This is a genomic window from Streptomyces sp. GbtcB6, from assembly GCF_019091475.1.
GTDB classification, from domain to species: domain Bacteria; phylum Actinomycetota; class Actinomycetes; order Streptomycetales; family Streptomycetaceae; genus Streptomyces; species Streptomyces hyaluromycini.
The window spans coordinates 57,672-171,876 of the sequence record NZ_JAGXJL010000006.1; the positions used below are offsets into that span (position 1 = coordinate 57,672).

Annotated in this window: 96 protein-coding genes and 1 pseudogene (2 of these 97 only partly in view); 50 read left to right on the forward strand and 47 right to left on the reverse strand. The window is 71.7% G+C overall.

Annotated features, from left to right (window positions below):
- From KVT45_RS12645 to KVT45_RS12655, 3 genes are all read right to left on the reverse strand, one after another.
- Positions 1 to 813 carry the 5' portion of an oxaloacetate decarboxylase gene (locus KVT45_RS12645; protein ID WP_217546970.1) on the reverse strand. It extends 54 nt beyond the left edge of the window, so only the first 813 of its 867 coding nucleotides appear in the window; it begins with the start codon at positions 811 to 813; its stop codon lies off the left edge, out of view.
- A 160-nt stretch (positions 814 to 973) separates the two neighbouring features.
- The gene (locus KVT45_RS12650) at positions 974 to 1,624 is read right to left on the reverse strand and encodes a ThuA domain-containing protein (protein ID WP_217546972.1); all 651 of its coding nucleotides are present in this window, start codon (positions 1,622 to 1,624) and stop codon (positions 974 to 976) included.
- A gap of 31 nt (positions 1,625 to 1,655) precedes the next feature.
- Entirely contained in the window at positions 1,656 to 2,210 is a 555-nt protein-coding gene (locus KVT45_RS12655; RefSeq protein WP_217546974.1) for a membrane lipoprotein, read from the reverse strand.
- 140 nt (positions 2,211 to 2,350) lie between these two features.
- Between KVT45_RS12655 and KVT45_RS12660 the strand changes: the two genes are divergently transcribed.
- Positions 2,351 to 2,749, forward strand: a complete 399-nt coding sequence (locus KVT45_RS12660) for a VOC family protein (RefSeq protein WP_217546975.1) — start codon at positions 2,351 to 2,353, stop codon at positions 2,747 to 2,749.
- Here the strand turns inward: KVT45_RS12660 and KVT45_RS12665 are convergent.
- Entirely contained in the window at positions 2,735 to 3,409 is a 675-nt protein-coding gene (locus KVT45_RS12665; protein WP_217546977.1) for a helix-turn-helix domain-containing protein, read from the reverse strand. The two genes, KVT45_RS12660 and KVT45_RS12665, sit on opposite strands and share 15 nt — an antisense overlap.
- A 115-nt stretch (positions 3,410 to 3,524) precedes the next feature.
- Positions 3,525 to 4,667: a YihY/virulence factor BrkB family protein gene (locus tag KVT45_RS12670; RefSeq protein ID WP_217546979.1), complete on the reverse strand. Its 1,143-nt coding sequence runs from the start codon at positions 4,665 to 4,667 to the stop codon at positions 3,525 to 3,527.
- A gap of 127 nt (positions 4,668 to 4,794) precedes the next feature.
- Here KVT45_RS12670 and KVT45_RS12675 point away from each other — a divergent pair, with 127 nt between their 5' ends.
- The 15 genes from KVT45_RS12675 (at position 4,795) to KVT45_RS12745 (ending at position 19,843) form a co-directional block, all read left to right on the forward strand.
- Entirely contained in the window at positions 4,795 to 6,432 is a 1,638-nt protein-coding gene (locus KVT45_RS12675; protein ID WP_217546981.1) for an acyl-CoA dehydrogenase family protein, read from the forward strand.
- Between the two features lie 409 nt (positions 6,433 to 6,841).
- Entirely contained in the window at positions 6,842 to 8,119 is a 1,278-nt protein-coding gene (locus KVT45_RS12680; protein WP_217546983.1) for a GAF domain-containing protein, read from the forward strand.
- 184 nt (positions 8,120 to 8,303) lie between these two features.
- Positions 8,304 to 9,638 carry a hypothetical protein gene (locus KVT45_RS12685; RefSeq protein ID WP_217546984.1) on the forward strand — a complete coding sequence of 445 codons (1,335 nt, stop codon included), beginning with the start codon at positions 8,304 to 8,306 and terminating at the stop codon, positions 9,636 to 9,638.
- A 91-nt stretch (positions 9,639 to 9,729) separates the two neighbouring features.
- Complete coding sequence (locus tag KVT45_RS12690; RefSeq protein ID WP_217546986.1) at positions 9,730 to 10,320, forward strand: GNAT family N-acetyltransferase; 591 nt, start codon at positions 9,730 to 9,732, stop codon at positions 10,318 to 10,320.
- 92 nt (positions 10,321 to 10,412) lie between these two features.
- Positions 10,413 to 10,496, forward strand: a complete 84-nt coding sequence (locus KVT45_RS58390) for a putative leader peptide (RefSeq protein WP_309500612.1) — start codon at positions 10,413 to 10,415, stop codon at positions 10,494 to 10,496.
- A 126-nt stretch (positions 10,497 to 10,622) separates the two neighbouring features.
- On the forward strand, positions 10,623 to 12,320 hold the full coding sequence (locus tag KVT45_RS12695; RefSeq protein ID WP_217546989.1) for a nitrite/sulfite reductase: 1,698 nt from the start codon (positions 10,623 to 10,625) through the stop codon (positions 12,318 to 12,320).
- Positions 12,317 to 12,496 carry a hypothetical protein gene (locus KVT45_RS12700; protein ID WP_217546992.1) on the forward strand — a complete coding sequence of 60 codons (180 nt, stop codon included), beginning with the start codon at positions 12,317 to 12,319 and terminating at the stop codon, positions 12,494 to 12,496. The genes KVT45_RS12695 and KVT45_RS12700 overlap by 4 nt, the downstream gene beginning before the upstream one ends.
- Positions 12,493 to 13,203, forward strand: coding sequence for a phosphoadenylyl-sulfate reductase (locus tag KVT45_RS12705; protein ID WP_217546993.1), 711 nt, complete (start codon positions 12,493 to 12,495; stop codon positions 13,201 to 13,203). Before KVT45_RS12700 ends, KVT45_RS12705 begins: the two co-directional genes overlap by 4 nt.
- Entirely contained in the window at positions 13,200 to 13,787 is a 588-nt protein-coding gene (cysC, locus tag KVT45_RS12710) for an adenylyl-sulfate kinase (protein ID WP_217546996.1), read from the forward strand. The genes KVT45_RS12705 and cysC overlap by 4 nt, the downstream gene beginning before the upstream one ends.
- The gene (cysD, locus tag KVT45_RS12715; protein ID WP_217546997.1) at positions 13,784 to 14,722 is read left to right on the forward strand and encodes a sulfate adenylyltransferase subunit CysD; all 939 of its coding nucleotides are present in this window, start codon (positions 13,784 to 13,786) and stop codon (positions 14,720 to 14,722) included. Before cysC ends, cysD begins: the two co-directional genes overlap by 4 nt.
- 2 nt (positions 14,723 to 14,724) lie before the next feature.
- Positions 14,725 to 16,062 carry a sulfate adenylyltransferase subunit 1 gene (locus KVT45_RS12720; protein WP_217547000.1) on the forward strand — a complete coding sequence of 446 codons (1,338 nt, stop codon included), beginning with the start codon at positions 14,725 to 14,727 and terminating at the stop codon, positions 16,060 to 16,062.
- A 230-nt stretch (positions 16,063 to 16,292) separates the two neighbouring features.
- Positions 16,293 to 17,402 carry an aliphatic sulfonate ABC transporter substrate-binding protein gene (locus tag KVT45_RS12730; RefSeq protein WP_217547005.1) on the forward strand — a complete coding sequence of 370 codons (1,110 nt, stop codon included), beginning with the start codon at positions 16,293 to 16,295 and terminating at the stop codon, positions 17,400 to 17,402.
- 35 nt (positions 17,403 to 17,437) lie between these two features.
- Entirely contained in the window at positions 17,438 to 18,223 is a 786-nt protein-coding gene (locus KVT45_RS12735) for an ABC transporter ATP-binding protein (protein ID WP_217547007.1), read from the forward strand.
- The gene (locus KVT45_RS12740; protein ID WP_217547010.1) at positions 18,210 to 19,088 is read left to right on the forward strand and encodes an ABC transporter permease; all 879 of its coding nucleotides are present in this window, start codon (positions 18,210 to 18,212) and stop codon (positions 19,086 to 19,088) included. Before KVT45_RS12735 ends, KVT45_RS12740 begins: the two co-directional genes overlap by 14 nt.
- Positions 19,089 to 19,093: 5 nt before the next feature.
- Entirely contained in the window at positions 19,094 to 19,843 is a 750-nt protein-coding gene (locus KVT45_RS12745) for a sirohydrochlorin chelatase (protein ID WP_217547012.1), read from the forward strand.
- A gap of 188 nt (positions 19,844 to 20,031) precedes the next feature.
- Here the strand turns inward: KVT45_RS12745 and KVT45_RS12750 are convergent, their stop codons facing one another.
- Both KVT45_RS12750 and KVT45_RS12755 read right to left on the reverse strand, forming a co-directional pair.
- Positions 20,032 to 21,051 (reverse strand): ketopantoate reductase family protein, encoded by a 1,020-nt coding sequence (locus KVT45_RS12750; protein WP_217547015.1) that lies wholly within the window; start codon positions 21,049 to 21,051, stop codon positions 20,032 to 20,034.
- Positions 21,052 to 21,102: 51 nt separating this feature from the next.
- Positions 21,103 to 21,654, reverse strand: coding sequence for a DUF1697 domain-containing protein (locus KVT45_RS12755; RefSeq protein WP_217547016.1), 552 nt, complete (start codon positions 21,652 to 21,654; stop codon positions 21,103 to 21,105).
- 384 nt (positions 21,655 to 22,038) lie between these two features.
- Here KVT45_RS12755 and KVT45_RS12760 point away from each other — a divergent pair, with 384 nt between their 5' ends.
- On the forward strand, positions 22,039 to 24,297 hold the full coding sequence (locus tag KVT45_RS12760) for an MMPL family transporter (RefSeq protein ID WP_217547018.1): 2,259 nt from the start codon (positions 22,039 to 22,041) through the stop codon (positions 24,295 to 24,297).
- Positions 24,298 to 24,406: 109 nt separating this feature from the next.
- Here KVT45_RS12760 and KVT45_RS12765 read toward each other — a convergent pair whose 3' ends face one another.
- From KVT45_RS12765 to KVT45_RS12775, 3 genes are read right to left on the reverse strand one after another with little or no spacing between them, the layout of a single operon-like run.
- Positions 24,407 to 25,684, reverse strand: a complete 1,278-nt coding sequence (locus KVT45_RS12765) for an ABC transporter substrate-binding protein (RefSeq protein ID WP_217547020.1) — start codon at positions 25,682 to 25,684, stop codon at positions 24,407 to 24,409.
- A complete protein-coding gene (locus KVT45_RS12770) occupies positions 25,684 to 26,517 on the reverse strand; it encodes a carbohydrate ABC transporter permease (protein ID WP_217547022.1) in 834 nt (277 codons plus the stop codon). The genes KVT45_RS12765 and KVT45_RS12770 overlap by 1 nt, the downstream gene beginning before the upstream one ends.
- Positions 26,514 to 27,428, reverse strand: a complete 915-nt coding sequence (locus KVT45_RS12775; protein WP_254646728.1) for a carbohydrate ABC transporter permease — start codon at positions 27,426 to 27,428, stop codon at positions 26,514 to 26,516. Before KVT45_RS12775 ends, KVT45_RS12770 begins: the two co-directional genes overlap by 4 nt.
- Positions 27,429 to 27,625: 197 nt before the next feature.
- On the opposite strand from KVT45_RS12775, the gene KVT45_RS12780 reads away from it, so the two are divergent.
- Positions 27,626 to 28,489: a phosphotransferase enzyme family protein gene (locus KVT45_RS12780; RefSeq protein WP_217547025.1), complete on the forward strand. Its 864-nt coding sequence runs from the start codon at positions 27,626 to 27,628 to the stop codon at positions 28,487 to 28,489.
- Positions 28,490 to 28,611: 122 nt separating this feature from the next.
- Here the strand turns inward: KVT45_RS12780 and KVT45_RS12785 are convergent, their stop codons facing one another.
- The 4 genes from KVT45_RS12785 to KVT45_RS12800 form a co-directional block, all read right to left on the reverse strand.
- The gene (locus KVT45_RS12785; protein WP_217547027.1) at positions 28,612 to 29,331 is read right to left on the reverse strand and encodes a 3'-5' exonuclease; all 720 of its coding nucleotides are present in this window, start codon (positions 29,329 to 29,331) and stop codon (positions 28,612 to 28,614) included.
- A 102-nt stretch (positions 29,332 to 29,433) separates the two neighbouring features.
- Positions 29,434 to 30,675, reverse strand: a complete 1,242-nt coding sequence (locus KVT45_RS12790; protein WP_217547029.1) for an SAV2148 family HEPN domain-containing protein — start codon at positions 30,673 to 30,675, stop codon at positions 29,434 to 29,436.
- A 102-nt stretch (positions 30,676 to 30,777) separates the two neighbouring features.
- Positions 30,778 to 32,091 (reverse strand): copper amine oxidase, encoded by a 1,314-nt coding sequence (locus KVT45_RS12795; RefSeq protein WP_217547031.1) that lies wholly within the window; start codon positions 32,089 to 32,091, stop codon positions 30,778 to 30,780.
- 65 nt (positions 32,092 to 32,156) lie between these two features.
- The gene (locus KVT45_RS12800) at positions 32,157 to 32,972 is read right to left on the reverse strand and encodes a Tat pathway signal sequence domain protein (RefSeq protein WP_217547033.1); all 816 of its coding nucleotides are present in this window, start codon (positions 32,970 to 32,972) and stop codon (positions 32,157 to 32,159) included.
- Positions 32,973 to 33,168: 196 nt separating this feature from the next.
- Between KVT45_RS12800 and glgX the strand changes: the two genes are divergently transcribed.
- From glgX to KVT45_RS12815, 3 genes are all read left to right on the forward strand, one after another.
- Positions 33,169 to 35,277: a glycogen debranching protein GlgX gene (glgX, locus tag KVT45_RS12805; protein WP_217547034.1), complete on the forward strand. Its 2,109-nt coding sequence runs from the start codon at positions 33,169 to 33,171 to the stop codon at positions 35,275 to 35,277.
- A 159-nt stretch (positions 35,278 to 35,436) separates the two neighbouring features.
- The gene (gene treY, locus KVT45_RS12810; RefSeq protein ID WP_217547036.1) at positions 35,437 to 37,788 is read left to right on the forward strand and encodes a malto-oligosyltrehalose synthase; all 2,352 of its coding nucleotides are present in this window, start codon (positions 35,437 to 35,439) and stop codon (positions 37,786 to 37,788) included.
- Between the two features lie 263 nt (positions 37,789 to 38,051).
- Complete coding sequence (locus KVT45_RS12815) at positions 38,052 to 39,311, forward strand: M14 family zinc carboxypeptidase (protein ID WP_217547347.1); 1,260 nt, start codon at positions 38,052 to 38,054, stop codon at positions 39,309 to 39,311.
- A gap of 48 nt (positions 39,312 to 39,359) precedes the next feature.
- On the opposite strand, the gene KVT45_RS12820 is transcribed toward KVT45_RS12815, so the two are convergent.
- From KVT45_RS12820 to KVT45_RS12830, 3 genes are all read right to left on the reverse strand, one after another.
- Positions 39,360 to 39,776 (reverse strand): subtilase-type protease inhibitor, encoded by a 417-nt coding sequence (locus KVT45_RS12820; RefSeq protein ID WP_217547038.1) that lies wholly within the window; start codon positions 39,774 to 39,776, stop codon positions 39,360 to 39,362.
- Positions 39,773 to 41,140 (reverse strand): M14 family zinc carboxypeptidase, encoded by a 1,368-nt coding sequence (locus KVT45_RS12825; RefSeq protein ID WP_217547040.1) that lies wholly within the window; start codon positions 41,138 to 41,140, stop codon positions 39,773 to 39,775. Before KVT45_RS12825 ends, KVT45_RS12820 begins: the two co-directional genes overlap by 4 nt.
- A gap of 140 nt (positions 41,141 to 41,280) precedes the next feature.
- The gene (locus tag KVT45_RS12830; RefSeq protein WP_217547042.1) at positions 41,281 to 41,832 is read right to left on the reverse strand and encodes a DUF1707 and FHA domain-containing protein; all 552 of its coding nucleotides are present in this window, start codon (positions 41,830 to 41,832) and stop codon (positions 41,281 to 41,283) included.
- Positions 41,833 to 42,007: 175 nt separating this feature from the next.
- On the opposite strand from KVT45_RS12830, the gene treZ reads away from it, so the two are divergent.
- Positions 42,008 to 43,753, forward strand: coding sequence for a malto-oligosyltrehalose trehalohydrolase (treZ, locus tag KVT45_RS12835; protein WP_217547043.1), 1,746 nt, complete (start codon positions 42,008 to 42,010; stop codon positions 43,751 to 43,753).
- 48 nt (positions 43,754 to 43,801) lie between these two features.
- On the opposite strand, the gene KVT45_RS12840 is transcribed toward treZ, so the two are convergent.
- From KVT45_RS12840 to KVT45_RS12855, 4 genes are all read right to left on the reverse strand, one after another.
- A complete protein-coding gene (locus KVT45_RS12840; RefSeq protein WP_217547045.1) occupies positions 43,802 to 44,749 on the reverse strand; it encodes an aminoglycoside phosphotransferase family protein in 948 nt (315 codons plus the stop codon).
- 62 nt (positions 44,750 to 44,811) lie between these two features.
- Entirely contained in the window at positions 44,812 to 45,942 is a 1,131-nt protein-coding gene (locus KVT45_RS12845; protein ID WP_217547047.1) for an aminopeptidase P family protein, read from the reverse strand.
- Positions 45,943 to 46,158: 216 nt separating this feature from the next.
- A complete protein-coding gene (locus tag KVT45_RS12850) occupies positions 46,159 to 46,713 on the reverse strand; it encodes a PDZ domain-containing protein (RefSeq protein WP_217547048.1) in 555 nt (184 codons plus the stop codon).
- Positions 46,714 to 46,804: 91 nt separating this feature from the next.
- A complete protein-coding gene (locus KVT45_RS12855; protein ID WP_217547050.1) occupies positions 46,805 to 47,689 on the reverse strand; it encodes a LysR family transcriptional regulator in 885 nt (294 codons plus the stop codon).
- Positions 47,690 to 47,777: 88 nt separating this feature from the next.
- Here KVT45_RS12855 and KVT45_RS12860 point away from each other — a divergent pair, with 88 nt between their 5' ends.
- Both KVT45_RS12860 and KVT45_RS12865 read left to right on the forward strand, forming a co-directional pair.
- Positions 47,778 to 48,512, forward strand: coding sequence for a hypothetical protein (locus KVT45_RS12860; protein WP_217547051.1), 735 nt, complete (start codon positions 47,778 to 47,780; stop codon positions 48,510 to 48,512).
- A gap of 69 nt (positions 48,513 to 48,581) precedes the next feature.
- Positions 48,582 to 49,415, forward strand: a complete 834-nt coding sequence (locus KVT45_RS12865) for a hypothetical protein (RefSeq protein ID WP_254646699.1) — start codon at positions 48,582 to 48,584, stop codon at positions 49,413 to 49,415.
- A gap of 59 nt (positions 49,416 to 49,474) precedes the next feature.
- Here KVT45_RS12865 and cyc2 read toward each other — a convergent pair whose 3' ends face one another.
- A complete protein-coding gene (cyc2, locus tag KVT45_RS12870; protein WP_217547053.1) occupies positions 49,475 to 51,637 on the reverse strand; it encodes a germacradienol/geosmin synthase Cyc2 in 2,163 nt (720 codons plus the stop codon).
- A gap of 226 nt (positions 51,638 to 51,863) precedes the next feature.
- On the opposite strand from cyc2, the gene KVT45_RS58395 reads away from it, so the two are divergent.
- A complete protein-coding gene (locus KVT45_RS58395; RefSeq protein ID WP_368857550.1) occupies positions 51,864 to 51,959 on the forward strand; it encodes a cytochrome P450 in 96 nt (31 codons plus the stop codon).
- Positions 51,960 to 52,007: 48 nt separating this feature from the next.
- On the opposite strand, the gene KVT45_RS12880 is transcribed toward KVT45_RS58395, so the two are convergent.
- Together KVT45_RS12880 and KVT45_RS12885 are read right to left on the reverse strand one after the other, a co-directional pair.
- Positions 52,008 to 53,165 (reverse strand): damage-control phosphatase ARMT1 family protein, encoded by a 1,158-nt coding sequence (locus tag KVT45_RS12880; RefSeq protein WP_217547055.1) that lies wholly within the window; start codon positions 53,163 to 53,165, stop codon positions 52,008 to 52,010.
- A gap of 54 nt (positions 53,166 to 53,219) precedes the next feature.
- A complete protein-coding gene (locus KVT45_RS12885) occupies positions 53,220 to 53,867 on the reverse strand; it encodes a ScbR family autoregulator-binding transcription factor (protein WP_217547057.1) in 648 nt (215 codons plus the stop codon).
- 466 nt (positions 53,868 to 54,333) lie between these two features.
- On the opposite strand from KVT45_RS12885, the gene KVT45_RS12890 reads away from it, so the two are divergent.
- Positions 54,334 to 55,305: a lytic polysaccharide monooxygenase gene (locus KVT45_RS12890; RefSeq protein ID WP_217547058.1), complete on the forward strand. Its 972-nt coding sequence runs from the start codon at positions 54,334 to 54,336 to the stop codon at positions 55,303 to 55,305.
- Between the two features lie 17 nt (positions 55,306 to 55,322).
- On the opposite strand, the gene KVT45_RS12895 is transcribed toward KVT45_RS12890, so the two are convergent.
- Positions 55,323 to 55,967, reverse strand: a complete 645-nt coding sequence (locus KVT45_RS12895) for a Tat pathway signal sequence domain protein (RefSeq protein WP_217547060.1) — start codon at positions 55,965 to 55,967, stop codon at positions 55,323 to 55,325.
- Between the two features lie 606 nt (positions 55,968 to 56,573).
- On the opposite strand from KVT45_RS12895, the gene KVT45_RS12900 reads away from it, so the two are divergent.
- Entirely contained in the window at positions 56,574 to 57,272 is a 699-nt protein-coding gene (locus KVT45_RS12900) for a DUF6230 family protein (RefSeq protein ID WP_217547062.1), read from the forward strand.
- Positions 57,272 to 57,727 carry a DUF6114 domain-containing protein gene (locus KVT45_RS12905; protein WP_217547063.1) on the forward strand — a complete coding sequence of 152 codons (456 nt, stop codon included), beginning with the start codon at positions 57,272 to 57,274 and terminating at the stop codon, positions 57,725 to 57,727. The genes KVT45_RS12900 and KVT45_RS12905 overlap by 1 nt, the downstream gene beginning before the upstream one ends.
- A 167-nt stretch (positions 57,728 to 57,894) precedes the next feature.
- Here the strand turns inward: KVT45_RS12905 and KVT45_RS56230 are convergent.
- The 3 genes and pseudogenes from KVT45_RS56230 to KVT45_RS12920 all read right to left on the reverse strand — a co-directional run.
- Positions 57,895 to 57,993, reverse strand: a pseudogene (locus KVT45_RS56230) (transposase); the annotation flags it as partial.
- A gap of 538 nt (positions 57,994 to 58,531) precedes the next feature.
- Entirely contained in the window at positions 58,532 to 58,936 is a 405-nt protein-coding gene (locus KVT45_RS12915; protein WP_217547065.1) for a hypothetical protein, read from the reverse strand.
- Positions 58,933 to 69,708 carry a LamG-like jellyroll fold domain-containing protein gene (locus KVT45_RS12920; protein ID WP_217547066.1) on the reverse strand — a complete coding sequence of 3,592 codons (10,776 nt, stop codon included), beginning with the start codon at positions 69,706 to 69,708 and terminating at the stop codon, positions 58,933 to 58,935. The genes KVT45_RS12915 and KVT45_RS12920 overlap by 4 nt, the downstream gene beginning before the upstream one ends.
- 277 nt (positions 69,709 to 69,985) lie before the next feature.
- Here KVT45_RS12920 and mycP point away from each other — a divergent pair, with 277 nt between their 5' ends.
- Positions 69,986 to 71,143 (forward strand): type VII secretion-associated serine protease mycosin, encoded by a 1,158-nt coding sequence (mycP, locus tag KVT45_RS12925; protein WP_217547069.1) that lies wholly within the window; start codon positions 69,986 to 69,988, stop codon positions 71,141 to 71,143.
- A 23-nt stretch (positions 71,144 to 71,166) separates the two neighbouring features.
- The gene (locus KVT45_RS12930; RefSeq protein WP_217547071.1) at positions 71,167 to 71,730 is read left to right on the forward strand and encodes a hypothetical protein; all 564 of its coding nucleotides are present in this window, start codon (positions 71,167 to 71,169) and stop codon (positions 71,728 to 71,730) included.
- A 233-nt stretch (positions 71,731 to 71,963) separates the two neighbouring features.
- Here the strand turns inward: KVT45_RS12930 and tatA are convergent, their stop codons facing one another.
- From tatA to KVT45_RS12945, 3 genes are all read right to left on the reverse strand, one after another.
- Entirely contained in the window at positions 71,964 to 72,230 is a 267-nt protein-coding gene (gene tatA, locus KVT45_RS12935) for a Sec-independent protein translocase subunit TatA (protein WP_217547073.1), read from the reverse strand.
- A 140-nt stretch (positions 72,231 to 72,370) separates the two neighbouring features.
- Positions 72,371 to 74,884, reverse strand: a complete 2,514-nt coding sequence (mgtA, locus tag KVT45_RS12940) for a magnesium-translocating P-type ATPase (protein WP_217547074.1) — start codon at positions 74,882 to 74,884, stop codon at positions 72,371 to 72,373.
- A complete protein-coding gene (locus KVT45_RS12945; protein ID WP_217547076.1) occupies positions 74,874 to 75,236 on the reverse strand; it encodes a metalloregulator ArsR/SmtB family transcription factor in 363 nt (120 codons plus the stop codon). The genes mgtA and KVT45_RS12945 overlap by 11 nt, the downstream gene beginning before the upstream one ends.
- Positions 75,237 to 75,395: 159 nt before the next feature.
- On the opposite strand from KVT45_RS12945, the gene KVT45_RS12950 reads away from it, so the two are divergent.
- Complete coding sequence (locus tag KVT45_RS12950; protein ID WP_217547077.1) at positions 75,396 to 75,851, forward strand: tellurite resistance TerB family protein; 456 nt, start codon at positions 75,396 to 75,398, stop codon at positions 75,849 to 75,851.
- Between the two features lie 40 nt (positions 75,852 to 75,891).
- Here the strand turns inward: KVT45_RS12950 and KVT45_RS12955 are convergent, their stop codons facing one another.
- The 3 genes from KVT45_RS12955 to KVT45_RS12965 form a co-directional block, all read right to left on the reverse strand.
- Positions 75,892 to 77,262, reverse strand: coding sequence for an MFS transporter (locus KVT45_RS12955; RefSeq protein ID WP_217547079.1), 1,371 nt, complete (start codon positions 77,260 to 77,262; stop codon positions 75,892 to 75,894).
- A 169-nt stretch (positions 77,263 to 77,431) separates the two neighbouring features.
- Complete coding sequence (locus KVT45_RS12960; RefSeq protein ID WP_217547081.1) at positions 77,432 to 78,913, reverse strand: aromatic amino acid lyase; 1,482 nt, start codon at positions 78,911 to 78,913, stop codon at positions 77,432 to 77,434.
- Positions 78,914 to 78,923: 10 nt separating this feature from the next.
- Positions 78,924 to 79,886, reverse strand: coding sequence for an ABC transporter substrate-binding protein (locus KVT45_RS12965; protein WP_217547083.1), 963 nt, complete (start codon positions 79,884 to 79,886; stop codon positions 78,924 to 78,926).
- Positions 79,887 to 80,244: 358 nt separating this feature from the next.
- Here KVT45_RS12965 and KVT45_RS12970 point away from each other — a divergent pair, with 358 nt between their 5' ends.
- The 4 genes from KVT45_RS12970 to KVT45_RS12985 are packed head-to-tail and all read left to right on the forward strand — an operon-like array spanning position 80,245 to position 84,276.
- Positions 80,245 to 82,752, forward strand: coding sequence for an ATP-binding protein (locus KVT45_RS12970; RefSeq protein ID WP_217547084.1), 2,508 nt, complete (start codon positions 80,245 to 80,247; stop codon positions 82,750 to 82,752).
- Positions 82,749 to 83,225 carry a roadblock/LC7 domain-containing protein gene (locus KVT45_RS12975; protein ID WP_089104678.1) on the forward strand — a complete coding sequence of 159 codons (477 nt, stop codon included), beginning with the start codon at positions 82,749 to 82,751 and terminating at the stop codon, positions 83,223 to 83,225. Before KVT45_RS12970 ends, KVT45_RS12975 begins: the two co-directional genes overlap by 4 nt.
- 51 nt (positions 83,226 to 83,276) lie before the next feature.
- Positions 83,277 to 83,693, forward strand: coding sequence for a DUF742 domain-containing protein (locus KVT45_RS12980; protein ID WP_217547086.1), 417 nt, complete (start codon positions 83,277 to 83,279; stop codon positions 83,691 to 83,693).
- Positions 83,680 to 84,276 (forward strand): ATP/GTP-binding protein, encoded by a 597-nt coding sequence (locus tag KVT45_RS12985; RefSeq protein WP_217547088.1) that lies wholly within the window; start codon positions 83,680 to 83,682, stop codon positions 84,274 to 84,276. The genes KVT45_RS12980 and KVT45_RS12985 overlap by 14 nt, the downstream gene beginning before the upstream one ends.
- 94 nt (positions 84,277 to 84,370) lie before the next feature.
- Here KVT45_RS12985 and KVT45_RS12990 read toward each other — a convergent pair whose 3' ends face one another.
- The 3 genes from KVT45_RS12990 to KVT45_RS13000 are packed head-to-tail and all read right to left on the reverse strand — an operon-like array spanning position 84,371 to position 86,810.
- Positions 84,371 to 85,036, reverse strand: coding sequence for an ABC transporter permease (locus KVT45_RS12990; protein ID WP_217547089.1), 666 nt, complete (start codon positions 85,034 to 85,036; stop codon positions 84,371 to 84,373).
- Positions 85,033 to 85,683, reverse strand: coding sequence for an ABC transporter permease (locus tag KVT45_RS12995; RefSeq protein WP_217547091.1), 651 nt, complete (start codon positions 85,681 to 85,683; stop codon positions 85,033 to 85,035). Before KVT45_RS12995 ends, KVT45_RS12990 begins: the two co-directional genes overlap by 4 nt.
- Positions 85,680 to 86,810 carry an ABC transporter ATP-binding protein gene (locus KVT45_RS13000; protein ID WP_217547093.1) on the reverse strand — a complete coding sequence of 377 codons (1,131 nt, stop codon included), beginning with the start codon at positions 86,808 to 86,810 and terminating at the stop codon, positions 85,680 to 85,682. The genes KVT45_RS12995 and KVT45_RS13000 overlap by 4 nt, the downstream gene beginning before the upstream one ends.
- A 243-nt stretch (positions 86,811 to 87,053) precedes the next feature.
- On the opposite strand from KVT45_RS13000, the gene KVT45_RS13005 reads away from it, so the two are divergent.
- The 3 genes from KVT45_RS13005 to KVT45_RS13015 all read left to right on the forward strand — a co-directional run bounded on the left by KVT45_RS13005 (position 87,054) and on the right by KVT45_RS13015 (position 91,360).
- A complete protein-coding gene (locus KVT45_RS13005) occupies positions 87,054 to 87,899 on the forward strand; it encodes a dolichyl-phosphate beta-glucosyltransferase (RefSeq protein WP_217547095.1) in 846 nt (281 codons plus the stop codon).
- Entirely contained in the window at positions 87,896 to 90,016 is a 2,121-nt protein-coding gene (locus tag KVT45_RS13010; RefSeq protein ID WP_217547096.1) for a glycosyltransferase family 39 protein, read from the forward strand. The genes KVT45_RS13005 and KVT45_RS13010 overlap by 4 nt, the downstream gene beginning before the upstream one ends.
- 225 nt (positions 90,017 to 90,241) lie before the next feature.
- Positions 90,242 to 91,360: a M20/M25/M40 family metallo-hydrolase gene (locus tag KVT45_RS13015; protein ID WP_217547098.1), complete on the forward strand. Its 1,119-nt coding sequence runs from the start codon at positions 90,242 to 90,244 to the stop codon at positions 91,358 to 91,360.
- A gap of 14 nt (positions 91,361 to 91,374) precedes the next feature.
- Here the strand turns inward: KVT45_RS13015 and KVT45_RS13020 are convergent, their stop codons facing one another.
- The gene (locus tag KVT45_RS13020) at positions 91,375 to 92,106 is read right to left on the reverse strand and encodes a TetR/AcrR family transcriptional regulator (protein WP_217547099.1); all 732 of its coding nucleotides are present in this window, start codon (positions 92,104 to 92,106) and stop codon (positions 91,375 to 91,377) included.
- Between the two features lie 172 nt (positions 92,107 to 92,278).
- Here KVT45_RS13020 and KVT45_RS13025 point away from each other — a divergent pair, with 172 nt between their 5' ends.
- The 6 genes from KVT45_RS13025 to KVT45_RS13050 are packed head-to-tail and all read left to right on the forward strand — an operon-like array spanning position 92,279 to position 99,757.
- Positions 92,279 to 93,991 carry an ABC transporter substrate-binding protein gene (locus KVT45_RS13025; RefSeq protein ID WP_217547101.1) on the forward strand — a complete coding sequence of 571 codons (1,713 nt, stop codon included), beginning with the start codon at positions 92,279 to 92,281 and terminating at the stop codon, positions 93,989 to 93,991.
- A gap of 31 nt (positions 93,992 to 94,022) precedes the next feature.
- Positions 94,023 to 94,991 carry an ABC transporter permease gene (locus KVT45_RS13030; RefSeq protein WP_217547103.1) on the forward strand — a complete coding sequence of 323 codons (969 nt, stop codon included), beginning with the start codon at positions 94,023 to 94,025 and terminating at the stop codon, positions 94,989 to 94,991.
- Positions 94,988 to 95,884 carry an ABC transporter permease gene (locus tag KVT45_RS13035; RefSeq protein ID WP_217547105.1) on the forward strand — a complete coding sequence of 299 codons (897 nt, stop codon included), beginning with the start codon at positions 94,988 to 94,990 and terminating at the stop codon, positions 95,882 to 95,884. The genes KVT45_RS13030 and KVT45_RS13035 overlap by 4 nt, the downstream gene beginning before the upstream one ends.
- The gene (locus tag KVT45_RS13040; protein ID WP_217547106.1) at positions 95,884 to 96,897 is read left to right on the forward strand and encodes an ABC transporter ATP-binding protein; all 1,014 of its coding nucleotides are present in this window, start codon (positions 95,884 to 95,886) and stop codon (positions 96,895 to 96,897) included. Before KVT45_RS13035 ends, KVT45_RS13040 begins: the two co-directional genes overlap by 1 nt.
- Positions 96,894 to 97,907, forward strand: a complete 1,014-nt coding sequence (locus KVT45_RS13045) for an ABC transporter ATP-binding protein (protein WP_217547108.1) — start codon at positions 96,894 to 96,896, stop codon at positions 97,905 to 97,907. The genes KVT45_RS13040 and KVT45_RS13045 overlap by 4 nt, the downstream gene beginning before the upstream one ends.
- Positions 97,904 to 99,757 (forward strand): prolyl oligopeptidase family serine peptidase, encoded by a 1,854-nt coding sequence (locus KVT45_RS13050; protein WP_217547110.1) that lies wholly within the window; start codon positions 97,904 to 97,906, stop codon positions 99,755 to 99,757. Before KVT45_RS13045 ends, KVT45_RS13050 begins: the two co-directional genes overlap by 4 nt.
- Here KVT45_RS13050 and KVT45_RS13055 read toward each other — a convergent pair.
- Positions 99,742 to 100,644, reverse strand: coding sequence for an alpha/beta fold hydrolase (locus KVT45_RS13055; protein ID WP_217547112.1), 903 nt, complete (start codon positions 100,642 to 100,644; stop codon positions 99,742 to 99,744). The two genes, KVT45_RS13050 and KVT45_RS13055, sit on opposite strands and share 16 nt — an antisense overlap.
- A gap of 107 nt (positions 100,645 to 100,751) precedes the next feature.
- Here KVT45_RS13055 and KVT45_RS13060 point away from each other — a divergent pair, with 107 nt between their 5' ends.
- Together KVT45_RS13060 and KVT45_RS13065 are read left to right on the forward strand one after the other, a co-directional pair.
- The gene (locus tag KVT45_RS13060; protein WP_217547113.1) at positions 100,752 to 101,648 is read left to right on the forward strand and encodes a LysR family transcriptional regulator; all 897 of its coding nucleotides are present in this window, start codon (positions 100,752 to 100,754) and stop codon (positions 101,646 to 101,648) included.
- A gap of 73 nt (positions 101,649 to 101,721) precedes the next feature.
- Positions 101,722 to 102,777, forward strand: a complete 1,056-nt coding sequence (locus KVT45_RS13065) for a tartrate dehydrogenase (RefSeq protein ID WP_217547115.1) — start codon at positions 101,722 to 101,724, stop codon at positions 102,775 to 102,777.
- An 80-nt stretch (positions 102,778 to 102,857) separates the two neighbouring features.
- Here the strand turns inward: KVT45_RS13065 and KVT45_RS13070 are convergent, their stop codons facing one another.
- The 3 genes from KVT45_RS13070 to KVT45_RS13080 are packed head-to-tail and all read right to left on the reverse strand — an operon-like array spanning position 102,858 to position 105,374.
- Positions 102,858 to 103,598, reverse strand: coding sequence for an FAD:protein FMN transferase (locus tag KVT45_RS13070; protein WP_217547117.1), 741 nt, complete (start codon positions 103,596 to 103,598; stop codon positions 102,858 to 102,860).
- 2 nt (positions 103,599 to 103,600) lie between these two features.
- Positions 103,601 to 104,026: an FMN-binding protein gene (locus tag KVT45_RS13075; protein WP_217547119.1), complete on the reverse strand. Its 426-nt coding sequence runs from the start codon at positions 104,024 to 104,026 to the stop codon at positions 103,601 to 103,603.
- Between the two features lie 10 nt (positions 104,027 to 104,036).
- A complete protein-coding gene (locus KVT45_RS13080) occupies positions 104,037 to 105,374 on the reverse strand; it encodes a ferric reductase-like transmembrane domain-containing protein (protein WP_217547120.1) in 1,338 nt (445 codons plus the stop codon).
- Positions 105,375 to 105,525: 151 nt separating this feature from the next.
- On the opposite strand from KVT45_RS13080, the gene KVT45_RS13085 reads away from it, so the two are divergent.
- Positions 105,526 to 106,221: a response regulator transcription factor gene (locus KVT45_RS13085; protein WP_217547122.1), complete on the forward strand. Its 696-nt coding sequence runs from the start codon at positions 105,526 to 105,528 to the stop codon at positions 106,219 to 106,221.
- A gap of 59 nt (positions 106,222 to 106,280) precedes the next feature.
- Positions 106,281 to 107,711 (forward strand): cell wall metabolism sensor histidine kinase WalK, encoded by a 1,431-nt coding sequence (locus KVT45_RS13090; protein WP_217547349.1) that lies wholly within the window; start codon positions 106,281 to 106,283, stop codon positions 107,709 to 107,711.
- Here KVT45_RS13090 and KVT45_RS13095 read toward each other — a convergent pair.
- The 5 genes from KVT45_RS13095 to KVT45_RS13115 all read right to left on the reverse strand — a co-directional run bounded on the left by KVT45_RS13095 (position 107,708) and on the right by KVT45_RS13115 (position 112,542).
- Complete coding sequence (locus tag KVT45_RS13095; RefSeq protein WP_217547123.1) at positions 107,708 to 109,006, reverse strand: PP2C family protein-serine/threonine phosphatase; 1,299 nt, start codon at positions 109,004 to 109,006, stop codon at positions 107,708 to 107,710. The genes KVT45_RS13090 and KVT45_RS13095 overlap by 4 nt on opposite strands.
- A 178-nt stretch (positions 109,007 to 109,184) precedes the next feature.
- The gene (gene msrB, locus KVT45_RS13100; protein WP_217547125.1) at positions 109,185 to 109,592 is read right to left on the reverse strand and encodes a peptide-methionine (R)-S-oxide reductase MsrB; all 408 of its coding nucleotides are present in this window, start codon (positions 109,590 to 109,592) and stop codon (positions 109,185 to 109,187) included.
- A gap of 13 nt (positions 109,593 to 109,605) precedes the next feature.
- Positions 109,606 to 110,994, reverse strand: coding sequence for a UDP-N-acetylmuramate--L-alanine ligase (gene murC, locus KVT45_RS13105; protein ID WP_217547127.1), 1,389 nt, complete (start codon positions 110,992 to 110,994; stop codon positions 109,606 to 109,608).
- Between the two features lie 167 nt (positions 110,995 to 111,161).
- Complete coding sequence (locus KVT45_RS13110; RefSeq protein ID WP_089104693.1) at positions 111,162 to 111,635, reverse strand: indole-3-glycerol phosphate synthase; 474 nt, start codon at positions 111,633 to 111,635, stop codon at positions 111,162 to 111,164.
- Between the two features lie 154 nt (positions 111,636 to 111,789).
- Positions 111,790 to 112,542, reverse strand: a complete 753-nt coding sequence (locus KVT45_RS13115; RefSeq protein WP_308310722.1) for a pyrimidine reductase family protein — start codon at positions 112,540 to 112,542, stop codon at positions 111,790 to 111,792.
- Between the two features lie 277 nt (positions 112,543 to 112,819).
- Here KVT45_RS13115 and zapE point away from each other — a divergent pair, with 277 nt between their 5' ends.
- Both zapE and KVT45_RS13125 read left to right on the forward strand, forming a co-directional pair.
- Positions 112,820 to 113,926: a cell division protein ZapE gene (gene zapE, locus KVT45_RS13120; RefSeq protein WP_217547130.1), complete on the forward strand. Its 1,107-nt coding sequence runs from the start codon at positions 112,820 to 112,822 to the stop codon at positions 113,924 to 113,926.
- A gap of 204 nt (positions 113,927 to 114,130) precedes the next feature.
- On the forward strand, positions 114,131 to 114,205 hold the 5' end (the start) of the coding sequence (locus KVT45_RS13125) for a hypothetical protein (RefSeq protein WP_217547132.1). It continues 321 nt past the right edge of the window; 75 of the gene's 396 nt are visible here — the first part of the coding sequence; the start codon lies at positions 114,131 to 114,133; its stop codon lies beyond the right edge, outside the window.

Below are 114,205 nucleotides of genomic sequence, written 5' to 3' on the forward strand. Positions count from 1 at the left end.
CAGCAGGGTGGTGGACGCCTTGACGCCGATGCCGCTGGCCGCGTCGACCGACGGCAGCCGGCCGTCCGCGGACTTCAGCCGGCTCAGCGCCGAGTCCATCGCCTCGTGCGCGGCGAACAGACAGGGCGTGGAGTAGATCGCGACGTCGACGCCGAGGTCGTCCAGCTCGGTGAGCGAGAGTCGGGGCGACTTGCCGCCGGCGATCTGGTTGAAGAGCAGCGGTTTGTCGCCGACGACCTTGCGGATCCGGCGGATCCACTCCTCGCTGCGCACCCCGTCGACCAGGATCACGTCGGCGGCGGTGGCGGCGAGCCGCTCCGCGCGGTGCAGGATGTCGTGCTCGTCGGTGGCGTCCGTGCGGGCCACGACGACCATGTCCTGGCGCGTCTCCAGGACCTTCTCCAGCTTGTCCAGGTACTCCTCCAGGGGCAGCACCTGCTTGCCGTCGGCGTGCCCGCAGCGGCGCGGCCGCTTCTGGTCCTCCAGGATCACCCCGGAGGCGCCGATCCGCTCCAGTCCCTCCACGACGTGGCAGGCGACCTCGGGGTCGACGTACCCGTCGTCGATGTCGACGAGGAGATGGTGGTGCGGGAACGCGCCCCGCAGCCGCTGGACGAAGGCCACCATGTCGGGCCAGGCGATGAACCCGATGTCCGGCAGGCCGTAGTACGAGGCGGCGAAGCCGAAGCCCGATACGAACATCCCGTCGTAGTGTTTGGCCGCGATCGACGCCGAGTACATGTCATAAACGCCGATCAGCGGGGTGGTCCCCGGCCCGGCCATCTGCTCGCGCAGCTTCTTCCCGTAAGTCAAGGTCCGGCTCCTCCTGTGGGTGGGTGGCGCGGCGACACGACCGGCCTCCGCGTCTCGACAGCCCTTTGCCAAGACAAAAGCATCTCTAGATACGCACGTGACTATCTCCGTGCGCGACCTTTACTCACCCCGATGGCGGATCCGGTTCACCGGAGAAACGTCACTGGACCAGCCGTGCAGCCCAGGCCACACCCCCGTGGAGGTGGGCCAGGAAGCCGGAATCCCGGTAGGCCTCCCGGGCGTGCCCCAGGGCGGTGTAGAACACCCGTCCGGCCCCCTGCTCCCGGCACCAGGCCAGCGGATGGTCGTCCCCCATCCCGCCCCCGTCGTACGACGTCTCGTCGGCGCGCAACAGGACCCGGACCCGGCCGCGCGGGTTGTCGCGGAAGTCGTACCACTCGTCGGTGAAGTCCCAGGCGGCGGTCAGGTGCCGGGTCGCGGGGTGGTCGTGGTCCTCGACCAGCGCCCGACCGGGCTGGTACTCCGGGTGGCGGTCGAAGCGGGCGCCGAGGAGTTCGCCGTAGTACGGCCAGTCGTACTCGGTGCAGGCCGCCGCGTGCACGCCGGCGAAGCCGCCGCCCGCCTCGACGTAGGCGGCGAGCCGCGCGCGTCCTGCCGGGGTCAGGATCTCGCCGCTGGTGGAGAGGAAGACGACGGCCGCGTACCCGTCCAGGGGCTGTTCGAGGGCGGCCGGGTCCTCGGTGGCGTCGACGTCGACACCGGTGAACTCCCGTACGGCGGCGACGGCGTCGGGGATGGAGTCGTGGCGGTAGCCGGTGGTACGGGTGTGGACCAGCAGTCGAGGGGCCATGTCCGCATGATCGCCCACGACCGGGGCCGGCTCAAAGGCCCGGCGTCGGCACGCTGTTGTCGGGCGGGCCACCGTCCCCGTTGGTCGGCAGGTCGCCGCGCTGCACCGGCTGGTCGTCGGTGAAGGCCGGGTCGGGGGTGGGCAGCAGGGTGTCGAGTTCGCCGGCGGTGGGGCGGTGGACGGCGTGCAGCGCCTTGCCCAGCACCGCGTCGGAGACCCCGCCCTCGCCCTCCAGCCACACCACGCAGCCCTTCTCCGACACCTCGTACTTGTGCTGCCCGGCGTAGCGCAGGTGGTCGGTGTAGAGGTGGATGACGGCGCCGGTCCGGTCCGCGTACGAGGCGGAGAAGCCGTCGTCGCCCTGTACGCCGACGGACTGCTGGGCGAGGGTGAAGCCCGCCGCGTCGGTGACGTAGACCATCTCCGGGGCGATCCCCAACGCCTTGGTCTTGGAGGCCAGTTCGGCCGGGTCGGCGGGGGCACCGGAATCTCCGGAGGCTCCGGGGCCCGCCTTCTCGGTGCCGCAGCCGGTGAGCAGGGCGGCGGCGAGGAACAGGGGCGGCAGGACGCGCACGGCACGGATCATGCGCCCATCGTGCCGCACAGGTGTTCCACAGGGGACCGGTTTTTTCTCCCGCCCGGAGCCACCGGTACCGCACCGGGCACGGCTGAGCCGGTGTCCGATTCCTTCAAGACCGACAACAGGACCCCGCCTACGGTGACGGCATGACTCCACGATTCGCCGTGATCGGTCTCGTCACCTCCGACCTGACCGCGTCCCTCGCCTTCTACCGCCGCCTCGGGCTGGCCTTCCCGCCCGGCGCCGAGGAACAGCCGCACGTCGAGGCCGAGTTGCCCGGCGGGCTCACCCTCGCCCTGGACACGGAGGAGACGATCCGCTCCTTCCACCCGGCCTGGCACCCGCCGGCCGGCGGCGGCCGGGTGGCACTCGCCTTCCGCTGCGACTCGCCCGCCGAGGTCGACGCGCTCTACGACGACCTCGTGGGCGCCGGTCACCACGGCGAACTCAAGCCGTGGGACGCGTTCTGGGGCCAGCGGTACGCCACCGTGCACGACCCCGACGGCAACGGCGTCGACCTGTTCGCCCCGCTACCCGCCGAGTAGCCCGGTCAGCGGCAGCCCCGCCAGCTCCCGTACGTCCCGGGCGAGATGGGGCTGATCCGCGTACCCCGCCCGGACGGCCGTCTCCGCGAGCGGCACCCCGGCCCGGGCGAGCGCGAGCGCCCGCTGCATCCGGAGGACCCGGGCCAGCGTCTTGGGCCCGTAGCCGAAGGCGGCACGACTGTGCCGGTGCAGCCGGCGGGCACCGAGGCCGAGTTCGTCGGCGGTGGCCGCCACGGGCCGCCCGGCGTCCAGAGCCTCGACGAGCCGCCGAAGCAGCGGGTCGGGCGGGACGGACCGCTCCAGGGCGATCCGCTCCAGCGCGGCGGCGGGATCACCGGCGGCACCGATTCGGGCCCGCAGCCGCCGCACGACGGAGGCCGGCCAGAGGTCACTCAGCTCCACACGCCGGTCGAGCAGTTCGTACGCCGGCACACCGAGGACGGCGGGCGCGGTACCGGGATAGAAACGAAGGCCCACCCACACGCCTTGCGCGCCCTCGGTGACGTAAGCACGCGTATCGGGCCCGGCCACCAGCAGCCGCCCGTCATGCCAGAGCAGATCCATACACCCGTCGGGCAGCACCCGCCCGACGCCGCCCTCGTCGGGCCTGTTCACCCAGACAACCGCACCGGAGACCCGGGACACCCGCTCCTTGTACACAGACGCCAGCGTAGACGCGCCCCTTTCAGGGGCGCGAGGAACTGCGCGACAAGCCCCCACCCACCCGCACCCCGCCCACACCGCGAACCCTCCACGACGAACCCGGCGTCGGCCCTCAAGCCTCCGGCTTGTGCGGCGGATGGGTGCTCTTCACATGCGCCCTCAACCGCGCCGTGACGTCCTCCGGCGGCAGGAACCGGGACCAGCGCTCCGGGAACTCCGACGGCATGTCGGGGTCGTCGGGGTCCCCGGGATCGGCCTCCCGCGCCGCGGCCGCGCGGGCCACGTACTCGGCGACCTGGGCCTCCCGCAGCCGCTCGTTCGCGGCGCGCGCCGCGGCCGTCGCGGCGGCCGGCCAGACCCGGTCGATCGCGGCGTTCACGGCGGCTCCGACCAGCACGGCGAAGGCCGCCACGCCGATCCACAGGAGCACGGCGACGGACGCGGCGAGCGAGCCGTAGATCGTCGCGCCCTCGATGGTGTGGGTCAGGTAGATGCGCAGCAGGAAGCTGCCGAGGACCCACATGGCCAGGGCGACCAGAGCGCCGGGCACGTCCTCGATCCACGGGGAGCGGACCGGCACGGAGACGTGGTACAGCGTGGTCAGGAAGACGACGGACAGGACGATCACGACCGGCCAGTACAGGACCTGTACGAGCGTCTCCGACCAGGGCACGATCCCGACCACCGCGTCCGGTCCTGCCACCATCAGCGGCAGCGCCACCGAGCCGATCAGCAGCGCGGCGATGAAGAGCAGGAAGGAGACGATCCGGGTCTTCACGATGCCCCGGACGCCGTCGAGGCCGTACATCACCGTGATCGTGTCGATGAAGACGTTCACCGCGCGGGAGCCCGACCACAGGGCGAACAGGAAGCCGATGGAGATGACGTCGGGGCGGCCGCCGCGCACCACGTCGTGCAGGATCGGCTCGGCGATCTCCTTCACGCCCTTGTCGGACAGGACCGTGCGGGAGGCGTCCAGGAGGTTGGTCTCCAGGCTGGCGATGCTGTGGGCGCCGGTCCAGGCGTCGACGTAGCCGAGCAGTCCGATGAGGCTGAGCAGCAGCGGCGGGACGGACAGCAGGGTGAAGAAGGCGGCCTCGGCGGCGAGGCCGAGGATGCGGTACTCCATGCAGGAATTGACGGTGTCCTTGAGCAGCAGCCAGGCCGTCCTGCGCTTGGAGACGTTCCGGTAGAGGGCTCGGGCCCGGTGGAGCCGGCCGGAGGGCCGCTCGGGAGTATCGCTTGCTGGCTGCACGCCCTAACGGTATCCGCCGTCCGGGACCGTCCTCACCTCACGGGGCCCCGGCCGGGGCGGACGCGGTGGGCGGGGCCGCTGTGTCAGGCTGGAGACCACCGCCGCCGCTCCGGGTAGGTTCGCAGACATGGCAGGCAACACCACGCATACCGTGAGCAACCAGCCGCCTCCGCTGGCCGGATACGACCTCTTCGCCGCCGACCGGGCCCTCGTCGAGGCCGTCGAGCGGCACACCGACCCGGAGCTGCTCGGCGAGGTGCGCACCGAGCTGTCGGGGATCGGCGCCGCGGCCGGCTCGGCGCAGGTGCAGGAGTGGGGGACGCAGGCGAACGAGCACCCGCCGCGGCTGCGCACCCACGACCGCTACGGCCACCGGATCGACGAGGTCGAGTTCCATCCCGCCTGGCACCGGCTGCTCGGCAAGGGTGTCGGCGCGGGCCTGACCACCGGCTGGGTACGGCCGTCCGGGCACGTCCGGCGCGCCGCCGCGTTCCTGGTCTGGACCCAGGTCGAGGCCGGCAACTGCTGCCCGCTGTCGATGACCAACGCGGCGGTGCCCGCGCTGCGCACCGACCCGGAGCTGGCGGCCGTCTGGGAGCCGCTGCTGACCTCCACCGTCTACGACCGTGACCTGCGGCCCGCCGCGCACAAGGCAGGCGCCCTGTTCGGCATGGGCATGACGGAAAAGCAGGGCGGCAGCGACGTACGGGCGAACGCGACCACCGCCGCCCCGCTCGCCGAGGCCGGGACGTACACCCTCACCGGACACAAGTGGTTCTGCTCGGCACCGATGTCGGACGGCTTCCTGGTGCTGGCCCAGGCACCGGACGGTCTCACCTGTTTTCTCGTGCCGCGCGTCCTGGCGGACGGCACCCGCAACGTCTTCCTCCTCCAGCGGCTCAAGGACAAGCTCGGCAACCGGTCGAACGCGTCGGGCGAGGTCGAGTTCGACGGGACCTGGGCGCGACGGGTGGGCGAGGAGGGGCGCGGGGTGCGGACCATCATCGAGATGGTCGCCGCGACCCGGCTGGACTGTGTGCTGGGCTCGGCGGGGCTGATGCGGCAGGCGGTGGCGCAGGCCGTGCACCACGCCACGCACCGCGAGGCGTTCGGCGGGCGGCTGGCCGACAAGCCGCTGATGCGCAACGTACTGGCCGACCTCGCGATCGAGTCGGAGGCCGCGACCACCCTCGCGCTGCGGCTGGCCGCCGCCTACGACGACGGCGGCGAGTCCGAACGGGCCCTGCTCCGGCTGGCCTTGCCCGCCGCCAAGTACTGGGTGACCAAGCGCTGCGCGCCACTCGTCGTGGAGGCGGCGGAGTGCCTGGGCGGCAACGGCTACGTGGAGGAGTCGGGCCTGCCCCGGCTGGTCCGCGAGTCCCCGCTCAACTCGGTCTGGGAGGGCGCCGGCAACATCCAGGCCCTGGACGTACTCCGCGCCCTGCAACGCGAACCGGGCGCGCTGGACGCCTACCTCCAGGAGATCGGCCGGGCCCACGGCGCCGACCACCGCCTGGACCGCGCGGTCAAGGACCTCTTCTCCGAACTGGCCGACCTGGAGGGCATGGAGGCCCGAGCCAGACGCCTGGTGGAACGCCTGTCGACGGTCCTCCAGGGTTCGCTGCTGGTCCGCTTCGCCCCGCCGGAGGTGGCAGACGCCTTCTGCGCATCGCGCCTGGGCAACGACTGGGGTTCATGCTTCGGCACCCTGCCGAGCAGCCTGGACCTCACAGTGGTAGTGGACCGAGCCCGGGTGACTTCTTGACCGACGGGATCTGCCCTACCTAAGGGGCGCGGGGAACTGCGCGACCAGCCCCACCCAACCGTCAGCCGCCAACGCACCAGATAACGCACCCCCTGCCGCGACGGCCAACGCGCCGCCGGCGGGGGTGGTGCTGCGCCGACACGGCACCACCCCCGCCTCTTCGGCCCATATGCAGGCCTCCGACGCCGCGGCGTCCGCTCAAGTTTCGGCCACCTCCGGCTCGTTCACCAGGGTTGCAAGGGGTTGCAACATATCGGTGACTGTGTGCGGACTGTGTGCCTCCGGCACCGGAAAACGGCAGTATAAGACGCGCAGTCGGACCGGAAACCGCCGCCCGGACGGCTTGACAGCGACTCATCGATGCCTTTTTCGAGGCGTATCCGGGAGGACCTCAGTGGGGAACCCGCCGATGGACGTGGCGCGACTCGCCGCGAAGGACGCGGCGCAGGCGGCGCGGGTACTGAACGAGGTGCGCGAGGCCAGACTCGCCGGACAGCGTGGGCGGGTCGCGCCCCGGCCGGTGATCGAACAGTCCTGGGGGCGGATGCTGCGCAGCGGCGTCGACCCCGACCACGACTTCCGTTCGGGGCTGCTGTCCGCCGACGAAGTCCGGCGCAGACGCGAGGAGTCACCGCTCAAGGACGTGCTGCCGGTACTGCGCGAGGGGCTGCTTTCGGTCGCGGACGTCGCCCACCACATCATGGTGGTGGCGGATGCCGACGGCCGGGTGCTGTGGCGGGAGGGTTCGTCGCCGGTGCTGCGCAAGGCGGACGGGCTGGGCTTCGAACTCGGCGCCGACTGGCGCGAAGACGTCGTCGGCACCAACGGGGTCGGCACCCCGGCGGTGGTGCGCAGGCCCGTACAGGTGTTCGCCGCCGAGCACTTCGTCCGCTCGCACGTCTCCTGGACGTGTTCCGGCGCCCCGATCACGGACCCCCGGGACGGCAGCCTGCTCGGCGTGGTGGACGTCAGCGGCCCGCTGGAGACGATGCACCCGGCCACCCTGGCCTGGGTGAACTCGGTGGCGAAGCTCGCCGAGGCCCGGCTGCGGGAGCTGCACCTGGACGCGCTGGAGCGGCTGCGGGCGGTCGCCGCTCCGGTGCTGGCCCGGCTCGGCGGGCGGGCGCTGGTGGTGGACACCGACGGCTGGACCGCGGCGGTCACGGGCATGCCGTATCCACGGCGGCTCGCGCTGCCCAAGTCGCTGTCGCCGGGGCGCCGGTGGCTGCCCGCGCTCGGGCTGTGCGCGGTGGAGCCGCTGGCCGGGGGCTGGCTGCTGCGGGCGGTGGACGAGCCGGCGCCGGTGGGCGGGGGCCGGCTCGTGCTCGACCTGGCCCGGCCGCGCCGGCCCGCCATGACGGTCGGCGGCGGCGCGGGCTCGTGGTCCCGTGAACTCAGTCCCCGGCACGCCGAGTTGCTGTACCTGCTGGCGGTGCGGCGCGCCGGGCGCAGCGCGGCCGGGCTGGCCGAGGACGTCTTCGGGGACGCCTCGCGGACCGTGACCGTGCGCGCCGAGATGTCCAGGATCCGGCGGTATCTCGGGGCACTTCTCGAACACCGGCCGTACCGCTTCCGTGACGACGCCGAGATCGAGGTGCTGCTCCCCGACGACCCGCGCGACCTGCTGCCGTACTCGACCGCCCCGGCCGTGACGGCGGGCCGGACGCCGGGCCCGCGGCCCAGATGAAGGTCCCCGCCCCCGGACGTATTTAACGCATCCGGGGCATCCGAGGAGGTATCTTCCGCATATTTGCGGGGTCTTCGAGGTGCGGCGACGCCGACTGCCGTAGCATCCCGGTACGGGTCTCCCCACCTGCTCCTTGGTCAACGCTCGGACCACCAAGCGCAGTTGGCCCGCCTCGGGAGGACACATGAAGCATCGCGGCAGACACCGGCGGCGCAGACGGGGCGCGGCCCTGCGCGCCGCCCTGGCCGGGACCGCGCTGGCGCTCACCGCCACGGCCACGATCGTCAGCGCCTCGCAGGCCACGGTCGCCGAGGACCCCGGCGCACTGAAGCCACTGACCTCCACCACCGACATCGCCCCGCTGCAGCTCCAGGAACACCTCGTACCGCGCCGCTCACTGGACCGGCTCTCCTCCGCGATGGGCGGCACGGTCGGGGTCGCCGACGTGCTGGCCGAGTCCGACCACACCCTGCGTGAGGCGGCCGACTGCGACTCCGACGACCGGGACTCGCTGCCGGTCACCCCGGCCGCCACCGAGGCGTACTGCTGGGACCCCACCGACACCCTCACCGACGACTGGCGGCCGACCTCGGTGACCACCTCCTCGGAGGCGGACGACGACGGTCTGTGGGGCGCCAACCGTGTCGTCCTGGCCGGCTGGACGCACAGCACCTCCACCGGCCCCGCCGCCTCCCGGGGCCTGGCCAGGGTCGCGGTGATCAACGCGAACGACCCCGCCCACCCCTCCTACTCCTGGGTCCTGCTGACCGTGCCCAGCGCCGACGGCAGCACCTACCGGGGCCTGACCTCGCAGATCTCCGGCATGGCCTGGTACGAGGACAAGCTCCTGGTCACCACCGCCCAGGGCAGCGCCGACGCGCTCTACGTCTACGACCTCAACCGCATCCAGCGCACCTCGGTGCTGACCGCGGCGATCGGCCGGGTGTCCGGCGGCTGGTCGGCCGACGGCTTCCGGTACGTGATGCCCGCCGTGGGCTCGTACCGCTACACCGCCGGAGCCTGCTCCCGGGCCGGCGCGCCCTGTCCGAGCGCGCTCTCCGTGGACCGGGGGACGGCCCCGGACAGCCTGGTCCTCGGCGAGTGGACGCCCGCCGACAGCGATCAGCACGCCCGGCTGTGGCGGTACGCGTTCGACGAGAGCCCGAAGCGTGACGGACTGCTCGCCACGGACACCTTCGGCCGGGCGGACGCGGTCGAGGCGTACCGGACCGGGGCCTCGGAGATCCGGGGCGTCCTGTCGTACCGGCCACCGGGCGCGACGCACTCCGAGTGGTACGTGGGTCATCTGCCCGGCGCCATGGACGGGCACGGCAGTCTGTGGCGGCAGGACTCCAAGGGTGCCCACGCGGCCGGCTGCGGCTCGGACGCCTCGCACCGCTGCTGGGGCGAGGACACCGGCTCGCTCTCCTACGCGCCGGACACGGGCGAGGTGTGGTCGGTCACGAACCGCATGCTGTTCTCGGTCCCGCTGCGCTCGATCGACGCGTCGCTCGGATAACGGCCGGCCGGCCCGTCGGCCGGCAGCCGCCGGCGCGTCGCCGCGGTGACGGCTGTCGACATGTCCGGGGCCGGGATGATTGCCTGGCCCCATGAGCAGCATCGTCGTCACCACCTGGTCCCTGGAGCAGACCTCCCCGGCCGACCTCCTGCCCGCCGCCGTCCCGGACGGCGACACGGTCGGGATCGTCCGCTCCGAGATCCCCTCCCCCGAGTTCAGCCGCTTCCTGTACGCCTCGGTCGGCGGCGACATCCGCTGGACCGACCGGCTGGGCTGGAGCTACGCCCGCTGGCAGCAGTACCTGGAGAAGCCGGGCGTGGAGACCTGGGTCGCCTACGACCGGGGCACCCCGGCGGGCTACGTCGAGCTCGACCCGCAGGACGACGGGGTCGTGGAGATCGCCTACTTCGGTCTGATCCCGGCGTTCCGCGGCCGGCGGATCGGCGGCCACCTGCTCTCGTACGGTGTCGCGCGGGCCTGGGACCTGGCGGAGCGATGGGACGGGCGGCCGCCGACGAAGCGGGTGTGGGTGCACACCTGCAGTCTGGACGGCGAGCACGCGATGGCGAACTATCAGCGGCGGGGGTTCCGGCTCTTCGACACGAAGAGCGAGGAGGAACCGGACGTCTCGGCGCCCGGTCCGTGGCCCGGGGCGCACACCACCGCGCGGAACGGGGCGTGACCCACAACACCCTGTCTCAGTATTCAGAATAGATTCGTCCGAATCGCGGACAATGGTGGACTGGCCGGAGATCCGCGTGACACGCTTCCGTCATGTCTGGAACTGGAATTGCCTTGGTGAGTCGGCGGCACGTCGACCTCGGCCGCATGTCCAGCGCCATCTGTCCGGCGGGCTGAGAGCACAGCACCGCCGCGCTTTCCTGTCCAGACCTCCCTTGCGCAGTGCCGCGCAGACATGCCCCCCGTGCGCCCGCAGGCGCAGGTCAGAGCCGCTTCCCCGCTGTCTGAAGGACGTATATCGCCATGGCCGCCACCCCGCAGAACCCTGCCGCCTCCGCGCCCCGCCGCAAGGTGAGCCGTCACCGCGGCGAGGGTCAGTGGGCTATGGGGCATTTCACCCCGCTCAACGGCAACGAGCAGTTCAAGAAGGACGACGACGGTCTCAATGTGCGGACACGCATTGAGACGATCTACTCCAAGCGCGGCTTCGACTCGATCGACCCCAACGACCTGCGCGGACGTATGCGCTGGTGGGGCCTGTACACGCAGCGCAAGCCCGGCATCGACGGCGGCAAGACCGCCATCCTGGAGCCGGAGGAGCTGGACGACAAGTACTTCATGCTGCGGGTGCGCATCGACGGCGGCCGGCTGACCACGCAGCAGCTGCGGGTGATCGGCGAGATCTCGCAGGAGTTCGCCCGGGGCAGCGCGGACGTCACCGACCGGCAGAACATCCAGCTGCACTGGATCCGCATCGAGGACGTGCCGGAGATCTGGAACCGTCTCGAGGCGGTCGGCCTGTCCACCACCGAGGCGTGCGGCGACACCCCGCGTGTCGTCATCGGCTCGCCGGTTGCCGGCATCGCCGAGGACGAGATCATCGACGGCAGCTGGGCGATCGACGAGATCAACAAGCGGTACATCGGCAGCAAGGAGTTCTCCAACCTGCCGCGCAAGTTCAAGTCCGCGATCTCGGGCTCGCCGCTGCTGGACGTGGTGCACGAGATCAACGACATCGCCTTCGTCGGTGTGGAGCACCCCGAGCACGGCCCCGGCTTCGACCTGTGGGTGGGCGGCGGCCTGTCCACCAACCCGAAGATCGGTGTCCGGCTCGGCGCCTGGGTGCCGCTGGACGAGGTCCCGGACGTCTGGGCCGGCGTGATCGGCATCTTCCGGGACTACGGCTACCGGCGGCTGCGCACCCGCGCCCGGCTGAAGTTCCTGGTCGCCGACTGGGGCGCGGAGAAGTTCCGCCAGGTGCTGGAGGACGAGTACCTCAAGCGCGCGCTCGTCGACGGCCCCGCGCCGGCCGAGCCCGTGTCGCGCTGGCGGGACCACGTCGGTGTGCACCGGCAGCAGGACGGCAACTTCTACGTCGGGTTCGCCCCGCGCGTCGGCCGGGTGGACGGCGCCACCCTCGCGAAGATCGCGGACCTCGCCGAGGCGCACGGCTCGGGCCGGGTGCGGACCACCGTCGAGCAGAAGATGATCGTCCTCGATGTCACGGAGGACCAGGTCGAGTCGCTGGTCGAGGCCCTGGAGGCGCTGGACCTCACCGCCCGGCCGTCCTCGTTCCGGCGCGGCACCATGGCCTGCACCGGCATCGAGTACTGCAAGCTCGCGATCGTCGAGACCAAGCAGCGCGGCTCCACCCTGATCGACGAGCTGGAGCGCCGGCTGCCCGAGTTCGACGAGCCGCTCACCATCAACATCAACGGCTGCCCGAACGCCTGCGCCCGTATCCAGGTCGCGGACATCGGTCTCAAGGGCCAGCTGGTCCTGAACGACGCCGGCGAGCAGGTCGAGGGCTTCCAGGTGCACCTGGGCGGCGCGCTCGGCCTGGAGGCCGGTTTCGGCCGCAAGGTCCGCGGTCTCAAGGTGACCTCGGAGGAGCTGCCCGACTACGTCGAGCGGGTGCTCAAGCGCTTCCAGGCGGAGCGCGCGGACGGCGAGCGGTTCGCCGCCTGGGCCGCCCGCGCCAGTGAGGAGGCCCTCTCATGAGCGAGCGGGCCGCCCCCTTCTACTGCCCCTACTGCGGTGACGAGGACCTGCGTCCGAACGAGCAGGGCCACGGCGCCTGGGAATGCGCGGCCTGCAACCGCGCATTCCAGCTGAAGTTCCTCGGGCTGCTCGCCCGGGGGCTGAAGCACTCCGAAGCTGGAGGGGAACAGATATGACCACGGCTCAGGAAGACCGTACGACCGACGAACTGAAGGCGCTGGCCGAACAGGCCGGCCGCGACCTCGAAGACGCCTCCGCCCTGGAGATCCTCCAGTGGGCGGTGGACACCTTCGGCAAGGGCTTCTGCGTGACCTCCTCGATGGAGGACGCGGTCGTGGCCCACCTGGCGTCCCGCGTCCAGAAGGGCGTCGACGTCGTCTTCCTCGACACGGGCTACCACTTCCCGGAGACCATCGGCACCCGGGACGCGGTCGAGGCCGTGATGGACGTCAACGTCATCACCCTCACCCCGCGCCAGACCGTCGCCGAGCAGGACGCCGAGTACGGCCCCAGGCTGCACGACCGCGACCCCGACCTGTGCTGCAAGCTCCGCAAGGTGCAGCCCCTGGAGCAGGGCCTGACGAAGTACGCGGCCTGGGCGACCGGGCTGCGCCGCGACGAGTCGGAGACCCGGGCGAACACCCCGGTCGTCGGCTGGGACGAGAAGCGGCAGAAGGTCAAGATCTCCCCGATCGCCCGCTGGACCCAGGACGACGTGGACGCCTACGTCGCCGAACACGGGGTACTGACCAACCCGCTGCTGATGGACGGCTACACCTCCGTCGGCTGCGCCCCCTGCACCCGCCGGGTGCTGGAGGGCGAGGACGCGCGCGCCGGCCGCTGGGCAGGGCGGGCCAAGACCGAGTGCGGACTGCACGGATGACGACCATCGGGCCTTCGACGACCCATTCGACGAACCAGGAGAACAACGTGACGACCGGAGCCACCGTCTGGCTCACGGGTCTGCCGAGTGCCGGCAAGACCACCATCGCGTACGAGCTGGCCGGCCGGCTGCGCGCGGACGGCCACCTCGTGGAGGTGCTCGACGGCGACGAGATCCGCGAGTTCATCTCGGCGGGCCTCGGCTTCAGCCGCGAGGACCGGCACACCAACGTGCAGCGCATCGGTTTCGTCGCCGAACTACTGGCCCGTAACGGCGTCAAGGCGCTCGTCCCGGTGATCGCCCCCTACGCGGACAGCCGCGACGCGGTGCGCAAGCGCCACGACGAGAACGGCACCGCGTATGTCGAGGTGCACGTGGCGACCCCGGTCGAGGTGTGCTCCGTACGCGATGTGAAGGGTCTGTACGCCAAGCAGGCCGCGGGTGAGCTGACCGGGCTGACCGGCGTCGACGACCCGTACGAGGAGCCCGAGACACCCGATCTGCGGATCGAGTCGCAGCACCAGAGCGTGCAGGAGTCCGCGGCGTCCGTGCACGCCCTGCTGAGCGGGAAGGGACTGGCATGACGACGACCGTGGCGGCTCACGGGGAGGGCACGGGCACCCCGTACGCCCTGTCCCATCTGGACGCGCTGGAGTCCGAGGCGGTCCATATCTTCCGTGAGGTGGCGGGCGAGTTCGAGCGGCCGGTGATCCTGTTCTCCGGCGGCAAGGACTCCATCGTCATGCTGCACCTGGCGCTGAAGGCGTTCGCCCCGGCGGCGGTTCCGTTCTCGCTGCTGCATGTGGACACCGGGCACAACTTCCCCGAGGTGCTTGAGTACCGGGACCGTGTGGTGGCCGCACATGGGCTGCGCCTCCATGTGGCCTCCGTACAGGACTACATCGACCGCGGTGTGCTCAAGGAGCGTCCGGACGGCGTCCGCAACCCGCTCCAGACGCTTCCGCTGACCGAGAAGATCCAGAGCGAGAAGTTCGACGCGGTCTTCGGCGGCGGCCGCCGGGACGAGGAGAAGGCCCGCGCCAAGGAGCGCGTCTTCTCCCTGCGCGACGAGTTCTCGCAGTGGGACCCGCGCCGCCAGCGCCCCGAACTCTGGAACCTGTACAACGGCCGGCACGCCCCCGGCGAGCACGTCCGCGTGTTCCCGCTGAGCAACTGGACCGAACTCGACGTCTGGCAGTACATCGCCCGCGAGGGCATCGAGCTTCCGCAGATCTACTTCGCGCACGAGCGCGAGGTGTTCCAGCGGGGCGGCATGTGGCTGACCGCCGGCGAGTGGGGCGGCCCCAAGGACAGCGAGACGGTCGAGAAGCGGCAGGTGCGCTACCGGACCGTCGGCGACATGTCCTGCACCGGCGCCGTCGACTCCGACGCCGACACGCTGGACGCCGTGATCGCCGAGATCGCCGCCTCCCGGCTCACCGAGCGCGGCGCCACCCGGGCCGACGACAAGCTCTCCGAGGCCGCGATGGAAGACCGCAAGCGCGAGGGGTACTTCTAAGCATGAGCACCAGCACCACGGAACTCGGCCTCACCGAGACGACCCTGCTGCGGTTCGCCACCGCCGGCTCCGTCGACGACGGCAAGTCCACCCTCGTCGGACGGCTGCTGCACGACTCCAAGTCGGTCCTCACCGACCAGCTGGAAGCCGTCGAGCGCGCCTCTGCCAGCCGCGGCCAGGACGCCCCCGACCTCGCCCTCCTCACCGACGGACTGCGCGCCGAACGCGAACAGGGCATCACCATCGACGTGGCCTACCGCTACTTCGCCACCCCGAAGCGCCGCTTCATCCTCGCCGACACCCCGGGCCATGTGCAGTACACCCGCAACATGGTCACCGGCGCCTCCACCGCCGAGCTGACCGTGGTCCTGGTCGACGCCCGCAACGGCGTCGTCGAGCAGACCCGCCGGCACGCCGCGATCGCCGCCCTGCTGCGCGTCCCGCATGTCGTCCTCGCCGTCAACAAGATGGACCTGGTCGGCTACCAGGAGGCGATCTTCGCCGGGATCGCCGAGGAGTTCACGGCGTACGCGACCGAGCTGGGCGTCCCCGAGGTCACCGCGATCCCGATCTCGGCGCTCGTCGGCGACAACGTCGTGGAACCGTCCGCGAACATGGACTGGTACGGCGGCCCGACCGTCCTGGAGCACCTGGAGACCGTCCCGGTCAGCCACGACCTGGCACACTGCCATGCCCGGCTGCCCGTGCAGTACGTGATCCGCCCGCAGACCGCCGAGCACCCGGACTACCGGGGCTACGCCGGGCAGATCGCGGCCGGCACGTTCCACGTCGGCGAGCCGGTCACGGTCCTGCCGTCAGGCCGTACGACGACGATCTCCGGCATCGACCTCCTGGGCAGGCCGGTCGACGCGGCCTGGACCACCCAGTCGGTGACCATCCTGCTCACGGACGACATCGACGTCTCGCGCGGCGACCTGATCGTGCCGACGAAGGACGCCCCGGCGACCACCCAGGACGTCGAGGCGACCGTCTGCCACGTGGCCGACCAGCCGCTGACCGTCGGGCACCGGGTGCTCCTCAAGCACGGCACCCGCACGGTCAAGGCGGTCGTCAAGGACATCCCGTCCCGTCTCACGCTCGACGACCTGTCCCTGCACCCGCACCCGGGACAGCTCGTCGCCAACGACATCGGCCGGGTGAAGATCCGTACCGCCGAGCCGCTGCCGGTCGACTCCTACGCCGACTCGCGCCGCACCGGCTCGTTCATCCTGATCGACCCCGCCGACGGCACCACGCTCACCGCGGGCATGGTCGGCGAGTCGTTCGCCTCCCCCGAGCCGGTCAAGGACGAGTCCGAAGACGACGGCTGGGACTTCTGACATGACGATGACCGACGTCTACTCGACGTTCGCGAAGGAGGGCGGCCGCGTCGGCAGCGGCGACCTCGGGAGCGGGCAGGGCGGGGTGGCGCGATGTGCGTGCTGACGTACGCGCACTGCCTGCGCGCCCCGGCCCCCCACCCGACGTCCCGGATGCGACGAAGACCTGCCGACCTCCCGGCCACGACCTGAAAGACGTGACCGCCGGGCCAACGAGAGGAAAGCCTCCCGTGCCTGCCAACCGCTCCAAGCTCCTGCGCCGCGGCATAGCCGCGCTCGCCGCACTCCCCTTGCTCACGCTCGCCGCCTGCGGGTACGGGTCGGACTCCGACAAGAGCGACACCACCAAGGTCGCCGCCGGGGCCAAGAAGATCGAGGGCCTCGACACCGTCAAGATCGGCTACTTCGGCAACCTGACCCACGCGACCGCGCTGGTCGGCAACCAGAAGGGCTTCTTCCAGAAGGAGCTCGGCGCCACCCAGGCCAAGTACGCGATCTTCAACGCGGGCCCCTCCGAGATCGAGGCGCTCAACTCGGGCTCGATCGACATCGGCTGGATCGGCCCCTCCCCGGCGATCAACGGCTACACCAAGTCCAACGGCACCGACCTGAAGATCATCGGCGGTTCGGCGTCGGGTGGCGTGAAGCTGGTCGTCAACCCGAAGAAGATCAAGTCGCTGGCGGACGTCAAGGGCAAGAAGATCGCCACGCCTCAGCTGGGCAACACGCAGGACGTGGCGTTCCTCAACTGGGTCGCCGACCAGGGCTGGAAGGTCGACGCGCAGAGCGGCAAGGGTGACGTCACGGTCGTCCGCACCGACAACAAGATCACGCCGGACGCCTTCAAGGCCGGTTCCATCGACGGCGCCTGGGTGCCGGAGCCGACCGCGTCCAAGCTGGTCGCCGAGGGCGGCAAGGTGCTGCTCGACGAGTCCACGCTGTGGCCCGACAAGAAGTTCGTGATCACGAACATCATCGTGTCGCAGAAGTTCCTGAAGGCGCACCCGAAGGTCGTCGAGGCGGTCCTCAAGGGCTCGGTCGAGACCAACAAGTGGATCAACGCCAACCCGGACGCGGCGAAGGCCTCGGCCAACAAGCAGCTGGCTGTCGACTCCGGCAAGGCGCTGCCCGACGACGTCCTCAACTCGGCTTGGTCCTCCATCCAGTTCACCGACGACCCGCTGGCCTCCACCCTCAACACCGAGGCCCAGCACGCCGTCAAGGCCGGTCTGCTCACCGACCCGCTGCTGAAGAACATCTACAACCTGTCGATCCTCAACAAGGTGCTGAAGGCCGACGGCGCGAGCACGGTCAGCGCCGCGGGTCTCGGCAGCAGCTGACCCCGGTCCCGACGAGTTCCCAGGAGGTGACGACCATGGCCACGACCACGACACTCGCCAAGGCCGACGAGTCGGTCGAGTACGCGGCACGCCTTGAGCATGTCTCGAAGTCCTTCGCGACTCCGGGCGGGCAGCAGCTCGTCCTGGACGACATCACCCTCGATGTCGCGCCGGGCGAGTTCGTCACCCTCCTGGGGGCCTCGGGCTGCGGCAAGTCCACGCTGCTGAACCTGGTGGCGGGGCTCGACCGCCCCACCGCGGGCTCCATCGCGACGGACGGGCGGCCCGCCCTGATGTTCCAGGAGCACGCCCTCTTCCCGTGGCTGACCGCGGGCAAGAACATCGAACTCGCCCTGAAGCTCAGGGGGGTTCCCAAGAACGACCGCCGTGCCAAGGCCGAGGAACTGCTCGAACTGGTCCGGCTGAAGGGCGCGTACGACAAGCGCGTCCACGAGCTGTCCGGCGGTATGCGCCAGCGGGCCGCCCTGGCCCGCGCGCTCGCCCAGGAGAGCAGACTGCTGCTGATGGACGAGCCGTTCTCGGCCCTGGACGCCATCACCCGGGACGTGCTGCACGACGAGCTGACCCGGATCTGGGAGGAGACCGGCCTCTCCGTCCTGTTCGTCACGCACAACGTGCGCGAGGCGGTACGGCTCGCCCAGCGGGTGATCCTGCTGTCGTCCCGCCCCGGCCGGATAGCGCGCGAGTGGGAGGTCGGCATACCGCAGCCGCGCCGCATCGAGGACGCGCCGGTGGCCGAACTGTCCCTTGAGATAACCGACGTACTGCGTGGGGAGATCCGCCGTCATGGCCAGCACTGAGACGACACCGGCCAAGGACGCCGGAAGTGTCGAGGCCGGCCTCGACGCCCTGGAGACGACGGCCACCAGCCGCCCGACCCTCCGCCAGACCTTCACCAGCAAGATCCTGCCCCCGATCATCGCGCTCGCCGTGGTCCTCGTGGTCTGGACGCTCCTCGTCCCGGTCGTCGACGACCCGTCCAAGCTGCCCTCGCCGACCGCGGTGGGCGACACGTTCAAGGACGCCTGGCTCAAGGGCGACCTGCTCGGCTACATCTGGACCAGCGTCAGCCGCGGCCTGCTCGGCTTCCTCTTCGCACTCGTCATCGGCACCCCGCTGGGTCTGGTGGTGGCGCGGGTGAAGTTCGTGCGCGCGGCGATCGGCCCGATCCTGTCCGGCCTCCAGTCGCTGCCGTCGGTGGCGTGGGTGCCTCCGGCCGTGATCTGGCTGGGCCTGAACAACTCGATGATGTACGCCGTGATCCTGCTCGGCGCGGTCCCCTCCATCGCCAACGGCCTGGTGTCCGGCGTCGACCAGGTGCCGCCGCTGTTCCTGCGGGCCGGGCGCACCATGGGCGCGACCGGCGTCAAGGGCATCTGGCACGTCGTGCTGCCGGCGGCCATGCCCGGCTATGTGGCGGGTCTGAAGCAGGGCTGGGCGTTCTCCTGGCGCTCGCTGATGGCGGCGGAGATCATCGCGAGCTTCCCCGACCTCGGCGTGGGCCTCGGCCAGCTCCTGGAGAACGCCCGCACCGCCAGCGACATGGCGATGGTGTTCGAGGCCATCATCCTGATCCTGTTCGTCGGCATCGCGATCGACCTGCTGATCTTCAGTCCGCTGGAGCGGTGGGTGCTGCGCAGCCGCGGTCTGCTGGTGAAGAGCTGAGGTCCATGTACAGCAAGCCGGTCCGCCCCGTCCTCGTGGTGATCGCCCACGGCAGCCGTGATCCACGGCATGCGGCGACCGTCCATGCCCTGGTGCGGCGGGTACGGTCGCTGCGGCCGGGGCTGCGCGTGGAGACCGGCTTCCTGGACTTCAACATCCCGTCCGTGCACGGGGTGCTGGAGTCGCTGGCGGCGGAGGGCGTACGCGACGTCGTGGCCCTCCCCCTGCTGCTCACCCGTGCCTTCCATGCGAAGGCGGACATCCCGGCCGTGCTGCGGGATGCGCCGCCGCAGCTGCGGATCCGCCAGGCCCAGGTGCTGGGCCCGTCCCCGCTGCTCCTGTCGGCCCTCGAACGGCGGCTGTACGAGGCGGGGCTCACCCCCGCCGACAAGGCCTCGACCGGGGTCGTGCTGGCCTCGGCGGGGTCCAGCGACCCGGAGGCGATCGCGGTGATCGCGGACATCGCGCGGGAGTGGCGGCACACCGGCTGGTACGCCGTGCGGCCCGCGTTCGCCTCCGCGTCCCTCCCCCGCACCGAGGAAGCCGTACGGGAACTGCGGGAACTGGGCTGCGCCCGGGTGGCCGTGGCCCCGTACGTCCTCGCCCCCGGCTTCCTGCCCGACCGGATCGCGCGGGGCGCGGCGGAGGCGGACGTGCTGGCCGAGGTGCTCGGCCCGGCGCCGGAGGTGGCGCGGGTGCTGCTGGAGCGGTACGACGCGGCGCGCACCCCGGCCCTGGCGGCCGTGGGGGCCTGAGCGACGGTTCGGTGTTCGCGGTCCGGCGCTCCCCTGTCCGTCGGACCGCGAACAGCCGGCCCGGGGCAGGCTCTCGCAAGCGCTGCGCCGTGACCGGCACTTCCTTCTGCGTCGCGTCCGGCAACCGTGTCACACCAGGGGCTTTACCGGTTCGGGTGCCCAACGGCTTGCCCCCGTCCGGCAGTTGATCAGTCGGCAGCGGTGACGGCGGCCTCGTCGGCCAGGCGGGTCAGTTCCCCGACCGCCATCGCGCCCGGCTCCCGGCGCTCGCGCGCGAACGTGTTGGCCAGTTGCTGGAGCAGGTCGTTGAGCGGGGTCGGCACACCGTGCAGGCGGCCCAGCAGGGCGATCTCGCCGTTGAGGTAGTCGGCCTCGATGGTGCCGGTGCCGCGGCTGAGGGACTGCCAGGAGGAGCCGCCGCCGCGCGGGGCGCCGTCCAGCGGGACGAGGTCCACCTTGTGGCCGCGTACCGCCTTCTGCTCCTCGGCGCTCGCGTACGCGATCCCGGCGGCGTCGAGCACGGTCGCGCCCTCGGACCGCACCCGCTGGAACAGGGTCATGGCCGCGTCGTCGGCGATGGGCCCGGCGACGGCCTCCAGCGCGTTGCCCAGGTTGGACAGCAGCTTGGCGTACTGCCAGCGCGCGACGTCGGGCACGACCGGCGCCTCGAAGTGCGACTTCTCCAGGTCGGCGGCGACCAGCCGGGCGGTCCCGCCGGTGCCGTGCGGATGACGGCCCAGGTGCAGGATGCCGGTGAGCGGGGCGCCGCCGGCGGAGACGACGCCCGGTTCGACGAAGGTCGACGGCAGCCAGACGCAGACGCCGTACACGTGCCGGAAGACGCGCAGGGCGAGGCGCTGGCCCTCCACGCCGTTCTGGGCGCAGAACAGGGGCAGCCGCCCCGCCGCCGTACCGCCGCCCGCGACCGGTGCCGGCCCCCAGGTCCCCAGGGCTGCCACGGTGTCCTGTGTCTTGACGGCGAGGACGAGGACGTCGTCCGCCCGCAACTCGCCCAGTTCCCCGGGCCCGGTGACGGCCTGCAGCCGGTACGTGTACTCGCCGTCCGGCACCTTCAGCCGCAGCCCGCCGTCCCGCAGCGCCGCGTGGTGGGCGCCCCGTGCCACCAGGACGACCTCGTGCCCCGCGCCGGCCAGCCGCCCGCCGATCGCACCGCCGACGGCCCCTGCTCCGATGATGATGTAGCGCATGGGACGAGCCTCGCACAGCCGTTGACCCCGCCCCCGGGGCAGGGTCGGGGGTCATGCCTGCCCGGCTGTCAGCTCCACCAGCTTGACCACCGTGTTCCAGTTCCGGGTCGTGGCGATCAGCCCCTTGTGGATCCGGGGCCGGGACAGCGCCTCGGCGAGATTGGAGCGGCCGAGGCCGTCCGGCGCGTAGAGGTAGAGCGCGCGGTCGCCCAGCCGGAACTCCTCGGGGAGGTGGGCGGCGGGGTCGATGTCCGCGTAGCGCTCCGGGGCGACCGGCTCGGAGAGGTAGGTGACGTGGAGCTGCTTCGCCGCCAGCTCGGCGGCCGGGAACGGGCAGGCCTCGACGACCGCCTTCAGGTAGGCGTGGTCGCGGACGAGCACGTCGGCGGAGAAGCCGAACCGCTCCTCGACCGCCTTGGCGAGCTCCGCCGCGAGGGACTCGGTGTCGCCGTGGGCGGCGGTGAAGGCGGCCTGCCCGCTCTGCAGATAGGTCTGGACGGAGTCGTACCCCAGGCCGGTCATCAGTGCGCGCAGTTCGGCCATCGGGAGCTTCTTGTTGCCGCCCACGTTGATCCCGCGCAGCAGCGCCGCATACGTCGTCATTCGAACACCTTAGAACGGCCGTCGTGCCCCGTGGGGGTGGGCACGACGGCCGTGCCGGGCAAGCCGGGCTGCCCGAAACTCTGGCCGATCGGACCGGCCCGGAGCAACTCCTACACGCACCTGTGACTTGTTCAACAAGGTTTCGCAATCACAAACAGGATCCGCGTCGTCGGAAGGGACACCCCTGATCATCACCCCCGAGATGGGTGGATAGATGTAAGGGCCCGACATCCTCCTCGGCGACGAGGGACGGCCGCCGTACTTCACCGGGCAGTACGACGAGTCGTTCTTATCGGCCCCATACCTTCGAATCGAACGAAGGAAGTCGTGAAGAAATCGTGGCGGCCGGGGGGTCGCCACCGCACACGAGGGGGCATTTCCGTCATGGATCCCGTCAAGGGGAACGGAGAGACGCGGGTGCGGGGGCTGGCCGCCCGGGCCGGCGGCTGGAGCGCCCGGCACCGCTGGGCCGCCGTCGGCATATGGGTGCTGTTCGTCGTCCTGGCGATGGGGCTCGGCTCGGCGGCCGGCCGGGTCGACGTCGACGAGAGCGACCAGCTGAAGGGCGAGACCCACACCGCGGCGAAGATCATCGACGACGCGGGCATCAAGGAACCGGCGAGCGAGACGGTCCTGATCCAGGCCAAGGACCCGTCGGTCAAGGCCACGGACGCCGCCTTCAAGGCCGCCGTCACGGACGTCGTCAAGGCCGTCGACGGCACCGGCAAGGTCACGGGTGTCACCTCGCCCTACACCACCGGGACGATCTCGAAGGACGGCCGCAGCGCGCTGGTCCAGTTCGACATGCGCGGCGACTCCGAGACCGCCGGCGACCGGGTCCAGCCGGTGCTGGACGCGGTGGCCGGGGTGCAGAAGGCGCACGGCACGCTGCGGATCGAGGAGATCGGCGGCGCCAGCATGAACAAGCAGTACGCCGACGCCTTCGGCAAGGACTTCAAGCGGGCCGAGTACTCCGCCGTGCCGGTGGCCTTCGGCATCCTGCTGATCGCCTTCGGCGCGCTGGTGGCGGCCCTGCTCCCGGTCGGCCTCGCGATCACCGCGATCATGGCGACGATGGGCCTGATGGGCCTGGTCAGCCATCTGCAGCCGATGAGCGACACCGCCAACTCCGTGATGCTGCTGGTCGGCATGGCCGTCGGCGTCGACTACTGCCTCTTCTACCTGCGCCGGGAGCGCGAGGAGCGGGAGGCCGGCCGGGACCCGGGCGCCGCGCTCCGGATCGCCGCCGCCACCAGCGGCCGGGCGATCATCGTCTCCGGTGTCACGGTGTGCGTGGCGATGGCGGGCATGCTCTTCACCGGCCTCGCCGAGTTCGAGGCGATGGGCCTGGCCTCCCTGATGGTCGTCGCGGTCGCCATGGTCGGCTCCGTGACCGTCCTGCCCGCCCTGCTCTCCCTGCTGGGCCACCGGGTCGAGAAGGGCCGCCTCCCCTTCCTGCGCCGCCGCGAGCGGGCCCACGGGCCTTCCGAGAGCCGCTTCTGGACGGCGGTGCTGCGGGGCGTGCTCGCCAGGCCGCTGGTCTCCGTGCTCGTCGCGGTGGGCGCGCTGCTCGCGGTCGCCGCTCCCGCGCTCGGCATGAAGACCTCGCAGCTCACCCTGGACCAGGAGTTCGGGAACTCGCTGCCGATCGTGCAGACCTACGACCGCGTCAACCAGGCCTTCCCGGGCGGCTCCGAGCCGGCCGAGGTGGTCGTCAGGGCGAAGGACATCAACGCCCCCGAGGTCCGGCAGGCGCTCACCGACTTCAAGGAGCGGGCGATCGGCTCGGGCGCCTCGCGCGGCCCGATCGACATCAAGCTGCACGACGCGCAGAACGTCGCCCTGATCTCCGTGCCGCTGGTCGGCGGCTCCGACTTCGACAAGGCCGGCAAGAGCCTGGAGAAGCTGCGCGACGAGGTACGGCCGGCCACGCTCGGCAAGGTCGACGGCGTGCAGGCGCCGGTGACCGGCAACGTCGCGGGCAACCAGGACTTCAACGACCAGCTGCTCGGCTCGGTCGTCCCGGTCTTCGCCTTCGTCGTCGTCTTCGCCTTCCTCCTGATGCTGCTGTCGTTCCGCTCGCTGACGGTCGCGGTCACCTCGATCCTGCTCAACCTGCTCTCGGTGGGCGCCGCCTACGGCATCCTCGTCGCCGTCTTCCAGCACGGCTGGGGCGCCTCGCTGGTGGGCGCCCAGGGCGTCGGCGCGATCGTCACCTGGCTGCCGCTGTTCCTCTTCGTGATCCTGTTCGGCCTGTCCATGGACTACCACGTGTTCGTCGTCTCCCGGATCCGCGAGGCCCGGCTGCGCGGCCGGTCCACCAAGGACGCGATCCAGCACGGCGTGGTCACCACGGCCGGGGTCGTCACCAGCGCCGCCGTCATCATGGTCGCCGTGTTCGCGATCTTCGGCACGCTGTCCATGCAGTCCATGAAGCAGATGGGCGTGGGCCTGGCGGCCGCGGTCCTGATCGACGCGACGGTCATCCGGGGCGTGCTGCTCCCGGCGGTGATGGCACTGCTCGGCGAGCGCAACTGGTACCTGCCCAGCTGGCTGCGGTGGCTGCCGGACCTGACGCACGACGAGGCACCGGAGGCGGTGGCGCCGGCGGCGCGGGGCGAGGAGGAGCGGCTGCGCGTCTGAGCCGCGCGGTGCAACACCCCCTGACACAGGGTCCGTTGGTCTCCGGGGGAGCCAGCGGGCCCTGTTCCGTGGGTTCGAGTGCCCGGCGCCGGCCGCGAGCAGGGTGCGGTCAGCGCTGGTAGCGGGCCAGCACCAGGTTGCCGTCCTTCTCCAGGCGGTGGCGGAGTTCACCGAGACCGATCGCGCCGCTGTAGTACTCCTGGAGGGCCGGGGTGGCCACCTTGTCCTTCCACTCGGGGTAGCCGCGGACCGTCTGGGCGGGGGCCGGACTGAGGTACTCGGCGAGAGCGGTGCCGGTGGCCCACCCGTACCTGGCCGTATGCAGGGCGGGGTCCTTGAGAGCCTCGGAGCCGGTGGGCAGCATCCAGTCGCCGAGAGCGAGCCGGACCATGTTCTTCGGCCGGAGCAGGAAGTCGACGAACTCGGCCGCCTCCTTCTTGTGGGGACTGTCCGCGGCGATGGACAGCGTCTGCGGGCTGACGCCCTGGGCGAGGCCGTCGGCGCCGGCCGGAGCAGGCAGCACCTCCCACTCGAAGCCCTTGGGCGCCTGCTGGACGATCTGCTGGCGGTAGGAGAACCCGAGCGGGACCATCGCGTACTTGCCGCCGAAGAAGCCCGGCAGGGTGTCCGAGCCGCCGCTGCCCAGGGTGGAGCCGGGTGCGCTGTGGTCCACGTCGACCTGGTCGTGGACGGTGCGCGGCACGACCTGGTCGGCGGCCCCGAAGCGCACGGTCACCTTCCCCTCGGCGCCCCGGTGGAAGAGCCGGCCGCCGGCCGACAGCGACAGGTTGAGCGTGGCGGAGACGGGCTCCTTGAGCGGCCAGGCGACACCGTACCTGCCGTCACCGCTCAGCTGCTTGGTGATCTGCCGGAACTCGGCCCAGGTCCAGGGATGTTCGGGGGTGGGTATGCGCACTCCGGCCTCGGCGAGCCAGGTCCTGTTGGCGATCAGTACGCGCGGTTCCTGGAGGAAGGGCACGCCGTAGATGCCGTCGCCGAAGGTCGCCGTCTGCCAACTGCGCTCCGGTATGTCGGACTTGAGGCGGGCGGACAGCAGACCGGTCAGGTCGGCCAGGTAGCCGCCGTAGGCGAAGTCCGCGAGGTCGTCGGAGGCGTCATGGATGATGTCCGGGGCCTCGCCGCCCTCGAAGGAGGTGAGCAGCTGGTCGTGGACACTGTCCCAACTGCCCTGCACGTACTCGACCTTGACGTCCAGATGGGTGGCGTTCCACTCCTTCACCAGTTCCTTGTTGGCGGCGACCGACTCGTCCTGCCAGGCCAGGGACTGGAAACGGAGGGTGATCGGGCCGCCGGTGCGGGATGCGGAGGTGCAGCCCGCGAGCAGCAGGAGGAGTACGACGACGGCCGTGCCGATCCTGGTGCGCATCAGCTCTTCACCGCCCCGGCGAGCATCCCGCCCGTGATCCGCCGCTGGACGAGCGCGAAGACGAGCAGCGAGGGCAGGGTGGCGAGGAAGGCGGCCGCCGCCAGCGGGCCCAGGTCGGCCACGCCCTCCGCGCCGATGAAATGGGTGAGGACGACCGGCAGGGTCTGTTTCTCCGGTGTCTTCAGCAGCACCAGCGCGAAGAAGAACTCGTTCCACGCGGTGACGAAGGCGAACAGCCCGGTCGCCACGATCCCGGGCGCCAGCAGCGGTGCCGTCACCGACACCAGCGTCCGCAGCCGCCCGGCCCCGTCGACCGCCGCGGCCTCCTCCAGTTCGGCGGGCACCGCGCGGACGTAGCCGACGAGCATCCAGAGCGCGAACGGCAACGCCCACACCACGTAGACCATCACCAGCCCGGACAGGGAGTCGATCAGCCGCAGGTTCTTCAGTACCAGGAACAGCGGGATGATCACCAGGACGAACGGGAACGCCTGGCTGACCACCACCCACCCGGTCACCGCCCGGGACAGCGCGGTGCGGCGCCGTGCCATGACGTACGCCATCGGGGTCGCGAGGAGTACGGCGATCAGCGCGGCGCCGAGCGCGGCGAGCAGGGAGTTGAGGCCGGCGCGCAGCAGGGGCTGTTCATCGAAGGCCTGCCGGAAGTTGGCCAGGGTGGGGTGCCGGGGGATCCAGGTGGGGTGCAGACTGCCCAGTTCGGTCGGCGACTTGAAGGCCGTGGAGAGCAGCCACAGCAGCGGGAAGGCCAGGAAGACGAGATAGGCGAGCAGGGCCGCGTACTGGGCGACGCGGGCGCCGGTACGGGTCTTCACGCGTCCTCGCCTCCCCGCAGCCGGCCCGCCAGGAAGACGGCCAGCAGCACCGCGATCACCGCGACCATCACACAGCCCATCGCCGCCGCGTACCCGAACTGGCCGTAGCGGAAGGCCTCTTCGTAGGCGAAGAGCATCGGCAGCCGGGTCTTGCCGCCGGGGCCGCCGTTGGTGAGGACGTAGACCAGGGCGAAGGAGTTGAAGTTCCAGATCAGGTTGAGCGCGGTGACGGCCAGGGCGATCGGTCTGAGGGCGGGCCAGGTGACCGTGCGGAAACGGCGCCAGGCGCCCGCGCCGTCCACCGCCGCCGCCTCGTGCAGTTCGCGCGGGGTGTTCTGGAGGCCGGCGAGCAGGGCGACCGTGGTCTGCGGCATGCCCGCCCAGACGCCGGCGACGATCACGGCGGGCAGGGCGGTGCCGAGGCCGCTCAGCCAGTCCCGGCCGTCGCCGAGGCCGAGGTCGTGCAGGGTCTCGTTGAGGATTCCGGCGTCCGGGTTGTACACCAGCCGCCAGATGATGCCGACGACGACCTCGGGCATCGCCCACGGGACGATCGCGAGGGCGCGGGCCAGCCAGCGCAGCCGTAACTCCTGGTTGAGGAGAAGGGCGAGGCCGAGGGCGAGCAGGAACTGGGGCACGGTCACGCCGACGGCCCAGACCAGGCCGATCCGGAACGACTCCCAGAAGAGGGTGTCGTGCAGCAGGTCCCGGAAGTTGAGGCCCCCGATCCACTGTGTCGCCGCGGTCCGGCCGGACTGGGCGTCGGTGAACGCCAGCAGGAGCCCGTAGAGCAGCGGGCCGACGCTCAGCACGAGGATCGGGATCAGGGCGGGCAGGACCAGGAACCAGGCGCCGCGGTCGGTGACACGTGCGGCGGCCGGCCGCCTCGTACTCGCCACGTCGGTAACCAATGCCACGTCATCCCCCTTTGCGCGGCCCGGTCGGGCCTGGACATGGTCGTGAAGGCGGGTTGTCCCGTCAAGGCACCGCGCACACGGTCCGACCTCAGTGGATGCGAGACTGGCCGCCGGACGGTGAGAACAAGACACCGTGTGCACCCGCACAGCCGCGGGCGCGCGGGCGTCGGGGACGGACACGGAGGCGGGCGATGGACGAGGCAAGGGCGCGGGACGTACTGGCCGCGGCGGGGGTACTGCCCGGTGCGGCGGCCGACGCCTCGCTCCTGGCCCTGGGGGAGAACGCGGTGTTCGCCGCCGGGGACCTGGTGGTGAAGGTCGGCCGGGACGCCGAGCTCCTCGACCGGGCCCGGCGGGAGCTGGAGATCGCCGGATGGCTGGCGGAGGCGGATGTACCGGCCGTACGGGCCGCCGAGCCGAAGGCGCTGCTCGTCGAGGGGCACCCGGTGACCGTGTGGCACCGGCTGCCGGATCCGGTGCGGCCGGCCGAGCCACGGGACCTGGCCGAACTGCTGCGGATCGTGCACGCACTGCCCGCTCCCCCCTTCGCCCTGCCGCCCCGCGAGTTGCTGGGCGGAGTGGAGCGCTGGCTGCGGCTGGCCGGCGCTGCGATCGACCCCGCCGACGCGGCGTATCTGCGCGAGCGCCGGGACGGCTTCGCGGCAGCCGCGGCCGCGCTGACGCCGCATCTGACGCCGGGGCCGATCCACGGGGACGCGCTGCCCCGCAATGTGCACGTCGGCCCGGACGGGCCGGTCCTGGTCGACCTGGAGACCTTCTCCTCGGACCTGCGCGAGCACGACCTGGTGGTGATGGCCCTGTCCCGGGACCGGTACGGCCTGCCCGCCGAGGCCTACGACTCGTTCGTCACGGCCTACGGGTGGGACGTACGCGAGTGGGAGGGATGCGGCGTACTGCGCGGGGCCCGGGAGACGGCGAGCTGTGCGTGGGTCGCCCAGCACGCGCCGACCAACCCGAAGGCACTCGTGGAGTTCGAGCGCAGAGTGGCATCGCTACGGGACGGCGACGAGTCGGTGCGCTGGTATCCCTTCTGAGCTGCAGCGCCCCCGAAGGGGCGCGGGGCTGTGTCAATTTGCGGCTCCGCCGCGTGGGCGCGACCAGCCACGACGGCGCCGCGGACGAACAACGACGCATCGCGGCACTCCCAGCGGAACGCTCAGACCACTTCGGCCAGCTCCCGCAGCGGCCACGCCCCGTCCACCACCGCGTCGGCCTCTCCCTTGCGGCGCAGGAACTGCTGGAAGTCCGCCGCCCACTCCGCGTACCACTCCACCTGCCGCCGGTGCAGCTCCGCCGGACCCAGCGCCGCGATCTTCGGGTGCCGGTCGGCTATCGCGCGGGCCAGGCGCGCCGCGGCGAGGGCGTCGGCCGAGGCGTTGTGGGCGGCGGTGAGGGTGATGCCGTACTCGGCGCAGACCGCTTCCAGGTTCCGCTTGCCGCGGCGGTAGCGGTCGACCCGGCGGTCGATGGTGTACGGGTCGATGACCGGCGCGGGGTCCAGGCCGCCGAGGCGGTCGGAGAGGGACGGGAGTCCGTGGCGGCGCAGTTCCGCCGAGAGCAGGGTGAGGTCGAAGGTCGCGTTGTAGGCGACGACCGGGACGCCGGTCTTCCAATAGCCCGTGAGGACGTCCGCGAGGGCGTCGGCGACCTGGTCGGCCGGCCTGCCCTCCGCCGCCGCCCGCTCGTTGCTGATGCCGTGCACGGCGACCGCGTCGGCCGGGATCTCCACGCCCGGATCCGCCAGCCACTCGCGGCGGCCCAGTTCCTGCCCGGCCCTGACCTCGATCACGGCCCCCGTGACGATCCGTGCCTCGCGCGGATCCGTACCCGTCGTCTCCAGGTCGAAGCCGATCAGGAGCTCCTGGTGCCAGCCCATGGGCGGCCCCCCTTCTTGGTGGTGCTTTCCCCCAGTGGTCTCCACCCTCGCATGCGCCACTGACAATCAGATGACCGCGTTCCGCTTACCGCCGCACACGCCTCAGGACACCGGGCGCGAATCCACCCAAGCCGTCTCGAACTCCTCGCGGTATGTCGGGAAGAGCCCTGTTTCCATGGCGTCGTCCGACTTGACCACCTTGCCGCCGTTGCGGAGCACCAGCACCGGCGACTCCATCCCGCGCGCCCCGCGCAGATAGGACTGGACGACCGCGACGCCGTCCGCACCGTCGCCGTCCACCAGGTAGGCGGAGAAGCGGGGGGTGTCGTCGTACACCTGGATCTCGAAGGCGCCCGGGTCGCGCAGCCGGGAGCGGACCCGGCGCATGTGCAGGATGTTCATCTCGACCGAGCGGCCCAGTTCGCCCCTTTTCATCCCGAGTTCCCGTTCGCGGCGCTTGACCGCGCTGGAGGCGGGGTTGAGGAAGAGGAGCCGGACCCGGCAGCCGGACTCGGCGAGCCGGATCAGACGGCGGCCGGAGAAGTTCTGCACGAGCAGGTTGAGGCCGATGCCGATGGCGTCCAGGCGGCGGGCGCCGCCGAAGAGGTCCTCGGCCGGGAACTGGCGCATGAGGCGGACCCGGTCGGGGTGGACGGCCACGACGTCCGCGTAGCGGTCGCCGACGAGGTCCTCCACCGCGTCCACCGGCAGCCGGCGCGCCGAGGGCACGTCGCCGCCCGCGCCGAGCATCTCCAGGAGCCGGGCGGAGGCGCGCTCGGCCTGGTCCAGGACGGCCCCGGACAGCGCCCGGTTGCGGGAGACGATGTTGCGGGTCACCTCCAGCTCGTCCAGGGCGAGCTCGACGTCCCGGCGCTCGTCGAAGTACGGCTCGAAGCAGGGCCAGTGCTGCACCATCAGCTCGCGCAGCTGCGGCAGGGTGAGGAAGCTGAGCACGTTGTCGTCGGCGGGGTCGAGCAGGTACCCCTTGCGGCGGCTGACCTCGCGGACCGCGGCCGCCCGCTGGACCCACTCCTGGCCGGCCGGACCGGCCGCGGCGATCACCCACTCGTCGCCGTGGACGGGTTCGTAGATGGGCCGGAGCACGGCGGCCACGACCGCGCGCATCCGCTGTTCGACGAGGTTCAGCCAGATGTAGGCCCGGCCGGCCCGCTGGGCGCGCGTACGCACCTCCAGCCAGGCGTCGGCGTCCCACTCCAGCTCCGGCCCGATGGAGCCCGTGGCGTCCATCGGGCGGGCCAGGGACACCGCGCCGGGCGGGACGTCTGTGGAGTTCCCCTCGTGACCCTCGTCACCAGGGGGCAGCTCCAGGCCTCCCGAGCCCACCCGTGCACCGCCTTCCGCTCCCCCGAGCTCTCCCTGTGCCAACGATCAAGGAAGGGTACTCCGGGAGCGGTCGGCGGTGCAGCCGGATGCACAGGTCGTTTCTCAACTACCGTTTCCGGGCTGTCCGTTCTGATCAGCGAGGGCGGCCGGAGTGAGCGGATTCATAGCGGTGACGTCCCGCGGGGCGATGGAGAAGCCCTGCCAGTGGACCGGCATCGGCTGCTGGTCCTCGTCGCGCGCGATGTGGTGGAAGCCGACGTTCACCCAGACCACGGGGTTGGTGAGGGTCTGTCCGTTCACGAACTTGTCGACGGTCTTGGGGTGATCGCTCGCGCAGCCCGGGTTGTTGCTGGCGAACAGCTCGCACTTGTCGTACTGGGTGAAGTAGACGTCGTGCGAAGTGAACGGGTGGCCCGGGTACTTGTTGCTGGCGCCCTGGACGATCTCGTACGACCGGGCGTGCCCGTCCTTGTTCTTGCCGGCCGTGCTGACCACCCGCCACCAGCGCATGTTCTTGGCGTCGCCGGCGAGTTCCCTGGTGACGTCGGTGCGGGTGGTCTTGTTGCTGGGCGCCTCCTGGCCGTGCACGGGGGCACTGACCTTCGAGTCGTACTGCTCGACACGGCTCTTGGAGGAGCCGTCGAGGTCGAAGTCCAGCTTCCAGAACACGTTGTGGCTGTGGCTGGTGGCGTAGGCGTGGGCGCCCTTGCCGATCGGCCAGCCGCGGCCGTCCCCGGCGTCGTAGTCGCCCGGCGAGAGGCTGCCGGTGGCACCGACGTTCATGTTGATCGTGCCGTCGTCCTGGAACCGCCACTCGGTCATGTACTCGTACCAGCCGACCTTGTTGACGGTGTAGATCAGCAGGTCCTTGCCCTGCTGCTGGTACACCCGGTTGCCGGTGTCGGCCTGCATCCGGTACGCGTGGCCGCGCGAACGGGTGGTGGTGCACAGGCCGTTGACGTCGGGGTGGGCCGGGTCCCAGGCCTCGGGGACCTTGACGGTCTTGATGGTGCCGCCGGGACACTCGGCCGAGTCGAGCGGCACCAGGCCCTGGGCGAAGCCGAAGCCCGTCAGGTCGTCGTACTCGACGCTGCCGTCGTCGTAGGGGACGTCGATCTGGGCGAGGCGGGCGCTGGAGAGCACCTTGATGGGGGCCGGCTCGCCCTTGGGCTGGTAGGAGATGTGCTCCAGGACCAGTCCGGCCTTGCTGTCGTAGCGCCAGCACATCCGCCAGGTGGTGCCGGTGGAGAGCTTCTGCTCGATGCGGTACGCGGCGGAGCAGTCGGCGGCGGCCGCGGCGGCCTTCGGCTGGGCGACGGCGGGGCCGGCCGCGGTGGTCACGCCGGCGGCCAGCGCGGCCGCGGACAGGCCGACGGCGGCCGTCCTGCGGGCACGGCGGATTCTGTTCGGGTGCATGACGAAGTGACTCCTGGTAAGGGAGATGCAGGGTGGAGAGTGGAAAGGTGAACGGAGGGGCCGGCTCAGCGGCCGAGCTGCACGACCTTGCGTGCGCTCAGGTCGACGATGAGCGACCTGGCGTCGATCCACGGCCCGTTCTTGACCTTCGGGAAGAGCCGCACGCAGCGGTGTTCGCCGCACTTGTCGAGCGCGGCGGGCTGGGCGCCCGGAGTGGCGCGGTAGACCGCGCTGTTGAGCAGCAGCTGCTGTTCCGGGTCGGTCAGCTCGGTGCCGGTGGCGTCCTTGAAGTCCGCCTTCAGGCCGGCGCCGAGCGGATCGGCGATCAGCACCTTGAGGGCCTCGACGTTCTCGTCGTGGCTGAGCGGCGGCTGCACGCCCGTGCGGCTGGTGGTCTGCTCGACCTTGCCGGTGTCGAGGTTGACGGTCCGGGTGACGAGGGTGTCGTCCCGGTAGTCGTAGAACGTCACGTCCGCGCGGCGCGGCGCGCCGGCGTCGTCCAGTTCGTTCGCGTCCGGCTCGGCGAGATCGACGCTGAGCCGCTCCGGGCCGCGCCGGCCCTCGACGTTCTCCCCGGCGCTGAACATCTGCTTGGTCAGAGCGAGTTGTTCGACGCGCTTGGTCTCGTCGTCGGTCAGCGGGTCGCTGCCCGTGCCCTTCTTCCCCTCGGCCGGCGCCTGTTCCACCACGCCCGGCTTGACGGTGCCCTGGCCCTGCCCCGCCTGCTGCGCGGCCGCCGCCGCGTTCCCGTCGCTCCCTCCCGACTCGTTCGCCCCTGCCGTACCCGGCAGGGTGATCCCGACCATCACGGCGGTCCCCGCTACCGCCAGTCCCGCACCGGCCACCACCTTGCCCAGATGGCGGTGCACTATCTTGCGCACATCTTCCCCTTACTCCCCCTTGGTCACAGGGAGTACGTTTCTGCCCCACTGGTTCGGCACACATCGCCACATCGGCCACTGTGTGCACTGGTCGCCGAGTAAGAGGGACGTAAGTCACAAGGGGTTCCATTACTTTCGGGCAGACTCATGACCAAGGCGCCCTCGGGCGCAGGACACACCTGGAAGAGTCGACTTCATGCAGGTCTGGCCTGGAGAGGCATATCCGCTCGGCGCCACGTACGACGGCGCCGGGACCAACTTCGCGGTGTTCACGGAGGCCGCGGACCGAGTGGAGCTGTGTCTGCTGCACGACGACGGCTCGGAGACGGCGGTGGAACTGCGGGAGAGCGACGCCTTCGTCCGGCACGCGTACCTGCCGGGGGTGATGCCGGGGCAGCGCTACGGCTTCCGGGTGCACGGCCCGTACGACCCCGGGCGCGGGCAGCGCTGCAACTCGGCGAAGCTGCTGCTCGACCCGTACGCGAAGGCGATCGGCGGATCGGTGCGCTGGGGCGAGGAGGTGTACGGCTACCACTTCGGCGACCCCGACAAGCGCAACGACCTGGACTCGGCGCCGCACACCATGACGTCGGTGGTGATCAACCCGTACTTCGACTGGGGCGACGACCGGCGGCCGCGCACCGAGTACCACCACACGGTGATCTACGAGGCCCATGTGAAGGGCCTGACCATGCGCCACCCGGGCCTGCCGGAGGAGCTGCGCGGCACCTACGCGGGCCTGGCCCACCCGGCCGTCATCGAGCACCTGACGGCCCTGGGCGTCACGGCCCTGGAGCTGATGCCGGTCCACCAGTTCGTGAACGACCACCGGCTGGTCGACATGGACCTGAACAACTACTGGGGCTACAACACCATCGGCTTCTTCGCCCCGCACAACGCGTACGCCTCCTGGGGCGACCGCGGCCAGCAGGTCCTGGAGTTCAAGTCGGCGGTCCGGGCGCTGCACGAGGCCGGGATCGAGGTGATCCTCGACGTGGTCTACAACCACACCGCCGAGGGCAACCACCTGGGCCCGACGCTGTCCTTCCGGGGCCTGGACAACGCGTCCTACTACCGCCTGACGGACGACCCGCGCTACTACATGGACACCACCGGCACCGGCAACTCGCTGCTGATGCGGTCCCCGCACGTCCTCCAGATGATCATGGACTCGCTGCGGTACTGGGTCACCGAGATGCATGTCGACGGCTTCCGCTTCGACCTCGCGGCGACCCTGGCGAGGCAGTTTCATGAGGTGGACCGCCTTTCGTCGTTCTTCGACCTGGTGCAGCAGGACCCGGTCGTCTCCCAGGTGAAGCTGATCGCCGAGCCGTGGGACGTGGGCGAGGGCGGCTACCAGGTGGGCAACTTCCCGCCGCTGTGGACCGAGTGGAACGGCAAGTACCGGGACACCGTGCGCGACCTGTGGCGCGGTGAGCCGCGTGCACTGGCGGAGTTCGCGTCCCGGCTGACCGGCTCCTCCGACCTGTACCAGGACGACGGCCGCCGCCCGCTGGCCTCCATCAACTTCGTCACCTGCCACGACGGCTTCACGCTGCACGACCTCGTCTCGTACAACGACAAGCACAACCAGGCCAACGGCGAGGACAACCGGGACGGCGAGAGCTACAACCGCTCCTGGAACTGCGGGGTCGAGGGCCACACCGACGACCCCGCCGTCCTCGAACTGCGCGAGCGGCAGATGCGGAACTTCATCGCCACGCTGATGCTGTCCCAGGGCGTGCCCATGATCGGCCACGGCGACGAGTTCGCCCGCACCCAGCAGGGCAACAACAACGCGTACTGCCAGGACAACGAGGTGTCCTGGGTGGACTGGCCGGCTCCCGACGACGACAGCGATCTGCTGGCCTTCACACGCGCGATGGCGCGGCTGCGCAAGGAGCACCCGGTCTTCCGGCGCCGCCGCTTCTTCCACGGCCGCCCGGTGGAGGGCACCCACGACGAGCTCTCCGACATCGCCTGGTTCACCCCGGAGGGCCACGAGATGGCCCAGCGGGACTGGGACTCGGCCCAGGCGTCGGCCCTCACGGTCTTCCTCAACGGCAACGCGATCTCGGAACCGGGCACCCGGGGCCAGCGGATCGCCGACGACTCGTTCCTGCTGATGTTCAACGCGTCGCCGGACCCCCTGGAGTTCCTGGTCCCGGTGAACCACGGCCGCCAGTGGGAGGTGATGGTCGACACGGCACAGGCGGAGCCGGTGTCAGCCGGACCGAAGGTGGACGGCGGCGAACGCCTGACGCTGCTGGGCCGGAGTCTGACTGTGCTGAAGAGGCCGGCGTAGGGATGCGCGCTCCGACGGGCAGTTGCACAAGTGCGGGCCGGTGGGGGCTGGTCGCACCCACGCGGCGGAGCCGCAGCATCGATACAGACCCGCGCCCCTTTGGGGCGCGGTACCGCACGCGGTGACACAGAACCCAACCAGACGGGTACATACGTCCGCATGACAGCCGAGCGAACCACCCCCACCGTCCCGACGGCCACCTACCGACTCCAGCTCCAGCCCAGCTTCCCCTTCTCGGCAGCCTCCTCGGCCGTGCCGTATCTCGCCTCGCTCGGCATCTCCCACCTCCACCTCTCCCCCGTCCTGGAGGCCGTCCCCGGCTCCACCCACGGCTACGACGTGGTGGACCACGCGCGCGTGCGTGAGGAACTCGGCGGCGAGGACGCGCTACGCGCACTCGCGCGTACCGCGCGGGCGCACGGTCTCGGCCTCGTCGCCGACATCGTGCCGAACCACATGGCCATGTCCCCCCGCCACAACCACGCCCTGTGGGAGGTCCTGCGGGAGGGCCCGAAGTCGCCGTACGCGCGCTGGTTCGACGTCGACTGGGAGGCGCAGGGCGGACAGCTGCTGGTGCCGGTGCTGGGCGGGCCGGTCGGCGAGGTGCTCGGGCAGCTGGTGGTCGACGGGGACGTGCTGCGCTACCACGAGCACGCCTTCCCGCTCCGCGCGGGCACCGCGGACCTGCCGCTGCCGGAGTTGCTGGACGCCCAGTGGTACCGCCCGGTGTGGTGGCGGCTGGCCCGTACCGAGCTGAACTACCGGCGGTTCTTCAGCATCTCGGAGCTGATCGGGGTGCGGGTGGAGGACCCGGAGGTGTTCGAGGCCACCCATGGCAAGATCCTCCAGCTGCTGCACGAGGGCGTGCTGGACGGGCTGCGCGTCGACCATCCCGACGGGCTCGCCGACCCCGACGACTATCTCGCGCGGCTGCACGAGGCGACCGGCGGGCGCTGGACGGTCGTGGAGAAGATCCTGGCCGACGGCGAGCAGCTGCCGGCCGGCTGGCCGGTCGCGGGGACCACCGGGTACGACGCCCTGCGGCACGTGGACGGCCTGTTCACGGATCCCGCGGGCGCCGGTGAACTGCTGGGCCAGTACCGGAGGTTCGCGGCCCCGCAGACGGACCGGGGCGGCGACTGGGCGGCCACGGTGCGGCGGGCGGCGTACAAGGTGATCACGCACGAGCTGGCGGCCGAGACGGACCGGCTGACGCGGGTGGCCACGCGCGCGTGCGCGACCTCGCCGGATCCCGCCCTGCGCGACCGGGCGCCCTGGGCGCTGCGCACCGCGCTGCAGGAGCTGCTGGTGCGGATGCGGGTGTACCGGCCGTACGCCTCCGGTGACGTGTCCGCCGTGGTCACCGCGGAGGCGGCCGAGGAGGCCCGGCGGGCCTTCGTGGTGCCCGCGGAGGGCGGGGCGGTGGACGTGGCGCGCGGGCTGCTCCTGGCCGGGGACGGGCCGGGGCTCGCGGAGTTCCGGACGCGGTTCGCGCAGACCGCCTCGGCGCTGCGGGCCAAGTCCGTGGAGGACACGGCGTTCTACCGCTATGTGCCGCTGCTGTCGGCGACCGAGGTGGGCGGGGACCCGGGCAGCCCGGGCGTCTCCCCCGACGCCTTCCACGCGTACTGCGCGCGCGTGCAGCGCGACTGGCCGCTGACCGGGACGGTGGTGACGACGCACGACACCAAGCGCAGCGCCGATGTGCGGGCCGCGCTGGCGGTGCTGACGGAGTGTCCGGAGCGCTGGGCGGACGTGCTGACCGAGGTGACCCTGGACGGGGAGGGGGTGCCGGACGCGCAGCTGGCCTGGGCGGCCTGGCAGACGGTGTTCGGACTCGGTCCGGCGGCCCCGGAGCGGGTGCGGGGAGCCCTGGTGAAGCATGTGCGGGAGGCGGGCCTGTACACGAGCTGGACGGAGCAGGAGCCGCCGTACGAGGAGGCGGTGGTCTCGTTCGTCGCGGCGGGGCCGTGCGGGGTGCCAGGAGAGCGCGTGGCGGCCTTCCGGTCCTCGCTCGCGGCGCACGTCAGGGCGAACGTGCTGGGGACGGCCCTGGTCCATCTGACGATGCCGGGGGTGCCGGACGTCTACCAGGGCACGGAGGGCGAGTACCGGGCGCTGGTGGACCCGGACAACCGGCGGCCGGTCTCCTTCCCGCCGGCACACCCGGGCGAGAAGGACGCGGTGACGGTGGCGGCGCTGCGGCTGCGGGCGCGGCGCCCGGACGTCTTCGGGGACACGGCGACGTATGCGCCGCTGACGGCCGAGGGGCCGGCCGCGGCGCACTGTCTCGCGTTCGCGCGCTCCGGGGAGGTGGTCACGGCGGTGACCCGCCTGTCGCTGCGGCTGGCCTCGGCGGGCGGCTGGCGGGACACGGTCCTGCCGCTGCCGCCGGGGCGATGGGCCGACGTGCTGGCGCCGGGGCGGGAGTTCACGGGGCACGCGCGCGTGGGCGAGCTCTTCGCGGGGCTGCCGGTGGCGCTGCTGGAGCGAGTGGGAGACGGGAACTGACGGTGAAATTCACTCGTACGAGTGAATATGTGGCCGATTCGTCGATTTACTGAAACTCGCCGGGCGCGGACCGCGTCGGTTATCGGCGCGCGGAGTCGTTCCGCGCCCCGTAATGGCTTCGCACCCCCAACTGGCGCCAACCGCCCCGTCGGCCGTCGCCATACGCCTCCGGGCGCCCCCTGGAGCCTCCCCCGGGAGGTTCTTGACAGTTCACCTATGCCGTGCGGGACTGGGGAATGCGAAGCCGGGCGGACAAGTCGGGGGTGAGTCTCCTGCCGGAGCTGCGTTACCCCAGTGTTCCCGAACTCGTGGCAACCGCCCGGGCGTTGGCTGCTCACCGGCCCGGCCTGTGCACGTTGCGGCAGATCGGCCTCTCCCGCGCGGGCAGACCGCTGCACCTGCTGTCCGTCGGGCACGCCCGGCGGGCGGTGCTGGTGGTCGCGGGCGCCCACGCCAACGAGCCGACGGGGGGCGGCACCCTCCAGGTACTGGCCGAACGGGTGCTGCACGAGCGGGACCTGCGGGCGGAGAACTCCTGGCACTTCCTGCTGTGCGCGGACCCGGACGGGGCGAGCCTGCACGTCACCCCGGCCCCGCGCAGCCTGCTCGACTACCACCTCGGCTTCTACCGGCCGGCGGGCCCGGAGCAGCCGGAGTGGTCGCCGTCGGTGCTGCCGCCGGACCGGCTGCCGCCCGAGACCCGGGCCCTGCTCGGGGTGATCGACGAGCTGCGCCCCTACCTCCAGGTGACGCTGCACGGCACCGATCTGGGCGGCAGCTGGGTGCAGTTGACGAGGGACGTGCCGGGGCTCGCCGAGCCGTTCGCCAAGTCCGCGGCGGAGCTGCACATTCCGGTGGAGACGGGTGCCTCGGACGCCGCGGGCTGGCCGCACTCGGGGCCCGGGGTGCGGGTGATGCCCGGTCCGGAGACGGGGGTGGCGTACCCGAGCATGCCGGACGACGCGCGGCACAGCACCTGGTACCACGCGCACCGCTACGGCGGCCTGACGGCCGTGGTCGAGGTGCCGATGTGGGCGAGCGACCTGGTCGACGACCCGGCGCCGCACCCGGCGCCGGCGGCGGCGATGCGCCGGCTGGCGCGCCGGCTGCTGCAGGACTCGCGGGAGGTGGAGCGGGTGCTGGCCGAGGTGCTGCCCCGGCTGGACGGCCTGAGCGGCCTGGACGGGCCGCTGCTGCGGGCGGCCCGCTGGGCGCTGGGGCTGATACCCGGGCTGGCCGAGGACTGGATCCAGCGGCCGCCGGTCGACACCACGATGGCGTACGTCGGCAGCGTGGACGCCTTCGGGCGGCGGCTGCCGTTGCGGGCCGCGTCGATGCTGCTGCGGGTGCTGCGGGAGGCGGACGACCGCGCGGCGCCGCGGCTGGAGGAGCTGGTGGCCTCCTGGTGCGAGGCCTACGGCGAGCGTTTCCGGGCCCGCTGGGTGCCGCTGGAACGCCAGGTGGAGCACCAGTCCCGGACGGTGCTGGCGGCCGCACAGCACGCGCGTGAGCAGGCGGCGTGAGATCCGGGGCCGGCCCGGGGGCCGTACGCCGCCCGCGGGGTCGGCCGGTCAGCCGTCGAGGGCGAAGACCGGACCCGTCAGGGCCGCCAGCCGGCAGGAGTTCGAGAACGTCTCGCGGTACTCGATCGGCCGGCCGTTCCACTGCCCGCGCGCCTGGGCGGTCACCGGGGCGTAGACCATCGGGCACAGCGCGCCCTTGGCCGGGGTGACGCGGGCGATGTCACCGCCCACCGCGTCGAGTTCGGCGCAGGCCTCGGCCGCGCGGGAGTGCCCCTGGGGCGGGTCGCACAGCAACAGCGTGCCACGCGTGTCGCTGGAGTGGCTGTCGCCCTTGGTGACGGTCAGGTACAGGTAGTCGCCGTCACGCGCCGCGCCCGGCGCAGCCTGGGCCGGTCCGCCGGCGAGAAGGGCGGCGGCCACCAGCAGGGCACCGCCGGCCGCTGTCGCTTTGCTGAGATGCGTCATTCCCCGTGCATCGGCACGGCGGGCTCGGTCCCCCAGCCCGACTCACCCGATCGAGCACGCACGCGCGCGTGGCGGTGCGCCAGTTCGAAGGCGCTCAGGACCACGCGTGTCTGGTACTCGGCCTGGCGTGCGACCGGGATCCAGCGCGCACCGAGGGTGTCGTGGTAGTCCGCGCACCAGGTGTCGATCAGCCGGTCCAGGTCGGGCAGGGCGGCGGCGGGGTCACGGCCGGTGCTGCGCAGGAGCTGGTGCAGCAGCCCGGCGGCGCGCAGGACCAGCCGCCGCCCGGCGATGCGCAGGGCGGCCAGGTGGGCCGAGCTGAGCGGGGGCAGCGGGCGGGCGCTGCCGGCGTCCGTGTCCGGGTCCCAGGCGTCGGCGAGGCCGGGACAGACGAGCAGGTAGTCGTCGACCGGAGCGAGCAGCCGGGCCGCGTCCGGCGCCGCGGACAGCTGCGTCCTGACCCGGGCCAGGACGCCGTCCAGGAGCTCCGTGTCACGCCGCAGGGTCCGGCTGACGGCGCGCAGCACCGCGTCCCGGTCGGCGGGCGGTGTGCCGTCCTGGACGGCGGCCACGCCCCACATGGGCGCCTCGACGATGGCGGTGACGGTGCCGTGCCGGTACGGGTGGAACCAGGTGGACTCGACGGCGGCCTCGGTGAGGGCGGCGGCCAGGTCGCCCCGGCGGGGCGGCGGGACGCGGTAGACGGCCGGTCCCAGGGTGGGCCAGTACAGGGTGTCGTAGGCGCCCAGCTCGCGGGGGATGCCGAGCCGGGTCGCGGTGTGCGCGAGGCGCCGGTCGAGGCCCGGCAGGTCGCGGGTCAGCTCGACGAAGCCGCCGCCGACGTCGACGCCGTGCAGTGAACACTGGAGGAACGGCCGCAGCTCGTCCTGGAGGTCGAGCAGCGCCCGGGTCTCGGGCAGTGCGGCCGCGTCCGCCCCGTCGGGCAGCCACTCGGGCTGCTCCAGGAAGCCGGGCCGGAAGAAGTTCCGGAAGTAGTGGCCCAGGGTGTACGGCCCGGCCAGCCAGCCCTCGTTGCGACGGGCGCCGTCGGGGTCCAGGCACAGCAGCAGGTTCCAGGTGACGTCCGCGTCCTCGGTGAGCCTCGGGTCGGCGAGGACCCGGTCGGCGAGGCGCAGCACGGTGGCACCGCCGACGGGTTCGTTGGCGTGCGGGCCTGCGACGACGAGGGCGTGCCGGACGCCGTGACCGATGGAAAGCAGCCACATCGGCGTGCCCGCGCGGGAGACACCCGCCCTGCGCAGCCGGGCGTCCCGGGGGCGGTCGGCGACCAGCGCGGCCGCCCGCGAGGCGAGCTCGTCCACGGACGGATAGCGGAGGAGGGGCGGCAGGTCACACCTCCACAATGCGGTGCCGTCGGTTCACATGGTGTGCATGGTGTACGCACAGTCAGTCACGACTTGAGGGGTACGTCAACACCACGACGGACAAACACTTTTCGGCCACCGCGCAGGACAGTCCGGGCGGCGGGAGACCTGCCCGGGGTTCAGTCGCTCGCGAGCCGGAAGGCCATCCGGCCGAAGCCGACCTGGTCGCCCTCGCGGACGACGGCGGAGCCGGTCACCCGGCGGCCGTTCACGGTCGTGCCGTTGGTGGAGCCGAGGTCCCGCAGGACCCACAGGCCGCCCTGGTGGCGGAGTTCGGCGTGCACCCGGGAGACGGTCTCGTGGTTGAGCCGCAGCCCGTTGGCGGGGTCGCGGCCGATGCGCAGCGGGTGGCCGTTGCCCGGGTGCGGCAGCAGCAGCTTGGGCAGCCGCTCGGCCTGCCAGGCCCGGCGCAGCCGTACGGTGAAGCCGGAGACGGCCTCGACGGTGCCGAAGAGCACGCGCGCGAAGCGGCTCTCCTGGGGCAGGTCGGCGGTGAGCGCGGCGAGTTCTTCGACGCGGCGGGCGGCGAGCGCCAGCTCCATGCGGCGCACGAACGTGTCGTGCGACAGCCGTCCCATGGCGACGCCGTCACGCAGCACACTCAGCGCCTTGTCACGCTCCGCGTCGGACAGCCGCGCGGGGTAGGTGTGGAACTCGAAGGACGACGTCACGCTGCCGATTCTGGGTCAGTGAACCCCGGGTGTCCAGAAAACGGGGAAACGGCCGTCACGCGCGCGTACGTACGGCGACACCCGCCGGGAAAGCCGGGATTCAAAAGCGGACTGATCGCTTTCGCGGCACGATGGACGGACTACCTCACGAGGAGCCAGACGAAGGGGACCGTCCGTGCAGTTCGAGGTGTGGGCACCGCAGGCAGACCGTGTGACGCTCCATTGCGACGGCACCACGCGCGCGTTGGAGCGCGACCCGGAGCGGCCCGGCTGGTGGACCGGGGAGGCGGACGCCGAGGACGGCACGCGGTACGGGTTCGCCCTGGACGACGGCCCTGTGCTGCCCGACCCGCGCTCGCGCCGCCAGCCGGACGGCCCGGACGGGCTCAGCGCGGTCGTCGACCACGGACGCCACGAGTGGCGTGCCGCCTGGCCGGGGCGCGCACTGCCGGGCGCGGTGCTCTACGAGCTGCACGTGGGCACGTACACCCCCGAGGGCACCCTGGACGCGGCCGCCGCCCGCCTCGAACACCTGCGGGAACTGGGCGTCACGCACGTGGAGTTGATGCCGCTGTGCCCGTTCCCCGGCCGGCACGGCTGGGGGTACGAGGGGGTCTCCTTGTGGGCGGTGCACGAGCCGTACGGCGGCCCCGAGTCGCTGAAACGGTTTGTCGACCGGGCCCACGAACTCGGCCTCGGCGTGGTGCTGGACGTCGTGCACAACCACCTCGGCCCGTCCGGCAACTACCTGCCCGCGTTCGGGCCGTACTTCACGGAGACGCACCAGACGCCCTGGGGCTCCGCCGTGAACCTGGACGCGCCCGGGTCGGACGAGGTGCGCGCGTATCTGCTGGGCAGCGCGCTGGCCTGGCTGCGGGACTACCGGATCGACGGGCTGCGCCTGGACGCGGTGCACACGTTGCGGGACACGCGCGCGTGCCACTTCCTGGAGGAGCTGTCGACGGCCGTGGCCGCTCTGGCGGCCGAGTCGGGCCGGCCGCTGTTCCTGGTCGGCGAGTCCGACCTGAACGACCCGCGGGTCATCACCCCGCGCGCGGAGCACGGGTTCGGCCTGGACGCGCAGTGGAACGACGACTTCCACCACGCCCTGCACGCCGCGCTGACCGGCGAGTCCCAGGGCTACTACGCCGACTTCGCCCGCGCCCCGTTCGCCGCCCTCGCCAAGACGCTCACCGGCGGCTACTTCCACGACGGCACGTACTCCAGCTTCCGCGGCCGCCGGCACGGCCGCCCGCTGGACCGCGCACGGGTGGCCGGGCACCGGCTGCTCGGCTACACCCAGACCCACGACCAGGTCGGCAACCGGGCCCAGGGCGACCGGCTTTCGGCGACCCTCTCCCCCGGCCTGCTGGCCTGTGCCGCCACCCTGGCCCTGACCGCGCCCTTCACGCCGATGCTGTTCATGGGCGAGGAGTGGGCGGCCGGCTCCCCCTGGCAGTTCTTCACCGACCACACGGACCCGGATCTGGCGGACGCCGTACGGCGCGGCAGGCGGCGGGAGTTCGCGGCGCACGGGTGGGCCGAGGAGGACGTACCCGATCCGCAGGACCCGGCGACCCGGGAGCGGTCCTGTCTGGACTGGTCGGAGCCGGAACGCGAGCCGCACGCGCGCGTGCTGGCCTGGTACCGCCGGCTGGTCGCGCTGCGCCACGAGCGGCCGGACCTCACCGATCCCGATCTCGCCGACACCAAGGTGGCGTACGACGAGACGGCACGCTGGCTGGCGTTCCGGCGCGGGGACGTGCGGGTGGCGGTGAACCTGGGCAAGGAGCCCGCGGCGATCCCGCTCGGCACGGGCCGGGTGGAGGTGCTGGCCGCGTGGGACACCGTGGCGGCACCGGACGCGGACGGGGTGCTGCGGGTGCCGGGCGAGTCGTGCGTGGTACTGACCCAGGCCTGAGCACCGGCCGTCCCGGCACGGCTCGTGGCCGACGGGCTGCCGCCCCCGCTACAGCTCGTCGTCGTCCTCGGTGTCCTCGCGCAGTTCCGTCACCCGCTCCAGCAGGATCGCCTCCCAGGCGCGCCGCAGTCGGGTGCGCAGCAGCGGCAGGGGGCTGTCGTCACGGCCTTCGAGGCGGTCGGCGAGGCGGATGACGGTGTCGCAGCGGGCCAGCCACAGGCCGCGCAGGCAGGGGCGGGCGCCGTAGCCGGCGAGGGTGGCCGCGCGGACGGCCGCGCCGGAGCCGACCGCGAGGGCGAGCCCGGCGATGTCCTCGGCGGGGTCGCCCACCGCCGTGCCGGTCCAGTCGAGGACGCCGCGCACCCTGCCGTCGGCGCTGACCACCAGGTGCTCGCCCATGAGGTCGTGGTGGGCCAGCACGGCGGTACCGGGCTGGGCGGCGAGCTGGGCGGCGCCCGGCGGGGTCAGCTGGAGCAGCCGGGCGGGGTCGAACTCGTCGGCGGCGGCGAGGCGTTCGGCGGCGGGCACGGCCATGCGGCGCAGCGCCTCCAGGGAACGCGGCGGGGTGCGCGGCACGCCGAGCGTCTCGGCCTGCCGTACCGGCACCTCGCGCAGCCCGGTGAGCAGCCCGGCCAGGTCCGCCTCGCCGACCGCGGAGACATCGTGCTCCTCGGCCGTACCCCCGGGGATCACGGTGTCCAGCGTGTACGTCAGCCCCGGCGCCCACTCGCCGTGTGCGACGCTGGCCGGGACGGCGACGGGCAGGTGCGGCCGGACCAGGTCGCGCAGGCGCAGTTCGCGGCGCTGGCGGACGGCGGCGTCCCGGTCGGGGGCGAGGCGCAGCACATGGCGGGTGCCGACCCACCAGGTGTAGTGCGCACCGCCCGCCGCGACGGGCCGGACCTCGATGCCCGGGGTTCCGCCCGCGCCCTCCTTGAGCAGCGAACGGACCAGTCGGCGGACGGTGTCCGCGGTGGGAGTCGGTGCCTGGGTCATGGATCGCGCCGTTGCCGTTCGGGATGGGGTAGGGGCGAGCTGGTGGTTCCGGGCCGGGTCGGTCAGCCCACGACGACCATCTCGCGGGTGGTGTTGTTGAAACGACGGCCACCGTCCTCGGTCACCGTGACGATGTCCTCGATCCGCACCCCGAAGCGGCCGGGCAGATAGATGCCGGGCTCCACGGAGAAGCACATCCCGGGCACGAGCGGCTGCTTCTCGCCCTCGATCATGTACGGCGGCTCGTGCGTGGTGACGCCGATGCCGTGGCCGGTGCGGTGGATGAAGAACTCGCCGTACCCGGCGTCGGTGATGACCGCGCGGGCGGCCCGGTCGACCTCCTGGCAGGCGGCGCCGGGGCGTACGGCCCGGAAGCCGGCCTCCTGGGCGGCGCGCACGATGTCGTGCACCTCGCGCTCCTCGGCGGTCGGCGGGCCCACGTGCACGGTGCGGGTGGTGTCGGAGCCGTAGCCGTCCTTGAGGCCGCCGAAGTCGAGGACGACCATGTCGCCGTCCTGGATGACCCGGTCGCCGACCTCGTGGTGCGGGTTGGCGCCGTTGGGTCCTGAGCCGACGATGGTGAAGTCGACCTGGTCGTGGCCGAAGCGGTGCAGCAGGTCGGCGAGGTCGTGGCCGACGTCGGACTCGCGGCGGCCGGCGAAGGGAACCTTGCGGATCTCCTCGAACGTCGCGTCGGCGGCCGCTCCGGCGGCGGCGAGGAGTTCGAGCTCGGCCGCTTCCTTCACGGCGCGGAGCATGGGCAGCGCGTCGGTGAGGGAGGCGTAGGACGTGCCGGGGAGTGTCTTCTGCAGGCCCAGCAGGTGCATGGCCCACGCGTTGTCGCTGATACCGAACCGGCCGGACCTGTCGAGCAGGTCGGCGGTCACCGCGTAGGGGTCCGTGCCGTCGGTCCAGTCCCGCAGGGACAGCACGGCCGCGCCGTCGGCCTTCTCGGCGTCGGGGGCTTCGAGGGTGGGGACGATCAGGACGGGGTCCCTGCCGGGGGCCAGGACGAGGAGGGTGAGCCGTTCGGTGACCGCGGTGGGGGTGTAGCCGGTGAGCCACACCATGTCGGGGCCGGGGGCGATGAGGAGGCCGGCGAGGCCGGCGTCCGCCGCGGTGTGCGCTGCGCGCGTCATGCGGGACTTGTAGTCGGCGGCATCGAAGGGGGCGGCGGGCGTGGTGCCGGTCATCCAGGGCCTCCTTGCGCGGGTGAGGTGGCTGTACGGGCCTCGGCATGCATCCTGCCGGGTGCGGCGTGGCCGCGCGAGCCGGTTTGGGCAGAGGCGCCGCTGCGGGTTGCGGTCGTGCGCCGGTGCGGGGTGCGTGGGGGCTGGTCGCGCCCACGCGGCGGAGCCGCACATGTATACAGCCCCGCGCCCCTTTGGGGCGCGTCCGTGCGGGTGTTCTCAGATGACGACACCCGGCACCACAGTCAGCTGCTGATACCCCCCGCTCGCGTGCCGGACCGTGAGCTTGACCTCCTTTCCCGGGCGGGCGTCGGCCACGGCCCGGACCAGGTCGGCCGCGCTGTCGATCCGGCTGGCGCCCAACTGGAGCAGGACGTCGCCGCGCACCAGCCCTGCGGAGTAGCCCGGCCCCGGCACATGGACGCCCACCACCAGTGCGCCCACCTTTTCCGCGTCCACGGCCTCCACCCCCAGGGTCGCGGCTGCCGTCGGCGATGGGGTGGGGGTGGCCGGGGGTGCGGGGCTCGGTTTCGTCGACGGGGCCTGCTGCCGCAGTTCGGCCAGCTTGCTCATGCCGATCACGGTGGCGCCCACCGTGCCCAGCCCGATCCCGGACAGCACCAGGACCGTGCCGACCAGGGATCCGAACAGCAGGGTCCTGATCCGGCGGCCGCGGCGGCGCGCGGCGTGCGGGCGCCGGACCGGGTCGGTCGGGGGGTCGTCCCCGCGTTCCTGGCCGGGGATCGGTTTGGGACGCAATGCGGTCTGTTCCATGGTTCGCCTCCACCCCGAGCCCTACCCGGCGCACGCGGGCGCGACGAGACACGAACGAGTGAGACTGACCCTGGGTCAGCCACGGGAAGCCTCAGCCCCCACCTGCACCACGGGCGCCGTCGAGAAGGCTTGCCACCAGGTCCGCCGCCGCTCCCGTGGGTGTCCCGCCGTACACCAGTTCCACCCGGTGGACGAGGCGCGGTGCGGTGACGGGGACGGCGACCGTGCCGGGGACACCCGTGGCCGTGCGCAGGGGCAGCAGGGTGAGGCCGTGGCCGGCGGCGGTCAGGGCGGTGAGGGTGCGGACGTCGGAGCCGTCGTAGCGCAGGGCCGGGCGGAAGGCACCGCCGCCGGTCGCGGTGCGCAAATGGCTCAGCGGCGGGGCCGCGTCGGGGGCGTCGAGCCAGCGGGCGTCGGCGAGGTCCGCGAGGCGCAGGCCGGGGCGGCGGGCGAGTGGATGCCCGGCGGGCAGCAGGACGGCGACGGGCTCCTCGCCGACGCCGTGCGTGCTCAGGGGGGCCACGTCGGGCAGCCGCAGGGGGTCGCTGGGGGCGGCTAGGCCGTCGAGCAGGCCCAGGTCGGCGGTGCCGGTGGCGACGGCGGCCGGGATCCCGTCGCGGGGCAGGACGCGCAGGGTGACGCCGGCGACGGGGAGCACGGCGAGGACGGCGGGGCCGAGTGCGGTCGGGGTGGCGGCGAGGGTCAGGCCCGGCGCGGGTGCGGCGGCCATCCGTACGACGTCCGCACGGGCCGCCTCCAGGCGCAGCAGCAACGCTCCGGCGTGTTCCAGGAGCCGTTCACCGGCCGCCGTCGGGGTCACCGGACGCCGGGTGAGCAGAGGCGCGCCGAGGTCCTGTTCGAGGGCGGCGATGTGCTGGGAGACCGCGGACTGGGTGTAGCCGAGCTCGCGCGCGGCCTCCGAGAAGGAGGCGAGGCGGGCCACGGTGACGTATGTGCGCAGGAGGTGCGGGTCCATGCCGCACAGGATCGCATCAGTGACGCTTATCGAGAGTCCAGCAATCATCGTTGGACGTGAACCGGAGCGGGCGCCCAGGATGAGCCCCATGACGAACTCCGCAGCTCGGACCGCCACGATCGCCCTGGTCGGGGACCGCTCCCCCAACGTCGTGTCGCACACCCGGATCCCGCTTCTGCTCGACGCACTGGCCGAGCGCGACCGGCTGGTGCTCGACGCCTACTGGATCCCCTCCGAGGACGCCGAGGACGCGGACGCGGTGCACGGCTTCGACGCGGTGTGGGTGCTGCCGGGCAGCCCGTACCGCAGCGAGGCGGGCGTGCTGCGGGCGATCCGCACCGCCCGCGAGGAGGGCATCCCCTTCCTGGGCACCTGCGGGGGTTTCCAGCACGCGCTCCTGGAGTACGCCCGCGACGTCTGCGGCCTGACCCGGGTCGCGCACGCCGAGAACGACCCCGACGCCGAGGACCTCCTCATCGAGCCGCTGGCCTGTTCGCTGGTGGGTCACGAGGCCGCGGTGCGCGTCGAGCCGGGCACGCTGGCCGAGTCGGCGATCGGCTCCGGGCGCACGGTCGAGCGCTATTTCTGCTCGTACGGCCCCTCCCGCCACCTCGACACCCTGCGCGCGCACGGGCTGCGGCTGTCGGGGCACGACGAGGACGGCCATGTCCGCGTCGCCGAACTGCCCGGCCACCCCTTCTTCCTGGCCACGCTCTTCCAGCCGGAGCTGTCGGGTGACGGCTCGCGTCCGCATCCGGTGATCCGGGCGCTGGCCCGGGCGGCGGTCGCACATGCCACGGAGCGGGTGCGCGCATCGGTGTGAGGCCGGGGCCGCTCCGGTCCCCGCCGTGGCCGGAGGCCGTTGTCAGTGGCGGCTGTTACGTTCTGCGACATGACCGATCACTGCCTGCGGCTGCTCCGGCAGCACCGCCGCCTGGCCGAACTGGCGGCGTTCCCCTTCGACTTCGACCTGGACCGGGCCGCCCACGGCCATGCCGAGCCGGTCCGCCTCGCCTCCGGTGGCTCTCTGGAGGCGGTGGCGGGCAGCGACACCGGCGGCACGTATTTCGTGTGCGCGGACGGCTCGTTGCTGTACGCGGACTCGGAAGGCTCGGCCGGGATCATAGGGTCGTCCGTGGACGAGGCCCTGGAGGTCGTGATCGGCCTGCCGGGCTGGCGTGACCTCCTGAGTCTGTCCCCGGCGGACGGCGAGGAGAAGATCCTCGCGCGCGTGGCCGAGATCGAGGACGAGATCCGGGAGTACCACGGCCTCGACGCCGAGCGCGCCGAACTCCGCACCGCCCTGGGCCTGTCCGACCGCTCCCCCGTCGAGCTGCTCGGCATGCTGCACACGGCCCTGCTGCGTACCGAGCCCGACTTCCTCCTGCTGAACGCGGACGAGGGCTGCGCCTACGACCTGCTCGACCCGCACCCCCGGCCGCCCCTGTGGGAATCGGTACGGCACGAGGTGTCCGGCGACCCGGCCGACGAGCCGCTGTCCACCTGGACCCGGCTGGCGGCCGAGCAGGGGATGACCGAGCTCGCCCGGGTGGCACTGATCCGCCGGCTGGACGACATCTGCCTGGACCAGAGCCTGCTGCTGCGGCCCGGCAGCAGAAAGGAGCTCGACCTGTCGCCGCTGCTCTGGCTGGCCGGGGAGTTCGAACGGCTGGGCGACCTGCCGCAGGCCGAGCGCGCCCGGCATCTGCACACCGCCCTCCTGTAGGAGCCCGGGCCGGACGAGCGCCGCCGACCGACCCGCGGGCCGCCCCGTCCAGCGCCCCGTCAGCCGAGCGGAAGCGCCGGGGCGAGCGGTGGGCGGTCCGGGAGGAAGCCGTGGGCCCGGCGGGCGAGGTGGTCCGCCTTGTAACGGTCGACGCGCTGGTGCCAGTTCAGGATGCCGGCCATCCAGTTCTGCAGATCGCGGACGTAGGCGTCCATGGCCTCGCGCGCCTCGGCCGACAGCTCGAAGTCGTCGTACACGACCGGGAGTTCGCCCGCGACGACATGTTCGAACTGCTGCATCCGCTGGGTCATCAGGTCATGTACGACGTGCAGCGCGGTCGGGTAGTCGGCGCCGAAGAAGTTCTGGACGACGAGGACTGCGTTGTGCAGCTCGCCCTCGTACTGGATCTCCTTCTGGTAGGAGAAGACGTCGTTGACGAGCATGCCGTAGTCGATGGCGGCGTTCTCCAGGGAGCGCACCGGGCCGCTGCGGTACACCTCCGGGGGGATCGCGGGGCCGTGGCCGCGGCGGGCCAGGCTCAGGGTGAGGTCGGAGCCGAAGGTGGCCCGGCGCATCTCCAGGTAGTCGATCGGGTCGGGGATGCGGTTCTGGAGCTGGTTGGACATCTCCCAGAGCCAGCTCTCGGTCATCACGTCGACGGATTGCTTGAGAGCGAGCCGGTCCTCGGGGCTCATCCCGGCGGTCGTGCGGGCCCACAGGTCGGTCAGGCCGCGTTCCATGCCGGTGGCCGGCACGGGCACGGGCTCGTCGGCGAGGGGCATGCAGGCCGAGAGGCGGGCCGTGGCGAGCCGGGCGCCGGCCAGGTCGCGCCGGGTGCCGAAGCAGAGGGGGTAGTAGTCGTCGGCATAGGTGCCCCAGGCCAGCCACTGGGCGCTGAGGTCGAGTTCCTCGGGGGTGGCGTCGGGGTCGAGGCCGGCGGAGCAGAGCACGAGGTCGGAGGCGGCGAGCCGGTCCTCGTCCCAGACGCCCTCGGACAGCATGCCGGTGGCGTGCATCCAGGCGGTCAGCCGGGGCCGGGCGGCGTCGAGGTTCGGGTTGACCTCGACCTCGTACGGCATGTGGAAGTCGGGCAGGAGGGAGGGGCCGACCTGCTGGAAGGGCACATGGGAGTAGGCGCGCAGGCGCTCCGCCGCGGCCGCGGCGAGCAGGGCGCCGACGTCGGCCGCGGAGGTGCCCGGGCCGGTGAGGTGCTGCCAGGGGGAGGACGGGAGGGCGCCCTGGTTCATGTAGCGGCTGGAGCGCAGGTGCCATTCGTGACCGCCGGACTGCCAGTCCTGCAGGCCCTTGGTGTAGGCGGCGACCGCCGCGGTCTGGTCGGGGGTGAGGCCCTTCTCGACGGCGAGGGCGGGGACTTCGGTGAGGGCGGTGTGCTCGAACTGGTGGAGGCGGGAGGTGAGGATGTCGTTGACCGCGTCGGCGGCCTCCTGGGTGGTGCAGCCGAAGAAGGTCTCCAGAACCAGCACGCCGTTGCTGTTCTCGCCCTCGTCCTCCACCTCGCGCTGGTAGGAGAACAGGTCGTTGCGCAGATGGACGGCGTCGGCGAAGGTCTCCATCAGCACCCTGAGCGGCCGCGAGCCGGCGGCGACCGCGGGCACCTCGGCCGTCGCGTACTCGACGAGCCCCGCGGACCAGGGGGCGCCGCCCACCTTGCGGCGCATCTCGATGTACTCGACGGGGTTGGCGATCCGGCCCTCGTTGATGTTGGACAGCTCCCACATCGACTCGTTCAGCAGGTGCTCGGTGGCGACCGCGAAGCGATGGCGCCAGTCGACGGACATCGACGGCACCGTGCGCGCCCACAGATCGGCGAGGCCCGCCTCGACCGGGTTCTGCGGCTCCGGCACGGGCGTCGCCAGGTCGAGCGGCATGAACAGCGGGAGCCGGTCGAGATGGGCCTTGCCGGCGGCGCGGTCCTGGGTGCGCTTGTACATGTCGAGGAAGTGGTCGTCGAAGAAGAACACCCACACGTACCAGTCGGTGATCAGCGAGAGGGCGGGGCCGTCGCAGTCGGGGTGGGTGTAGCTGCACAGCAGGCCGTAGTCGTGTGCCTCCAGGTCTGCCTGGGTCCAGATCCCGGAGCCCTCCAGCATGCCCATCTCGCGGGCCCACTCGGTGGAATGGGCCCGGGCCTCCTCCAGATGCGGGTTGAGCCGCGCGGGATACGGCATGTAGAAGTGCGGGAGTTCGAACGGCTGCGTCATGGCCGGGGCCCTACCCGCGCGCCGCAAAGGCCATCCGCCCCGCGGCACATGATCACACCATCGCGTGAACCACGGCGGAATCCGGGAACTCGGGCCGCTCCTTGTGGCGTTCGACGGCCTTCCGCACCGCGGCCGGCCCGGCCGCCCGGCCCCGCCGCGCGGGACACCGAACCGGGCGGGCCTGCGCCGAGCTCGGCTCGACCTCACCCGTGCGCCGAACCCGTATGTGCCCTTCGGGGACGGGCCACACGTCTGCCTGGGCGCCCGCTTGGCCCGGCTCCGGCTGCGCACTCTCGACGCGCGGGCGCCGCCCCGGTCCTGAAGCCCGCCGGCCCGGCCGAAAGATGCGTCGCGAACTGCATCAACGGGTTCAAGTCGCTGCCGATGTACCCGGGTTGACCTGAATCAGGGCATGGGTGCCGGCCGTGCGCCAGCGCTCTGCCTCGGCCGCGTCCAGGGCCGCCTCGGTGTCCGCGGAGAGCCCGGTGATCACATCGGACTTGAGGGTGCGCAGCGCGGCCACCGGGCCCGGGAACCAGGCGGTGACGTCGGCGAAGGGGGTGGTCGGCGGCCAGAGCCGGTCGCCCACCAGACGGCGGTAGTTGAGGTCGCCCTTGAAGATCGTCAGGTCGGCGGAGGCGAACTCGGCGCGCAGGTCGCCGGGCATCTCGGCATACGGCAGCGGGGCGCAGGAGAAGGGGTGGGCGCGCACGGTGAGGCGGCCGTCGGCCATCGCCGACCAGAGGGTACGGCCGTACCCGGCGGAGGCGCCCGGGGCGGCGGTGAGCCTGCGCAGGGCGTCGAGCACGTCGGCGGTCGTGGTGTCGGAGACGTAGTACGGGTAGGGCTTGATGTGCAGGACCGCGTGTGCGATGCGGCCCGTGTCCAGGAGGTGGGCGATCAGCAGCAGGTCGGGGACGAGTTCGCGGCCCGCGTTGTCGGCGACGAGGCACAGGGTGCCGCCGTGGAGCAGCGGCCACAGGGCGTTGCTGTCGTCGGCGACCAGGGCGGCGACGGCCTCGCCCGACTCGGCGGCGGAGAGCCGGAAGCCGAGGTCGGCGCGGTTGCCCCAGAGGGAGCCGTGCAGCAGGGCCCGGTCCGGGTCGCCGTCGAGGTCGTCGAGCGCGGCCAGTTCCTCGTCGGTCTCCTTGGCGTCGAGTTCGGCGAGCTTGAACGGGCGGAACGGGTCGATGCCCTGCCAGGGGCCGGGGCCGAAGTAGCCGACGGCGTCCAGGAGTCGGCGGTAGAAGTAGCTCTCGGACCACAGCCATGGCACGTCGAACCAGGACCGGCCGACATAGGCGTCCAGGCCCCAGTCCCGCCAGCCGCTCGCGTCGTCGGGCAGGGATTCGATCACGCCCTCGGTGCAGTTGCGCAGCAGCGCGTCCAGGGCGCGGTGCTGTGCGGGGCCGTACGGGAAGGCGTCCCGCACCTGGCGGATGATCGCGGGGTGCCGTTCGGCCAGCACGCTGTGCGGGAACGGGCCGGAGGTACCGAGGATCACGGGCGCGGCGGCGGAGTCGGGCATGGGCGCCACGCTATCGCGCGGGCTGCCCGGCTCCGCCGAACCGCGGGACGCCTGTCACGCCGTTCTGATCTCGCGCTCCAGCTGAGTGGCGAGGGTCAGATAGCGGGCCCGCCGGTGCACCGGGACCAGACCGCGGATCATCAGGTGCCACATCTCGGCGACCCTGCGCGGCAGTCGCCCCACCGGCTCCAGGTTGCGGCCGGCGACCCGGGTGCCGACGAAGAAGCAGACCAGGGAGTGTGCGACCGCGCCGACGTCTATGTCCGGGTGTACGTCGGACTCCTTGACGGCGCCCACGAGTTTGCGTGTGGCGAACTCCAGCCACTCGGTGAACGGATGCCTGAGCGGTGGCCGTACGGTGACGTCCGCGGTGGCGAGGCGCAGGCCGGCGCGCGGGATCGGGCCGTCGACGGAGAGCCGGGCGATCGCGAACGTGGTGCGCATCAGGGCTTCCAGCGAGGAGTAGCCGCGGCTGTCCATCTCCCTCACCAACTGGCTGGAGGTGCGGGACTGGAGCTCCATGATGGCGTGCGCCAGGTCCTCCTTGGCGGCGAAGTGGAAGTAGAGCGCCCCCTTGGTGACCTTCGCGTGCTCGACGATCTCGCTCAGGCTGGTGGATTCATAGCCGTGCCGGTCGAAAAGGTCGGCGGCGGCCGTGATGATCGTGGCGCGGGTCTGCTCCGCGCGTAACTGCCTCGCCATCGACTCGACACTCCTTCACGGCTCCACGACTGCGTTTCGGGGCTTCACGGCTCCCAAACCGACGGGGCATGCGGTTTGTTTTTTACCCCGTGCACACGATAGCTCACCGTGCGGCAGCGGGAGGCAACTGCGCGGACCTGGCGGCGGACATGGGCAAGTCGCGCGTGCGACCATGCGAACGAGGGTCCGCAGTGCACAAACGGACGAGATCAGAACGCGCCCCTCCCTCGTGTTCGCGCCGATATCCGGAAGCGATGCGGGCGGCCGGGCGGCCATCGGTGATCGCCACGATACGAGCCGGACGGTTGGTTCTCAATGGCGCCTGGAAAGTCAGCAAAACGGACGAGCCGGTCGGTGCCGCACACTTCGACCGGCCCTGCGATCGAGCGCGCTGAACAGTGCGGCCCCGATTCCCGTACTCACTCCAGCAGACCCCGTACCCGCGCCCGCCGAGGAGACGTCCCGGATGACCCGGACGACCGCCCGCCTGAGAGTCATGGGAGCCGCCGCCGCGGCCCCGCTTCTGCTCCTGTCGTGGGCGGCGGTGTCCGCCCAGGCGCACGGCGCGCCCACCTATCCCGTCAGCCGGGCCTACGGCTGTTCCCCCAGCGGCGGCAGCGCCGCCACGGCGGCCTGCAAGGCGGCGATCGCGGCGAGCGGGCAGAACTTCGTCGCGTGGGACGACGTGCGGGTGGCGGGCGTCGACGGCCGTGACCGGCAGGTGATTCCGGACGGCAGGTTGTGCAGCGGCAATCTGCCGGCGTACAAGGGGCTCGACCTGGCGCGCGCGGACTGGCCCGCGACCGAACTGACACCGGGCGCCCGGATGACGATGACGTACGCCGCGACGATCGCGCACTCCGGCACGTTCAAGCTGTATCTGACGAAGCAGGGTTACGACCCGGCGAAGAAGCTGACGTGGTCCGAGCTGCCCGCGCAGCCCTTCGCGGAGATCAAGGACCCGCCGCTGACGAACGGGGCGTACCACTTCAGCGCGACACTGCCCGCCGACCGGACGGGCCGTCAGGTGGTGTACACCATCTGGCAGACCAGCAGCACGCCGGACACCTATTACTCGTGTTCCGACGTGGTGTTCACGGCGAAGAAGGCCGCGAACAAGGACGCGAGCAAGGACACGGACACAGCAGGAGGGAAGGCCGCGGAGAAGGGCGGCGGGGCGACGGCGGGCGCGAAGTCGCGGCCGAGTGCGACGCCGGCCCCCGGCGCCTCGGCGAGCGTCGCCGCCCGGGCACAGCAGACGGCGACGGCGACCCCGGTCTCCCCAACGACCGGAACCACCGCCGCCGACAGCACTCCCGTGGCCTCCGACACGGACCCCGGTTCGGGCCCGTCGGCGCCACTGGTGGCGGGCGGCGCCGCCGCGGTGCTGGTGCTCACCGGCGGCGCCGCCCTGGCGTTGCGTCTGCGTCGACGCTAACGGCCTTTGTAACAAGGTCAGTTGACGAAGACGGCGGCGCCGTTGTCGGTGACCGGGGCGTACTTGGCGGTGAAGTAGCCGGCGGAGGGGCAGAGGATGGAGCCGGAGGACTTCGCGAACGCCTGGTTGCTGAAGGCGAGGCTGTTGTCGGTGTTGGAGCTCGTGCCGGTCAGGCTGGCGGCCTGGTAGACACAGGTGATGCTGCCCAGCAGGGTGGTCAGCTTGACCGTGGTCTGGATGGTCGTGCCGCCCGCCGGGGTGACGGTGACGCCGCCGCCCGAGGCGACCGAGGTGGTGTACGGCAGGTTGTCGACCGTGATGCTGGAGACGCCGGTCACGCCGGTCACGTTGCTGGTGCAGCTGCTGAAGGTCTGCCCGGTGGCCGACTCGGTGGCGGTGCCGGAGGCGGCGGGGTTGTCGGTGACCGTTGCGGTGAAGGTCGAGGCCGCACAGGTGATGCCGCTGGTGCTGGTGGCGCTGGAGTAGAGGGTGGCGGTGGTGCCGCTGGCCAGCGACGCGCTGAGGGTGTCGCCGACCGCGACGGCGGTTCCGCCGGCGCTGCCCGTGGTGAGCACGGCGCCGTCGGCGGAGGCGGGAACGGTGGCCGCGACCGAGAGGGCGACGACGGTACCGGCGAGGGCGAGGAGGGATCGCGTACGCATGCGGGTTGCCTCTTTCTTTGGGGGACTTGCGTGAGGTGAGGTGGGGGGTATGGGGGGCGCGTAGGCAGCGCCGGCCGTTGCCGGCTCGTCACGCCTTCTCCGTACGTGACGGGCCGGCAACGGCAGCCAGGCCGGACCGGCCGAAAGCCTGGGGGGGTTAGGCCTCCGACCGGGCCGGTCGAGGGCGGTCGGGCACGATCCCTGGGGGGAAGCGACCGTACCGACGCCGCGAGCGGAGCGGTGATCGAAGAGGCCGGGAAGCGGTCGATACCGCTCGGCGGATCCGGCGCCACGGATCCGAAGGAAACCAGGGAGAGTTGTAGACCTGATCACCCGTCAACGTCAAGGCTGATCAAGGGAGTTGGGCAATCGATCATGGGAATGCATGGTCGGAACTTAATTGACGCGAATTCAACACCCTTTTTTCACAACTGTCTTGACCCTGAAAAGTAACCGCCGGTAACTTGCGGCTTGGCTACTGCTGCGTAACGAGAAAGCCCTTGCGCCCGCCGGGAGTTGTGAGGAGGCGTGCGCGGCAGCCGCTGTCCGCGCCAGGACAACGTGCCACTGAAGCCCAACCCGCGTGACTAATGCATGGGAGCAGACATGGCCGAGTCCCCGGACGTTCCGTCCGCCGACAACACGCCTGAGAACCCGGGAAGCGGTTCTCTTTCCGAAACACCAGACACCACCGGGGGTACCGGAGGGACACCGAGACGGGGACGGGTCCGGGCACGCCGTGCCGCGGTGATGGCGATACCGGCCACCCTGGCCGCCGCCGGCCTCGCGATCTTCACCGCGCAGGGGGTGCTGGGGGTGACGCTCTTCATCTCCGGCATGCCCTTCACGGTCACCGCCAAGTCACTCCAGGGCACCGGCTTCGAGCAGTTCGGCGCGCTCGACCACATGATCCCGGGCAGCCCGAACGCCGGTGACACCGGCGGTGATGTGCTGGTCGTCACCTCCGCGATCAAGAAGGCGACTCTGGACAGCCTGTGCCAGAGCGTCGACCTCGGCGGCACCAACCTGCTCATCAAGGCGGGCAGCGGCTCCTCGAAGGTGGAGGCGACCGATCTGACCACCGACTCGACCCTGCTGTCGGGCGACGCGTCCTTCAACAACATCGAGATCGGCAACGACGCGAGCCAGCTCGACAAGGCCGGGGTCCAGGGACCCGCGGGCGTCTTCAGCCAGCAGGCCGACACCGTGCACATCGACAACCTGCGGCAGACCAACTACAAGACGACCGCAGGGACGTTCACGCTTCCCGGCCTGAAACTCAGCTTCAGCGACACGGGTTGCTGATGTCCGGCACAGACACTCCACATCAGGGGTGGCGGCCCGCCTTCCGCGGTTGGCGGGCCCGTCGGCCGTTCTGGGGCGGGCTGCTGCTGACGCTGGGCGGCGGGTGGATCCTGCTCACCGAGAAGGCCGCGCTGACGGTCGTCATACACGTCGGCGTGCAGGGTGTGGCGGGCTATCTGCTGCCGGTGGTGATGATGCTGTGCGGCCTGCTGACCCTCTTCAGCCCCTCGCAGCGCCTCTTCTACTCCATCCTCGGCATGCTGTGCTCCCTGGGCAGCTGGGTCACCTCCAACCTGGGCGGTTTCTTCGTCGGCCTCGCCCTCGGGGCCGTCGGCAGCTGCATGATCTTCGGCTGGCTGCCGGACCAGGAGCCGCGGGTGAGCCGGCGCAAGCGGCGCAAGGCCGCGCGGGCTGCGGCGCAGGACTTCGGGGACGGTGCGGGAGAGCCTGCCTGAAGCAGCGGATGAGACGGGCCGACGAGTTTCGGTCCGCCTCTTCTGCATGTGCGGAGGCCGGCACCCGCTCTCCCCTGCTGGTCAGACCGTCCCGGAAGTCGGCGTTCTGCCCTTAGCCGGCACCGGCCACCGCCTCCGGCGGTACCAGTGGCCGCGTGCCCGCCGGCCGCCACCTGACAGCTCGCCTGTCTGCCCGGCGAACCGCGGTACTGAGGCGCGACGCCGACCGACCTCCGGCCGTCCTCGGGAAACGACACGTCGTCGACCGCTCGGGTCGACTCATTCCGCGGCACCTCGGAGAACACATCAGCCACGAATAACGCCGACTTCGCCGCACGGCCGACAGGAAGACCTGGCGGAGTCCTACCAGCCGACCGCCTCTCGGCGACCCGCCGCATCCCGGCTCCACCGGTTATGGGCAGGCCCTGCTTCCCGGGCCGCAGAACCGGGGCCGAGGAGGCCGTCTCCAGTTCCCAGGACAACCCTCCGACCATCTCACGCACTTTACGCCGGGTGATCCTTCGCTGCCCGCTCCGGATTCGCAAGTGTCTGCCATGGCCCGGCCGGCTGCCTTGAGCTCGTCGCCCGATTTACATCAGACCCGCTTCTCGTCCGACGACTTTTCGGGCTTCGCCCAGGCGGTCTACGAGCGGCACTCCGTGCTCGGCTGGAAAAGAAGTCACGCGACCCCGCCGCAGACTTCCGGGAGGGGGCCGCGCTCTCGGGGAATACCGGGGAGGGAATCAGTACCGCGATTCCCTCCTCGCCTCACGACCGGCGAGAGTCGCGGTCCGGGAAACCTGGCTAGGAGTTCAGGTCGATGGCGGAGTAGACGGTCAGAATCGACCCGACCACATCGATTTCCACCGGGCCGACCAAACGCACCCAGACAAGCTCCGGAAGGTTCGGGAAGCGGCTCACGAACTGCTCGGCCTCTTCCGGCCACGGGTTCCCGAAGGACGGGAGATGAATCGCCGACAGTCGGTCGACGAACGCACTCTCGACCGAGACAGAATTTGCGACGGACAGATAGCGAACACCCTCCAGGGAAATGGTCAGCTCTCCGAAGACACCGCTGCGAATCAACGAGACATCGAAGGTACTACGGTCGTTCACGGCGGAGCTGGAGATCTTTTCTATAAAGCTCCCCTCGTATTCTGAAAGGACCTCCTGCGCCTTCAGGCATTTCGCCTGCAACTTACTGATCACGGGCACAATCTTTCTCCGGTGTCGTGCGAGTCCGTCTTGGTGCCGTCAGGATTCCAACGCTGTGTTCTGTTCTTTTCTGCGGGCCCCATGTCGATCTTGGAATGCCGAACGACGCGTCCATTCTCCAGTTCGATGGTGACATTACTGCTGTCCGCCGCCCGGTACTCCGCGTACGCGCCGCTCTTCGAAATCGACCGCAGCGCGAATCCATTGTCCTCGAGTACGGCGTGGGCCTGGGTCTGGGTCAGGCCATCGAGACTGGGCAGCCTGGCGGCACTCGGTATCGACCCGTCGTCGTCGGCATCGCACTGGCCTACCCCTGCGCCCCCTCCGCCAGATCCCGCGCCGCTGCCACTGCCGAGGCCGCCGCTGCCTGTGGCGGTCTGCGGGGTCGTCACGTCCTGGTCGTCGGTCGCCGTCGAGCTGGTCGCGTCGTGGCCGGCCGCCGCGGCGGCGTCCTCGTCAGGGGTGGTGCCCAGGATCGGGGTGGAGTTGGTGCCGCCGAGGTTCTGGTTCTTGGGGCGGGTGGGGATGCCGTTGGCACCGCAGTCGTCCTGGACGGAGGCGGCCAGGACGAAGACGACGGCGGCCTCCGGGGCGAAGAAGAGGCTGGCGCCGAGTGCAAGGCCCAGGACGACGGCTCCGCCGACCGCCCAGGCGCTGGTGTGTGAGGAGTGGCCGTATGCCAGGGCTCCGCCGGTGGCCACGCCGTGCAGGTGGCCGTTGCTCGTGGTGGAGCCGGACCCGCCTCCAGAGCCCGAGCCGGCGTCGTCCGAGGACGGGGAGTGCGAGCGCGGGCTCGAATAGTCCTCGTCCATGGCGTCGTTGAAGTCCTTGTTGAACTGCCGCTCCCAGGCGTCCTGCTGCTGCTTCAGGGCCTTGTCGTCGGCGGCGTTCTTGGCCTCCTGGGCGCGGGCCTTCGCCGCCCCGATCGCCCACTGCTGCTGCGACCACGCGAGCATCCGGCCCATCTGGCCCGCCTGCCAGTTCTTGAGCCAGGCCTGCATCTGCTCATAGGCCTCCTCCTGGGCCTTGATGTCGTCGCTGCTGCACGCGTCGTGGCCGCTGGTGTCGGTGTTGTCCAGCGGGTCGTCATCGGCGTACGCGTAGGGGTTGGCGTTGACCGCCGGGGTGGGTGCGTTGGTGGCCGAGTCGGCGCTGGTGAAGGCGCCGTTGGCGGGGTCGTACCAGCGGGTGGCGGTGTTGACCTGGCCGGTGGAGGAGTCGGTCCAGCCGCCCTGGTAGCCGAGGGAGGTCTGGGTGCCGCTGGAGGCGGTGCGGCGTCCGTAGGCGTCGTAGGCGGTCGAGCCGGTGAGGGCGCTGCCGGTGGCGGTGAAGCTGCCGGTGACGTCGCCGTGGCTGTTGGACAGCGCCAGGGCGGAGCCGGTGCCGTCGACGGCGGAGGTGGACAGGAGACCGCCGCCCGCGTCGCGGCCGAAGACCTGGGCGCCGTCGGAGACCGCGGTGTTGGTGGCGTCGGCGTAGCTGAAGGTGGCGGTGCGGCTTCCGGAGGTGGCGGTGGCGAGCCGGCCGAGACCGTCGTAGGTATAGCCGAGGCCGGTGCTGGAGGCCGTCACCTGGTCGAAGGCGTCGGAGGTGTAGGTGATCGTGGTGCCGCCGGCGGTGACGCTCGCGGTGGTGCCCCGGGCGGTGTAGCCGTAGTTGGTGGTGGCGGAGCCGCTGGAGACGGAGGTCAGCTGGTTGCGGGCGTTGAAGGTGGCGGTGGAACTGCCGGCGGTGGTGCGGTTGCCGTTTCCGTCGTAGCCGTAGCCGGTGGTGCCGGATCCGGTGGTCGCGGACTTCAGGCGGCCGGCGAAGTCGTAGTCGTAGCTGCTGGTGCCCGAGCCGGCCGTGCCGGCGGTGGTCAGGGTGGCTATCTGGCCGTCCGCGTTGTACGTGTAGGCGGACGATGCCTCGGTCGTCCCGGAGGGGGAACTCAGGACGTCCGACTTGAGCTGGTGGAGCGGGGTGTAGTCGTAGGCGCGGGTCGCTCCGCCGGTGCCGTAGGCGATGGTCTTGACCTGGCCGACCTTGTTGTAGTCGATGGTGGCCGTCACCCCGGTCAGCGGGTCCGTCTCGCTGTTGACCTGCTCGTCGGCGTTGTAGCCGAAGGCGGCGGTGCCGGTCCTGTCGGTGCGCGTGGCGATCGCGCCGTTGGCGTTGTAGGTGTAGGCGGCGGTGCCGGACGGGCCTGCCATGCCGACGACGAGTCCGCGGTCGTCGTAGGTGAACGTGTCCGTGCCGCCGGGCGCGGAGACCGCGTTCGGCCGGCCGGCCGCGTCGTAGCCGAAGGTGCGGTCCGTGGTGGCCGCCTCGGCGCCGGTGCCGGTCTGCGAGGTCAGCTCGCTGTTGCTGTCGTAGCCGTTGGTGAGGACCACTCCGCCGGGGCGGGTGACGGTGTGCGTTCTGCCGTCGGCGTCGTAGCCGGTGGTGGTGGTCCGGTCGGCGGCGGAGGTGAGGCCGGTGACGCCTGGCAGGACGCTGGTCTCGGGCAGGCCCAGGGAGTTGTAGGTGTAGTACGTGGTGTTGTTGTCGGCGTCCGTGTAGCGGGTCTCGCTGCCCGCGGCGTCGTAGCCGAAGGAGGTCCTGATGGTGGTGGTGGCGTCGGCCGGCTGGCTCTGGCTCACCATCCGGTTCAGCGCGTCGTAGGCGACGGTGGTGGTGTGCAGCCGGGCGTCGGTGGCCGAGGTCTGGTTGCCGGCCGCGTCGTAGCCGTAGGAGGTCGTGCTCAGTGCGTTGCCGGACGCGTCCAGCTTGGTGGTGGAGGTGAGCCGCCCGGCGAGGTCGTAGGCCTGGCTGGTCTTCGTGCTGTCGGCGGCGGTGGTCGTGGTGAGCGCGCCGGTGGCGTCGTAGGCGTAGCCGGTGACGTTGCCCAGCGGGTCCTTCGTGGTGAGCGGTTCGCCGAGCGCGTCGTACGTCATGACGGCCGTGTTGTGCAGCGGGTCCTCGACGGAGGTCAGGTCACCGAGCCCGTCGTAGCCGTACCCGGTGGTGTACGCCGCCGCGGTGGGGGTGCGTTCCACCTGGGTGCTGGTGATCTGGCGTCCGAGCGGGTCGTAGGTGGCCTCGGTGCGGGCCCCGGTCGGATCGGTGGTGTTCAGCGGCTCGCCGTCGGTGTCGTAGCCGGTATGGGTCACGCGGCCGCCGGGGAGGGTCTGCTGCACCATGTCGCCGAGCTGGTCGTAGACGTACGACGTCTGGTTGTGCAGCGGGTCCGTCTCGGTGAGGACGTCGCCCAGCGGGTCGTAGGTGTACGAGGTGGTCGGGGTGACGGTGGCGGCGCCGTCCGGCGAGGTGTAGGCGGGCTGGGAGACGGCCGAGACCCGGCTGTCGGCATCGTAGGTGGCGGTGACGATCCGGCCGTCGGGGTCGTCGGACTCCACCTGGTCGCCGAAGGTGTTGTAGCCGGTGCTGGTGACGGCCACGGTCTGCTGGGCCGCAGCGCCGCCGGTCTCGGTGCTGACCGGGGGTGAGGCGGTCGTGGTGAGCTGCCCGGCCTCGTCGTAGGTGTAGGTGGTGGTGTAGGCCGCGGCGGTCGCCCCGGCGGCGTTGCCGCGCGGGTCGGTCTCGGTCTTGGGCAGACCGCGCTGGTCGTACGTCCAGGTGGTGGTCAGCGGCGCGGAACCTGCGGTGCCGCCGGAGCTGTAGAGGGCGGCGGCTTCGGTGGCGGTGAGCGCGCGGTTGTAGACCTGCGCCTTGCCGACCGAGCCGTTGAAGTACTGGGCGGCGGCCCCGGCGGCGTAGCCGCGGCCGATGACCAGCGGGCCGGTGCTGGCGATGGGTGTGGTGTCGGTGGCGGTGCCCTGGGCGACGCCGTTGACGTACAGCGTCATCTTTCCTGTGCCGGCGTCGTACGTGCCGAGCAGATGGGTCCAGGTGTTGAGGGTGGGCGCCGCCGTCGAGGTGGCGGCCGCCAGGGTGGGCGCGGCCACGTCGGTGGTGGCCCGGTCGAAGGCCCAGCGGCCGGCGGTCGGGTTGTAGTCGAGTGAGAAGCCGGCGGCCTTGGAGCCCTGCTGGGCGATGACGGTCTGCCAGGTGCCGCTCGGCGTGCTGGTGATCTTGGCCCAGGCCCCCACCGAGAAGCTCTTGGAGGTGTCGACGACCTGGCCGGCGGTGGTGATCTGACCGGCTCCGGCGAAGACGGCCGATCCGCCGTTGTCGGAGGACCAGGTGGTGCCGGTGTTGAGGGTGCCGACGTTGCCGGTGCCGGAGTGGTCGGCGGCGGTCGGGCTCTCGCCGTCGTCCAGCTTCCACCAGCCCGCCGCGCCGAGCGAGACGGGGGACTCGCCGGTGGTGGTGGCGGAGGTGTACAGCTGCTTGATCTCGGCGTCGCTGAGGTCGCGCTGGTACATCTGGACGTCGCGGATGCGCCCGGGGAAGAAGTTGACGGCGGCCCCGGCCGCCTTGCCCCTGCCGATCGCGACCCCGCTGGTGCTGGCGACGGGGGTGCTGTCCGTCACCTGGCCCGTCGAGCCGCAGGTGGAGCAGGTTCCGCTCACCTGGACGCCGTTGACCCAGAAGTTCATCCACCCGAGGCCGGCCTCGTACTCGCCCACCAGATGGGTCCAGGTGCCGGCCGTTGCCGCCGTGGTGGCCGTGGCGTTGTAGCTGGTGGCGGTGGCGGTGTCGTCGCTGGGGCGGACGAAGCCCCAGGTCTTGGTGGTGTGGTTGTACTCGATCTGGAAGGCGCTGTTCTGGGCGCCCTGCTGACTGACGACCGTGTAGTCCTTGGTCGTGCTGGTGGCGTTCAGATACGCCCACGCGGAGACGGTGAAGTCCTGGGTGGTGTCCACGACCGGGGTGCCGCTGGTGAGGACGGCTCCGGTGGTGCCGTTGAACTGGGCGTAGTTGCCGCCGGACGGACCCCAGGCCACACCGGTGTTCGGGGTGCCGGTGGCGCCGTTGCCGCTGGAGTCGGCGGCGGTGGTGTTGCCTTCATCGAGCGGCCAGTAGCCGGTGGCGCCGGTGTTGTCGGTGCGCACCGACTGCGAGGTGGTGTTGCCGGCGGTGTCGTAGGAGTAACCGACCTGGCGGGTCTGGCCGTCACCGGTGAGCAGTTGGGACAGGACGTGGTCGTCCGGGTCGAAGGTGTTGACGGTGACCCGGTCGACTCCGGAGGGGTCGACGGCGGTGCGGGTGGTGCGGTCGGCGGCGTCGACGGTGTACTGGGTCTGGCGGGTGCAGGAGGTGCCGGTCCAGACGTCGCATTCCCAGGTCAGGTTGCCGGCGGCGTCGTAGTCGTACGCCTTGTCGGTGACGGCGGAGGAGGTGCCGGAGGCGACGGTCTCGGACTGGAGCCGGTCGTCGTCGAAGTAGCTGTAGGAGGTGGTGCGGCCCATGGAGTCGGTGACCGAGGCCAGCCGGCCGGCCGGGTCGTAGGCCCGGGACTCCGTCACGAGGTCCTGTGCGTCGGAGGGCGCGGTGGGGTCGCCGGTGAAGCCGGTGAGCGTGGTGGTGAGCAGTTGGCCGGTCGCCGAGTAGTCGTAGCGGTAGGTGTTCCCGCCCGGGTCGGTCTCGGTGGCCTGCCGGCCGAAGTCGTCGTAGGTGTAGTGGGTGACCAGGTTCGCCGGGTCGGTGACGCTGGTGACCCGGTCGTGGTCGTCGTAGCCGTAGCCGGTGGTCCGGGTGGTGTCGTGCCCGGTGGTGTCGGCGGTCGATCTGCCGGTGAGGTCGCCGTCCGCGTCGTAGCTGTAGGTGGTCTTCGGGGTGTGGACGATGCTGGTGACGGCGTCGGTGGTGGACTGGTCGGTGAGGGTGGAGACGCGGTCCAGGGCGTCGTAGGTGTACTTGGTCTGTACGCCGCCGACCAACGCCCCGGTGGTCGAGTTGAAGGTGACAGGGTAGGTGTCGGAGCTGACCGCCTTGGTGGTCACTCGTCCGAAGACGTCGATGCTGTAGTACGTGGTCTGACCGGAGGGGTCGGTCTGGCTGCACAGCCGTCCGATGGCACCCGAGTCGCAGTACTGGTACCTCGTGACCTGCCCCTTGGGGTCGGTGACCGAGGCGAGCATGCCGTAGGGCTCGGTGTGGACGACGCCGTTCCTGTCGGTGAACTTCTCGCCGCCCGCGTAGTACCGGTAGCGGACGGTCCGACCGTTCGGGTAGTCCGCCGTCGGGGGCGTGGTCACCGAGGCCAGCGCGCCGAACGGGGTGTAGGTGTACGACGTGCGGTAGGCCGGGTTCGCGGTGCCGGTGGCGCCGGAGCGGGCGTCGGCGGCGTAGAGCACCTTGCCGTTGAGCGGGTCCATCGGGTCGGACGCGTTGGTGTGGTAGCTGAAGTAGGAGGTCTGGCAGGAGTTGGCCTGCCGGCAGGTGGTGGTCGTCAGCACGTTGCCGTACGCGTCGTGCTTGCGGGTGACGGTGTGCCCGTTCGGATCGGTGCTGGCGTCCTGGAAGCCAAGGGAGTCGTACGCGTACGTCGTCTCGCCGCCCCGCGCGTCGGTGACGGCGGTGGTGCGGTTGCCGTTCGACGGGTCGTAGGCGAAGGTCTCGGTGTGCTGTGCGGGGTCGGTGACGGTAAGCGTGGTGGACGGCATCAGCATGCTGGCAGAGCCCTTGGCCTTGTACAGGCCGAGGCCGGCTTCGACGGCGGTCAGGTCGAGGTCGGTCTGGTAGACGCCGACCTGGCCGATCTCGCCGTTGAACCAGCCCTGTGCGTTGGTGGGCGGCTTGGGCCAGGAGCCCGCGATGTAGCCGGCGCCCACGGTGACGTTGGTCTCGCCCCAGGTCGCGACCTGCCCGGCGATGGTCTTGCCGGTGCGGGTGGCCTGGGTCTGGCCGTCGAGCGACAGGGTCTGGGTGGTGCCGGTGGCGGTCATTTCGACCAGGTGCCAGTTGCCGTCGTTGACGGCCGCCTTGGAGGCCATCGGGGAGGTGGTGCCGTCCCAGAACTGGCCGCGCAGCAGGCCGTCCGTGCCGATGTAGAGGGCCGGCGTGTAGCTGGTGGGCACCGCGCCGATCTGGCCGTTCTGGTACGAGAACAGCACTCCGCCGGCCTGCTTGGTGTTGAACCACAGGGCGACGGAGGCGTTCCCGGTGCCGTCGTCCAGGGCGCCGGCCGGCAGGGTGAGGTATGAGGAGGTGCCGTTGAACCCGGCGGCGCTGTCCCCGCCAGGTCCGAAGATGCCGGGTTCGCCCAGCATGACGTCGTTGTAGATGCCGTCGGCGGAGCCGGCCGGCTTGTCGATGCCGTACTGGTTGACGGCGGTGAGACCGGCGGACTCGGTCATCGGGTAGTCGTAGGCGGGCCGGGTGCCGCGTACGACGCCGTAGTAGGAGTCGTTGCCGCCGGTGGTGACCGGGTCGGCCAGCCCGTACGTGCCGCCGTCGGCGTCGGTGACGGACGAGGCGCGGTCGGTCAGGGCGTTGTAGCCGACGGCCAGCGCGGTCTTGCCGGACGGCAGCGTGGTGCCGGTGAGCTCCGCGGCGGCCAGGGTGCCGGAGGCGTACTCCTGCTGGACGGCGGGCAGTCCGAGCGGGTGCTGGAGGAAGGAGACGTCCTGGATCTGGCCGCTGAACCAGCCCAGGGCGTTGCCGGTCGGGACGGCGGGCCACGATCCGGTGAGTTCGCCCGCGCCGACGGTGGTGTACGGCTGGCCGCTGACCGCGATGGTGTGGGTGCCGGTGCTGGTCCGGGTGGCGACCTGGGCGCCGTCCAGGAAGAGGGTCTGCGCGGTGCGGGCGCCGGAGAGCACCACGTAGTGCCACTTGCCGTCGTTGACGGCGGCGGGCGTGGCCATCGGGGAGGCGGCGCCGTCCCAGAACTGGCCGCGGAGCTTGCCGTCGGTGCCGATGTAGAGGGCCGGCGTGTAGTTGGCGGTGACGGCGGTGCCGGCCTTGGCGCTCTGGTACGAGAAGAGGGTGCCGCCGGCCTGCGTGGTCTTGAACCACAGGCCGATCGCGAGGTTGCTGCTGGAGGCCACCAGGTTGTCGGGCAGCGCCATGGCGGAGCTGGTGCCGTTGAAGGAGGCGGCGGTGGCGGGGGTGCCCGCGAGGGCGCCGGTCTGGCCGAGGGTGACGTTGGTCAGCGTGGCGGCGGTGGTGCCCTGGTTGACCACGACCGAGTCGGCGGCGGTGGTGGAGCCGGTGGCGTCGCCGAGGCGCCAGTAGTCGGTGGGGTTGGAGTCCTGGACCATCGACACGAAGTGCGATCCGGAGCTCGTGCCGGAGGTGTACGTGTAGTGGGTGCAGGCGGTGGACGTGGTGGTGCTGGTGGCCGGCGGGCACACCGAGGTGAGGTTGTCGGCCGCGTCGTAGCCGTAGGTCCAGGGGTGGGTGACGCCGGCCACCGTACGGTCGGTGGCGGTGAGGACGTGCGGAACGTTCTTGACCGTGCCGTCGGTGGCCGTCACCTGCTGGACGCCCCAGGTCAGTTCGATCAGCACGGTCTGGTCGGGCTGGCTGTCGGTCGCCCCGTCGTTGAAGCCGTTGTCCTGGTCGACGGAGTATCCGGCCTGGACGGGCTCGGTGACCTTGAGCGTGCTGCCGTCGGGCAGGGTGAGGGTGACCGGTTTCCAGGTGATGTCCAGGCCGTGGCCGTTGCGGTTGCCGTACTCGGTGAGTCCCCAGTAGGCCTGGCCGGTGACCGGGTCGGTGGCCGAGTGGGTGAAGATGTACCGCATGCCGGACTTCTCGGTCAGCATGAAGCCCGAACTGCCGTGGGCGGCCGGCGGGGCCGAGAGGACGGCGTAGTCGCCCGCCGGGGGGCTGTAGGTGCCGTCGCCGTTGGCGCCGAACCGCTCCTGGCGGCCGTCGGCCATCGTGATGACGATGTTGCCGGAGCCGTCGTCGTCCGTGGTCGCCCGCATGTCCAGCATGGACGACCAGCCCGCGCCGAACGCCTTGAAGACGCCCGGGTCCAGACTGTTGTAGGTGCGCTGGATGTTCAGCGCCGTGCCGTCGGCCATCGCGCCGAGGGACAGGTCGGTCGTCTGGGTGGAGTAGTCGCCCATCTGCGGGTCCACACCCTTGACCGTCGCGTCGTACGGGGCGGCACCCAGATGCGAAGTCACCAGCGGCTGGGGCGCGGAGGGCACGGTGAAGTAGTCGGGCGCGGACCACAGGGAGGTGGCGTCACCGTCGCTGACCAGCGCGGTCCAGTAGTAGGTGCCGCCCCAGGCGAGCTTGCCCGCCGGGACGGTCCAGGTGGAGGTGGTGATCGTGCCGGAGCTCGCCAGCGCGGTGGTGGAACCGTCGGCGTAGATGTTGAAGGAGTAACTGAGTGCGGTCCCCGGGTAGTTGTCGGGGTCGTGGCCGGTCACGCCCAGCACCGGGGTGAGGCTGAAGACCGAGGCGTTGTTGCCGGGCGTGAACGTGTCGACGATCGGCGGGTTGTTGACCACCGGCAGGGAGTAACAGGTCTGCGGCACGCCGTAGGTGGAGAACAGCGTCCCGTTGTAGGACATGTCCCAGCAGATCAGATAGGTCTTGCCGGCGGTCAGCGCGGGGATCGACGCGGTGACGGTGACCGGTTTGTTGGGTGCGACAGTGGACGGCATCGCGGCCGGGGTCGAGGCGGGGCTGGTGAGCAGGGTGCGGGTGGTGCCGGAGACCGTGTAGAGCTGGTACGAGAGCTTGTAGCCGTTGGTCGGGGTCCAGGTGGCCGTACCGCGGTTCTGCACGGTGACCTTGCCCCAGCCGGGCTGGTTGTTCCACGGCGAGGCGTAGCTGACCTCGGAGTAGGAGGCTCCGGCGCCGTTGGGCGTGTACTCGATCGCCAGGTAGGGGTCGTCGGCGTAGAACTCCTTGGCCGCGGCGGCGGTACTGGCCGCGGTGAGCGCGAGCCCGTAGTTCGGCGCCCAGCCGTGGGCCCAGTTCATGACCGTCTTGGTGTCGAGGGAGATGCCCTCCCACTGGCGGCCGTTGGAGCAGTCGGTGCCGGCCGCGAAGGAGGCGGTGCCGGCCTGTGCCCCGTAGGCCGGGCCCGGGTAGGTGTTGATCTTCGCCGGGTCCCAGGAGGCGCTCACCGGGAAGACGTTCACCGCCTGGGCGGAGCAGGTGCCGGTGGTGTCCAGGCCGGAGAACTCGGTGTCCAGCCAGAGCGTCGAGTTGACGATGTAGTCGTTCGCGAACTGGGTGCCGAAGCCGCTGAACTGGAGGAAGGAGTTGTAGTCGTGGCTCTGGTACTTCCCGACGTACAGCTGCCCGTTGCCGTGGAAGTTCTGGGTGACGCCGGACTCGACGTAGGTCGAGGAGCTGGCGTTGCCCTGGCCGGTCGGGTTGCCCGCGGCGGCCGCGGTCCGGTAGGAGGCCGCGGAGGCCGTTCCCGGGGTGGTGGCGGTGGGGGTGGCGGTGGGGATGCGCGCCCAGGTGCCGTCGGATTTACGGTAGTTGACCGGGTGGGTGTGGATCTGCGCGGTGTAGGTTCCGTCGGCGTTCTTGAAGACGGTCGTGGTGGCGGTGTCGAGCTTGGGCTGCTCCACGCTGGTGGACGCGACAAAGCCCCGATGCTTCTTCGTCGCCGGTGCGGCGACGGGCTTCGGGGCTTTGTGGATCCGGCTGCCGGAGTTCACCGGGTCGCTCTTCGTGCCGTGGACCTTGTAGGCCCCCACCGCACCCTTGACCTGGCCGGACGCGGAGCTGGGCAGCGAGGACGCGGCTCTGCTCCTGGTCGCCGAGGCCGGGACCGTGTGCTTCTTGCCCGCCGCGGTACCGGTCTGCTGTGCCGGGGTGGCGGGGGTGGCCGCCGTTCTCGGTAACGCCTGGGCGGCCTGGCCGCCCTGCACCCCGACCAGCGCGGCGATCGCCACGAACGCCGTCGCTCTCAGCGTCATCGGCACATGCCGGACGGATCTCCACAAGCGGCCCATCATCGTTGCCCCCCAGCGATGCCCACCATCCAACTCCGGACAGCCGGATCTTCTATCAGCGGGACGACGACCCGGGACAGCCATATATCCCGGGCCATTGGCATCAAAGACCGGCATTGCGCACCAAGGTTGACCGGTACATTGCAAGTCCTTGTGGTTTTCCTGGCCAACTCCCGCCCCACTCTTGCCAGTTGGAGAGTAAGGCTGCTCCCACAGGACATCGGAGGGGCTGCGGGGGCAGATGGGACTGGGACGGTCGGGCGCCTTACGAGCCTGCGCATATGTCGGCCTGCCGCTGCTGCTCCTCCTGGGCGCCGCGCCTCCGGCCGCCGCGCGGCAGTCCGCCGCACCCACCCCCCTCAGCTCCGAATGGCCCCTGGACGCCCAGCACTTCGACGCCTCCCGGATCTGGCGGCTCAGTCAGGGGGCCGGCGTCACGGTCGCGGTGGTCGACACCGGGGTGAACGCCCGTCACCCCGATCTGGCGGGCCGGGTCCTGCCGGGTACCGACGTCACCGGCCAGGCCGCCGACGGCAGGGTCGACGTCTCATCGGAGTCCCACGGCACCTCGGTCGCCGGGGTCATCGCGGGCTCCGGCGGCACCGGCAAGGGCATGGCCGGGCTGGCCCCCCGGGCCACCGTGCTCCCCGTCCGCGTCAGCGGCAACGAGGCGGCGGATCCGCTCGCCCTGGCCCGGGGCATCGTCTACGCCGCCGACCACGGGGCCGCGGTCATCAACATCTCGATGGTGACCACCGACCCCGACCCGCAGATCCGCGACGCCGTCGCCTATGCGCGCCGCCACGACATCATCGTGGTCGCGGCGGCGGGCAACAGCGGCCGGGCGGGAAACCCGGTGACCTATCCGGCCGCGTTCCCCGGCGTGGTCGCCGTCTCCGGCACCACCCGCGACGGCGGCTTCTGGGCCACCGGCGAGTCCGGTTCCTACATCGCGCTGGCGGCCCCGGCGGTGGACATCTTCTCGACGAGGAACAGCGGCGGTTACCTCACCAAGGACGGAACCAGTTACTCCGCTCCCTATGTCTCCGCGGCCGCCGCGCTGCTGCGCGCCGCCTACCCGTCGGAGAGCGCCGGGCAGATCATCGCCCGGCTCATCGGCACCGCCGACCGCCCGGGCGGGGGTTCCCACGCGGGTTCCGGCCGTGACGACCGCTTCGGCTACGGCATCGTCGACCCGCTGAAGGCCCTGGGCGCGCCGGCTCCGGACTCCAGCGCCAATCCGCTGCTCACCGCCTCCGGGAACGACGCCCCGAAGGCGGCCGACGCGACGGGTGGCACTTCCGGCGCAACCGTCGCGGTGATCAGCGCCGTGGCGGGGGTGACCGCCGCCGGAGCGGGCGGCTTCCTCGTCCGCCGCCGCTCCCGTCGTCGTACGTGATCCCCAGGAGGCACCCGATCAGCATGCGGCTCCCGGCTCTCACCGCGCGCCCCGTCCGCCGCTTCGCCGGTCTCGTACGCGGCCACCCGGTCATCGCCGTGACCACGGCCGCCGTCCTCCTGGCGGTCCTGTCGCTCACCGCGCTGCTCACCGGAGACCGGAGCGCCCAGCCCCGGGCCGCCAACGTCTCCCGCAACTTCCGGGCCTGTCTGCTCGTCTCGCCCGCGGGCGCCACCGACGCCCGGCTCAGCCAGGCGTCCTGGCAGGGCATGCAGGACGCGGCGCGCTCCGGCGGGGTCAACGCCCAGCGTTTCCCGACCCCGACCATCGACGCCAAGGCCGCGCTGCCGTACTTCAACGGCGCCGTGCAGCATCACTGCGAGCTGATCGTCACCGTCGGCACCGGCATGAAACCCGCGACCGAGGCCGCCGCACGCGCCAACCCGCACCAGGACTTCGTGATCATCGGCGCCACCTCGGCACGCCCGCACGTCTCGGCCATCGCCGCGCCCGACGACCCAGGAAAGGAAAAGGCCGGAAAGGAACTGGCCGAAAAGGTCAGCGCCTTCATCGCCGACCGACGCTGACCGTCCGGAGCCGGTCCAGCAGCACACCGGCGGCGGGGCCGACGGGGGGCCCGTCCGTACGCCAGGTCCGCGCAGACCGGTACCCCGCGCCAGGCCGATCAGGGGACGGTCGCGGAGTCGGCCGGCGGTCCGGGAGCGGCCGGCCGAGCCGCCGGGTCCCACCGGCCCGGGACACCCCCGGACCGGTCACACCATACGAGTCAGCGACCCGCGCGGTACGGGACCAGGGGGCGTCAGCTCGTCGTGGCCGTCGGCTCGCCGACCGTCCTGGGCTCCGGCTGCGCGGGGGCCGCGGCCGGCTCCGCCGCCATCTGTACCGACGTCGGCTCCACCGGCGCCGCCGTGTCGTCGGTCTTCATGGCCTTCGCCTCGCTCTTCAGGATGCGCATCGACTTGCCCAGGGCCCGGGCGGTGTCGGGCAGCTTCCGGGAGCCGAAAAGCACGATGAAGACGATCGCGACGATCAGCAGGTGCCAGGGTTCCAGTCCGTTGCGGAGCATGACCGCCCCCTCCCTTTCTCACGTTCCTTCGTGCCGACGGAGGGTGCTTCACGCACCTCGGCCGGGCAGCGACGATTGCTACATTGCGCAACTGTACAACCCGGGGTGGGAAACGCTCCCCGGACCCGGCCCCGCAATCGCTACCGCGGGTGGTGGCGTGCCCGCACGGCCCGCAGCGCCAGGGCGTACAGCCCGAGGACGGCGGTGAGCAGCAGGTGGTACGCGGGCGGCAGCCCGGTCATGCCCAGGGCCGCGCCCAGGGGGCCGGGCGGGAGCAGCAGGCCGACGGCGGCGAGTGCGGCGGCGGCCCGGCCCACGGGCCCGCGGCGGGAGCCGCCACGCAGCAGGAGCATCACCAGGGCCTGGGTGAGCAGGTTCTCGGTGAACCAGGCGGAGTGGAAGACCGCCTGGTCGTCGAGGGCGTCGGGGCCGCGCAGGGCGAGCGCGAGGACCCCGAAGGTGGCGAGGTCGGCGATCGCGTTGAGCACACCGAAGCCGGTGATGAACCGCAGGAAGGCACGCGGCCGCAGCACGGTCGGGCGGCGCAGTGCCGCAGGCCCGGGGCGGTCGTACGCGAAGGCGAGCTGGGCGGCGTCGAAGCAGAGGTTCTGGGCCAGCACCTGGACCGGGAGCATCGGCAGGAAGGGGAGGAGCAGGCCGGCGGAGAGCATCGCGATGACGTTGCCGAGGTTGGAGGAGAGCGTGACCCGTAGATAGGAGGCGATGTTGGCGCTGCTGCGCCGGCCGGCGGTGACGGCGTGCCCGATGGCGCCGAGGTCCTTCTCTGCGAGGACCACGTCGGCGGTCTCGCGGGCGAGGTCCACGGCGGTGCGGGGCGCGATCCCGACGTCGGCCGCGCGCAGGGCAGGGACGTCGTTGACCCCGTCCCCGAGGAACCCGACGGTGTGCCCGGCGGCGCGCAGTCCGGCCACGATCCGGGCCTTGTCCCCGGGGGTGCAGCGGGCGACGACGACAGGTCCGTCGACACGTCCGGCGCCCTCCGACGCCGCCACCCCCGTCTCGACCGCTCCCAGCCCCAGGTCCCGGCAGGCCCGCGCGGCGGTGGCCGGATGGTCGCCGGTCAGGATCCGGATCGTGATGCCGAGGTCGGCGAGGCCGCGCAGGGCCTCGGCGGCGCCGGGGGCGAGGGCGTCGCGGAAGGTGACCAGGCCGCGGAAGGCGAGACCGTTTTCGTCGGCGGCCGTGTAGGGCCGGGTGCGGGCCGGAACCCGGGCGGTGGCCACGGCCAGGACGCGCAGCCCGGCGTCGGCCTCGCGGGCGGCGAGGGCGAGGAGGCGCTCGCGTTCGGCGGGGCCGAGGTCGCAGCGGTGCAGTACGTCCTCGGCGGCGCCCTTGGTGACGAGGACATGGGTGCCGAGGGTGCCGGCGACGACGGCGGTGGCGGTGCGCCGCTCGGGGGCGAAGGGGACGGCGCCGATGCCGTCGTACTCCTCCCCCACCGGTCCGGCGGCCGTGAGCAGGGCCTCGTCGAGTGCGTCGGGGGCGGGCAGTTCGGCGAGTTGCAGGGTCCACCAGGCGCCGACGGCCGCCCAGCGCAGCACCTCGGGGTCGTCGTCGCCGTCGGGTCCGAGGGCGCGTTCGACGACGGGCCGGTCCTGGGTGAGGGTGCCGGTCTTGTCGAGGCAGAGCACGTCGACCGCGCCCAGGTCATGCAGCGCGGGCAGCCGTCGTACGACGACCCGGTGGGCGCGGGCCAGCAGTGCCGCGCCCCGGGCCAGGCAGGTGGTGACGATCACCGGGAGCATCTCGGGGGTGAGCCCGACGGCGACGGCCACCGCGAAGGGCAGCGTCTCCAGTCCGCGGCCGCGCAGGGCGGCGTTGGCCATGAGGACCAGCGGCGGGGTCAGCAGCATGAACCGGACGAGCACCCAGGAGATGCCGTGCACGGACCGGTCGAAGGCGCTCGCCTCGCGCGGGGCGGCTCCGCCCTGTGCGACGGCGAACCGGGTCCGCTCCCCCGTCTCCACGACCACCGCCGTGGCACTGCCCGAGGCGACCCCGCTCCCCTGGAAACAGAGGTACGGCTCCTGGAAGGGCCCCGAATCGGCCACGCCGGAGGCGGCGGAGGTGGCGGGGACGTCGACGGCGGCCTTGGCGACGGGCGCCGACTCGCCGGTGAGCACGGCCTGGTGCACGGTCAGCCCCCGGGCGCGCAGCAGTCGTACGTCGGCCGGGACCAGGTCGCCCGGGCCGAGCCGGACGACGTCACCCGGGACCAGTTCGGCGACCGGGATCTCCCGGGCCCGCGGCTCGGTGTCGACGCCGGAGCGGCGCAGCACGGTGGCGGTGCCGGCGACGAGTGCGCGCAGGGCGGCCAGCGAGCGGTCGGCGCGGTGTTCGCCGGCGGCCCGCAGTCCGCAGCTGACGGCGACCAGGGCGAGGATCACGACGGCCGTGCCCCAGGAGGCGACGAGAGCGGAGACCAGGCCGAGGGTGAGGAGGACGGCGGTGAAGGGGTCGCGCAGGGCACGGGCGCAGCGCAGCGGCCAGGAGTCGGTGTGCGGGCGGGGCGGGGTGTTCTCGCCGAGGCCTGCGAGCCGGGCCGCGGCCTCGGCCTCGGTGAGCCCCCGCGGTCCCGTGTCCAGTCGGCGCAGCACCTGCAGCGAGGTGGCGGCCTCGTCCTCAGAGACCACGGAGCCGCCGGGGGGCGGGGAGCTCGGCGCCGGTGCTGCGGGCGGTGAGGCGGCCGACCAGCAGGCGTACGACGTCGACGACGTCGGGGTCGTCGACCAGGTACACCTGGCGGCGGCCCTCCCGGCGGGAGCGGACGAGACCGGCGAGCTTCAGCTTGGTCAGGTGCTGGCTGACGGCGGGCAGCGCGCCGCCGACCCGCTCGGCGAGGCCCGTGACATCGCTCTCGCCCTGGGCCAGCGCCCAGACGATGTGCAGCCGGGCGGGCGAGGCGAGCAGCCCGAAGGCCGCGGCCGCCTCCGTGAGCACGTCCGCGGTGGGGTCCTCGTAGCCGCTGCCGGGCACCGTCGCCACCGTCGTCGTCCTCCTGTCCACCGCGTCGAAGCGACCCGTCGCGGGTCGGAGGGACAGTTTAGGACGAGGGAACTTATCGGCCGCCGCGCAAGTTTCTACGGTGTTGTAGAAGTAATTTTTCGGCAAGCAAAGCTCTTACCGACCGAGGAGTGAGTGCGCATGGCCCTGTGGGACCGCATCAAGGATTCCGCGACGCAGATGCAGACCCAGCTCGTGGCGAAGAAGAACGACCTGAAGAGCGGTGCGTTCCGCGACGCGAGCATGGCGATGTGCGCGCTCGTGGCCGCCGCCGACGGCACCATCGATCCGGCCGAGCGCCAGCGGGTCGCCCAGCTCATCTCGACCAACGAGGTGTTGCAGAACTTCCCGGCGGACGACCTGCGCCGCCGCTTCGAGGAGAACCTGAACAAGCTGACCACCGACTTCGCCTTCGGCAAGGTGAGCGTGCTCCAGGAGGTCGCCAAGGCGAAGAAGAAGCCGGCCGAGGCGCGTGCCGTCATCCAGATCGGCATCGTGATCGGCGGCGCGGACGGCGACTTCGACAAGACCGAGCAGGCCGTGGTCCGCGAGGCCTGCTACACCCTCGACCTGCCGCCGCACGAGTTCGACCTCTGACCGGCGCCGACGGGACGGGGGCGGCGGGACCGGGGGCGGCTCACATCCGCCGGCTCGTGGCCCAGCAGAGTGCGGTGAGGGCGGCGGCCACGGCGCAGGCCGCCGCCGCCGAGCCGTCCAGACAAGTACTGCCCAGGACCGCCACTCCCAGCGTCGCCCCCAGTTGCTGTACGGCGTTCAGCGCACCCGCCGCCGAGCCGACCTCCTGGGGGCGCAGCGGCCGCAGGGCCAGCGTGAAGAAGGCGGGGGTGAACAGGCCCGCGCCCAGTCCGACCAGGGCCAGCACGGGCAGGAGCGGCCAGGGGTAGTGGGTGGGGGCGGTGCCGGCCGTGGTGGCGTACACGGCCGCGGCGGCCGTCAGGCCCATGAGCACCAGGGCCAGGCCGTACGGCATCATGCCGCGCCGGGCACCGCGGCGGCCCGACAGCCAGGACGACACCGCCAGGCCGATCGACCACGGCGTGAGGCTCAGCCCTGCCGCCAGTACGCCCTGGCCCGCCTGCAGTTGGAGCTGGAGGACGACCACGGTCAGCAGGCCGTTGGTCACCGCGAAGAACGTCGTCGAGGTGGCGAGGGCGAACGGGAAGCCCCGGTGGGTGAAGAGGCTCAGTTCCAGAAGGGGCGCGGTCGTGCGGCGCTGGTGCAGTGCGAAGGCGGCCAGGGCGAGCAGGCCGAGCGCCAGCAACGCCCAGTCACGCGGCGGGAGTTCGGCGAGGTCCGTGCCGATCAGGGGGTAGACCAGCAGGCCCGTGCCGGTCGCCGCGAGTGCCGTGCCCGGCCAGTCGAGGACGGGGCGGTGCGGGGCGCGGTTCTCCAGGAGCTTCGGGGACAGGGCGAGGACGACCACGGCCACGGGGACGTTCACCAGGAAGGCGGCCCGCCAGGAGGAGCCGAACAGGTCGGCGTGGGTGAGGACGCCGCCGAGGACCGGGCCGCAGACGGCCGCGAGGCCCATCACCGGACCGATGCTGCCCAGCGCCCGGGACAGTTCGTCGCCCTCGAACATCGCCTTGATGAGTCCGATGGTCTGCGGAATGATCACGGCCGCCGCCGCGCCCTGCACCGCGCGGAAGGCGATCAGCAGGCCCGCCGTCGGTGCGAGTGCGCAGGCGACGGAGGCCGCGGTGAAGAGGGTGACGCCGAGGACGAAGAGCCGGCGGCGGCCCGCGATGTCGCCGAGCCGTCCGCCGGTGATCAGGAGGACCGCGAACGACAGGGTGTACGCCGTGCTGAACCACTGGACGTCGGAGACGGAGCCGCCGAGGCCGGCGTGCACGGCGGGGGCGGCGACCTGGACGATCGTCGCGTCCAGGAGGTTCATCGCCTCGGCGAGGAGCAGGGCGGCCAGGGCGGGCCAACGCCAGGGGTAGGGGGCCGGGGTGGTGGGGGCTTGTGTGGGTGCGGATTTCATGGGGGCAGCGTGCGGGGAGCTGCGCGGGTGCCGACGGTTTCGGTCGGGAGACGGTTGGTTTCTTCCATCGAACCCGGTGTTTGTGACGGAATTCCACGCGTTGAGTTTTGGCTGCGGGTGGGTGGGGGCTGGTCGCGCAGTTCCCCGCGCCCCCAAGAAGGTTGGCTGCTCAGACGTCGGCCAGCAGTGGGAGTAGCTCCATCGCTGTCGTCACGTCTCCCGTCAGCGCGCGGTCTTTCATGTCTCCCGGCAGGGCTGCCGCCGCCACTCTGAAGGCAGGGACAGTCGGTTCCAGCGGGCCCAGCCGCAACGCCCGTACCGCCGCCACCAGTTCGCAGGCCAGCACCACCCGGTACGCCTCCGCTGCCCGTTCGGCCTGTTTCGCCGACTGGCCCGCGAAGGTGGCCGCCTCCTCCAGGCCGTGGGAGAGGACGGTGTGGCCTGCCGATGCCGGGGCCGCGCTGGAACGGAGCTCCGCGAGGGCCGAGTTGGCGGTGTACTCCAGGATCATCGTGCCGGAGCTGCTCGCCGGGCCCGCGGTCAGGAAGGCGGGCAGGCCCGTGAGGTCGGCGCGGGTCAGGGCCTGGAGGCGGGCGGCGGAGAGCTGGGCGGTCTGGAGGAGGGCCAGGTCGAGGCCGTCCAGGGCCAGGGCGAGTGGGGCCGCGAAGAAGCCGCCGTGGTGGTAGACGTTGCCGTCGGGGGCCAGCACGGGGTTCTCCGTGGGGCAGTTGATCTCCGTCTCGATGATGTGGCGGAGCCTGTCGGCGGACTCCAGGGCCGCGCCGTGGACCTGGGGGAAGGCACGGAAGCCGTAGGGGTCCTGGATGCGGCGGCCGGTGGTGAGCGGGTGGTCGGGCATCGCGAGGAGCCGTCGGACCTCCGCCGCCGCCCTGGCCGGGCCGGGGTAGGGGCGCAGGGCGTGCACCTCGGGGGCGTAGGCCTCCGGGGAGCCGGAGACGGCGGCCAGGGAGAGGGCGGCCACCGCGTGGGTGGCCCGCAGCACTACGTCCAGGTCGTGGCAGGCCAGGGCGGCCCGGCCCAGGGCGAGGGCGTTGCTGCTCAGGAGGGCGAGCGAGTCGCCGGGGCGGAGGGCGACCGGGGCGGGCAGTTCGGCGTCGGGGGACGTCGTGAGCCAGGGGCGTTCGCCGATCAGGGTCAGGCCGGTCTGCGCCAGGGCCGCGAGGTCGCCGGTACCCACACCGCCGTACTCGTTGATCGCGGGGTGCACGCCGAGGCGCAGGGCCGCGGTCAGCGCCGTGACGAAGGAAGGGTGGATGCCGGAGCCGGCGGCCAGCAGCTGGTTGGCCCGGACGGCCATCAGCGCACGGGCCTGACGGGCCGGCAGCAGCGGGCCGGCGCCGCCGGCGTGGCTGCGCAGCAGGCGCAGGGTGTGGCCGGACGCGTCGGTCGGGTCGACGGTGACGGAGCGGTGGGCGCCCACGCCGGTGCCGCGGCCGTACCACTGCCCCTGTGCGGCGAGGCGGTCGGCGCTCTCGTGGGCCCGGCGGACCCGGTCGAGCGCCCCCGGCGGTACGACAGGGCCGGCAACGGCGTCGGCGAGCCGGACGAGTCCGGTCAGGCCGAGGCCGTTGCCGTCGAGCACGACATCCGGGTGCGGGGGCACCTGTCTCGGTACGTCGGTGGTGGCCAAGGCAGGTCGGTCAGCTGGTGAGGCCGACCTTCTTCAGCCAGGCCTGGGCGACGTCCAGCGGGTCCTTGTTGTCCGACTGCACCTGGGTGTCCAGGTCCAGCAGGGCCGCGGTGTCGAGCTTGGCGGAAACGGCGTTGAGGGCGTCGGTGGCCGTCTTGTTCAGGCCGCTCTTGTAGACCAGGGGCTGGACGTTCTCGAAGCCGAAGAGGTTCTCCGGGTCCTGGAGGACGACGAACTTCTCCTTGGTGATGGTCGGGTCCGTGCTGAAGATGTCGGCGGCCTGCACCGCGTTCTTCTTCAGGGCGGCCTCGGTGAGCGCGCCGCCCGCGTCCAGCGCCTTGAAGGACTTGAACTCCAGGCCGTACACGGACTTCAGGCCGACCAGGCCCTGCTGGCGGGTCTGGAACTCCGGCGAGGCGCCGATGGCCAGGTCCTTGGCGATGCTCTTGAGGTCGGCTATGGAGGACTTCTCGGTGAGGTTGTACTTGGCGGCCGTGGCCGCGTTGACCGTCACCGTGTCCTTGTCCTGCGCGTCCGCCGGGTCGAGCAGCGTCAGCTTGGAGTCCAGCTTGGCCTCGATGGCCGACGTGGTCTCCTCGATGGTCTTCGGGGTCGCCTTGGGGTCGAGGTAGGCGAGCAGGGCGCCGTTGTACTCGGGCAGAACGGAGATCGAACCGTTCTTGAGCAGACCGTAGGTGGTCTCGCGGCTGCCGATGTTCGGCTTGTAAGTGACCTTGACGCCCTTGGCCTTGAGCGCCTCGCCGTAGATGTCGGCGATCAGGGTGCTCTCGGCGAAGTTGTTGGAGCCGACGACGACGGTGTCCCCGCTCGCCTTGCTGCCCGACAGCGGGTCGGACTTGCTGTCGTCGGAAGAGGAACAGCCCGCCAGCAGGGCCGTCGTCGCGGCGAGCGCGACGGCCGCCACGCCTCGGTATGTCCGGATTGACCTGCTGGGAAGGGTGTTGGAAGTCACGGTTGCCGTTCCGGGAGCTGTGGGAAGGGTGGGGGTGTTGCGAACCACGCGGGCCTGGTTGTGAGCCACGGGGCTGTTGCTAACCACTCCCGACGATCCAATCCAGCCGGTTCTCGGTCAGTCAAGTGTCTCCGGGTCACCGATTGGCTTCAATCCGTGGCCAGTTGTGGACGGAGAGCGGTCTCTTTGTAACGGATTCTTGATAAAGAGCAAGCGGAACCGAGCTTCAAGAAAGCTGTAGTCTCACCGCAGTTGATATCGGTCACAGCGGTGCACGGGGCCCGCTACTCGGTGTCGTTCCGCAGCAGCTCGGGGTGAAGACGCCCCCCAGACCAGACACCCTCATGAAGGAGGCCCGGTGTCCACGAACCAGGTGGACGCGCCCGTCCGGCCCGCCCAGGCTCGGGGCGGGATCAGGGGTTTCGCCGACCGTTGGCCCTTCCGGCGCAAGCTCAACCTGCTGGTCGGTGTACCGCTCGCCGTCATCGCCGTACTGCTGGCGTACGTCATCACCGACCTGGTGCAGGAGTCCACCAGCGCGGAGGACGCGGCGCAGACGGTCCGGGACAGCACGCAGGTGGCACGCCTGGTGGACAAGGTCGAGGCGGAGCACCAGCAGGCGATCCTGCTCTCCGCGCGCTACGAGTCCGGCTACTCCACCCCCTCGGCGGCCGGCTACCGTGCCGCCCAGAAGGCGGTGAACTCCCAGGTCACGAAGGTCCGTGACGCCTTCGGCGACCGACTGCCGGACACCGAGGCGGCCGCCCTGCGGCAGGTCGAGGGGCTGTCCAGCCTGCGGGAGTCCGTCGAGCAGGCCTATCTGCCCGCCGACAACATCGACCCGGCCTACACCAACGCGTCCAACGACCTGATCGACGGCCTCGGTCTGGACCGCGACACCAACCTCGCCTCCACTTTCACCGGCAACCTGCTGGACTCGCTGCTGCGCGCGGACGCCGCCCACGGCGCCTTCGAGACCAACGTGCTCGCGGCGACCACCGGCGACACCAACGCCCTGATCGAGTTCACCAACGCGGTCGGCGCCTACGACCTCTTCGAGCACCAGGCCGACCGGTTCACCCGGTTCGCCACCGAGGGCCAGGCCCGGCAGCTGGCCGATGTCGAGCACACCAAGGCCCAGACCACCATCGCCCAGTCCTTCGCAGAGTTGCAGATCGACCCGGCCCAGCTGGAGTCCGGCAACCAGGACCAGATCCGGCGGGCCGTCAAGGACGCGCTCTCCGACTACCCGGCCTACCACGACCAGGCCACCGCCCGGCTGACCATCACCGCCTCACTCATCGGCCAGATCGCCGACCGCGCCGACGCCGCCGACCGCGCCGCCGAGCAGCGGGCGGTTCTGCTGCTGGGCGGCGCGCTGCTCGGCTTCGTCCTCTGGATCACCCTCGCGGCGCTGGTCCGCCGCTCGGTGATCCGCCCGGTGCAGGCCCTGACCGGGGTCGCGCACGAGGTCGCCGAGGTGGCGGGCCGCGAACTCGCCCGCGTCGCCGACGACGATGCCGAGGACTCAGGCCCGCCCCGGCTGCGGGACATGCCGGTCACCGCCCGCGACGAGATCGGTGACCTGGCCGAGGCCTTCAACCAGGTGCAGACCACGGCCGCGGCCCTGCTCGAACGCCAGGTGCTCAGCCGCCGCAACACCGCCGAGATGTTCGGCAACGTCGGGCGCCGCGTCAGCAACCTGACCACCCGCCAGCTCGCCTTCATCGACGCGGTGGAGCGTGCCGAGACCGACCCGGCCCTCCTCGAACGCCTCTACTCCATCGACCACATCGCCGTCCGCCTGCGCCGCAACGCCGACAGCCTGATGCTGCTGGCCGGCATCCGCGAGACCGTGCTGGCCTCGGGCCCGACCCCGGTGTCCAACGTGGTCCGGGCCGCGCTCGGCCAGATCGAGGGCTACCAGCGGGTACGGCTGTACGCCGGCACGGACGCCATGATCGAGCCGGACATCATCGGCGACCTCACGCTGATGGTGGCCGAACTCCTGGAGAACGCGGTGTCGTTCTCGCCGGCCGGCAGCCCCGTCGAGGTGACCGTCCGCTCCAGCGACGTGGGCGCGCACATCGTCGTCACCGACCACGGCCTCGGCATGAGCGCCGAGCGGCTGGCCGAGGAGAACGCCCGGCTGATCCGCCGTGAGCGCCTCGACCTGGTGCCGACCAAGGTGCTCGGCCTCTTCGTGGTGGGTGCGCTGGCCCGGCGCTGGGAGATCGTCGTCGAGCTGACCCGGACCCCGGGCGGCGGTGTCACCGCCGAAGTGACGCTGCCCTCCAGGCTGTTGCTGACGATGAGCGCGGTGGCGGACACCTCCGGCACCCCGTTCGCCGCGGAACCGGCGGAACCGGCGGAGCCGACGGCACCCACGACACCGGCTGCCCTGACGAAACCGGCGACACCGGTGGCGCCGGCCGAGGCGACCGGCCCGACCGCCGCCGTCACGATTCCGGCCGCCGCCGAGCCGGAGAGCCTGCTCCCCCGCCGGCTGCCGCGCCGCGATCCGGCCGCCGAGCCCGCGGCGCCGCAGGCCCCGCTGATCCCGGCCGCGCGCTCCGGCGAGCCCCCGGCCGACCCCGACGACGCCGACGGGACCCGCCCGCTGCGTCGCCGGGTACGCGGCGCGACCCTCCGTACCACCGTCGGCGCCGCCCAGAGCCTCGCCCAGGCACCGCGCACCCGCGACGCCGAGGCCGAGCGCGACGCGCTGGACGAGTTCGAGGCGGCGGTGGAGCGCGCCCGGCGCGAGGGCGACACCGGAAGCCACCAGCGGCCCGTACGGCCGCACATCGACCCCACGCACCCCCCGCAGGACCAGAACCACCTTCCGGAAGGAGCCGAGCAGTGAGCACGTCGACAGGTGACACCCCGACGGGCGGCATCACGCCGACCGACCTGCAGGCGGCCGCAGCCGACTTCACCTGGCTGCTGAACCGCTTCGCCACCGAGACCGCAGGCGTGGTCGACGCGATCGCCGTGTCCTCCGACGGTCTGCTGATCGCGGTGTCGGAACTGCGCGAGCGCGCCCATTCCGAACGACTGGCCGCGATCGTCTCCGGCATCACCAGCCTGGCCGCCGGCGCCTCCGGCAACTACGGCCTGGGCGGCCTCAACAAGGTCATCATCGACCTGGAGGGCGGCCATGTCATCGTCTCCGCGATCGGCAGCGGCGCCGTACTCGGCGTGGTCGCCGACAAGGAGGCCAAGCTCGGCAACATCGCCTACGAGATGACGCTGTTCGCCAACCGCGCGGGTGCGGCGCTCAGTCCGCAGCTCGTCCTGGAGCTGAAGAACAGCGTCGGCGTCCCACAGACACGCTGACCGGCACCGCCGGTCGGCAAGCCGAGAAGGCCGAGAGAGGAAGACACAGCCATGGCGGACGGCACCCCGCCCCCGGGCCCTGACCCGGTCGGCCCCGCCCCCGCCGTACGGCCGTTCCTGGTCACCGCCGGCCGGGTGGCGGACAGCGCCTCCGGACCGGCGATGCCCGTCGAGACCCAGGTGGTGGCCACCGTCGCCGGGCTCGCCGTGCTGGACCGGCTCTCCTTCGAGCAGCACGACATCGTCGCCGCGTGCCGGATTCCGCAGTCGCTCGCGGAACTGGCGGCCCGGCTGCGGCTGCACCTGAACGTGGTCCGGGTGCTGGCCGAAGACCTGCGCGAGGCCGGGCAGCTGACGGTGCACGTGCCCGACTTCGAGGCCACCCACGACTCGTCCGTCCTGCGCAGGGTTATCGATGGCCTGCGGGCCATCCCCGACTCCCGAGGGGTACTCCGTGACACCGACTGACTCGCTGACCCGGGGCACCGGGCGTACGGCCGTACGGCCGCCGCTGCCGGTGAAGATGGTCATCGCGGGCGGTTTTGGCGTGGGCAAGACCACCGCCGTCGGCTCGATCTCGGAGATCGAGCCACTGACCACCGAGGCGTCGATCACCGAGGTCGCGGCGGGTGTGGACGACCTCTCGCTCACCCCGCGCAAGACGACCACGACCGTCGCCATGGACTTCGGCTGCATCACCATCGACCCGACGCTGAAGCTGTATCTGTTCGGCACGCCCGGGCAGGAACGCTTCGGATTCATGTGGGACGACATCGTGGAGGGCGCGCTCGGCGGGCTGGTCATCGTTGACACGCGTCGCCTCGACGACTGCTACGCCGCGGTCGACTACTTCGAGCACAAGGGGATTCCGTTCGCCGTCGCGATCAACGCGTTCGACGGCCGCGTCGAACACACGCTGGACGAGGTTCGGTGGGCGCTGGACGTTGCCGAGGGGACGCCGCTGGTCGTCTTCGATGCGCGTGAACGGGGTTCTGTGCGGGATGCGCTGCTTGTTGTGCTGGAACTGGCGCTGGCGCGTAGTGGGGGGTAGTGCGGTGGGTGGGGAACTGTCCGCCGCGTGGGGCTGATCGCGCCCACGCGGCGGAGCCGCATATCGATACAGTCCCGCGCCCCTGAGGGGCGCGTTATCCCCTCCGTACTCCAGGAGAAACCGTCAATCGGGCTATGGCCCAGAAAATCCCCAGCGTGGCCAGGGCCATCGCCGCCACCAGCGTGGCGCCGCCCACGACCTTCTCGTAGTTCTTCTGGTAGAGGCCGTCGATGATGTAGCGGCCCAGGCCGCCCAGGCTGACGTACGCCGCGATCGTCGCCGTCGAGACGATCTGGATGGCCGCCGAGCGCAGGCCGCTGAGGATCAGCGGGAGGGCCACCGGGAGTTCGACCTGGAAGAGGACACGTGCCTCCGGCATTCCCATGCCCCGCGCCGCGTCCACCGGGGACGGGTCGACCGAGCGCATCGCCTCGTACGTCGTGACCAGGACCGGCGGTACGGCGAGGATCACCAGTGGGATCATCACCGGCAGCATGCCGAAGCCGAGCCAGATGAACATCAGGACCAGCAGGCCGAAGCTGGGCAGCGCCCGGCCGGCCGTGGCGATCAGCGCGAGGGTGTTGCCGCCGCGGCCGTAGTGGCCGGTGATCAGGCCGATGGGCAGGCCGATGAGGGCGGCGTAGGCGAGGGCCTCCAGGGAGTACTGGATGTGCTCCCACAGCCGGGTGGGGATGCCGTCGTAGCCGTGCCAGTGGGAGCTGTCGCTGAAGAAGGCGTGGACGTAGTTCAGGACGTTCACCGGGTGCTCTCCTTCGGCATCCAGGGCGTCAGCACACGGCGTACGAGGACGAGGACGGCGTCGGCCAGGATGGCCAGCACGGCTGTGGTCACGACCGAGTTCACCGCCAGTGCGGGACGGTGGTAGAGGTTCGCGTCGTTGAGCAGGTTGCCGAGGGCGCCCTGGTTGCCGATCAGCATGCCGACGCTGACCAGGGAGATGCTGGAGACGGTGGCGACGCGCAGGCCCGCGATGATCGCGGGGATGGCGATCGGCAACTGGACCTGGAAGTAACGGCGTACGGGGCCGAGGCCCATCGCGGTCGCGGCGGCAAGGGTCTCCGCCGGAACCGAGCGGACGCCGTCCACGATGGCCGGGACCAGGACCACCAGGCTGTACACCGCGAGCGGGATCATCACGGTCGTCTCGGTCTGGCCGGTGTAGTCGATGAGGACGACGAAGAAGGCCAGGGAGGGGATGGCGTACAGGATCGTGGTCACGCCCAGCACCGGCGGGTACAGCCAGCGGAAGCGCACGCAGAGCTGGGCGATGGGCAGGGACACCAGCAGACCGGCCAGGACCGGGATGAGGGCCTCGCGGAGGTGGAGGCCGATCAGCCCGAAGTAGGTGTTCTGGAGGTCGCTCGGGATGTCGAAGAAGCCGCTCATCCCCCGACCTTCGCGTCGTCGCGGCCCTCGGCGTGGGCGGTGCGGATCGCTGCGCCGATGACCTGCTGGGAGACGACGCCGACCGCGCGTCCCTCGCCGTCCACGGCCACGGCCCAGCCGGTCGGCGAGAGAACGGAACCGTCGAGGGCGGCGCGCAGCGAGTCCTTGCCGGGCACGAAGGGCCGCCCGTAGGACACCAGTTGCTCCGGCCGGATCGAGCCGGCGGTGAGGGCCCGCGGCTCGCCCCAGCCGAGCGGCCTGCCGTCCAGGTCCGTCACGAGGAGATAGGGGGCGTCGGCCGAGGTACGCGCGGCGAGCCTGCCGGCGTCGGCGTCGATCGCGACGATCGGGGCGGTCTGCAGCTCAAGGTCCGCGGACGGGAAGAAGGACAGCCGCCGGATGCCCCGGTCGGCGCCGAGGAAGTCCTCGACGAAGGCGTCCGCGGGGTCGGTGAGCAGTTCGGCGGGCGGGGCGAACTGCGCGAGATGGCCGCCGGTGCGCATCACGGCGACCATCGTGCCGAGCTTGATCGCCTCGTCGATGTCATGGGTGACGAAGACGATGGTCTTGCCCAACTCCTCCTGGATACGCAGGAGTTCGTCCTGGAGTCCCTTGCGGACCACGGGGTCGACGGCGGAGAACGGCTCGTCCATCAGCAGCACCGGCGGGTCGGCGGCGAGCGCCCGGGCCACGCCGACGCGCTGCTGCTGGCCGCCGGAGAGCTGGTACGGGTAGCGCTTGGCGAGCGCGGAGTCGAGCCCCACCCGCTCCATCAGCTCGGCCGCCCGGGACCGCGCCCGCTGCTTGCTCCAGCCGAGCAGCCGGGGCACGGTGGCGATGTTGTCGATGATGGTGCGGTGCTGGAAGAGACCGGCGTTCTGGATGACGTAACCCATCGACCGGCGCAGGGTGTTGACCGGCTGTGCCTGGATGTCGGCGCCGTCGAGGAGGATGCGGCCCTCGCTGGGCTCCACCATCCGGTTGATCATCCGAAGGGTCGTCGTCTTGCCACAGCCCGAAGGACCGACGAAGACGGTGATCGAGCGATCCGGTATCTCCAGGGAGAGCCGGTCGACGGCGACCGTACCGTCCGGGTACCGCTTGGTGACTGAATCTATCCGTATCAAAACGCCGAATGCCCTTCGGGTTTGGCAGAAAGTGCCCAGTTATCGACCACGGTCGCCGTGGCGCAGGCCGTTGCGGAGAGAGTCTAGACCGGAAGTGTTTCAGCACTTTGGCGGCTGACTGATCCTCTTCAGTTTGTGACCTGGCCGTCGTCCGCTGTGCGCGACCTGTGAGTTCCCTGATTCTCATTCCTCGCTCAGTGAAGCCTCACGACCGCCCCAGACAGCGCCCCGATCGTCATGGTCATGAACGAAACGAACGCGGGAGGCGTCCGGCGCCGGTCGGTCGAGATCGTGGTGCCGGTGTACAACGAGGCGCACGTCCTCGCCGGCAGCATCGGCCGTCTCCACGCATACCTCGAAGACTCCTTCCCGTTCCCGTTCCGCATCACGATCGCGGACAACGCGAGCACGGACGCCACCTGGACGGTGGCGACCGACCTGACCCTGCGCCTGCCGCACGTCCACGCACGGCGGCTGGAGGAGAAGGGCCGGGGCCGCGCACTGAAGCACGTGTGGAGCCGCTCCACCGCCGACGTCGTCGCCTACATGGACGTCGACCTGTCTACGGGGCTCGAAGGCTTCCTGCCCCTGGTCGCCCCGCTCCTGTCCGGGCACAGCGACCTCGCCGTCGGCAGCCGGCTGCACCGGCAGTCGGCCGTGGTCCGCGGCCCGAAGCGGGAGTTCATCTCGCGCACCTACAACCTGCTCCTCAAGGCAGGCCTCGGCGCCCGCTTCTCGGACGCGCAGTGCGGCTTCAAGGCCGTGCGCACCGAGGTGTTCCGCGTCCTCGCCCCGCACATCGAGGACACCGCCTGGTTCTTCGACACCGAACTCCTCGTGCTCGCCCAGCGCAACGGGCTGCGCGTGCACGAGGTCCCGGTCGACTGGGTCGACGACCCCGACAGCCGGGTCGACATCGTCCGTACCGCCGTCGACGACCTCAAGGGCATGGCCCGCATGTTCCGGGCCACCGTCACCGGCCGCACCCGCGTCCACGCCGTACCCCGCCGCACCACCGTCCCCCAGAACGTCACGGCCCTGCCCACCGGGGCAGCCACCGCCGCCGAGCCCATGGAGTACGCGTCATGACGACCCTCGCCCCGCCGCCCACCCCGGTCCAGGACGGCCGGCACCGGGCCGCCACCCCGCCGGTCTCGCGTGTCAGAAGGCTGTTCACGGGCGCCCCCGAGGACCCGCGCTGGGCCCGCCCGGCCCTGTGGGCGATCCTGCTCCTGGCCACCGCCCTGTACGCCTGGAACCTCACCTCCGTCACCGGCAACAGCTTCTACGACGCGGCGGTCTACTCAGGCACCAAGAGCTGGAAGGCGTTCTTCTTCGGCGCCCTCGACGCCGGCAGCTTCATCACCGTCGACAAGCCCCCCTTCGCCCTGTGGGTGATGGGCCTGTCCGCCCGCGTCTTCGGGTACGGCACCTGGCAGTTGATGCTGCCGATGGTCACCGTCGGAGTCGGCTCGGTCGCCCTGCTGTACCGGCTGGTCAAGCGGGACTTCGGGGTCGTCGCGGGCACGATCGCCGCACTGGTGCTGACGCTGACGCCGATCACCGTCGCCATCAACCGGGACACCAACCCCGACCCGGTCCTGGTCTTCCTGATGCTGCTCGGCGCGGCCGCGCTGCTGAAGGCGGTGCGAACGGGCAGGCTCATGCCGCTGGTCTGGTCGGCGGTCGCGATCGGGTTCGCCTTCAACACCAAGATGATGCAGGCGTACGTCGTGCTGCCCGCGTTCTTCCTGGTCTATCTGTGGGCCGCGAACGCGTCGCTGGGCCGGCGCATCCGCAACCTCGCCGTCGCCACGGTCGCGTTGGTCGTGAGCAGCGCCTGGTGGATGGTGATCGTCGACCTGATCCCGGCCTCCTCGCGGCCCTACATCGGCGGCTCCACCGACAACACCGTGTGGGACCTGGTCATCGGCTACAACGGCTTCGGCCGGATCTTCGGGGCGAGTTCCTCGGTGGGCTCGGCGGGCAACGGCGCCAGCTTCGGCGGCAGTTCGGGCCTGTACCGGATGTTCAACGACATCATGGGCGGCCAGATCTCCTGGCTGATCCCGTTCGCCGCGATCGTCCTCGCCGGCGGCCTGGTGCTGCGCGGCCGGGCGCCGCGCACCGATGCCAGGCGGGCCGCGCTGCTGCTGTGGGGCGGCTGGTTCGTCCTGCACTTCCTGACCTTCTCCCTCGCCGAGGGCACCTTCCACCCGTACTACGTCACCGCCATGGCGCCGGGGATCGCCGCCCTGGCCGGCGCGGGCGGGGTGATGCTCTACCAGGCCTTCCGGGACGGCTCGGCCGCCAAGTGGGGCTGGGTGCTTCCGGTGGCCGTCGCCGCCAGCACGGTGTGGGCGGTCGTCCTGCTCCAGCGGGTCTCCGGCTCCGGCACGGTGTACACGGTCGCCGAGGTGGTGGCCGCACTGGGCGGTGCGCTGGCGGTGGCCGGGCTGCTGGTCGGGCGGTTCATGCGGCGGCAGAAGCTGATGGGCCTCGCGGCGGTGGCGGCGGTCGTCGCCCTGCTGGCCGGCCCGGCCGCCTACTCCGTCTCGGCGGCCACGACCGCGAGCACCAACGGCACCAACCCGACGGCCGGGCCGAACACCGGTGGCGGCATGGGCGGTTTGGGCGGCGGAGGTGGCCAGCGCCCGAGCGGCAGCGCGCCGAGCGGGACCGCCCCCAGCGGTTCCGGCAGCTCCAGCAGCTCCAGCAGCTCCAGCAGCTCCAGCAGCTCCAGCAGCTCCAGCAGCTCCAGCGGACAGTCCATGGGGCAGCCGCCGACCGGAACCGGAACCACCGATGCCGGCTCCAGCTCCAGCAGCCAGTCGGAGTCCGGTGGTACCGGCGGAGGCATGGGCGGTGGCACCCAGGTCAGCTCCGCGATGATCACGTACCTCGAGAAGCACCAGGACGGCGCCACCTGGCTGGTCGCGGTGGCCACCGACCAGACGGCCTCCTCGATCATCCTGGAGTCCGGTCAGCCCGTCATCTCCATGGGCGGCTGGTCCGGCAGCGACGACGCGATGACCCTCGCCAAGCTCAAGAGCCTGGTGAAGGCGGGCAAGCTGCACTACATCGTGGTCAGCAGCGACGGCGGCCAGGGCACGAACTCGGAGATCGCGACCTGGGTGAAGAAGCTCGGCACGGCGGTGAGCGCGTACAGCGGCCTGTACCGCCTGGACGCGTCCGACGTCGGCTGATCCCCTCCTCCCCGTTGTCTTCTCGGCGGTCCTGCCGAGAAGGTCGCCGGCCTCGGGCCCGGCATGACATGCCCCGGAGGGCGGTGTCATGCCGGGCCCGAGATGTTTTCCGTTGTACGCACCCAAGATAGCAACGCATATTGACTATCTTCTAGACTACGAGCATGGTGATGCTCCCGGTGGCCCGCGGCCGACGGGACCGTCATCGATCGAAAGGGAGCTGTCTTGTCCTTCAGTTCCGGCTCCACACCCCCCGAGCGCTTCACCCGGCGACTGGGGCAACTGGTGGGCATCGAGACGCCGTCGGGCGAGGACCGAGGGCTGAACGACGCCTACGACCTGCTCGAAAGCTGGGCGGGCAGCGCGCTGGGCCGCCCGCGACGGGTCGTCTCCGGCGGGGTGCCGCATCTGTACTGGCGCGGCGCCGATCCCGCCGTACCGAACAGCCATCGGGTCCTGCTGCTCGGGCACGCCGACACGGTGTGGCCGCTCGGCACCCTGGCGGAGATCCCGTTCGCCGTGACGGGAACGCGCGCGACCGGCCCCGGGGTCTTCGACATGAAGGCCGGCCTCGTCCTCGCCTTCGAGGCACTCGCGCTGGCGGGGGACGTCTCCCACGTCAGCATGGTGGTGTCCGGTGACGAGGAGCAGGGGTCGGCCACCTCACGCGCCCTCGTCGAGGAGGCCGCGGCGGCCTGCGGCGCGGTCCTGGTGCTCGAACCGAGCGAGGGCGGCGCGCTCAAGACCGCGCGCAAGGGCGTCGCGCAGTACCGCCTCGGCGTCAGCGGCCGGGCCGCGCACGCCGGCCTGGAACCGCACAACGGCGTCAACGCGCTGATCGAGCTGGCCCATCAGGTGCTGACGATCAGCGAGCTGGCCGACCGGGACCGCGGGACCACCGTCACACCCACGGTGGGCGGCGCCGGCACCACCACCAACACCGTTCCCGAGCAGGCGTTCGTGGACGTCGACGTGCGGGCCTGGGAGCGCGCGGAACTGGAGCGGGTGGAACGGGAACTGCGGGCGCTGCGCCCACGGGAGCCCGGCGCCGAACTCGCCTTCCAGGGCAGCGTCAACCGCGGCCCGTTGGAACGCGGGATGTCCGTCGGCCTGCTGGACTCCGCCCGGGCGGTTGCCGAGCGGCTGGGACTCACCCCGGTCACGGAGACCGGCGTCGGCGGCGGCTCGGACGGCAACATCACCGCGAGCCTGGGGGTGCCCACCCTGGACGGCCTGGGCCCGGACGGCGGCGGCGCGCACGCCCGCCACGAGTGGGTGGACCTGACCTCCGTCCGGGACCGTACGTCCCTCGTCGCCGGTCTGCTCGCCGATCGGGCGCCCTGACACCGGCACCCCGGTCACGCCTCCGTCGCCCTGTCCCGCACCCGGGCCGCCACCGAGTCCAGCAGCATGTCGATCGCGTTGTCGAAGATCCGGGGATCGCCGATCGCCGCGAGCGGGGCCGTCAGACCGGCGATCCGCGGGTAGGTGTCCGCCGGAAGCCGGCGGTACTCCAGCTCCCAGGCCAGGGTGTCCCGGTCGCGGGAGTCGGGGTCGAGCGCCTGGAGTCCGGCCTCCATGGCGGACAGCGAGCGGATGACATTCCCGAAGACCCGGACGAACGCCACCGCCTCCTCGTCGTCGAGGCCGGCCCGGTACAGGCAGTCGAGGGCGAACTCCACGTTGGCGAACTCGGTCGGCCGGCGCGTCGTACGCGCCGCCATCTGCCAGGCGAACACGGGATACCGCAGGTAGTGCTCGTGGATGTACCGGGCCTGCGTGCGCAGGTCGTCACGCCAGGAGTCGGTGGCCTTCAGCTGTCCGCCGTAGGACCGCGCCCGCAGGTCGTCGATGAGCTCCAGGATCAGCTCGTCCTTGTCGCGGAAGTGCCGGTAGAGCGAGGTCGGGTGGGCGTGCAGCTCCTTGGCCAGGGCCTGGAAGGTGAACGCCTCCAGACCGTCCCGGGAGGCGACCTTCTCCGCCGCGTCCAGGATCACCCGCCGGCTGAGGGTGTCCCGCGCCAGCCGCCGCCGCCCCCCGGTCCCGCTCGCATCAGCTGCCTTGCCGTCGCCCGCGCGCGCACCACTCATGGTCTTCCTTCCCTCGGCTTCCGGGCCGCCGTCGCGACCCTATCGCCTGCACCGAAACGTTATCCACACACCTGGGCAATGCAAACGCATAGTTACTAGCCTATCTCCATTGCTAAGTCTTGTGCGGCTCCCTACGATGAGCCCACGGCTTCGCCACGGAAGGTTTCCAGCCATGCCTCAACCGCTCACAGCGACCGTTCAGGGCCGGTTCCCGGCCAGACTCCCGGCGGCCGGCGCACTCCTCACCGCACTGGCGCTGACCGCCACCGCATGCACCTCCCAGGCCGCCTCCCCCCAGTCGGACACCGGCACGAACCTGCCGGTCAGACAGGGCGGCAGCCTCGTCATCGGAGCCGAGCAGGAGCCCGACTGCGCCGACTGGATCGGCACCTGCGGCGCCTCCATCTGGGGCACGTACATGATGCAGACCCAGACCGTCCCGCAGGTCTTCGACGTCCGCCTCAAGGGCGGAAACTGGACACCGGTCCCCTCGAACCTGATGGCGTCCGAACCGACCACGAAACTGGTCGGGAACCAGCAGCAGATCACCTACCGGCTCAACCCGAAGGCCGTCTGGTCCGACGGAAAGCCGATCACCTCCGCCGACCTGAAGTACACCGCCCTCCAGGTCCGCGACGGCAAGGCGATCTTCGACAAGAGCGGCTACGACCGCATCGCGTCGATCGCCACCCCCGACCCCACCACCGCCGTCGTCACCCTCAAGTCCCCCTACGGCAACTGGAAGCAGCTCTTCGGCGCCGGCTACGGGGTACTGCCGTCCCATCTCCTCCAGGGCAAGGACCGCGACGCCGTCATGAAGGACGGCTACAGCTTCAGCGGCGGCCCCTGGAAGATCGCGTCCTGGAAGAAGGGGGTCTCCGTCACCCTCGTCCCCAACTCCCGCTACTGGGGCCCCAAACCGCACCTGGACAAGGTCACCTTCCAGTTCGCCTCGGACACCTCGGCGGCCGTCCAGGCCTTCGCCGGCGGAACCTTCGACGCCCTCTACCCCACCCCGCAGCTCACCACCGTCGACCAGATCAAGACCCTGGGCAGCGCGGCCCGTATGCAGGTGCAGTCGCAGACCGGCAACCTCCAGGCCCTGTGGCTCAACAACGCGAAGTTCCCCTTCGACTCGGCCGCCGTACGCAAGGCCTTCGCCTACTCGGTCGACCGCGAGGCCATCGTCAAGCGCCTGTTCGGCTCCTACGGCGTCACCGCTCCCGCGCAGAGCTTCCTGTCGCCGCTGGTCTCCCGTTACGCGTCCACGGACTTCTCCGGCTACCAGCCCGACGCGGCCAAGGCGGCACAGCTGATGAAGGCGGACGGGTGGACGAAGAACGGGAGCGGGTACTGGGCGAAGAACGGCAAGGAGGCCGCGTTCGCCGTCACCTCCCTCGCCGGCAACCAGAGCCGTGAGCTGACCGAACAGATCCTCCAGGCCCAGCTCGGCAAGGCCGGGTTCCGGGTGACGATCAAGAACTCCACGCCCGCGAACATCTTCGGCAAGCTCGCCCCCGCCGGCGACTTCCAGCTGGGCCTGTGGAACCTCACCGACTCCTTCCCCAACCCCACCCTGTCCGCCACGTTCAGCAGCACGGCCATCCCGAGCGCCGCCAACGGCCAGTCCGGCATCAACTTCATGCGCATCCGCGTCCCGGGCCTGGATCCGGTCCTGGAGCGGGTGGACACCGAACTGGACGACAGCGCCCGGATCACGGAGTCGCACAAGGCGGAGAAGCTCATCGCCGACGACGTCCCCTCGCTGCCGCTGGCCGCCGTCCCGAACATCCTGGTCACCGGCGCACGCGTCGGCGGACCGCTCTCCATCAACCCGGTGGAGGGCCCCTGGTGGAACCTCGCGGAATGGGGCCTGACGAAATGACACCGGTCCGCCCACCCCGCAGGGGTCTGCCATGACCCGATACGCCCTGCGCCGCCTGCTCGCCTCGGTGCCCGTGGTCTGCGTCGCCTCGTTCATCCTGTTCTGGGCGGTGCGGGCGACCTTCGACCCGCTGGCGAAGCTGCGCCAGTCGGTCGACCCCACGGCCCTGCACCGGGAGACGGTCCGCCTCGGGCTCGACCGCAGCCTGCCCGAGCAGTACTGGCTCTGGGTCAAGGGCTTCGTCCAGGGCGACTGGGGCATCAGCACCCGGACCGGCGGGGCCGTGCTGCCGATGGTCGGCGACGCCCTCGGCACCACGCTCCAGCTGATCCTGTGGGGTGTCGCCCTCGCCGTCGTCCTGGCGCTGGCGATCGGTCTGTACTCGGCGGCCCGCCAGTACACCGTGGGCGACCACGTGCTGACGGGCCTGTCCTATCTCGGTGTCGCCATGCCGGCGTTCTGGTTCGGCCTGGTCCTCATCCAGGTGCTCGCCGTCTGGCCGAAGCAGCAGTTCGGCCTGCCCGACCCCCCGCTGTACTTCGTGGGACTGCACTCCGTCGGCCACAGCGGACTCGACCTCGACTACCTGCGCCATCTGGTGCTGCCCGTGATCACGCTCACCGTCGGGCTCGTCGCGTCCTGGTCCCGGTTCGGCCGCGCCACCCTCCTGGAGGCGCTGTCCAGCGACTACGTCCGCACCGCCCGGGCCAAGGGCGTCCCCCGCCGCCGCATCCTGCTGCGGCACGCCCTGCGCAACGCGCTCGCGCCCTTCGTCACCGTCGTCGCCATGGACGCCGCCGCCCTGGTCGGCGGGCTCGTGGTGACCGAGCAGATCTTCTCGATCCCCGGCATGGGCAAGCTGTTCCTCGCCTCGCTGGAGACCGGGGACGTCTTCGTCCTGCTGCCCTGGATGCTCGTCGTGGCCGTCGCCGTCATCCTCTTCAACCTGCTGGCCGACCTGTCCTACGCCCTCCTCGATCCCCGGGTGGCCCTGCGATGACCCAGCCCACCACGCTCCTGGCGCCCCCGCCGCCCGTCATCTCCGGCGACCCGCACACCGCCCGTGTCGTCCTGTCCCGCTTCCTGCGCCACCGGCTCGCGGTCGCCTCGCTGATCGTGCTGGTCCTGCTGGCGGTCTGCTGCTTCGGTGCCGCCTGGATCGCGCCCTACCCGCACAACGCCCAGAACCTCCTGGCCGCCTCCCAACCGCCGTCCGGCGCCCACTGGTTGGGCACCGACTCCCTCGGCCGCGACTACCTCAGCGAGATGTTCTACGCCGGTCAGCTCTCCCTGGCCATCGGGCTGGGCGTCGCCCTGCTGGCCACCCTGGTGGGGACGGCGGCGGGCGCGGTGGCCGGGTATCTCGGCGGCTGGCCCGACGAGGTGATCATGCGGGTGGCCGACCTGTTCCTGATCGTGCCCCCGGTAGCCGTCTTGGCGGTGTCCCTGCAAGGGCTCGGCCCCTCGCCGCTGACCATCGTGGTGGTGCTGAGCGGCCTGGGCTGGACCCTGATCGCCCGGGTCGTCCGGGCCCGGGTGATCCAGCTGCGCCACCAGGAGTTCGTGGAGGCGGCCCGGGTCATCGGCGCCTCCGGCCCGCGGATCGTCGTACGGCATCTGCTGCCCAATCTGACGGGGCTGATCGTGGTCAACGTGTCCCTGTCGGTGGCCACGGCGATCATCCTCGAATCCACCGTCAGCTTCCTCGGCTACGGCGTCCAGCCGCCCCAGTCGAGCTGGGGCAACATGCTCACCCAGGCCGCCGGGCTGATCGGCACCTCACAGGCCTATCTCCTGTACGTCCCCGGCCTGGCGATCCTCGTCACCGTGCTCGCCGTGAACTTCCTCGGCGACGGGCTGCGCGACGCGCTCGACCCCCAAGGCAGGCAGTGATGGGACCCGTCACCGAAGACACCGGCCAGGCGGCGGCCCCGCTGCTGTCGGTCCGCGATCTGAGCGTCACCTACCGCACCGACGCCGGTCCGGTGGCCGCCCTCGACCGGCTCTCCTTCGACCTGCACGCCGGGGAGACGCTGTCCATCGTCGGCGAGTCCGGCTCCGGGAAGAGCGCCGCCTCGCTGGCGTTGATGGGGCTGCTGCCGCGCAACGCCACGGCCTCGGGCTCGGTGCGGTTCCGCGGCCGGGAGCTGCTGCCCCTGTCCGACCGGGAGCTGCGTGCCGTACGCGGCCGGCGTATCGCCATGGTCTTCCAGGACGCGCTGGCCGCGCTGAACCCGATGATGACGGTGGGCGCCCAGCTCGCCGAGGCGGTGAGCGTGCACGACCCGTCCGTCTCCCGCGCCGCCCTGCGGGAACGGGCCGTGGACCTGCTCGACCTGGTCGGCATCCCCGATGCCCGGACGCGGGCGGGCCAGTACCCGCACGAGCTGTCGGGCGGCATGCGCCAGCGCGTGATGATCGCCACCGGTATCGCCAACGAACCGGACGTCCTCATCGCCGACGAGCCGACCACCGCCCTCGACGTGACCGTCCAGGCCCAGGTCCTCGACGTCCTGGCGCGCGTCCAGGAGCGTACGAAGTCCGCGATCCTGCTGATCACCCACGACCTGGGGGTGGTGGCCGGCCTCGCCGACCGCGTCCTGGTCCTGTACTGCGGGCGGAAGATGGAGGAGGCCCCGGTCGAACCCCTCTTCTACGAGCCGGCCCACCCCTACACGCGCGGTCTGCTCGCCGCGCTGCCGAGGATCGACCGCAGCACCCGGCGGCTGGCCCAGATCGCCGGCCAGCTGCCCTCGCCGAACGAGCGGCCTCCCGGCTGTCCCTTCCAGAACCGCTGCCCGCACGCCGACGAACGGTGTGCCGAGAGCCCACGGCCGGTCCCGGTCGGCGAGGGCCACACGGCCGCCTGCGTGCGGGCGCACGAGATCGCGAGCGTGACGCCATGACCGCACCGGCACTGACCGTCGAGGGGCTGGTGGCCGAGTACACCACCGGCCGGCGCGGACGGCACGCGCAGACCGTCCGGGCCGTCTCCGGGGTCGACCTGGTCATCCCGCGCGGCACCACGCTGGGCCTGGTCGGCGAGACCGGCTGCGGCAAGAGCACCCTGGGCCGCTGCCTGGTCCGGCTGACCGACCCGGCCGCCGGGCGGATCATGCTGTTCGACACGGACGTGACGGCGGCCGGGCGGCGGGAGCTGGCGGCCGTACGCCGTCGGATCCAGTTCGTGTTCCAGGACCCGTACGCCTCCCTGAACCCGAAGCTCACCGTGCACGCGGCGCTCGCGGAGCCGCTGCGGATCCACGGTCTGCACCGGGGCCGGGAGAGCGAACGGGTGCGGGAACTGCTGGAGTTGGTGGGTCTGGACCCCGGGCACGCCCACCGGCATCCGCACCAGTTCTCCGGCGGTCAGCGGCAGCGGATCGGCATCGCCCGCGCGCTCGCTGTCGAACCGGAGGTGCTGGTCCTCGACGAGCCGGTCAGCGCGCTGGACGTCAGCGTGCAGGCCGGGGTGATCAACCTGCTGGAGGACCTCCAGCAGGAGCTGGGCCTCACCTATCTGTTCGTCGCGCACGACCTTTCGGTGGTCCGGCAGATCAGCGACCGGGTCGCGGTCATGTACCTCGGGCGGATCGTCGAACAGGGGCCGGTGGACACGCTGTTCACCCGGCCGCGCCACCCCTACACCCAGGCCCTGCTGTCCGCCGTGCCCATCCCCGATCCGCGCCTCCAGCGGGCGCGGCGGCGGATCGTCCTGGACGGCGATCTGCCCAGCCCGCTGGCCCCGCCGTCCGGCTGCCGGTTCCGCACCCGCTGCTGGAAGGCGCAGGACGTGTGCGCCGAGACCGCGCCCGCCCTCGTGGAGCAGGGCGACGGACTGCTGACCGCCTGTCACTTCCCCGACGACCCGCCCCCGGCAACCCCGGACCGACCCGAGGAGGTCACCACACCATGACCAGCAACTGGCAGCGGTTCTTCACCGCCGACCGGCCCCATGCAGTCCGCCGCGGGCGCGGACCGGGCGACCGGTCCCTGATCGTCGTGGAGAGCGAGGACGGTCCCCGGCTGTCGCTGTGGGAAGCCGGGCGCGGCACGGTCCGGCCGCTGAGCGAGGTGACCTCGGGCGACCTCGTGCAGGCCGTACTCTCCTCCGACGGCGAGCAGATCCTGGCGCTGCACGACGACAACGGCTCCGAGGTCGGCCATGTGCACGCGACCGGACTGGACGACGACAACAGCCGCGATCTCACCCCGGACCTGCCGCCGTACATCCTGCGCGGCATCGACGTGGCGGGGCGGGCGGACCGGGCCGTGATCACGTGCGCGGCGGAGGACGGCTTCAGCCTGTGGCTGCTGAGCACGGACGGTTCCGCCGAACCCGAGCTGCTGTTCCGCTCGCCGCACGAGGCGTGGAACGGTCTCGTCTCGACCGACGGCACCCGCGCCTCCGTCGACACCACCGACCACAATCCCGGCGTCCGCAGATTCGCGGTCACCGTCGTCGACACCGCCACGGGCGAGGTGCTCGACCGCCTCACCGACGGTCCCGACGCACCCGTGCGCGGTGTGCGGTACTCCCCCGTCCCGGGCGACGACCGGATCCTGGTCGCCACCGAGCGCACCGGCTTCGCCCGTCCCTGCGTCTGGCATCCCACGCGCGGTACCCGGATCGACATCGACGCCCCGCAGCTGCAGGGCGACCTTGTCCCGCTGGACTGGTCCGACGACGCCACCCGGATCCTGGCCGTGCACGTGGACGCCGGGATCCACCGGGTCATGGAGGCCGACCTGGAGTCGGGCACGCTCCGGCCGCTCGACCATCCGCCGGGCGCGTACTTCGAGCCGGACGTGGCGAACGCCCACCTCCACCTGTGGGCCTCGCACTACGGCCCCGGCAGCACCGTGCGCCTCCTGCACCAGCGCTCGGACTCACCCCTGCGCGTGCTGCACGCCACCGGCCCGGACTCGGCGCCCATCCCCGTGCTGTTCCCTCAACTCGACCTGGACGGCGTGCCGTTCACGTCGAACCAGGTCCGCTCGACAGACGGCACCCACGTCCAACTGTGGTGGGCCCGACCGCGCAGGACCACGGGTCCCGGCCCCCTGGTCCTGCACCTGCACGGCGGCCCCAACATGGTGTCGGTCGACGGCTACGACCCCGCCGCCCAGGCCTGGCTGGACAACGGCGTGGCCTACGCCTCGCTGAACTACCGGGGTTCGGTCACCTTCGGGCGGCGCTTCCGCGAGGGGTTCATGCCGGCGATCGGCGACCGCGAACTGGAGGACATCGAGGCGGCGGTCCGCTGGCTGGTCACCGAGGGCGTCGCCGACCCCGGCAAGGTCTTCGTCACGGGCGCCTCGTACGGCGGTTTCCTGTCGTTGCTGTCCGTGGGACGGCTGCCCGGACTGTTCGCCGGCGCGCTGGCGCACGTACCGATGGCGGACTGGCTTACGGGGTACGAGGACATGAACCCGGCGCTGCGCGCGGCCTGGTCGTCGTTCTTCGGCGCGAAGCCGGAGGAAGGCCTGGAACGCTTCGTGCGGGCGTCACCCATCACCTACGTGGCCGATGTCGTCGCGCCGGTCTGGATCAACCAGGCCACGCACGACACCCGTACCCCGCCCAAGCAGGTGCGCCGCTACGAGGAGGCGCTGCGCGCGGCCGGCGGGGACGTGGTCGTCGACTGGTACAGCGGCGGTCACGAGACGACCGGGCGGGTCAAGGCGCTGGCCGAGCAGTCCAGGATGCTCGGTCTCGTCCGGGCCGCCCTGGCCCAACAGCCTTGGAGTCAGGGCGTGTTGTGAGCCGCGAGGAAGGACCGGAGGTGGCCGAGGGTCGCCTCCGGGGCCTCCTCGGGGACGTAGTGGTCGCAGGGCAGCGCGGCGCCCCGGACGTCGTCGGCGTACTCGGACCAGACGGCCGGTACGTCGTAGTGGCGGCCGACGAAGCTGTGCTCGCCCCAGAGCGCCAGCAGCGGCTGGGTGAGCCGGCGTCCGGCCGCCGCGTCCTGCTCGTCGTGGACGAGGTCGACCGAGCCGGCCGCGCGGTAGTCCTCGCAGGAGGCGTGGATCGCCGCCGGGTCGGAGAAGCAGCGCACGTACTCGGCCTGGGCGTCCGGGTCGAAGGGGGTGCCGCCGTGGTGCCGGGCGCCCATGCGGGCCCGGATCCAGAACTCCGGGTCGCCGCCGATCAGGTGCTCGGGGATGCCGTTGCCCGCGGTCAGGAAGAACCAGTGGTAGTAGCCGCGCCCGAAGTCGGCGTCGGCGTGCTGGTAGGCGTGCCGGGTCGGCACGATGTCCAGGACCGCAAGGGCGGAGACCGCCCGCGGATGGTCGAGCGCCAGGCGGTGGGCGACCCGGCCGCCCCGGTCGTGGCCGACCACCGCGAACCGCTCGAAGCCCAACTCCCGCATCACGAGCAGCTGATCGCGTGCCATGGCCCGCTTGGCGTACGGGGTGTGCCCGGCGTCCGACGGCGGCTTGTCGCTGTCGCCGTAGCCGCGCAGGTCGGTGAGGACCACGGTGTGGGTCTCGGCCAGGCGCGGGGCCACCAGGTGCCAGATGGCATGGGTCTGGGGGTAGCCGTGCAGCAGCAGGACCGGCGGCCCGTCCCCGCCCACGAGGGTGTTGATACGGACACCGTCCGCGTCGACGGTGTGCCGGGCGAACGAGGCAGGCAGCAGACTCTTCATGGCCCGATCCCAGCAGGGCCCTGGCGGGCCCGTCCAAGACCCGTGGCCGACAATGCATATAGGCGCGGCCTATCGGCGGACAGGAGCGGGCGCGGGAAGGCGGCACCATGGACGTCCGGCAGCTGGAGTACTTCCTCGCGGTGGTCGACCACGGCAGTTTCAACCGGGCGGCGACCGCGCTCTACCTCTCCCAGCCCTCGCTCTCCCAGGCGATCCGGGCCCTGGAGCGGGACCTGGGCAGCGACCTGTTCCACCGGATCGGCCGCCGGGTCGTCCTCACCGAGGCCGGTTCGGCGCTCATCGAGCCGGCCCGGGCCGCGGTCCGCGGCCTGGAACTGGCGCGGGCGAGCGTGGAGTCGGTGCACGGGCTTCGCACCGGCCGGGTGGAGATCGCGGCGATGCCGTCCCAGGCCGTCGCCCCGCTCACCGGGATGATCAGCCGCTTCCACCGGGCCCATCCAGGTGTGTCGGTGACCGTACGGGCCGCGTTCACCCCCCGGGACGTGACCGAGATGGTGCGCACGGGGGTGGCGGAGCTGGGGCTGCTGGCCACCCCTGACGCGCTCCCCGACGCGGATGTCCGCACCCACCCCCTCCCGGAGCAGCGGTTCGTGCTGCTGGCGCCCCCGGACGGCCCCTTCGCCCCCGACACGACGGTGGTGGACAGGAAGGACCTCGCCGGGCACCGGCTGATCGTCGGGCAGCAGGGCACCGGGATGCGCCGGTACGTCGACGGCCTGATCGCCGCGGGGGTGGAGGTGACCCTCGCCGTCGAGACCGAGCACCGGGTGGCGATCCTGCCGCTGGTCCTGGCGGGCGCGGGCCTCGCGGTGGTCACCGACGCCTGGCGGGAGCTGGCCGGGCAGGCGGGCGTCCGGGTGCTGGACCTGGAGCCTCGTACGAGCCTGCGGGTGACGCTGGTGAGCCGGCGCGGCGCGACGACCCCGTCGGCGGAGGCGTTCCTGCGCACGGCACTGGCGGAGGATCCGGAGACGGCCCCCTGATAAGGGCTGCCTATAAGGCACATGGGCAGCCGGTCTTGGACGCGCCCCACGAACCGTTGCTGCAATCCCTCCCATGGAGAAGCACCGCATCGCCCTGATCCCCGGCGACGGCATCGGCGCCGAGGTCGTCCCCGCGGCCCGCCGTGTGCTGGACGCCGTCGCCGCCCGCCACGGCATCGCCCTCACCTACGACACCTTCGACTGGTCCTGCGAGCGCTATCTCGCCGAGGGCGCGATGATGCCGGCCGACGGCCTCGACCGGATCCGCGGGCACGACGCGATCCTGCTCGGCGCGGTCGGCTACCCCGGGGTCCCGGACCATGTCTCGCTGTGGGGCCTGCTGATCCCGCTCAGGCGCGGCTTCCAGCAGTACGTGAACCTGCGCCCGATCCGCGTCTTCGAGGGCGTGACCAGCCCGCTGCGCGAGGCCCGGCCGGGCGACGTGGACTTCGTCGTCGTACGGGAGAACGTCGAGGGCGAGTACGGCGAGATCGGCGGGCGGCTGTACCGCGGTCTGCCGGAGGAGACGGCCGTGCAGGAGGCGGTGTTCACCCGCAAGGGCGTGACCCGGATCGTGGACTACGCCTTCGAGCTGGCCGCCGGCCGGTCCGGCCGGCTGACCTCGGCGACGAAGTCCAACGGGATCGTGCACACGATGCCCTTCTGGGACGAACTCGTCGCCGAACGCGCCGCCCTGCACCCGGAGGTGGCGTGGGACCAGGAGCACATCGACGCGCTGGCCGCGAAGTTCGTGCTCGACCCGGGCCGCTTCGACGTCGTCGTCGCCTCCAACCTGTTCGGTGACATCCTCAGCGACCTGGCGGCGGCGATCGCCGGCAGCATCGGCATCGCCCCGGCGGCCAATCTCAACCCCGAACGGGACTTCCCCTCCATGTTCGAGCCGGTGCACGGCTCGGCCCCCGACATCGCCGGGCGCGGCACGGCGAACCCGCTCGGTGCGATCTGGTCCGCCGCGATGATGCTGGACCACCTCGGCCACCCCGAGGCGGCCGGCACCGTCACCGACGCGATCGCCACGCTCCTGTCCACGACCCGGCTGCGCACCCCGGACCTCGGGGGCTCGGCGACCACGGCCGAGTTCACGGCGGGGATCGTCGACCTGCTGTGACCGGGACGCTCAGAGGTGGCCCTGGACGACTGACGCGCGGGACGGTCCCGGCCACGCCACAGGGCCGTCTCCGCCGGGGGTCAGGCGGCCGCCGACGGCTCCCGCGCGACCGGGAAACCCGCCGTCCGCAGCACCTGACGCCCGGCGTCCACGGCGAACACCTCGCAGCCCGGACGCGCGGCCGCCCACCCGACGCCCTCGGCGCCCATCGCGAAGGCGGCCGTGGCCACGGAGTCCGCCTCGGTCAGAGAGGAGGCGACGACCGTCAGGCTGAGCAGGCCGGTCGCCGGACGCCCGGTGCGGCCGTCGACGATGTGGTCGCCGCGCTCGTAGCGGGCGGAGGTGGCGACCGCCCCGTCGGTGAGTTCGAGGACCGTGCACAGCCGGTCGGCGTGCTCGGGGTGCCGTACCCCCACCCGCCAGGGCCCGCCGGAGGCGACCACGTCACCGCCGGCGTTCAGCACGAACCGCCGTGCCCCGGCCGCCGACAGCCCTTCCGCCGCCCGCTGCACCGACCAGCCCTTGACCACCGCGCACGGGTCGAGGCCCCGCCCCGGCAGCCGTACGTCGAACGCGCCCCCGGTCGCCAGCCGGTACTCCTCGCACAGCGCGAGCACCTCGGCGAGGTCCGGGCTCACCTCGGACCCGGCGAGCTCACCGCGGTCGAGCCGGGAGACCTCGCTGTCCGGCCGGAAGGGACTGAACCGCTCGTCGACCTCGCGCAGCCAGGCGAAGACGGCGTCGGCGGCCCCGGTGAAATCCCCTTCGTCGTCGACGCGGAGCGAGACCGGGAAGCCCATGACGTGTTCGACTCGGTGCACGATCAGCCCTTCGCGTCGATCGCGGCCTGGAGGGACTCCTTGTAGGCGTCGCTGGTGATCGTCGCACCGGACACGGTGTCGATGTCCGCGCTCTGCGCCTTCAGTGTCTCCGAGATCAGTACCGGCACCGCGGCGGTCGTCTGCGGATGGTTCGGCTGCTGGAGCATCGTCACCGCGGAGATCTTGTCGGCGGAGAAGGTCACCTGGACCTGCACCGGGCCCTTGTCGGTGTTGACGGTGGTGCCCTTGACGACGGTGCCGGAAGAGGTGCCCGAAGCGGTGGTCGAGGCGGCCGACGGCGTGGTGGCGGACTCAGGCGTGGCGGACTCGGCGGTGGCGGACGTCGTACCGCCGATCGACGGCTCGTAGCGCCAGACGGGGATCAGGCCCGCGATGCTCAGGGCGACGACAGGTATGGCTCGCTTCACGGTGTCTCTCTCATCCCGCCAGGCTGAAACGCTCGAAGTGGATCTGCGGCTTGGGCACGCCCAGGTCTCCCAGGGTGCGCAGCACCGCGTTCATCATCGGCGGCGGCCCGCACAGGAAGACGTCCCGGTCGGCGATGTCCGGCACCAGTCGGACCAGTTCGCGCGGGGCCAGCCTGTCGGGGACGGGCGGGCCGGTGACCAGGTGGAGTTCGGCGCCCTTGGCGACGGCGAGGTCACGGAGTTCGTCGTAGAGGACGGCGTCCCGGTCGGTGCCGACTCGGTAGATGACGACCGCGTGGCCTTCGAGGTCCTCCAGGAGCGCACGGATGGGGGTGACGCCGACCCCGCCGGCGATCAGCAGGGACTCGGACTTCCGGCGGTGCAGGGTGGTGAAGGCGCCGTAGGGGCCCTCGGCGAAGACGCGGGTGCCGACCCTGAGGTGGCGCAGCGCGGCGCTGCCGTCGCCGGCGGCCTTGGCGGTCAGGCGCAGGGTGCGGCCGTCGGGGGCGGCGGAGAGGGAGAAGGGGTTCGCCTGCCACCAGCGGTCCTTGGTCAGGAACCGCCACAGGAAGAACTGGCCGGCCTGCGCGCCCAGCTTGTCGAGGTCGCGGCCGGTGACGTGGACCGAGACCACGTTGTCCGACTCGGGGACGACGGCGGAGACCCGGAACTGGTGCCGGTAGTTGCGCCACAGCGGCAGGACCAGGCGGCCCAGGGCCACCGCGCCGAGCGCCACGCCCCACACCGCGTACCAGTACGTCTTCGCGGCGGACGACGAGGTGAAGGTCGTACCGACCGCGACCTGGTGGCTGAAGGCGAGGACCACGGCCACGTAGGTGTACAGGTGGACGAAGTGCCAGGTCTCGTAGGCGAGCCGGCGGCGGGCGTAGCGGGCCGAGACGGCGCCGACCACGACGATGATGCCGAACGCGACGACCGCGCGGAGCACGCCCTCGGTCGTCTCGGCGAGGTCGACGAGCTCGGAGACCGGGCCGACGCCCGCGCCGTCGGCGTAGCCGAAGCTGATGAAGACGGCGTGCGCGAGCAGCGTCCAGAGCAGGGCGAAACCGGTCCAGCGGTGCCAGGAGGTCAGCCGGTCCATGCCGATCCGGCGGTCCAGCCAGGGCAGCCGGGCCACCAGCACCAGCTGGAAGGCCATGACGAGGGCGCCGTAGAGACCGAAGAAGCGGCCGATGACGATCAGCGCGTTGGAGGCGAAGCCCGCCTGGGCGAAGAAGTAGGCGACCACGGCCGCGTTCGCGGCGAGCACGGCGTAAAGGCCCGTTCGGGCCACCACCCTGGGGCGTATCGCCGTGGGGGGCGCAGGGGGTGATTGGACGGTCGTCACGGGTGCGCAGCTCCTTGATCGGATCCTGGGAGTCGAGCTTCACCCGCCACTGCTGTCGTTTTCCTGTCGGCCGACTTTCAACTCGTTATCGATGTGTTCTCTGTGCGAGCACGGGTCTGGCGTCCACGGCCGGGTGGCGCAGTATGAGCGGGTGGAAAAAGTACGACTCCTCGTCGTGGACGACGACCCGCCGATCGCCGACCTGGTCGCGACGGTCGCGCGGTACGAGGGCTGGGAGGCGGTCACCGCGTACTCGGGTGAGGACGCGCTGGCCAGGGCCGCCGAGTTCCGGCCGGACATCGTCGTGCTCGACCTGATGCTGCCCGATCTCGACGGCTTCGGTGTGCTCGACCGGCTGCGGCACTCCGGGACGATGGTGCCGGTGGTGTTCCTCACGGCGCGCGACGGGGTCGCGGACCGGGTCGCGGGGCTGACCCGGGGCGGGGACGACTACCTGGTCAAGCCGTTCGCGGTGGAGGAGCTGATGGCCCGGCTGCGCACGGTGCTGCGGCGCAGCGCGGGGCCCGGCTTCCAGCGCTCGGTGCTCCGGGTCGCCGACCTGACGATGGACGAGGACACCCGCGAGGTCCGCCGCGGCGACCGGCTGCTCTCGCTGACCCCGACCGAGTTCGAGGTGCTGCGCTACCTGATGCGCAAGTCGCCGACCGTGCTCACCAAGGCGCAGATCCTCGACCACGTGTGGGAGTACGGCTTCGGCGGCCGTTCGAACGTGGTGGAGCTGGTCGTCAGTCGGCTGCGCCGCAAGATGGACGAGGCCGGCGGGGAGTCGCTGATCCACACCGTGCGCGGTTTCGGGTACGTCATCCGGCAGCAGGCCGCGGAGTGACCGGCCGGTTCCGGACGGGCCTGGCGCGGATCGGCCGGCTGCGGCGCTCGTACCGGGCCATGCGCCTGGGTACCCGGCTGGCGCTGGGGCTCGGGGCGCTGGCGCTGGTGGTGTTCGCGGTCGTCGGCTCGGCGCTGACGATGTACATGCGGGACTACCTGTCGGCCCAGCTGGACGACCAGCTGGGGCTGGCCCAGGTCGCCCAGTCCAAGAGCATCGCGCAGAACGGCACGCTCCAGGGCAAGAAGTACTACCACTGGTACTACGCCGTGTACGACGTCTCGCACGGCACCCCGGTGCTGCGCAAGCCGGAGGAGAGCAGTGACCTGCCCGCGGACATCGCCCCGCTCACCTCGGTGGCGAAGGCGCAGATCGCGGCGGGCACCGAGGTACTGCGCACCAAGGACCTGACCGGGGAGGGCGAGTACCGGCTGCGCGGCTGCGAGGTGGAGCCGGGCGTGGTGCTGGTCAGCGGGGCGCCGACGGACAGCATCGGCAACACGGTTCGGCAGCTGGTCACGGTCCAGGTGGTCGCCTTCGGACTGGCGCTGCTGGCGCTGGTGGTGTTCGGCCGCCGGCTGCTGCGGCACGGTCTCGAACCGCTGAGCGACATGGCGCACACGGCTCATGGCATCGCCTCGCACAACCTGACGGAGTCGGCGGCCCGGCTGCCGCTGCGCGCGGCGAAGCGGGGCGGCGGGCCGGAGGTCGAGGAGCTGCGCACCGCGTTCAACACGATGCTCGAACACATCGACCACTCCCTCGCCGTCCGCGCCGAGGCCGAACAGCGGCTGCGCCGGTTCGTGGCGGACGCCTCGCACGAGCTGCGCACCCCGCTGATGTCGGTACGCGGCTACGCCGACCTCTTCCAGTACGCCGCCGCCAACGAGCCCGGGGAACGCGACCGCCATCTGGCCCGGCTGCGTGCGGAGGCCGCCCGGATGGGCATCCTCCTCGACGACCTGCTGCTCCTCGCCCGCCTTGACGCGGCCGAGGTGGAGACCCCGCTGCGGCTGGAGGACGCCGACCTGACGGAGCTGGTCCGGGAGGCCGCCGACGCCTTCCGCGCCGCCCACGCCGACCATCCCCTGACGGTGACCGCCGGCCCGGACCCGGTCCCGGTCCGCCTCGATCCGGTCCGTATCCGCCAGGTGCTGGACAACCTCCTCACCAACGCGGCCGTGCACACGCCCACCGGCACCCCGGTCTCCGTGACGGTCGCCGTCACCGCCGGCTCGGCGTCGGTGAGCGTCACCGACCACGGCCCCGGCATCCCGGACGGCGACCGCGCCCGGGTCTTCGACCGCTTCTACCGTGTCGACAAGGCCCGCAGCCGCGACCGCGGCGGCAGCGGGCTCGGCCTGTCGGTGGCCCGGGCGCTGGTGGAGGCGCACGGCGGGACCATCGGACTGGGCGAGGGCCCCGCGGCCGGCACGGTGTTCACACTGACGCTGCCCAGGAAACCGGCCGCTGCCCGTACCGCCGGCTAGCTCTCCTCCGCCGCGTCCTCCGCGCCCGGGCCGAATCCGCCCTGCCGGGGGTGCGGGCGCGCTGCCAGCACCGCGACGTCGTCCTCGGCGTGGCGGGCGTCGAGGCGGGTGAGGATGGACTCCAGCAGGCTGTCGACGCCGGCGGCGGGGGTGAAGCGGAGGTCGGCGAGGCGGTGCAGGGAGCGGTCGATGTCCTCGCCGCGGTGTTCCACCAGGCCGTCGGTGAAGAGCACCAGCGCCTCGTCGGGTTCGAGCCGGTGGGTGGCCGACTCGTAGCCGCCGAAACCGGTGCCCAGGGGCGGGCCGACGGGGACCTGCAGGAGTGCGGTACGGCCTCCCCTGGTGATCAGCGCGGGCGGCAGATGGCCGGCGCTGGCCAGGGTGACCTGCCCACGGCCCGGGTCGACGCGCACGAGCAGGCAGGTGGCGGGTCTTCGGTCCGCCTCGGTGGCGGCGATGTCGTCCATCTGGCGCAGCACCCGGTGCGGGGGCAGCTCGGAGGAGGCGATGTAGCGCAGTGAGGACCGGTAGGCGTTCATGTCGACGGCGGCCTCCAGCCCGTGGCCCATCACGTCGCCGACGACGAGCAGCGTGCGCCCGAAGTGCAGCCGTACGGTCTCGCACCAGTCGCCGCCGACCAGCACCCGCCCGCCGGCCGGGAGGTAGCGGATGGCCACGTCCAGGTTGGGGTGCGGCCGGCCGGGCTCGGCGAGCAGGGCGCGTTGCAGGTCACCGGCGGTGCGGTTGACCTGCTCGTACTCGCGGGCGTGCCGGATGTGGGAGGCGGCGCGTTCGGCGAGCAGGGCGAGCAGTTCGGCCTCCGCGGGGGCGAAGGCGACGCCCTCGCGGGCGCAGACCAGGACACCGTACTGGTCGGAGCCGCTGGTCAGGGGCGCGCACAGGGCCGGGCGGGTACGGCTGCCGACCGGACGGGACAGCCAGGGGTCCGCCCAGTGGCCGGCCGCCGGGGTGCCCGCGTCCCGGGCCACCGCGGTGGCCCAGCGGGCGTCGGGCAGCAGATCGGCGTCGCCGGTGATCGACTCGTAGCCGGAGACGGTGTCGCCGACGCGCCGCATCACGGCCGCGCTCCCGCCCACCAGCCGTACCGCCGCCCGGGTCAGTTCCGTACAGGTGGTGGACTCGTCAAGGCTCGTGCCGATGCCGGCCGCGGCCGTGCGCAACGCCCGCAGCGGCGCGGAGGGGTCGGCGCCCGTCGTACGCCCGCCCTGTCCGCCCGGGCCGTCGGCGGACGCGGGTCCCCGGCGGGACTGGAACCATCGCGCGACACCCGACACCCTCACAGAATCTCAAACAGCCCCGTTCCGGGCACCAGCCGGCTGCGTGTCCCCCCTCCCCGACGGCACCACGGTGTTCGCCGCGGTCCCGGCGGGCCTGGACGTCGCGGGCGGCCTGGTGGTTGTCGCCACCCGCCGCCGGGCCTCCGGGCCCGCCTGAGGACGGGCCCGGCCGGACTCAGCTCTCGTCGGCGGTCAGCCGCAGCGAGATCGAGTTGATGCAGTACCGCTGGTCGGTCGGGGTCGCATACCCCTCACCCTCGAACACGTGCCCGAGGTGCGAGCCGCAACGCGCACAGCGCACCTCGGTGCGGACCATCCCGTGGGCACGGTCCTCGACCAGCTCGACCGCGTCGGTGTCCTTCGGGTCGTAGAAGCTCGGCCACCCGCAGTGGGACTCGAACTTCGTGCCGGAGGTGAACAGCTCGGCACCGCAGGCGCGACAGGAGTACACGCCCTTGGTCTTGGTGTCGGTGTACTCACCCCTGAAGGCCGGCTCGGTCGCCGCCTGGCGCAGCACGGCGTACTCGGCCGGCGACAGCTCCGCCCGCCACTGCTCGTCCGGCTTCTCGACGTCGTACGACATGACTCTCAGCCCCTCACTTCACCAGGCGTTCCAGGATCCTCGGGCCCAGGTCGGTCACATCGCCCGCGCCCATGGTGAGAACCAGATCACCGGGCTTCGTCATTCCCGCGACCACGGCGGGAACCTCGTCCTTGTCGTGCACGGCGGTGACGTCGGCGCCCGCGCCTCGCGCCGCCTCGATGATCAGCTCGCTGGTGACCCCGGGGATCGGGTCCTCGCGGGCCGGGTAGATGTCGAGGACGACCGAGGCGTCCGCGAGGGCCAGCGCGTCGCCCATCTCCTTGCCCAGCTCCTGGGTGCGGGAGAACAGGTGCGGCTGGAAGACGACCAGGATCCGGGCGTCCCCGCCTGCGGATCGCATGGCCTCCAGGTCGGCGGTCATCTCGGTCGGGTGATGGGCGTAGGAGTCGATGACCTGGACACCGGCCGCCTCGCCCTTGAGCTGGAGGCGCCGCTTCACTCCGGTGTACGCGGCCAGGGCGGGTGCGAGTTCGGCGGCCGGGACCCCGAGGGCCACGCCGGCGGCCAGCGCGGCGACGGCGTTGTGCGCGTAGTGCCGTCCGGGGACCGACACCGCGAAGGTCAGCTCGGTCCCGTCCAGCAGGACGGTGACCTCGCTCTTCAGGCCCTGCGGTACGACGGACAGCACCCGGACGTCGGCGTCCGCCGCCTCGCCGTACGTCACGGTCCGCACCTTGCCCGCCAGCCGCCGGGTCAGCTCGCGCGCCCCCTCGTGGTCGGCGTTGACCACCAGCGTGCCGCCGGGCACGATCCGGCCGGCGAAGGTCTCGAAGGACTCGTAGATCTCTTCCATCGAGGCGTAGTTGGCGTGGTGGTCGAGCTCCACGTTGAGGACGATGGCGACCTCGGGCGCGTACTTGTGGAAGCTGCGGTCCGACTCGTCCGCCTCGGCGACGAAGATCTCGCCCTCCCCGTACAGGGCGTTGGAGCCGGGGGCGTCGAGATCGCCGCCGATGGCGTACGAGGGGTTGCGGCCCAGCGCGGTCAGGGACACCGCGAGCATGGACGTGGTGGTGGTCTTGCCGTGGGTGCCGGCGACCGCGATCGGACGCAGGCCGTCCATCAGGGCGGCGAGGGCGTCCGAGCGGTGCACCACCGGGATGCCCAGCTCGGCCGCGCGGGCCAGCTCGGGGTTGTCCTTCCGGATCGCCGACGACACGACGACACAGCTGGCGTCGTCGGCCAGGTGCCCGGCCGCGTGCCCGATGTGCACGGTGACGCCGAGCGCCCGCAGCGCCTCGGCGGTCTCCGACTCCTTGGCGTCGCTCCCGGCCACCTCGGCCCCGCGCTGGGCGAGGATCTTGGCGATCCCCGACATCCCGGCGCCGCCGATCCCGATGAAGTGCGGTCGCTCCATGGCGGAAGGAAGGCCGGGTGCCATGTGTTTCTCCCAGAGACGGTGACGTGCGAAAGCGTGCCTAGCCTATGTGCTGGAGCACGGGCACCTTTGCAGGGGACGCGAGCCCCGCCAACCCAAAGGGGCGCGGGGAACTGCGCGACAAGCCACGACGAAGCCGCACCCGCCGACACACCGCACCCCTTCGGCGCCTACGCCTTGCTGTGCGAGAACAACTTCAGCACCGGCACCCCCACCTTGTGCCGCGCCCGGGACGCCCAGTCCCGGTGGAAGAACTCCTCCACGTAGTGCGGATCGGTCAGCACGATCACCTCGTCCGCGCCCACCTCTTCCACCAGCTTCCGCAGCGCGTCCAGCGGGTGGTCCTCGACCATCCGCCCCTCCGCCGTGCTCCCCGCCGCCCGCAGGGCCGTGAGGGACACGTCCAGCGCCTGCTCGGCCGGCCCCTTCGCCGCATCGCCCTCCGGCGTCTCCCGCTCGCGGGCGGCCTCGTCGAGTTCGCCGAGTGCGATGTCGTCGATGGCACGCAGCAGGCGGTCCGCCTGGTCGCCGCGCGGCTGGAGCAGCACGTGGAAGGCGACCTGCTCGTCTCCGTGCAAGGTGGTGACGAACTCCACGTCGGCGGACGTCAGGGCCTTCTCGATCATCAGAACGCTTGTGAACACCCGGCGCCTCTTCTCCTTGGAGGGTCGCTGCGGCCCTCTGTCCTCCGTGGGGCCCAGCACCCCTGCGGAAACCATCCTGCCCCGTGATCGCACGGGTACTGCCGGATTCAGTTTGCCCGCCGGAAGCTAAGCGGAACGGGATATTCCGCTGATGTCAGGACCGGCGATAGCGACCGAACAGGAATCCGGCCTCTTCCAGGAGGGACACTAGTTCGAAGCGTCGGGGTACGGCGACACCGGGTCCCCCGGCGATCCGCTGCGCGTCGCCCGCCGTGAGCATCGGGGAGATCGTCAGACACAGCTCGTCGAGGACACCGGCGGCGATGAACTGCCCGAGCAGCCGGGGGCCGCCCTCGGTGAGCAGCCGGGTGTGGCCGAGGCCGGCGAGGGCGCGGACCGCGCGGGCGGGGTCGACGCCGGCGCCGTCACCGGCGATCACCACCCGGGCGCCGGCCTCCTCGGCGGCGGCGACACGGTCGGGGGCGGCCGCCGCGCCGGTCAGGATGAGCGTGGGCACGAGGGGCGAGGTGAACAGCGGGAGCGAGAAGTCCAGGTCGAGGCTCGCGGTGACGACGGCGACCGCGGCGACCCTGGCCTGGCCCGCCGCAGCCCGGGCCCCGGCGAACTCAGCACGCTCGCGCGCCGGCCGATACCCCTCCTGCCGTACCGTTTCCGCCCCCACGACGACGACGTCCGCGAGCCCTCGCAGGGTGCCGAAGATCCGCATGTCGGCCGCACCGGAGATGGGCTGCGAACGCCCTTCGTGCTGACCGGCCCCGTCGAGCGTGGACACCATGTTGGCCCGCAGCCAGACCTCCCGCCCGGCGGACTCGGGATAGGCATAGGCAAGCGCCAACTCGCCAAGCCCCCACTCCCGATCGACCAAACCGGAACCGGAACCCCTCACCCCGCCAAAAGCCGGGCCATCCCCGTCCACCTCTCCACCCTGCGAACCGGAACCACCCGCCCCGCCACCGGGCCGCGCCCCCTCGCCCGGACCACCGGAGACACCGGCCCCGCCCCCAAGCCCCGCCCCCTCGGCCGAACCGCCGGAGGCATCCGCCCCGCCCCCCGGCCCCGCCCCCTCGGCCGAACCGCCGGAGGCCTGGGCTGTTGTTTGTTCGGTCACAGGGAACAGGCGTCGCATGTCGTGCAGTGTGGCACGGCAACTAGCATGGGTGACCGTGTCGTCTTCTCCCGCCGCATCCGAGGTCAGCCCCATAGCCGACGCGGCCCCGCTGTCCCTGTGCGCCCGTTCGCCGCACGTCCCCGCGGACCGGCTGGTCGCCGAGATGGTGCCGCCGCCCCGTTTCGACTCGGTCCGCTTCGCCACCTACATCCCGGACCCGAACCAGCCGAGCCAGACCGAGGCCGTACGGGTTCTGGAAGAGTTCGCCGGCGGTCTCGGCGGGGCGCACGCAGTGGCCGGCGGGAGGCGCGGTTTCTTCGGCTTCGGGAGGAGCAGGGCGGCCAAGGTGCCCGCCGGGCCCCGCGGGGTCTATCTCGACGGCGGGTACGGCGTCGGCAAGACCCACCTGCTCGCCTCGCTCTGGCACGCCACCCCGGCCGAGCCCGCGCTGAAGGCGTTCGGCACCTTCGTGGAGCTGACCAACCTGGTCGGCGCCCTCGGCTTCCAGCAGACCGTGCAGACCCTCTCCGGCCACCGCCTGCTGTGCATCGACGAGTTCGAACTGGACGACCCCGGCGACACCGTCCTGGTGTCGACGCTGCTGGGCCGGCTGGTGGACGCCGGTGTCGCGCTCGCCGCCACCTCCAACACCCTGCCCGGCAAGCTCGGCGAGGGCCGGTTCGCGGCCGCCGACTTCCTGCGCGAGATCCAGGGCCTGTCGGCCCACTTCCGCGCCCTGCGCATCGACGGCGAGGACTACCGCCACCGCGGCCTGCCCGCGGCGCCGGCGCCGTACTCCGACGAACAGGTGACGAAGGCGGCGTACGCGACCCCGGGCGCCTCGCTCGACGACTTCCCGCACCTCCTGGACCACCTGGCCAAGGTGCACCCCAGCCGGTACGGCGCGCTGACCGACGGCGTGGCGGCCGTCTGCCTGACGGACGTCCAGCCGGTGCCGGACCAGTCGACCGCGCTGCGGCTCGTGGTCCTCGCGGACCGGCTCTACGACCGCGAGGTCCCGGTCCTGGCCTCCGGGATGCCCTTCGACAAGCTGTTCAGCGAGGAGATGCTGAACGGCGGCTACCGGAAGAAGTACTTCCGCGCGATATCCCGGCTCACCGCCCTGGCCAGGGACGCCAAGGGGCTCGTGGCCGCCGGCTAGGCCCCGCCGGCCGCCCCCTATGTGATCAAGCTCCCCAGGTCAAGAGCCTGATCAGGCCACACCACCGGCACTTTTCACGCTCTCTTCGGCTCGCAACACCGAGTTAACCCTGCAAACAACTTTGCAGGGTTAACGTGTTTCTTGACCAACCATTGACCTGTGCTTGGTGCACACAAGAGGCGTGAACTGCCGCGAGGGGGGCTCATGTTCCGAGGTACGACGGCCCGGACCGTGCTCTCGCTCCTGGCCGCCGCCCTGCTCGCCGTCCAGTTCTTCGCG

Excerpts from the sequence above, each read along its gene's own strand:
- KVT45_RS12980 (WP_217547086.1), top strand. The coding sequence starts at position 83,277 with ATGGCGGACGGCACCCCGCCCCCGGGCCCTGACCCGGTCGGCCCCGCC.
- glgX (WP_217547034.1), top strand. The coding sequence starts at position 33,169 with ATGCAGGTCTGGCCTGGAGAGGCATATCCGCTCGGCGCCACGTACGAC.
- KVT45_RS12690 (WP_217546986.1), top strand. The coding sequence starts at position 9,730 with ATGAGCAGCATCGTCGTCACCACCTGGTCCCTGGAGCAGACCTCCCCG.
- KVT45_RS13020 (WP_217547099.1), bottom strand. The coding sequence starts at position 92,106 with ATGAGTGGTGCGCGCGCGGGCGACGGCAAGGCAGCTGATGCGAGCGGG.
- KVT45_RS12860 (WP_217547051.1), top strand. The coding sequence starts at position 47,778 with ATGACGAACTCCGCAGCTCGGACCGCCACGATCGCCCTGGTCGGGGAC.
- KVT45_RS12720 (WP_217547000.1), top strand. The coding sequence starts at position 14,725 with ATGAGCACCAGCACCACGGAACTCGGCCTCACCGAGACGACCCTGCTG.
- KVT45_RS13090 (WP_217547349.1), top strand. The coding sequence starts at position 106,281 with ATGCGCCTGGGTACCCGGCTGGCGCTGGGGCTCGGGGCGCTGGCGCTG.
- KVT45_RS13040 (WP_217547106.1), top strand. The coding sequence starts at position 95,884 with ATGGGACCCGTCACCGAAGACACCGGCCAGGCGGCGGCCCCGCTGCTG.
- KVT45_RS13025 (WP_217547101.1), top strand. The coding sequence starts at position 92,279 with ATGCCTCAACCGCTCACAGCGACCGTTCAGGGCCGGTTCCCGGCCAGA.
- KVT45_RS12740 (WP_217547010.1), top strand. The coding sequence starts at position 18,210 with ATGGCCAGCACTGAGACGACACCGGCCAAGGACGCCGGAAGTGTCGAG.
- treY (WP_217547036.1), top strand. The coding sequence starts at position 35,437 with ATGACAGCCGAGCGAACCACCCCCACCGTCCCGACGGCCACCTACCGA.
- KVT45_RS13060 (WP_217547113.1), top strand. The coding sequence starts at position 100,752 with ATGGACGTCCGGCAGCTGGAGTACTTCCTCGCGGTGGTCGACCACGGC.
- KVT45_RS12685 (WP_217546984.1), top strand. The coding sequence starts at position 8,304 with ATGAAGCATCGCGGCAGACACCGGCGGCGCAGACGGGGCGCGGCCCTG.
- KVT45_RS12735 (WP_217547007.1), top strand. The coding sequence starts at position 17,438 with ATGGCCACGACCACGACACTCGCCAAGGCCGACGAGTCGGTCGAGTAC.
- KVT45_RS13035 (WP_217547105.1), top strand. The coding sequence starts at position 94,988 with ATGACCCAGCCCACCACGCTCCTGGCGCCCCCGCCGCCCGTCATCTCC.
- KVT45_RS12675 (WP_217546981.1), top strand. The coding sequence starts at position 4,795 with ATGGCAGGCAACACCACGCATACCGTGAGCAACCAGCCGCCTCCGCTG.
- KVT45_RS12680 (WP_217546983.1), top strand. The coding sequence starts at position 6,842 with ATGGACGTGGCGCGACTCGCCGCGAAGGACGCGGCGCAGGCGGCGCGG.
- KVT45_RS13005 (WP_217547095.1), top strand. The coding sequence starts at position 87,054 with ATGAACGAAACGAACGCGGGAGGCGTCCGGCGCCGGTCGGTCGAGATC.
- KVT45_RS13030 (WP_217547103.1), top strand. The coding sequence starts at position 94,023 with ATGACCCGATACGCCCTGCGCCGCCTGCTCGCCTCGGTGCCCGTGGTC.
- KVT45_RS12750 (WP_217547015.1), bottom strand. The coding sequence starts at position 21,051 with ATGCGCTACATCATCATCGGAGCAGGGGCCGTCGGCGGTGCGATCGGC.
- KVT45_RS12905 (WP_217547063.1), top strand. The coding sequence starts at position 57,272 with ATGTCCGGCACAGACACTCCACATCAGGGGTGGCGGCCCGCCTTCCGC.
- cyc2 (WP_217547053.1), bottom strand. The coding sequence starts at position 51,637 with ATGACGCAGCCGTTCGAACTCCCGCACTTCTACATGCCGTATCCCGCG.
- KVT45_RS13045 (WP_217547108.1), top strand. The coding sequence starts at position 96,894 with ATGACCGCACCGGCACTGACCGTCGAGGGGCTGGTGGCCGAGTACACC.
- KVT45_RS12840 (WP_217547045.1), bottom strand. The coding sequence starts at position 44,749 with ATGACCCAGGCACCGACTCCCACCGCGGACACCGTCCGCCGACTGGTC.
- KVT45_RS12955 (WP_217547079.1), bottom strand. The coding sequence starts at position 77,262 with ATGAAATCCGCACCCACACAAGCCCCCACCACCCCGGCCCCCTACCCC.
- KVT45_RS12795 (WP_217547031.1), bottom strand. The coding sequence starts at position 32,091 with ATGCACCCGAACAGAATCCGCCGTGCCCGCAGGACGGCCGCCGTCGGC.
- KVT45_RS12650 (WP_217546972.1), bottom strand. The coding sequence starts at position 1,624 with ATGGCCCCTCGACTGCTGGTCCACACCCGTACCACCGGCTACCGCCAC.
- KVT45_RS12900 (WP_217547062.1), top strand. The coding sequence starts at position 56,574 with ATGGCCGAGTCCCCGGACGTTCCGTCCGCCGACAACACGCCTGAGAAC.
- KVT45_RS13065 (WP_217547115.1), top strand. The coding sequence starts at position 101,722 with ATGGAGAAGCACCGCATCGCCCTGATCCCCGGCGACGGCATCGGCGCC.
- KVT45_RS12785 (WP_217547027.1), bottom strand. The coding sequence starts at position 29,331 with ATGGGCTGGCACCAGGAGCTCCTGATCGGCTTCGACCTGGAGACGACG.
- KVT45_RS12885 (WP_217547057.1), bottom strand. The coding sequence starts at position 53,867 with ATGGCGAGGCAGTTACGCGCGGAGCAGACCCGCGCCACGATCATCACG.
- KVT45_RS12655 (WP_217546974.1), bottom strand. The coding sequence starts at position 2,210 with ATGATCCGTGCCGTGCGCGTCCTGCCGCCCCTGTTCCTCGCCGCCGCC.
- KVT45_RS12920 (WP_217547066.1), bottom strand. The coding sequence starts at position 69,708 with ATGACGCTGAGAGCGACGGCGTTCGTGGCGATCGCCGCGCTGGTCGGG.
- KVT45_RS12845 (WP_217547047.1), bottom strand. The coding sequence starts at position 45,942 with ATGACCGGCACCACGCCCGCCGCCCCCTTCGATGCCGCCGACTACAAG.
- KVT45_RS12865 (WP_254646699.1), top strand. The coding sequence starts at position 48,582 with ATGACCGATCACTGCCTGCGGCTGCTCCGGCAGCACCGCCGCCTGGCC.
- KVT45_RS12780 (WP_217547025.1), top strand. The coding sequence starts at position 27,626 with ATGGACGAGGCAAGGGCGCGGGACGTACTGGCCGCGGCGGGGGTACTG.
- cysD (WP_217546997.1), top strand. The coding sequence starts at position 13,784 with ATGACGACGACCGTGGCGGCTCACGGGGAGGGCACGGGCACCCCGTAC.
- KVT45_RS13010 (WP_217547096.1), top strand. The coding sequence starts at position 87,896 with ATGACGACCCTCGCCCCGCCGCCCACCCCGGTCCAGGACGGCCGGCAC.
- mycP (WP_217547069.1), top strand. The coding sequence starts at position 69,986 with ATGGGACTGGGACGGTCGGGCGCCTTACGAGCCTGCGCATATGTCGGC.
- murC (WP_217547127.1), bottom strand. The coding sequence starts at position 110,994 with ATGGCACCCGGCCTTCCTTCCGCCATGGAGCGACCGCACTTCATCGGG.
- tatA (WP_217547073.1), bottom strand. The coding sequence starts at position 72,230 with ATGCTCCGCAACGGACTGGAACCCTGGCACCTGCTGATCGTCGCGATC.
- KVT45_RS12995 (WP_217547091.1), bottom strand. The coding sequence starts at position 85,683 with ATGAGCGGCTTCTTCGACATCCCGAGCGACCTCCAGAACACCTACTTC.
- KVT45_RS12660 (WP_217546975.1), top strand. The coding sequence starts at position 2,351 with ATGACTCCACGATTCGCCGTGATCGGTCTCGTCACCTCCGACCTGACC.
- KVT45_RS12880 (WP_217547055.1), bottom strand. The coding sequence starts at position 53,165 with ATGCCCGACTCCGCCGCCGCGCCCGTGATCCTCGGTACCTCCGGCCCG.
- KVT45_RS12705 (WP_217546993.1), top strand. The coding sequence starts at position 12,493 with ATGACCACGGCTCAGGAAGACCGTACGACCGACGAACTGAAGGCGCTG.
- KVT45_RS58390 (WP_309500612.1), top strand. The coding sequence starts at position 10,413 with ATGTCTGGAACTGGAATTGCCTTGGTGAGTCGGCGGCACGTCGACCTC.
- KVT45_RS13055 (WP_217547112.1), bottom strand. The coding sequence starts at position 100,644 with ATGAAGAGTCTGCTGCCTGCCTCGTTCGCCCGGCACACCGTCGACGCG.
- KVT45_RS12760 (WP_217547018.1), top strand. The coding sequence starts at position 22,039 with ATGGATCCCGTCAAGGGGAACGGAGAGACGCGGGTGCGGGGGCTGGCC.
- KVT45_RS12930 (WP_217547071.1), top strand. The coding sequence starts at position 71,167 with ATGCGGCTCCCGGCTCTCACCGCGCGCCCCGTCCGCCGCTTCGCCGGT.
- msrB (WP_217547125.1), bottom strand. The coding sequence starts at position 109,592 with ATGTCGTACGACGTCGAGAAGCCGGACGAGCAGTGGCGGGCGGAGCTG.
- cysC (WP_217546996.1), top strand. The coding sequence starts at position 13,200 with ATGACGACCATCGGGCCTTCGACGACCCATTCGACGAACCAGGAGAAC.
- KVT45_RS12755 (WP_217547016.1), bottom strand. The coding sequence starts at position 21,654 with ATGACGACGTATGCGGCGCTGCTGCGCGGGATCAACGTGGGCGGCAAC.
- KVT45_RS12745 (WP_217547012.1), top strand. The coding sequence starts at position 19,094 with ATGTACAGCAAGCCGGTCCGCCCCGTCCTCGTGGTGATCGCCCACGGC.
- KVT45_RS12695 (WP_217546989.1), top strand. The coding sequence starts at position 10,623 with ATGGCCGCCACCCCGCAGAACCCTGCCGCCTCCGCGCCCCGCCGCAAG.
- KVT45_RS12820 (WP_217547038.1), bottom strand. The coding sequence starts at position 39,776 with ATGACGCATCTCAGCAAAGCGACAGCGGCCGGCGGTGCCCTGCTGGTG.
- KVT45_RS12850 (WP_217547048.1), bottom strand. The coding sequence starts at position 46,713 with ATGGAACAGACCGCATTGCGTCCCAAACCGATCCCCGGCCAGGAACGC.
- KVT45_RS12890 (WP_217547058.1), top strand. The coding sequence starts at position 54,334 with ATGACCCGGACGACCGCCCGCCTGAGAGTCATGGGAGCCGCCGCCGCG.
- KVT45_RS12895 (WP_217547060.1), bottom strand. The coding sequence starts at position 55,967 with ATGCGTACGCGATCCCTCCTCGCCCTCGCCGGTACCGTCGTCGCCCTC.
- KVT45_RS12855 (WP_217547050.1), bottom strand. The coding sequence starts at position 47,689 with ATGGACCCGCACCTCCTGCGCACATACGTCACCGTGGCCCGCCTCGCC.
- KVT45_RS13050 (WP_217547110.1), top strand. The coding sequence starts at position 97,904 with ATGACCAGCAACTGGCAGCGGTTCTTCACCGCCGACCGGCCCCATGCA.
- KVT45_RS12700 (WP_217546992.1), top strand. The coding sequence starts at position 12,317 with ATGAGCGAGCGGGCCGCCCCCTTCTACTGCCCCTACTGCGGTGACGAG.
- KVT45_RS12950 (WP_217547077.1), top strand. The coding sequence starts at position 75,396 with ATGGCCCTGTGGGACCGCATCAAGGATTCCGCGACGCAGATGCAGACC.
- KVT45_RS12765 (WP_217547020.1), bottom strand. The coding sequence starts at position 25,684 with ATGCGCACCAGGATCGGCACGGCCGTCGTCGTACTCCTCCTGCTGCTC.